Origin of the sequence: Pseudomonas sp. G(2018) (assembly GCF_005502415.1) — a bacterium.
GTDB lineage: Bacteria > Pseudomonadota > Gammaproteobacteria > Pseudomonadales > Pseudomonadaceae > Aquipseudomonas.
This window is the reverse complement of the sequence record NZ_SCOO01000008.1, coordinates 1-114,233: the sequence shown is the minus strand read 5'-3', so window position 1 is coordinate 114,233 and position 114,233 is coordinate 1. Positions and strand designations below refer to the sequence as shown.

The following is a 114,233-nucleotide window of genomic DNA, read 5'->3' as shown; positions in this document are numbered from 1 at the left end:
ATGTCGGCCTGCCCGCCGTCGCCGGACTCTTCCAGGGCCGCAGCCCACTCGTCAGCCAGCGCCTGGTCGTCCTGGTTATTCATATCGTCAGCCATCAAATTGTCCTCGGCGAGCAACTGCTCAGTCAGAAGCAGTCATTTCAAATAGGGTTGGAGCGCCGGTCAGCGGCGCTCAATCGGCTCGATCACCTGCAACGCAAGGTTGCCTTTGTGCGAGCCCATCTTGACCTTGAAGGCCGGTACGCCGTTGGCGCGCATGATCATGTCTTCCGGCATTTCCACCGGGATGATGTCCCCCGGCTGCATGTGCAGGATGTCACGCAGCTTCAACTGGCGACGGGCCACCGTGGCACCGATCGGCACGTCGACATCCAGCACGTCCTGACGCAAGGCATTGACCCAGCGTTCGTCCTGATCGTCGAGGTCCGACTGGAAGCCGGCGTCGAGCATTTCGCGCACCGGCTCGATCATCGAATACGGCATGGTCACGTGCAGGTCACCGCCACCGCCATCGAGTTCGATGTGGAAGGTCGACACCACAATGGCTTCGCTCGGGCCGACGATGTTGGCCATGGCCGGGTTCACTTCCGAGTTGATGTACTCGAAGTTCACTTCCATGATCGCCTGCCAGGCTTCCTTCAAGTCAATGAAGGCCTGCTCCAGCACCATGCGCACCACACGCAGTTCGGTCGGGGTGAATTCACGCCCTTCGATCTTGGCGTGACGGCCGTCGCCGCCGAAGAAGTTGTCCACCAGCTTGAACACCAGCTTGGCGTCGAGGATGAACAGCGCGGTGCCGCGCAGCGGTTTGATCTTGACCAGGTTGAGACTGGTCGGCACGTACAGCGAGTGCACGTATTCGCCGAACTTCATCACCTGCACGCCACCGACCGCCACGTCTGCCGAGCGGCGCAGCATGTTGAACATGCTGATGCGCGTGTAGCGGGCGAAACGTTCGTTGATCATCTCCAGGGTCGGCATGCGTCCACGGACGATGCGATCCTGGCTGGTCAGGTCGTAGCTTTTGACGGTGCCGGGTTCGGCAGCGTTATCGGTCTGTACCAGACCATCGTCCACGCCATGCAACAGCGCGTCGATTTCATCCTGGGACAGCAGGTCCTGCACGGCCATGTCGTGTTCCTACTGCAGTACGAAATTAGTGAAAAGCAAATGCTCGACGACCACTTTGCCGAGTTCTTTCTGCGCCACTTCCTGGACGCTGGCCGTGGCTTTCTGACGCAGCATTTCCTGGCCGACCGGCGACGCGAGCGTGGCGAAGTCCTGCCCGGAGAACAGCATGACCAGGTTATTGCGGATCACCGGCATGTGAACCTTGAGCGCGTCCAGATCCACCTGATTGCGCGCGAGCATGGTGATGCTCACCTGCATGTAGCGCTGACGGCCGTTCTGGTTGTAGTTGGCGACAAACGCTGGTGCCATAGACTCGAAAATCGCCGGCTGCTTGCCCACCGGAGCGATTTCAGCCGCGGCGACAGGCTTGCTCTGGGCGCTGTGCATGAAGTACCAGGTCGCCCACACGGACAAACCGATCGCCAGCAGCAGGGCCAGCACGATCGCGATAATCAGCTTGAGTTTGCCTTTGGTTGCGGGGTCTTTTACTGCTGCGTCGCTCTTCGCCATGCCAATAATCCGTCACTATTCGGGTTTTCACAGTCGCACGGATAGGCAAGAGCAAGTGTTATGCCAGAAGTGTCGGGAGGGAGATGGGTGGACCGGAAGCGATCCGAAGAGCACCACACGACCATTGTGGGAGCGAACCTGCTCGCGAAAGCAATCTGTCAGTTACCGAAAAGGTGTCTGATCTGGTGCCTTCGCGAGCAGGCTCGCTCCCACAGGGTTTGGTGTCTGGCTGATCAGGCGTAGTAGTCGACAGCGCTGGAGCCGATCACGCTGGTCACCGGAGCGGTGACTTCGGCGACGCTTGGGGTCAGCTCGTCATCCATTGAGTCAAGGCGCCCACCGCCGGCACTGGTTCGCCCGCCCTGACTCTGCTGAGCCTGCTCCTGCCCTTGCTGCGAACCCCGGGACTGGTCGGAGACGTTGACGTCGACCTGGCCCATGCCCTGTTGCGCGAACATGTCACGCAGGCGATGAACCTGGCCGTCCAGCGCTTCGCGAACGCTTGGGTGTGCGCTCATGAACGTCACTTGGGTCTGCTGGTCCGGCACCATGTTCACACGAATGTCGAGGCGTCCCAGTTCAGCCGGTTGCAACTGGATGTCAGCCGCCTTGAGGTTGGCGCTGGACAGGTACATGACCCGATTCACCACCTCCTCGGTCCAGCCACTCTGATGCATGGCAATCGGCTGGTTCACCGGCAAGGCATTGGCGGTTTTCGGCGTGGCCGCTTGCGTCAATGCCGCCAGGCGGTTGGCGAAATCGTCGACCCGGGTATCGCTGCTGGCCGATTTGAGATCCTTGAGCCCCTCATCGATCAGACCGCTGAACGCCTTGTCGCCACCCTGGCTGGTACTGTCCTTGCCGGCCTGCACATCGAGCATGCTGGCCATGCCGGCGGCAAAGTTCTGCGCCGAGGTCTGCTCACCATCGGCCTGTGCCTGAGCAGGTGTCGGTGCGGCCTTGGGTTGTGCCTGACTGGATGCGGAAACGTGGCCGCTCTGCTCCATGGCCATACGCACGGCGGGCAGTGCGTCGAGCGGATCGGCTTCGGGATCGAAATCGGTATCGGTATCGGTGATGGCGACGACCGCTGCCGCTGCCACTGGCGCGGGCGCCGTGACAGTCGCGGCAACCGGAGCCTGGACCTGCGGCAGTGCGACATCTACCGCCGGCGGTGTTGCCGGAACCGGCACAGTGACCGCTGGTTGCACGACTTGCAGTAACGCAGGGTCGAGCGTCGGATCGATAGGCGCAGCATCGGCAACCGGCGTCTGCGTGGTGTCCGCCGATTCATCGGCCGTCTTATCGTCAACCTGCGCCGGTTTATCGGCGGGCAAGGTTTTGCCGCTATCGGCAACGACCGGTTCCGGGGCGGCAGATTTGTCGTCGGTGACATCCGTCTTGCCGGTGCTGTCCGCAGCTTTGTCACGGACCGGCTTGGCCGAACCTTCAGCCACTGCAACAGGTTTGCTCTGCGCCTGCTTGGCGTACACCTGAGCGAAGCTGGAAGCCTTGTCCCCGGGCTCAGCGGACAGCGCCGTGGAATTGGCGGAGGCGGCTTGAGTCTTGGCCTGCGCGGTGGCCTGAAGAAGCAAATTGGGGGTAACGGGCATTTAACGGTCTCCGCTGCACTGGGATCGTAGGTACAGTTGGGAGAGTTGGCTGCAAAGGTCGAGCCAGTTTTGTCCGATCGTAATCAATACGGCCGAACGGTCGCGATGGCAGAGAGCGAACGCTGTCGCTCTTCTTCATAAAGTGGCCGGACCAAGGCGAATTCGCGGGCGATTTCAGCGACCAGTGTTTCAATGGCGCAAAAGTTACGCTCTTTGGCCTGCTGCTCCAGGTCATGACACAGCTCAGCCAGGCGAATCGCGCCCATGTTGCTGCTGCTGCCCTTGAAGCTATGCGCGGTCTCGAGAATGCGAGTGGCATCGCCAGCCGCAGTCAATTGCTGCAACCGCTCTTCGCAGTCCGCCAGGAAGGTTTCGACCAACGTCGAAAACTCATCCTCCATGACTTCCCGCAATGCACTGAGTACGCCCGGGTCCAGATGTTTGTCAGTCACTTGCTCACTCCTTGATCAAGAATGCGCGGATTATGCCAGAGCCTCCCAGAAAAACTCCACGCGGGCACTTCGACCATCGTCGGACCAACTGGCGTTATGCCCCAACTGACGGATCAGATTGACGCCACGTCCCGACAAACGGACTGGATCGACCGGACGTTCCATCACTCGCTCGACATCAAATCCCTTGCCGCTGTCCTCGACGCGTATTACCAGACACCCACCCTCGCCTTGCGGCGTGACCTGTAGATGGACCCGCACGTAACCGTCCTGCAGTTCATCCAGGCGCGAATTGCGCAGCTGGTAGTAACGGGCAAACCCGGCGACATCGCTCTTGAGGTTTGAATCCAGACCCAGCACCCCATGCTCCAGGGCATTGGAATACAACTCGGCCAGAACACTGTACAGCGCGCCGCTCTGTGTCCGCAGACCGTGCACCTCAAGCAGCAATTGCAGCAGGTACGGCAGCGGGTTGAAGCGTTTGAGCGTGGCGGCGCGATATTCGAAACTCACCGACCAGTCCAGCGGACAGGACTGACCGCTGTCGGAATAGACCGGCGCAGGCGGACTCAGTTGCACCGGGTCCAGCAGGCTAACTTCGACCATGCTGACATCGTCCCGGGCCTCACCGCGAAAATCCCTCAACGCCTGGTTGATGTCCTCGAACAACGCATCGGGCTGTCGATTGGCCGCAAACACCTGCTGCAAGCGCTGCACACCAAACAACTGCTCATTGGCATCACAGGTATCGATCACCCCGTCGGACAACAGAAACACCCGATCCCCAATGGCCATCGGAAACACTTCGGTGCGGTCGTCGAAGGTTTGCGGGCTCAGCACGCCAAGCGGCAAGTGCCGGGCCGTCAGCAGCGTGCGCTCCCCCGTGGCAATACTGTGCAGGTAGCCGTCCGGCATGCCGCCGTTCCAGACCTCAACCGAACGCCGCTGAAAACTCAGGCATAGCATCGTTGCGCAACAGAACATGTCCACCGGCAGGATGCGCTTGAGCTTGGCATTCATTTCGCACAGGGTTTCCGCCAGGCCATAGCCCTTGGCGGTCATGCCGTAAAAGACTTCGGCCAGGGGCATTGCTCCCACTGCGGCCGGCAAGCCATGGCCGGTAAAATCGCCCAGCAACACGTGCATGTCGCCGGCCGGGGTGAACGCAGCCAATAGCAAATCGCCGTTGAACAGTGCGTAGGGCGATTGCAGATAGCGGATGTTGGGCGCTTTCAAACAGCCGGAATGGGCCACTTTGTCGAACACGGCCTTGGCCACCCGCTGTTCGTTGAGCAGGTAGTCATGGTGCCGGGCGATCTGGTCGCGCTGCTGCAGCACCGTCGTCTGCAACCGTCGTAGACGGTCCATCGCCTTGATTTTGGCGGCGAGAATCACCTGGTTGTACGGCTTCGCCAGAAAATCGTCACCTCCGACCTCCAGGCAGCGGGCCAAGGCTTCGCTCTCGGACAGCGAGGTAAGGAAGATGATCGGCACCAGGGTTTCCCCGGCCAACTCCTTGATCTGTTGGGCCGCCTCGAAACCATCCATCACCGGCATCATCGCATCCATCAACACCAGTTGCGGCCGTTGCTGGCGAAACTCCTCGACTGCTTCAGCGCCATTGGCAGCCGTGAGTACTTGATGCCCCTGGCGACGGACGATACTCGACAACAGCATGCGATCAGCCGCGCTGTCTTCAGCGATCAAAATCGTCAGCGATTCGAGTGCAGGCTGCACGGCGATCAACTGATGTCGAACAGTTTGTCGAAATTGGAGATGGCGAGGATTTTCCTCACGTCGGAACTGCTGTTGACCACGCGTATATCGGAGTCGTCGCCGCCGGCGTGATCACGCAACAGGAGCAGCATGCCCAGTGCGGAGCTGTCGAGGTAGGTTGCCTCTTTGAGGTCGATCACGACCTCGGCGAGCGCCTTGTCCTCGTAGGACTCCCGAAACTCCTGATGCTTGGCGAAATCGAATCGTCCCCTGACCGATATCGTCAGCTTTTGCCCATCCGCAGAGACTTCTGTAACGACTGACATGTCATGGCTTCCTTGTCATTGGTAAACCTGCTTGTACAAGGTTTAGCATTTGGTAGAGGTTGGGGCAAGGCAGCAAATTTGTGGTGTCTGTCGGATCGCAATCGCGGGCAAGCCCGCTCCCACAGATTTCGCGTCGTACATGACTTGTTGAACGACACCAAACCTGTGGGAGCGTGGCTTGCCCGCGAAGAACGATAACGCGGTCCAATTGAATCAATACTGGTCCTGGCGCGGCAACCGCTGGGACAATTCGTCGAGCAGTTTCTGCTCGCGCTTGTCCTCCAGCGCCCGCGCCTCATCCATGTAGCGCTGAACCAGCTTACGCAATCCCTCGACCCGGGCGAAGGCCTGTTGCCAGGTGTCCCGTGCCTTGTTCAGGTTGTTCTGGTGCCAAGCCAGGCTTTGCCGCTGCTGATCGATGGCCGTGCCCAGTTGTGCAAGAAAACCCTGATACCCCAGCAGCCATTGGCCGGACACGCCGCCGCTACCGCGCACGATCCACTGTTCCTGGTAGTCGAGACGAAAGGCTTCGAGGTCGGCGAGTTTGCTTTCCGCCAGGCGCACCTGACCCTGAAAGTGCCCCAGGCGCTGGACGGCGGTTTTCTCGGCCTTTTCGGCCATTTCCACCACAGGGGCCAGGCGCCCCGCCCGAGTCTGGGCCATGACCGGTTAACCGCCCGCCGCGGGCGCGAAGATCGACGCGAGGTACGCTTCGCTTTCACCCAGGCTGATGCTGTCATTGAGGCCCTGACGCAGGTATTTGACCAATTGCGGTTGCAGGGAAATCGCCAGATCGGTTTCGCGATCCCCGCCAGCGACATAAGCGCCAACGCTGATCAGGTCCCGACTCTGTTGATAGCGCGACCACAGTTGCTTGAAATACTGCGCTCGGGTCATGTGTTCCGGCGACACCACCGCCGGCATGACCCGGCTGATGGACGCCTCGATGTCGATGGCCGGGTAATGGCCTTCCTCAGCCAATCGCCGCGACAGCACGATGTGCCCGTCGAGTACGCCTCGCGCCGAGTCGGCAATCGGGTCTTGCTGGTCATCGCCTTCGGACAGTACGGTGTAGAACGCTGTGATCGAACCGCCGCCCTTCTCGGCATTACCGGCCCGCTCCACCAGTTTCGGCAGTTTGGCGAACACCGACGGCGGATAGCCCTTGGTGGCCGGCGGCTCGCCGATGGCCAGGGCGATTTCCCGCTGGGCCTGGGCGAAACGGGTCAGCGAGTCCATCAGCAACAGGACGTTCTTGCCCTTGTCGCGGAAATACTCGGCGATTCGCGTGCAATACATGGCCGCACGCAGACGCATCAGCGGTGCATCGTCCGCCGGGGACGCCACCACCACCGAGCGCTTGAGGCCCTCTTCACCGAGAATGTGTTCAATGAATTCTTTAACTTCACGACCCCGCTCGCCGATCAGCCCGACGACAATAATGTCGGCCTCGGTGAAGCGGGTCATCATGCCCAGCAGCACGGACTTACCGACACCGGTACCGGCAAACAGCCCGAGCCGCTGACCGCGACCGACCGTCAACATACCGTTGATGCAGCGAATGCCCACATCCAGCGGTTCGCTGATCGGTTCACGCTTGAGCGGATTGATGGTCGGGCCGTCCATCGGCACCCAGTCTTCGGCCTTCATCCCGCCCTTGCCGTCCAACGCACGGCCGGCGCCATCGAGTACACGGCCAAGCATGCTCATGCCCATCGGCAAGCGGCCGCTGTCCGACAGCGGTACGACCCGGGCGCCGGGCGCAATACCGGCGACGCTACCGACCGGCATCAGAAAGACCTTGCTGCCGGAGAAGCCCATGACTTCGGCTTCCACCTGCACCGGGTGATAGCTGTCGTCGTTGATGACCATGCAGCGACTGCCCATAGCCGCACGCAAGCCTTCGGCTTCGAGGGTCAGGCCGACCATGCGCAGCAGGCGGCCTTCAAGGATCGGTGCGCCGGCCAGTTGCGTGGCCTCGGCATAACTGCCCAGGCGCTTGGCGAAACTGGTGCGTTCAAGGCGCATCGGGAATGTCCGGCGCAGGCTTGCCTTCGATCGGCAGCTCAAGGGTCACGTCCGGTGCAGCCGGATGCAATGCCTGCTCATGGAGCTGATCGAACAGTTTGTCCATGACCTGCACCACACGGGTTTCGACCGTGGCGTCGATACGACTGTGTTCAGTCTCGACCCGGCAACCGCCCGGCAGCAGCGACTCGTCCTCGACGATGCGCCAGGTTTCTTCGTGGCGCTCGCGCAGGGCTTTGACCTGTTCGAAATCCTGCGGATTGATGTACAGCCGCACATTGCCCACGCCCAGTGGCAGCAGCTTGAGCGCTTCGCGCATGACGTGTTCGATTTGCGTCGAGTCGATGGCCAGTTCGCGCTGAATCACCTGTTTGGTGATGTGCTGCACGAGGTCGACCAGGGATTTTTCGATCAGAGTGTCCTGTTCGGCGATAGGCTCGAACAGGTGCGTCATCAGTTGCTCCAGCCCCGCGATCTTGGGCGCCAGCGCCGCCTCCGCCTCCTGACGAACCTTGAGCGTGGTGCTGTGGAAACCTTCTCGCTCCCCTACCGCGAAGCCTTCGTTGTAGGCTTCCTGGCGAATGCTTTCGAGTTCTTCAAGGGTCAGTGGCTGAACTTCCTCCAGCGGCACTTCTTCCATTTCCGGCGGCTCGGGTTCCGGCTCCGGCTCAGGCTCGGGTTCCGGCGGGTCGAAGCTGGGCAGCGCCCAGGTATCGAAACCACTGACATCCCTGGCCCGGATCAGGTCAGTGGGTGAATCGTCATGCTTAGCCATGGTGTTAGATCATTTCCTCGCCGCCCTTGCCGCCGAGAACGATTTCTCCGGCTTCGGCCATACGGCGGGCGATGGTGAGGATTTCCTTCTGCGCGGTTTCCACGTCGCTGACGCGTACCGGGCCCTTGGCTTCGAGGTCGTCGCGCAACAGTTCGGCGGCACGCTTGGACATGTTCTTGAAGATCTTCTCTTTGACGTTTTCGTCCGAGCCCTTGAGGGCCAGCACCAGCACGTCGGAGGACACCTCGCGGAGCAGCGCCTGGATACCGCGGTCGTCGACATCGGCCAGGTTGTTGAACACGAACATGAGGTCTTCGATCTGACCGGACAGGTCTTCGTCGACTTCGCGGATCGAGTCCATGAGCTGACCTTCGATCGAGCTGTCGAGGAAGTTCATGATGTCGGCCGCGCGCTTGATGCCACCCAGGGTGGTGCGCGAAGCATTCGAGTTGCCGGAGAACTGCTTCTCGAGAATCTGGTTGAGTTCTTTCAGCGCCGCCGGCTGCACGGTGTTCAGCGAAGAGACCCGCAGAATGATGTCCAGCCGAACCTTGTGGTCGAAGTTGCCGAGTACTTCACCGGCCTGGTCCGGATCGAGATACGCCACCACGATCGCCTGGATCTGCGGGTGCTCGTAACGGATCACGTCAGCGACCGCGCGCGGTTCCATCCACTTCAAGCTGTCGAGGCCACTGGTGTTGCCACCCAGCAGGATACGGTCGATCAGGCCGTTGGCCTTGTCTTCGCCCAGGGCCTGGGTGAGCATTTTGCGCACGTAGTCGTCGGAGCCGACGCCCAGGCTGGTCTGGTCGCCGACGATGTCGACGAACTCGCTCATCACCTGCTCGACCTGCTCGCGGTGCACGTTACCCATCTGGGCCATGGCCACGCCCACACGCTGGACCTCCTTGGGTCCCATGTGGCGCAGCACCTGGGCAGCGTCAGTAGAGCCCAGGGACAGCAGCAGGATCGCGGCTTTGTCGACCTTGGTCAGTTTGGCGGCAACGGCTCGGTTATCACTCATCTGCGTTAATCCACTCTTTCACGACCTGAGCCACACGACCCGGGTCTTCTGCCACCAGACTCTTGATGGCGTTCAACTGTGCGTCATAGCCTTCGCTCGGGCTCGGCAGCAGGATGCTGGTCGGGCCGCCGAGGCTGACGCGGTCGTTGGCCAGTTCGCCGTCCAGGCCACCCATGCCACCCAACTCGACGTCGCTGCCAATGCCGGCCAGCTGCTTGTCCTTGCCGCCACCGGTGATGTTGTTGAGTACCGGACGCAGCACGCCGAACACCAGCACCAGAATGAACAAGACACCCAGTACTTGCTTGACGATGTCCCAGAACCACGGCTGGGAGTAGAACGGAATGTCGGCAATCACTTCCCCGCGATCGGCGGAGAACGGCATGTTGATCACGCTGACACTGTCGCCACGGCTGGCGTCGAAACCAACCGCGTCCTGGACCAAACGTGTGAAGCGCGCCAATTCATCGGCAGTCCACGGCGCGCGGGTTGTTTCGCCATTGGCCGGGTTGACCTTGACCTGATCATCCACCACCACCGACACCGACAGGCGATTCAATCGGCCTTGCTGCTGCTTGGTGTGACTGATGGAACGGTCAAGCTCGAAGTTCTTGGTCGATTGTTGGCGCTTGTCCGCCGGGTACGGCGCCAACATCGGCTGACCGGTGGCCGGGTCCATGATTTGCTGGCCGTTGGCATCGATCAGCGGTTGGCCTGGCTGCACCATGCCCGCCGCCGCAGTACTGCCGCCGGTGGTTTGCGGCGCGGAAGCCGGCGACGGTGGCTGGTTGCTCAAGGCACCCGGCACACCTTGCGGACCATTGCTGGCGGTACGTTGTTCGTTGACCGACTGCTCGCTGCGCAACGCCGGTTGGTCCGGGTTGAACTGCTCGGAAGTCGACTCGACGGCACTGAAGTCCACATCGGCGGACACTTCAGCCTTGTAGCGATCGTTGCCCAGCACCGGTTGCAGGATGTTGTGCACACGCTGGGTGAGCATGCTTTCCATGCGACGGCTGTAGTCGAATTGCTTGCCGGCCATGGTCAGTTCGGAGTTTTCCGCCTGATCCGAGAGCAGGTTGCCCTTCTGGTCGACCACGGTGATCTGCGATTTGCTGAGTTCGGGAACACTGGTCGCCACCAGATTGACGATGGCCACGACCTGGCCCGGCTCCAGCGAGCGACCGGAATAGAGTTCAACCAGAACCGACGCACTCGGCTTGCGCTCATCGCGCACGAACACCGAACTCTTCGGAATCGCCAGGTGCACGCGGGCACCCTTGACGTTGTTCAGGCTGGAGATGGTGCGGGCCAGTTCGCCTTCGAGGCCACGACGGTAGCGGGTGGCTTCCATGAACTGGCTGGTACCCAGGCCCTGATCCTTGTCGAGAATTTCGAAACCGATGTTGCCGTCGCTGGGAGTGACACCAGCGCCGGCCAGTTTCAGGCGCGCACGGGACAGGTCTTCGGCCTTGACCAGCAAGGCACCGGAGTTCGGTTCAACGGTATAGGGAATATCGGCGGCGCCCAGAGTATCCATGACCTGCTTGGCGTCCATACCGGCAAGGCTGCCGTACAGCGGACGATAGTCCGGCTGCTGGGACCACAACACCACGGCAAAACCAATCGCCACGCTCGCAGCCAGGCCGACCAACAGGCCCACCTGACGCAACATGGTCATCTCGGAGAGGTTTTCCAGGAAGGACAACCCGAACAGCGGCGGCTTGCCGTCTATGGGTGTGGCCTTGGCCGGAACATTATCGGCGACTGCTTCTGCCATGACTCAATCTCGTCCTTAAACCGGCATCTGCATGATGTCTTGGTAAGCCTGAACCAGCTTGTTACGCACTTGGGTCAACGCCTGAAACGACACGCTGGCCTTCTGCGAAGAAATCATCACGTCCGTCAGGTCGACGCCGCTCTTGCCGATCTCGAAGGCATTGGCCAACTGACTGGACGCCTGCTGGGTGTCATTCACTTTATTGACGGCCTGACCGAGCATGTCGGAAAAGCTGCTGCCATTCAGTTCAGGGGCGGCGGCAGTCGATTTCGGCGCAGACATGGCGTCCATTTGCATGGCGCGCATATCCAGCATCAACCGATTGAATTCAATACCTTGGCTCATGGTTTCTCTCTTTGACGCGTCGTTGGCGACCCGCAATTTTTTGACACTCACTCGGCGGGTAGTGAGGTGTTAGCAACAAGGGTGCCAGCTCGCAGGCACCTTTCAGAAAAGCTAATCAAACGTTTGCGCTATCTCTCAAGTGGCGAACAGATAGGCTTCCACATCCATCCCCGCATCACGCATTTGCGCCAGCTTGTAGCGCAAGGTACGCGGGCTGATGCCAAGCTTTTCCGCCGCTTCCTTGCGCCGGCCACGCTCCGTGCGCAAGGTATCGATGATCATCTGGAACTCGCGGCGGCGCAGGTCGTCGCCCAGTGCCCCGGCAGATTCAGACTCGACCTCCACGGCGCGTACAGGCGTGGTCGCCGGCATCGAAACCGGCAGAGGCGCGCAGGCGACCGGTCCGGTCAGGCAGAAGTCCCGGGGCTGGATCAAACCACCCTGTTGCAGGATCAATGCGCGCTGAATCGCGTTATCCAGTTCGCGCACATTCCCCGGCCACGGGTAATCGATCAGGCACGCCTGCGCTTCTGGCGACAATCGCGCCGCGGCATGCTTCATTTTATTGACGTGCTTGGCCAGCAGGCGCTCGGCCAGCGGCAGGATGTCGGCGGTACGCTCGCGCAGCGGACGCCACGCCAGCGGAAATACGGACAGGCGATAGTAAAGGTCTTCACGGAAGCGCCCCGCCACCACTTCTGCGACCAGGTCACGGTTGGTGGTTGCAACCACGCGAATATCCAAGGTGATCGGCTTGCGCGCGCCAACCCGCTCGACCTCGCGTTCTTGCAACACGCGCAGCAATTTGGCTTGCAGGCCCAGGGGCATTTCGGAAATTTCGTCGAGCAGGATGGTTCCGCCATCGGCTTGCTCGAACTTGCCCGCTTGCGCTGCAATGGCACCGGTGAACGAGCCTTTCTCGTGACCAAACAGCGTGGCTTCCAGCATGTTGTCCGGGATCGCCGCACAGTTGATCGCAATGAACGGCTGGCCGGCACGATGGGAGTGCTGGTGAATATAGCGCGCCAGCACCTCCTTGCCCGTCCCGGATTCGCCGGAGATCAACACCGTGGAATCGCTGCGCGCCACGCGCGCGGCCAGCTCCAGCAGTTGCGCACTGGCCGGCTCGAAGGCGACCGGCCCTTCGCTGTCGGTGGTACCGAGACTGCCCAGGGCATGTCGCGCGACCAGATCGAGCAAGGCCTTGGGCTCGAACGGCTTGACCAGATAATCCGCCGCGCCCTGACGCATCGCATCCACCGCCCGCTCTACGGCACCGTGAGCGGTCATCAGCAACACCGGCAGTTGGGGCTGACGCGTGCGCAGCAAGCCAAGCAGTTGATGACCATCCATGCCCGGCATGTTGACGTCGCTGACCACCAGGTTGAACGCCTCGACGTCGACGGCGGCCAAGGCCTCTTCAGCCGACCCCACGGCCTTGTAAGCATGGCCGGCGAGCAACAGCGTATCGGCCAGCGCTTCGCGTAATGCACGGTCATCCTCGACCAGCAGAACCTTGATACCCATGACCTTCACTCCGCTCCCTGAACGCTGAGTTTTTCAGTAGAAAAAAGCGGCAGAATCACCTGCGCACAGGTGCCGCGCCCCAGGCGCGAGCGCAATTGCAATTCTCCCTGATGGGCACGGGCCACGGCCTTGACCACGGTCAGGCCGAGGCCGGTTCCGGTAGCCTTGGTGGTGAAAAACGGCTCGCCGAGGCGCGCCAGCACGGCGCGGTCGATACCGCTGCCGCTGTCGCTGACGCACAGGCGCAATTGGCTGTCGCGGGTATACAGATGGACCTTCAGGCGCACGTCACCGGCGCTGGCTTGAATGGCGTTTTCGATGAGATTGAGCAGCGCCCCGACCAGGGTGTCGCGATTGCACAGCAACTCGCCGGCATGGCTGTCGCACTGCCAGCGGACCGGCATGCCCTGCACATGGGTCAGTGCTGCTGCCTGCAATGATTGCAAAAGCTGTTTAGGGGTTACACGGTCGGTCAAAGGCAATTCGCCGCGGGCGAATACCAACATGTCGCGCACCTGATGCTCCAGCTCATGCAAGCGCTCCTTGAGGCGACCGGCAAAACGTTGCTGGGTTTCGACCGGCAATTGCTGCTCGGTCAAATGACTGGCATAGAGCAACGCGGCCGACAACGGGGTGCGAATCTGATGGGCCAGCGACGCCACCATGCGACCGAGGGACGACAGACGCTCGTGACGGGCCAATTGATCCTGCAGATGACGGGTTTCAGTCAGGTCGTTGAGCAGCACCAACTGACCGGGCTCGGCATCCAGTGAGCGCGTGGCGATCGACAGGCGTCGACCGTCCTTGAGGGAGACTTCATGACCGTCGTCTTCGCGAGGGGCAAAACAGCGCGCAATGACGTGACGCCACAATTCGCCTTCGAGCGGCAGACCCAGCAGTTCGCAAGCCGCCGGATTGGCTTCGCGCACAATGCCCTGGGCGTCGATGACGATGACGCCACCGGGCAACAGGTCGAGCAGGTTTTGCAGACGATTGGCCAGGCGTTCTTTTTCCGCCAGTTCCTGCATGCGCTGTGCACTTACCACCGCCAGCTCGCCCTTGAGTTCGGTAACCCGGGCTTCAAGCATGCTGTAGGAACTGGTCAATTGACTGGACATCTGACTGAACAGGGCGAAAGCCTGCTCGAGGCCAAGCCGGCTTGCCTGCTCTACGGACGACGGTTGCCCCGAGGTATCTGGAGCAGGAGACATCTGGGCGGCTTGGGGCATCGTGCACTCTCGCTTGGCTGACCGTCAGTGAAACGGAACGTTGCGAGGGGTGTAGCAATACCCGTGCCTAAAAAAAACCGCTTATAAATGAGGTAGTTGAAAAACAGGCGTCAATCATCCGCCTGTTCATCTCCATCACGACGACTCATGCCGTACTTGCGCATCTTCTCCACCAGCGTGGTACGGCGGATGCGCAGCCGTTCGGCAGCGCGCGCGACGATGCCGTTGGCATCATCCAGCGCCTGCTGGATCAACCCCTGCTCCAGGCCACCGAGGTAGTCCTTCAGGTCCAGGCCTTCCGGCGGCAGCATCGCGTTGGCGCTGAAGTCCGGGGTATGACCATTGATGGCCACGCGCTCTTCCAGATCGCTGCGCAGGCTATCGACCATTTGCTCGTCTTCGTCGTCGACGTAGCGGAATTTCTTCGGCAGTTCGACCACGCCGATCACCCCGTACGGATGCATGATCGCCATGCGCTCCACCAGATTCGCCAGCTCGCGGACGTTACCGGGCCAGCCGTGACGACACAGGGACATGATGGCCGCAGAGTTGAAGCGGATCGAGCCACGCTTCTCGTGTTCCATGCGCGAAATCAGCTCGTTCATCAGCAACGGAATGTCCTCGACACGCTCGCGCAGCGGTGCCATCTCGATCGGGAACACGTTCAGGCGGTAGTACAGGTCTTCGCGGAAGGTGCCGATCTCGATCATGCTTTCGAGATTCTTGTGGGTCGCTGCAATGATGCGCACATCGACGCTCTGGGTCTTGTTGCTGCCCACGCGCTCGAAGGTGCGCTCCTGCAACACGCGCAGCAGCTTGACCTGCATTGGCAGCGGCATGTCACCGATTTCATCGAGGAACAGGGTGCCGCCGTTGGCCAGCTCGAAACGCCCCGCGCGACTGGTGATCGCCCCGGTAAAGGCACCCTTCTCGTGACCGAACAATTCGCTTTCCAGCAGCTCGGCCGGGATCGCCCCGCAGTTCACGGGTACGAACGGCGCTTCACGGCGCTTGGAATGGTAATGCAGGTTGCGCGCGACCACTTCCTTGCCGGTCCCCGACTCACCGAGGATCAGCACGCTGGCGTCGGTGTCGGCGACCTGCTGCATCATCTGGCGGACGTGCTGGATCGCTCGGCTGGTGCCGACGAGGCTGCGGAAAAGATTGGGTTCGCGATGACGACCGCGCTCGCGGGCCTGGTCGTACATTTCGCGGTAGACCTGGGCACGGTGCAGCGAATCGAGCAATTTGCTGTAGCTGGGCGGCATTTCGAGCGTGGAAAGCACCCGGCGACGCTGGTCCTCCGGCAGGTCAATGGAAGAATTATCGCCCATTAACAAAACCGGAAGGAACTCATCCCATGTCGAGAGTGTCTTTAGCAAGCCCAGAAGCGCACCAGGAGCATTGACCGTCCCGATCAGGACACAGATTACTTCTCGACTAGACGATAAAGAGCCGACAGCCTGCTGCCAGTCGTGGCTACCGCAGGGTAAATTTTCTTCGCCAAGAAAATTTAAAATCACCGCCAGGTCGCGGCGGCGGACGCTATCGTCATCTATCAGCAGAATTTTGGTTTCACGCCACATGCAATAGCAACTTCCCTAGTCAACTCAATGCCCAAAATGCTGGGGCAAGCTAAACGCTTGCAGGCACGGTCATGCCTGAAGACGACTGAAATCTGGAACAGCCACTAGTTAAGTCAAAAAACCGTGCACAGTCAAATTTATGGCGCACTATGTTTGGATTAACTGGCGTCAATTAACCAAACAGATGGTAAACCTTTGCCGCGTTTTGCGCTTGGTTGATCTGCGACATCTCGTCGACTATCGCCTGACGCTCGCCCATGGTCGCGGTCAACAGCTCTTTATAGACGGCCAGCAGCCCTTCCAGATTAGTCCGCAGCGCTTCTTCATCGATCGGTGCCTCACTGAGCACCTCGTCGACGCATTCGCGACAGGTCGTATCCAGTTCACCGATGGCATCCCAGTTACGTGCCGCCAGGGCATCGACCAGGGCTTCACGGGTTTCTTCAATTCGCCGCAGTGCTTGACTCATGATGTCATCCTCGGCCATCAGGCCTGTGGGCTGGCTATTGCATCCCAACCGCTTTTCAGGGTCTCGAGCAGACCCGATACTTCGTCGATGATTTCGACCTTATTATCGCGATTGGCTTCCATCAGACGCGTCATCATATAGGCGTACAAATTGTCGAGCTGCTGCAGCGAAGCCGGATCGTCGGTCTTTTCCGGGTTCAAACCGTCGCGCAGACCGATGATGATGTCCACGGCCTTGCCCATCATCAACCCCTTGAGAGCGGTGTCGCCCCGCTCCATGGCGCCCTTGGCCTGAGCCATGCGATCCAACCCACCCTCCATCAGCAGTTGCACCAGGCGATGGGGGTTGGCTTCAGAGATCTGGGCATGGGAATTGACCTTCTGATATTGGCGAAGGGCTCTCATGGGGTTCATGTTTCTACCTCGTGACAGACAACAGCTGGAATTAGGAGTGCTCTGATCTTTATGTCGACTGGTCGACACATAACTTTAACGCAGCCCCGCTACCCATGAAAAAACCCAGGCGCTGTCATGACAGACTGCCTGGGTTTTTTTATGCCTGATCCGGATCAGTCAGACTTCGGATTGTTCAGCGCATTGAGCGTGGTCATGATGCTGTCGCTCTGCGCCCGCAGCTTGGCCACCAGGGAGTCCATGGCGGTGTACTTGGCCGTCAGGCTCGCTTGCAGGCTGACCATCCGCGCATCCAGGGAATCCTGCTGTTTCTTCAGGTCGTTCAGGCTATCGGTCAGGCTGGCCGAGCGCGCAGCAAACACGCCGGTCTTGCTCAGGGCAAAGCTGTCAGTGGCCTTTTTCATGCGCGCCAACAAACCGGTATCACCGCTGAAAATGCCGTTGATGTCGGAGGCATTGGTCTGCGCTGCGGCGTCGAACAACTTGTCGTCGATCGACAGCAACCCGGTCTTCTGGTCGGTCTTGACGCCGAACTGTGCGAGAGACTTCATCTGACCGCTACCACCCATCGCGTTCAGCTCGGTGCGCACCGCCGACAGCAGGGAACGCAGCGAGGCATCCCCCGTGAGGGCGCCCGACGTCACCGAACCATCGGCATTGGTGGTCACCTGAGTCTCGGCGTTGGCCGCCTTGATCAGGGCGTTATACGTATCGACAAAGCCCTTTACCGACGATTTCAGTGTCGAACTGTTCGCAGAAACGGTGATGGTTGCTGGCGTTGCCGCGCCACCACCGGACGGCACAGGAGAAACCCCTGTCAGCTTGACGGTAATGCCGCTGACCGCATCAGCAATGGTGTTGGACTTGGATTCCATCACCACACCATCGAGCGTGTACTTGGCATTCTGCGGAGGAGCGAGAACCGAGGTGCCGGTTTCCAGACCGGAGCTACCCGACAGGGTCAGGTCGGTCCCGACGCCGGTGGTAGTCGAGGTCAGCACCATCCGGGAACCATTGGCGTCGGTCAGGATGTTGGCACTCAGCCCCTTGTTGGCATACTGAGAGTTAATCGAGTCCCGGACCTGCTGCAAGGTCGCACCGGCAGGAACGCTGACGTCAAAGGTGTCGGAGCCCTGCTTGATAGTCAGCGTGCTGGGTACGGAACCCGCGTTGACCACCGAAGAAGCGCCGCCGGCAAAGACCTTGGTCGAGATTTTCGATGCGGTTGCCAACTGAGTGACCAGCAACGAAAAACTGCCTGCAGCCGCGCCGGTACCAGTGGTCACGGTGGCGACTTTTTCGTCAGAGGACGAACCGCTCAGGCCACTGAAACTGGAGGCGGTTTTCATGTTATCCAGCGCACCACGGAAGGCATCCAGCGCCGCCTGGATTTTGCCGATAGACGACAGCGAGGTGGTTGCTTTCAGCGTTTGGTTGTTGATCTGTGTCTGTTTCGGCGCCCTTTCGGAATCGACCAAAGACTTCACGATCGACTGGGTATCGATGTTCGAACCAATACCGCTAACCGTTGTACCCGCCATCATCTCTCTCCTTATCCAGTGGCTGCCGACTTCTTGACTAAGTACGTCTTAATCGGTGACAGCAACAAAATTCATGCCAGTTCAGACTTTGTCGTCAAACAACAAACTACTGGCGTTCGACAGGCTTTGCGCCAGTTTCAATGCGGTTTCCGAAGGGATCTGGCGGATCACGTCACCGGTATCGGTGGCAATGACCTTGACCACGACCCGGCCGGTGGAATCATCAATGGAAAAATCCAGATTGCGCTGTGCCGCCTGGACAAATTCCTGAATATCGGTGACAGCCTTTTCCAGGTCGTCGCGCTTGGGCTCGGACTTCGAGACCGAAACGACTTCAGCCCTGGACTGCTCCTGCTTGTCAGTGACATTCGGCGTTGCACCCTGAGGGGCAACGGCGGGATAGGACTGGTTCAACTTGACGCTCATGTCCATGCCTGATCTCCTCATCATGAAAAAAACAAAAGGGCGCGTAAACGCGCCCTTCCGTCAGTCATCAAAGCGCAGGATTAACCCAGCAGCTTCAGTACAGCCGATGGCAGCTGGTTAGCCTGGGACAGGATCGCGGTGGAAGCCTGTTGCAGGGTTTGTTGCTTGGTCAGCTGAGCAGTTTCGGCCGCGAAGTCAACGTCCTGGATCACGCCACGAGCAGCAGTGGAGTTGTCCGAGATGCTGCGCAGGTTCGACACGGTGCTGTCGAAACGGTTTTGTACCGCACCGAGGTCAGCACGCTGGGAGTCGATGTTGGCAATGGCCTGGGTGATCACGTCAACAGCGTTTTGCGCGTTGGTAGCAGTGGTCACGTCAGTGTTGCTGACGACGGTTTTGGCCGAGCTGACGGTAGTACCGGCAGCCACGAACAGACCGGTAGCACCAGCACCGTTCAGCGAGTAGCTGTTGGTGGAGTTCAGGGAAACAGCACCCGTCACTTGCAGAGCAGCGGCGGTAGCGGCAACACCGGCACCGAATGCACCAGCACCATTTTTTGCAGCAACAGTGATACCAGCCTGAGCACTGGCGTCAGCGCCGGCGAAGATGATGTTCTCACCGGTGTCGGATTTGATTTCCAGGTTGTTGGTAGTGGCGTTGAAGTTAACGCTGATGCCCAGTTTGGCAGCGTTGGACTTCAGTTGATCTGCCAGACCAGCAGTGTCGGTTACACCAACCAGGTTGACCGCAGCCCCCGTACCTACCTGAATGGAGAAGTTGGCGGTACCTGGCAGAGCGCCAGTGATGGCTGCGGTGTTGACGCCGAATTTCACTTCAGTGCTGGCAGTAGCCGACAGACCACCAATAGCGCCGTTCATCTGAGCAGCGGTAGCCTTGGCAGACTGACCGGCAGCAACAACGATGTTAGCGGTTTGGCCGCCACCGGTGATAGCGATTGCACCGCCGGCAACACCGGCAGCACTTGGCGCGATGGCCACGGATTTCAGCTGCTGGGAACCGATGTTGTTAGCCGATACGTCGCCCAGAGTCATGTTGATGGTTTGGTTGGCATTGGCGCCCACCTGGAAAGCGGTGGTACCGAAAGAACCGTCCAGCAGGTTACGACCACCGAAAGTAGTGGTGGTAGCGATACGGGTCAGCTCGGAGGTCAGAGCAGCGTATTCAGCGTTGTTCGACTTACGGTCTTCGGCGCTTGGCGAGCCGTTCGCGGAAGCCAGAGCCAGGGTACGCATTTTCTGCAGGATGTTGGTGGATTCTTGCATCGCGCCTTCAGCAGTTTGCGCGATGGAGATACCGTCACCGGCGTTCTTGATGGCAGTGCCCAGGCCGTTGATCTGGCTGGTCAGACGGTTGGAAATTTGCAGGCCGGCCGCATCGTCTTTAGCGCTGTTGATACGCAGGCCGGAAGACAGACGTTGCATCGAAGTTTGCAGGGCGTCGGACGAGCGGGTCAGGTTCTTCTGAACGGTCAGCGATGCAATGTTAGTGTTTACTGTTAAAGCCATGACGAAATCCTCGTTGGATGGATACTTCGGCTTCCGGCCCTGACATCCGTCGGGTTTGGCCTAGAGAACCTACGTAATAGTTATCGTCGTGGCACTGGTTTGCTTGAGGGCTTTTTTTGAATTTTTTAGTGGCAGGGTGCCAGCCCTTTATTTTCAAGGCCTTGGAGCCAGAAAATCGGCGCCAGAAAACGCAAAACGCCCGGAAGCTTAGGTTTCCGGGCGTTTTTTATTGCAAGGATTCGATCAGCCGCGATAAAGAATCGCCGAGCCCCACGACAGGCCTACACCGAAGCCACTGATGGCCACACGCGTCCACTTCGAATCGAACACATGGTTCTGCAACAGCAGCGGGATACTCGACGAGACCGTGTTACCGGTTTCGAGCATGTCCTTGACGAACTTCTCCGGCTCACCTTCTTCGAAGCGGCGCGCCACGGCATCGACAATGGCCGCGCTGCCCTGGTGAATGCAGAAGGCGTCAATATCGCTGGCCTGCAAGTGCGATTCGTCCAGCAGTTCATGCAAATGCGCCGGGACTTTCAGCAAGGCAAAGTTGAACACCTGGCGGCCGTTCATGAAGAACACACCGTCGGTGACTTTCAGGTGTGGCGCACCGGAACCGTCGGTGCCGAATTTCGATTTGCCCAGCTGCCAGATCGGGTCTTCGCCCATCCAGGTCGCGGTGGCGGCATCGCCGAACAGCATGGTGGTGTTGCGATCTTCCGGGTCGACGATCTTCGAATAAGGATCGGCGGTGATCAGCAGGCCGTTTTTCAGCCCCGCCGCTTCCATGAAGCCTTTGATCGCGTAGATGCCGTAGACATAACCGGAACAGCCCAGGGAAATATCGAAAGCGGCGACATGGGTCGGCAGACCCAGCTTGTCCTGAACGATTGCGGCGGTGTGCGGCAAACCTTCTTCATCACCGTTCTGGGTGACGACGATCAAGCAGTCGATGGCTTCACGCTTGAGTTCGGGACTGGCGGCGAACAGCGCATTGGCTGCTTCGACACACAGATCGGAAGTTTCCTGATCGGCATCCATGCGCGGCAAAAACGCCGAACCGATCTTGCCAAGGATGAAGGTTTCGTCCTTGTCGAACTTTGCACCCTGGGCGTAGTTATCAACCCCGGCTGTCGGCACGTAACTCGCTATATTTTTTATGCCAATCATTATGGCTTCCCAATAATAAACAGCTGAACATCGCCGCTCGCTGAATCGAGGGCGTCTACAGTCGGGGCCAGGCCCCCAGAAGAAGCAACGTCGGGACTCAAGGTATCACCTTGAACAACCCTCCCACCTTCACCGCCCGCAGACAGGATACAGTGAAGATGCGCGTTTTGACTGACGGGTCACTCAGAGATCGGTGCTTTATTTGATTTTGTGGCCAGGATCGCGCCCCTCCCTGCTTCACTTCATTCAAAAAAAAGGCAAAAAAAAGCCAGCCCCCTATGACAGGGACTGGCCGCGAGCGGTCAAGACCGACTCAAAGCTTGTTGAACAGGCTCAACTGGGAAACCTTGGCGAACGCCAGTTGCGCGGCCTGCAGCATGGTCTGCTGCAGTGTCAGGCGCGTCAGCACTTCCGCCGGGTCGATATCCCTGATACCACTCGATGTCGATTCGTTGATCAAGCCGGTACTCGTATTCTGGTCGCGCTGCATGTCCATCACATTGCCCCGGGCACCGATCGCACCACGCGCCAGGTCGACCTGGTTCTTGGAGTTGTTCAGGTTGGCAATGGACGAAGCGACCGTGTCTTCCAGAAAACGCTGCGCAGCGGGATTACCTTGGGTCGGTGTGTCGAGCGCCGCACGCAGTTGGCTGATGGTGTCGAGTACGTTCTGGGTCTGGTGGGTATTGACCGCGATGTCGAACTGATCACCTGCCGCCGGAGTCGGGGGCGTGCCACCGAGGGTAAAGCTGACACCCGCCGCTGTCGCCACGCCAGCCACCACGGCCCCGGTGGTTACCGGCGTGCTGCCGCTGGTCAATGGACGGGCGTAGAGCTCGAAAGTACCGGGACCGGTGAACTTCAGTACCGCCCCGCCTTCCGGGAAAAAGCTCTGGTAGTCGGCGGCGTTGGTCACCGCCGTCTGGCTGATGATCGCCGTCGAGGTGTTGCTCGGGGCACGGTTGCTGACGAAGCTGTCGGGCTTGGCCGTCAGCTGGAAGCTGTGACCGGCGATCACCGCGTCGGCACTGGCGGAGTCAGCAGGGTTGTCGCCCGGCTGGAAGGTGATATCCAGCTTGAACGTCACGCCACGGAAGTTGATATCGGAACCGCCCTTGGCATTCGGGTCGAACTTGCCAGACTGCGTCGATTCAGCCGTCACGTCATTGCCCAGCGCATCAGTGATCACATACTGGGTGCTGCTGGTGAACGACAGGGTGTAAGGCTGGCCCTGGCGGAAGTTCGCATCAAAGGCCGGACCGGAGTTGACCAGCCCGGGCGACAAGGCCACACGCCCGTCATCCACGGCCGGCGCAGTCATGGTGGTCGAACTGCGGGCCGCGTTGATTGCCTGCTGGAATACCTCCCAACCGGTATCGTTCAGGCCCAGCGACATCGAGTCACCGATCTTCAACTCCAGTTGGGTCTGGTCCCCCTGATAACTGTAGGTGCCGTCGCTGTTGCGCACAAAAGGCTGGGTGTTGTTGCTGGCACCGGAAAAGATGTACTTGCCGTTGGCGTCCTTGCTGTTCATCAAGGTCAGCAATTGCTCTTCGGACTGCTTGAGCTCTGCCGCAATGGATTTACGGTCATCGTCGTTCAACGAACCGCCACCGGCGCGCACTGCCAGCTCGCTGACTTTCTGCAGCACGTTGTTGATGCTGTCCAGCACGCTTTCTTCCTGCGCCTGAGCCGTGTTCAACGCGTTGATGTTGGAGGTGTACTGGCCCAGCATGGCTTTTTGCTGCTCAAGTTGCAGCAGCCGTGCGGCTCCGACCGGATCATCCGCGGCTGTCGTGAGCTTAAGGTTACTGCTGGCCTGCTCGGCAGTCTTCATCACATTGTTGAGGTTGCGAGAATAGTTGGCAGCCGTGGTCGCGTAATACTGTGCTGTAGAAATGCGCATGTTCTACGGCTCCTTAAAGGGCATTGATCAGAGTGCTGAAAATTTCCTGCGCAGTCTTGATGATCTGCGAAGAGGCCGTGTAGTACTGCTGGTACTTGGTCAGGTTGCCCGCCTCTTCATCGAGGTCGACACCCGACAGCGAGTCACGGGCGTTTCGTGCACCGGTCATGATGGTGTCCGTGGCCGTGGCATCCAGCTGCCCCTGCTTGGTCAAGGAACCCACGGTCGTGACCAGGCCACCGTACGCGTCGGTAAAACTCACGCCCGGGCTGGTGGCACTGGCGCCGACCGTGGCCTTCGATTGCAACCCGAGCAGTGCCTGGGCGTTGCGGTTGTCGGTACTGCTGGCCGACGTCATGCCGATGTTGAAGCTGTCTCCCGCCGCCGGGCTGCCGCTGACAGTCATCGCCACATTGAAGGTCTTGGCGTTGCCGCCGGCATCGGTGTAAGGCACCGCAATATTCAGATCGTTGTTCTGGCCAGGCACGATGCTGCCCGTACCAAGGCTGGTGCCTTTGGCATCGAATACTTCATAGGCAGTGGCGCTGGTCATCAGCATGCGAACCGGCATCGAAGCCTTGACTGCCGTTTGCACTTCAAGACGCTGGACAGGATCGTAGATATCCAGAATGGTGCTGAGGGTCGGCTGACTGACAGCACCGGTGCCGTCATTGCCCGAAGCCTTGGTAGACGTCAGCGGCGCCGCCGTGGCCAGGGTCTTGGTGTCGGTCATGATCGTGGCCATGTCCGCGGCAGAGCTGCGGGTCGGGGTAATCTTGAACGTGTCGCCCGCAGCCACCGTGCCGGAGTTGATGCTCAGACTGAAGCCGTCGATGACTGGATCAGCGGCAGGTGGCGTGGCAAAGGCGAAGTTGCCCATGTCGGTGTTATCCGACAAACGACGCACGTTGTAGCCGGTAGCAGTGATGGTCACCTGATAATCGCTGGCCGCCAGCTTGCTGGTGTCCTTGATGGTCACGTTCAGGTTGCCGGACGCCGGGTTGTTGTTGGCGCTGGCGATACTGCGCTGGCTGATGGCTGCCAGGCTGTTGATGTTATTGAACAGTGCCGCGCCGAAATTGCCGTTCTGGTCCAGGCCCTGGCCCAACTGCTTGTTGACCTGATCGGCCACGACCATGGCGATGCGCCCCAGGCCATTGACCGCCGGCGTCAGCACCTCATTGCGATAACGTATCAAGCCGCCCATCTCGCCGCCGCTCATCACGCTGGTGATGTCGACCGACGAACCGTTACGGTCCATGATGATCGAGGAACGGGTCGGGTCGGTGGCGTCCGGGGCCACGCGCAGTTTATTGACGACATCGCCGACCACCAGCGGCTGGCCACTGCCCAGATAGATATCGAGCCGGCCTTCGGTTTCGGTGACCTGCGTGCCGATCAGCTCGTTGAGCTGGCGCACGGTTTCGTTGCGCTGATCCAGCAGCTCGTTGGGCGTGCCGCCCGAACCGCTGACTTCGGCGATTTTCTTGTTGTACGCAGCAACGGTGGACGCCAGTTTGTTGACCTGGTCGGCCATCGAACCCAACTGATCGTTGATGTAGGTGTTTTGCTGCGTCAATTGCTGCGAGATGGCATTGAAGCGGCTGCTCAAGCCCTGGGCATTGGTCAGCAACGCCTGACGCGCGGCACTGTCATTGGAGTTTCCGGCCAGGGTTTGCAAGGACGTGAAAAACGCCTGCAATGACTTGGTCACGCCGGTGCCGCTGTCGGACAGCAGCTTGTCGACCTGGGTGGCCTGGCCGAGATAGGCCTGCGCGTCACTGTTGAGCGAAGTCGTGGTCTGCAACTGCGCATCGAGGTAGCTGTTGTACACCCGACGCACATCGGCCAGCGTGGTGCCGGTGCCGATGAACACATTGCCGTACTGAATAGAACTTTTGCTGTTCTGTACAGTTTGCTGGCGCGAGTACCCGACGGTATCGACGTTGGAAATGTTATTACCGGTAGTCACCAACGATGCGTGGCTAGCGGCCAAACCCGACATTCCGATGTTGAGTAAACTCATGGTTCAGACCTTATACCTTGTGTCTATAGAGGCGTCGTGGAAGCGCCCGCCGCGGCGTAGTTCTGGTAGCTCGTCATTTGCCGGGCTATCTGCGAAATCTTGCTTGCGTAGTTCGGGTCGGTTGCGTAACCGGCCTTTTGCAGCTCACGTACAAACTGTTCCGGGTTATCGGCCGACTTCACGACATCTTGATAGCGATTGTTGGATTGCAACAACGTCACAAGGTCGTGGAAGCTGTCTTTGTAAGAGGCGTAGGAACGGAACTCGGCCGTCTCCTTGACCATCTCGCCATTCCTGAACTCGCTGGTGATCGCCCGCGCGGAATCGCCCTTCCAGCTGCTGCCGGTCTTGATGCCGAACAGGTTGTGACTGCTGCTGCCATCCTGGGCACGCATGACCGATTTGCCCCAACCGGTTTCCAGGGCCGCCTGGGCCACCAGATAACGCGGATCGACGCCGATGCGGTCGGCGGCCTCTTTGGCCATCGGCAGCATGGTGCTGACGAATGCGTCGGCGGAGCTGAAGGCTTTCTTCGCCGGCGCCAAAGGAATCTGGGCGATGGCGCGCCCATGAATCTGCAGGCCGCCGTTGGCAGAGGTTTGTGCATTCGCCAGCCAGTCGCCATTGAACAGCGGACCTGCACCGGTAGGCGTGGCGCGCTCTGGCAACTGCGTCTTGTTGGCTGTTGCGACGGTCGCTGCGGCAGTCGTCGTGGCGGAAGGCACCAGGCCTGCCAGCAAGCGATCGGCCAGTTTCGGCGGCAAAGCCAGGCGACGCTGATTGATCAGTGCCATGTCATTGCGATGCGCGCCCTCGCCGCTCGGCGCACTGACCGAACGCGAAGCCCACAACGGACGCTCGCCATTGACCCGCGACAGCGGCCCGTTAATCGCCACCGTACCGGCGGCCACCGGCGTTTGCGCGGCGGCCTTGGCGGCCTCTTGCTTGGCAGCGGACAACGTTGCCGCTTCACCCGGCGCCAGCGGTTTGTTCTTCGACATCTGGCGCATCAGCACGTCCGCCAACCCGATACCACCACCCTCACGGGACATGGAAACGGCCAGCTGCTGGTCGTACATTTCCTGGTATTGCTTGGCCTCCGCGGTGTTCATCGGATTGTCCTTGCCCAGCGCTTCGGTGGCCGAGCGCATGGACTTGAGCATCTCGCCGAGGAACAGCGATTCGAATTCCTGCGCGACCTTGCGCATGTTCGCGTCACTGTTCTTGTCGCCGACCTTGAGCTGATTCAGACGATTCAGGTCGGAAAACGCACCCGAATCACTGCTGCTCACACGACCGCTCTTGTACATGTCCATGGTCGCCGTCCTCAGATCACAATCAGGTCGGCTTGCAAGGCGCCGGCCTGTTTCAGTGCTTCGAGGATGGCCATCAAGTCACCCGGCGCCGCGCCGACCTGGTTCACCGCACGCACGATTTCGTCGAGGGTGGTGCCCGGGCCGAACTTGAACATCGGTTTGGCTTCCTGCTCGGCATTGACCCGCGAGCGCGGCACGACTGCCGTCTGACCATTGGACAACGGGCCGGGCTGGCTGACGATCGGGTCTTCGGTGATGGTCACCGTCAGGCTGCCGTGAGTGACGGCGGCCGGGGAAACCTTGACATTCTGCCCGATCACGATGGTGCCGGTACGGGAGTTGATGATGACTTTCGCCACCGCCTGGCCCGGATCGATTTCGAGGTTCTCGAGGATCGACAGGTAGTCGACACGCTGGCTCGGATCCAGTGGCGCGGTGACGCGAATCGAACCGCCGTCGATGGCCTGGGCCACGCCAGGGCCGAGCATGTCGTTGATCTTGTCGACGATGCGCTTGGCCGTGGTGAAGTCGGAACGGTTGAGGTTCAGGGTCAGGCTGTTGCCCTGGTTGAAACCGCTCGGCACCGCCCGCTCGACCGACGCACCGCCAGGGATGCGACCGGCCGACGGAACGTTGACAGTGATCTTCGAACCGTCGCGACCTTCGGCATCAAACCCACCGACCACCAGGTTGCCCTGAGCCACGGCGTAGACGTTGCCGTCGATACCCTTGAGCGGCGTCAACAACAACGTACCGCCGCGCAGGCTCTTGGAGTTACCGATGGACGAAACGGTAATGTCGACCTGCTGCCCCGGCTTGGCGAACGGCGGCAGATCGGCACTGATCGACACCGCTGCGACGTTCTTCAACTGCACGTTGCCCGAACCCGGCGGCACCTTGATGCCGAACTGCGAGAGCATGTTGTTGAAGGTCTGCAGGGTGAATGGCGTCTGGGTCGTCTGGTCGCCGGTGCCGTTAAGCCCGACCACCAGGCCGTAACCGATCAATTGGTTGGAACGCACGCCGGAAATGCTGGCGATGTCCTTCAGGCGCTCGGCTTGAACGTTGAAGGCCACGGACAACAAAACAGCGGCCATCATGAGGCTTTTGAAATTCAACGTAGCCACCTAGAAAGGGAACAGCGGGCTGAGGAAGAAACGGTCGAACCAGCCTGGCTGACTCGCATCGGCAAACGAACCGGTGCCCGAATAGGTGATGCGTGCATCGGCGACGCGGGTCGACGACACAGTGTTGTCGGTGGCGATGTCATCGGCGCGAACCAGGCCGGCAATCCGTACCAGCTCATCACCGGTATTGAGCGTCAGCCACTTTTCGCCGCGCACGGCGATGATGCCGTTGGGCAAGACATCGGCGACGGTCACGGTGATCGAACCGGTCAGGCTGTTGCCCTGCCCGGCCTTGCTGTCACCCTTGGTCGCGCGGTCGCCTTCATAGCTGGCACTCAGGCTCAGGTCGTTGCTACCGAACGGGTTGTTGGTGGTGGCGCTGCTACCGAACAGCGAGGTCAGGCCGATGCCGGTCTTGCTGGTCTTGTCGATTTGCGAGTTGGCGTTTTTGCTGGCCTGGGTCTTCTCGTTCAGGGTGATGGTGATGATGTCACCGACCCGGAACGCCTTGCGGTCGGTGTAGAGATTCTGTTCGAACCCGGCCTGATAGATAGAGCCGTTGTTCGCCGCAGCCGGCAGCGGCGTGCGCGGCAACACCGGGGCGTAGTAAGGGTCATTGGGCTTGGGCGTCACAGGCACGCAGCCTGCGAGCGCGGTGATCCCACTCAGTGCCAGAACAGAGACGAAGCGTTTCATGACCCTACCTCACGGTGTTGCAGGCGACCTCATGGCCGCCTCATAGACTTGATTACAGATTCTGCGTTACGAACGAGAGCATCTGGTCGGCGGTGGAGATCACCTTGGAGTTCATCTCGTAGGCGCGCTGGGTGGTGATCATGTTGACCATCTCCTCAACGGTGCTGACGTTGGAGGTTTCCAGGGTGTTCTGCAGCGTGGTACCGAAACCGGCCAGGCCCGGTGTGCCGACTTGTGGCGCACCACTGGCAGCGGTTTCCAGGAACAGGTTGTTACCCACCGCTTGCAAGCCGGCCGGGTTGATGAAGTCGGCGGTTTGCAGGTTGCCGATCACCTGGGAAGCCGGGTTGCCGGCCACGGTGATGGACACGGTGCCGTCTTTACCCACGGTGAAGGTCTGAGCGTCGTTCGGAATGACAATTGCCGGTTCCAGGGCGAAGCCGCTGGCGTTGACGATCTGGCCGTTGGAGTCCAGGTGGAACGTACCGTCACGGGTGTAGGACGTGGTGCCGTCCGGTTGCAGGATCTGGAAGAAACCGCGACCGTCGATGGCCATGTCCAGCGGCTGCTCGGTGGTTTGCAGGCTGCCGGCGTTGAAGTTTTTCTGGGTGCCGACGATGCGCACACCGGTACCCAGTTGCAGACCCGACGGCAGTTCGCTGTCCTGGGTTGACTGGGCGCCTGGCTGACGCTTGATCTGGTAGAGCAGGTCCTGGAACTCGGCGCGGTCACGTTTGAAACCCGTGGTCGACACGTTGGCCAGGTTGTTGGAAATGGTGGTCAGGTTGGTGTCCTGGGCGGACAGACCGGTTTTGGCAACCCATAGAGCCGGAAGCATTCGATTCTCCTCGTGCGCCTGTTTTACGGCGCGACGTTCTGATAATTAGCTGATCTGCAAGACCCGAGCCATGGCCTGGTCGTCTTCTTTGGCGGTGTTCATCATCTTGATGTGCAGCTCGAACTGCTTGGACAAGGCCAGCACCGAGGTCATCTCGTCCACGGCATTGACGTTGCTCGACTCAAGGAAACCGGACACCAGTTTGACGTTGGCATCGGCTTGCGCCGGCTTGCCGTCCTTGGTGTGGATCGAACCGTCCAGGCCCTTGGTCATGTTCTTGATGTCCGGGTTGACCAGCTTGATGCGGTCGACTTCCGCCATGACGCGGGGACCTTCACCCATCGCACGAATGCTGATGGTGCCGTCCTCGCCCACTTCGATCTGCTGCTCGGGCGGCACGGCAATCGGACCGCCATTGCCAATCACCGGCATGCCATTGCCGGCGCGCAACACACCCAGGGCATCAACCACCAGGCTGCCGGTGCGCACGTAGCTTTCACCGCCGTCAGGGTTCTGCACCGCCAGCCAGCCGTTGCCTTGCACGGCGACATCGAGGTCGCGGCCGGTTTCCACCAAAGCGCCCGGAGAGAAGTCGGTGGCCGGGCGTTCGGACATCGCAAAGGCACGCGCCGGAAAGCTGTCACCGAACACCGGCATCGAGCGCGCCTGCTCCAGGTCTTTCTGGAAGCCGTTGGTAGAGATGTTCGCCAGGTTGTTGGCATGAGCCTTTTGCGCCAGTGCATTCTGGCTGGCGCCGGTCATTGCCACATAAAGGTACTTGTCCACAATCTATCCTCTGCCTGCCGGACGTTTGCCGCCCACTGCTGTACTGATGAGCCATAAGCAATTTGCAGACCAACTTGTTTTTTGCAGCGCGAGGCCCGGCAAACAAAGGACTTGAGGGAGTTTTAGGGGATTAGGAGGAATGTGTCAGAGACGAAAAACCGGCGGTGGCATGCCGGAAGGTGGCAAGGCTTGTCCTGGGTGCTGGCAGTGCCGACCTCATCGCGGGCTTGCCCGCGATGAGGTCGGCACAAACTCAGCAAGTGCCAGCTAAGACTCAGACTTCCCGACCTCATACTCGCGCAACTTGTTGGCGATGGTGGTATGGGAAACCCCCAGCCGCTTACCCAATTGCCGACTGCTCGGATGCTCGGAATACAACCGCTCCAGCACCGCTTTCTCAAAGCGCCCGACAATCTCGTCCAGCCCGCCTTCCAGGGAAAAATCACCCAGCGGCTGACGCACGCCATAGTCCGGCAACCGAATGTGTTCAGCCTTGACCGTCCCGCCGTCGCACAGGGAAACCGCCTGGAACAGCACATTTTCCAACTGCCGGACATTGCCCGGCCAATGGTAATGAGTAAGCCGATCCATGGCCGCCGGGGCCAGTTTGGGCAAGGGGCAACCGATCTGTCGGCTGGCCTGGTCGAGGAAGTGTTCCACCAGCGGCGGCAAACCGTCGAGGCACTCACGCAGCGGCGGGATGTGCAGCGACAACACATTCAACCGGTGATACAGGTCCTGACGAAACTCACCGCGGGCGCACAACTCCGATAGATCGACCTGGGTCGCGCAGATCACCCGCACATCAAGATAAACCTCTTCATCGCTGCCGACACGCCGGAAGCAGCCATCCTGCAGGAAGCGCAGCAATTTCACCTGCAAGCGAGGACTCATTTCTCCGACACCGTCGAGAAACAGCGTACCGCCTGCCGTCAGCTCCAGCAGCCCGAGCTTGCCTTCGGCCCGCGCCCCTTCGAAGGCACCGGGGCCGTAGCCGAACAGTTCGGTCTCGGCCATGGATTCCGGCAGGCCGGCGCAGTTGAGCGCCATCAACGGTGATTGCCCGCGCGGGCTGGCCAAATGGCAGGCGCGTGCCAACAACTCTTTGCCGGTCCCGGTTTCCCCTTCTATTAATAGTGGCGCGTCGAGCGGGGCCATGCGCCGGGCTTCTCGCACCACCGCCGCCATCACTTTCGAGCTCTGAAAGATGCTGTCGAAACCGCGCAACTCCTGCTTGCGCACGTTGTAGATGCGTTCCCCAACCCGGTCGGCGCGATGCAGCGTCAGCACGGCACCGGCCATGGCTTCGCTGTCGTCATGTTCCGATTGCAGCGGCGCGATGTCGGCCAGAAACACGTCACCCTTGACCTTGACCCGCAGTCCGTTGATCCGTGATTTATTGGCGCGCACCAGTTCCGGCAAATCAAAGTCTTCGGCATACCGCGACAACGGAATCCCCGGCACTTCATCGACGCGCACACCCAGCAGCTGCGCCGCCGCCCGGTTGGCGGCAACGATGGAACCGCCCATGTCGATCGACAGCACCGGAAACTCAAGGGCGCCCAGCAACGCATTGAGTTCCATGTGCCGACGCTCGCTGGGCATCAGGCCTACACGCTTGACGCCGAAGACTCCGGCAATCGCCTCGAATTTCGGACGCAATGCCTGGAACTGAATGTTGATCAGGTTCGGACAGTGAAGGTAGATCGCATTGCCGTGCTCACCGCCCACTTCACCGCGGGCGACGTTGATGCCGTATTCCACCAACAGATTGAGAATGTCGCGCAGGATGCCGATGCGGTTCTGGCAGTGGACTTTGATACGCATATAAAAGACCTGATAAACGATGATTGACCTGTGGGAGCCAGCCTGCTGGCGATGGCGTCGCATCAGGCTCTGTGTATGTCGAATGTCACACCGCTATCGCCAGCAGGCTGGCTCCCACAGTGTTAGCGCCCGAACTTTTCTGATTAGGTGCTCAGTTAATCGTCAAGATTATGTGACAGGTGAAGGGCTTTTCCCACCCGCCAATCTCAACATCTGCGCGATGACGCCCCGCACGTAACGAAAACTTTACGTTTTTGCCGCATTTTTCCCGCGTAGATCGCGCTTCACTGGCTGCAACGATGCAATTGATGGAGTATTTCTAGGTCCATAGCAGTACATAACAAGAACGAATCCCCTCGCAGGAGAGCAGCATGAAGCAGACGCAATACGTGGCTCGCGAGCCCGATGCGCAAGGTTTTATCGACTACACCGCCGAAGAGCATGCGGTGTGGAACACGCTGATCACTCGCCAACTGAAAGTGGTCGAAGGGCGTGCGTGCCAGGAATACCTGGACGGTATCGAAAAACTCGGTCTGCCCCACGACCGCATTCCGCAACTGGGCGAGATCAATAAGGTTCTCGGTGAAACCACCGGTTGGCAGGTCGCCCGCGTTCCCGCGCTGATCCCTTTCCAGACCTTTTTTGAATTACTCGCCAGCAAACAGTTTCCAGTGGCCACGTTCATTCGCACCCGCGAAGAACTGGATTACCTGCAAGAGCCGGACATTTTCCATGAGATCTTTGGCCACTGCCCGCTGCTGACCAACCCTTGGTTCGCCGAATTTACCCACACTTACGGCAAACTTGGCCTACAGGCTTCCAAGGAAGAACGTGTGTACCTGGCGCGTCTGTACTGGATGACCATCGAGTTCGGCCTGCTCGACACCCCGCAAGGCCAGCGCATCTACGGCGGCGGCATCCTGTCTTCGCCGAAAGAGACCGTGTATTGCCTGTCGGACGAACCTGAGCATCAAGCGTTCGATCCGCTGGAATGCATGCGCACGCCGTACCGCATCGACATCCTGCAACCCCTGTATTTCGTCTTGCCGAACCTCAAGCGCCTGTTCGACCTGGCCCACGAAGACATCATGGGCATGGTCAAGCAAGCCATGCAGATGGGTCTGCACGCGCCGAAATTTCCGCCAAAACCAAAAGCCGCCTGAACCGCTGCTTTTACGATCAAGTGAGTCTGTCAGAACGCCACGCTTTGCTTTAGCGTGGTCACACTGACAGCTGATTTCCATCTATTCGATTTCAGGAATCCATCATGTCCACATTGAACCAAGCCCACTGCGAAGCCTGCCGCGCCGATGCCCCACAAGTCAGCGACGAAGAACTGCCGATCCTGATCAAGCAGATCCCGGACTGGAACATCGAAGTACGCGACAGCATCATGCAGCTGGAAAAAGTCTTCCTGTTCAAAAACTTCAAACACGCCTTGGCATTCACCAACGCTGTTGGCGAAATCTCCGAGGCCGAAGGTCATCACCCGGGTCTGTTGACCGAGTGGGGCAAAGTCACCGTGACCTGGTGGAGCCACTCGATCAAGGGTCTGCACCGCAACGACTTCATCATGGCCGCGCGCACTGACGAAGTGGCCAAGGACGCCGAGGGCCGCAAGTAATGCATTTCGACGCCATCGGCCGGGTGCCCGGCGACCCGATCCTCGGCCTGATGGAGGCCTATGCGCAAGACCCGAACCCGCGCAAGTTCGACCTTGGCGTGGGTGTCTATAAAGACGCACAGGGCCTGACGCCGATCCTTGAGTCGGTGAAGCTGGCCGAGGCGCGCCTGGTGGAGGGTCAAAGCACCAAGACCTACATTGGCGGCCACGGCGAACCGGCGTTCGGCAAAGCCATCAATGAGTTGGTACTCGGCGCCGACTCAAAGCTGATCAGCGAAAAACGCGCCGGCGCCACCCAGACACCGGGTGGCACCGGTGCGTTGCGATTGAGTGCGGACTTTATCGCCCAATGTCTGCCGGGCCGTGGTGTGTGGCTGAGCAATCCGACCTGGCCGATCCACGAAACCATTTTCGCCACGGCCGGGGTCAAGGTCAGTCACTACCCGTACGTGGGCAGCGACAACCGTCTCGACATCGAGGCGATGCTCACAGTACTCAATGAAGCGCCCAAGGGCGATGTGGTGTTGCTGCACGCCTGCTGCCACAACCCGACCGGTTTCGATCTGTCCCATGACGACTGGCGCCGGGTGCTGGAGGTGGTGCGTCGGCGTGAACTGCTGCCGCTGATCGACTTCGCCTACCAGGGCTTTGGCGATGGCCTGGAACAGGACGCCTGGTCGACCCGGCTGTTCGCCGCCGAGTTGCCGGAAGTGCTGATTACCAGTTCCTGCTCGAAGAACTTCGGCCTCTACCGCGACCGCACCGGTGCGCTGATTGTCTGCGCGAAAACCGCGGACAAACTGGTGGACATTCGCAGCCAACTGGCCAACATCGCCCGCAACCTGTGGTCGACACCGCCGGATCATGGTGCCGCCGTGGTGGCGACTATCCTCGGCGATCCGCAATTGAAACAACTCTGGGCCGACGAAGTGGAAGCCATGCGCTTGCGGATCGCCCAACTGCGCAGCGGTCTGGTGGAAGCACTGGAGCCTCACGGATTGCGCGAGCGCTTTGCACACATCGGTGTGCAGCGCGGGATGTTTTCCTACACCGGGTTGACGCCGGAGCAGGTCAAGCAACTGCGTGAGCATCACAGCGTTTACATGGTCGGCACCGGCCGGGCGAACGTGGCGGGGATTGATGCGACGCGCCTGGATCTGCTGGCCGAAGCCATCGCCAAGGTCTGCAAGTAACCTCCAGTACCCTGTAGACCCCCTGTGGGAGCGAGCCTGCTTGCGAAAGCGGTGTGTCAGTCAATATAAACTTGACTGTCATGGCCCCTTCGCGAGCAGGCTCGCTCCCACAGTTGTTTTTGAGGCACCACCACTAACCTGTCTGTACAACCCCATTCGTCGAAACAAATGGATATAAAAGTCTGTTTGTCATTTCTCGTGCTGTATCCTGCGCAGGCTTTTTTAAAAGCGCGGATCTACCAGATCTATCAACAGACTTAGCGAGGAGCGCGACTATGCACGAGATTCCTAATCTCCCCTTCCCAAGCCTGCACGAACCTGAGCAGACGACCACGCAACAAGCCGGTGCCCAACAGCCCGAGCCCAAAGAAGCCACTGGCAGCCGCCAGGCTGACAGCGAAGACTGAAACACCCGCCGTACAGACCGTGTGGAAAGCGCTAACATGCGCTTTCCACACTGCCTGAACCGAGCCCTCCCCCCATGACAGATAATTTCAGCGAAGAGCAGGCCAGCGTTCTGATCGGCACCGCCGAGAAAATGATCGAGATCTGGAATCGCCTCTCCCCCGAGAAACAAGCCGCTTTGCTCGCCCGTTTCGGCAGTGAAGAAAATGCGTTGGCCGCTTTGGTTACCACGCAACTGGTAGCCCCTGCCAAGCCCTGACGGCCCCCATCCGGCAAATAGTTTTACTTTTTCACAACCCACGAACGCTAGCACCGTTATCATAAGCAGCCTATCTAATCCTGCTGCTCCGTGGACCTTTACCCATGTCTGAAAACCAGCGCCCCCTGGCGGTCACGCTGCAAGTTGTTTCCATCGTCCTGTTCACCTTTATCGGCTACTTGAATATCGGCATTCCCCTGGCGGTATTGCCCGGGTACGTCCACAGCGATCTGGGCTTCGGCGCGGTGATCGCGGGGCTCGTGATCAGCGTGCAATACCTCGCCACCCTGCTCAGCCGTCCCTATGCCGGGAAAATCATCGACAACAAGGGCAGCAAACTGGCGGTGATGTATGGCTTGGCCGGTTGCGGCTTGAGCGGCGTGTTCATGCTGATTTCGGCCTGGACCCAAAGCCTGCCGATGCTGAGCCTGATCAGCCTGCTCATCGGTCGCCTGGTGCTAGGCAGCGCGGAAAGCCTGGTGGGCTCCGGTTCCATTGGCTGGGGCATCGGCCGGGTCGGCGCGGCGAACACCGCCAAGGTCATCTCCTGGAACGGCATCGCCAGCTACGGCGCGCTGGCGGTCGGTGCGCCGCTGGGTGTGTGGCTGGTCAGTCAGTTGGGGTTGTGGAGCATGGGCGTGAGTATTGTGTTGCTCGCGGCTTTTGGCCTGGTACTGGCCTGGCCGAAAACCGCCGCATCGATCGTGGCCGGTGAACGCCTGCCGTTCATGCACGTACTCGGGCGAGTGCTGCCCCACGGCTGCGGCCTGGCGTTGGGCTCCATCGGTTTCGGCACCATCGCTACATTTATCACCCTGTATTACGCCACCCAACACTGGGATAACGCGGTGCTGTGCCTGAGCCTGTTCGGCGCCAGCTTCATCGGTGCGCGGCTATTATTCGGCAACCTGATCAATCGCCTGGGTGGCTTTCGCGTGGCGATTGCCTGCCTCTCGGTGGAAACCCTGGGCCTGTTGCTGCTGTGGCTGGCACCGGATGCTCATTGGGCGCTGGCGGGTGCCGCGCTGAGCGGTTTCGGCTTCTCGCTGGTGTTTCCGGCGCTGGGAGTTGAAGCGGTGAACCTGGTGCCTGCCTCCAGTCGAGGCGCGGCGGTCGGCGCTTATTCGCTGTTCATTGATTTGTCATTGGGGATCACCGGGCCATTAGCCGGCGCGGTGGCGGCGGGGTTCGGTTTTGCGTCGATCTTCCTGTTCGCCGCACTGGCCGCCATCAGCAGTTTGATGCTCTGCATTTACCTGTACCGGCAGGCACCGAAACATCGCCAGACGCGGGAAACCCGCTAGAAATCCACCTTGCCGCGCCCGGCCTTGATGTTGCCGCGCTTGCTTTTGGATTCAAGCCTGCGGGTCTTCGAACCGAGGGTTGGTTTGGTCGGGCGGCGTTTCTTCTCGACCTTGGTGGCGCTCAGGATCAGTTCGGTCAAACGCTCCAGCGCATCGACACGGTTCTGTTCCTGGGTGCGGTATTGCTGGGCCTTGATGATCAACACGCCTTCGTTGGTGATGCGACTGTCGCGCAGCGCCAACAGCCGTTCCTTGTAGAACTCGGGCAAGGACGAGGCCGGTATGTCGAAACGCAAGTGCACGGCGCTGGAGACCTTGTTGACGTTCTGCCCACCGGCGCCCTGGGCGCGAATGGCGGTCAACTCGATCTCGGCATCCGGTATCTGCACGTTGTTGGAAATCACCAGCATGGAAAATCACTTCCTCAGGTCTATGTGACATCTAAACAAAAATGCCCGTATCTGACGATACGGGCATTTTTTGTTCAGCCAAAGCGCTTATTCAGCAGCCGGGGCCTCTGGCTTACGGCGCTTGAGCGGGGCCATGCCGTCCTTGCTGACCAGGGAATCGCTCTTCGGTCGATTGACGCTCTTGCGCTTGGTCGGGGTCTTGGCGGCGACTTTTTTCTTGTCGCCCTTGGCGTCGGTCTTTTTCTTCTTCACGCCGACAGCCTTGCCCGAGGCCTTGACCTTTTTCGGTCCGCCGTAGGTGCCTTTGACTTCCTTGATGGTACGGCGCTCGAAGCTCTGCTTGAGGTAGCGCTCGATGCTCGACATCAGGTTCCAGTCGCCGTGGCAGATCAGCGAGATGGCCAGGCCATCATTGCCGGCACGACCGGTACGACCGATACGGTGTACGTATTCGTCGCCGCTGCGCGGCATGTCGAAGTTGATCACCAGGTCCAGGCCGTCGACGTCCAGGCCGCGAGCGGCAACGTCGGTCGCCACGAGGATCTTCACCCCGCCCTGCTTCAAACGGTCGATCGCCAGCTTGCGATCCTTCTGGTCCTTGTCACCGTGCAGGACGAACGCCTTGTATTCCTGTGCCACCAGGCGGCCGTAGATACGGTCGGCCATGGCCCGGGTGTTGGTGAAGACGATGGCCTTCTGATAAGTCTCGTTGGCCAGCAGCCAATTGACGATCTGTTCTTTGTGCTGGTTATGGTCAGCGGTGATGATTTGCTGACGGGTGGTCTCGTTCAGCTGGCTGACCGCGTTGAGCTGCAAGTGTTCAGGGTTGTTCAGGACCTTGGCGACCATCTCGCGCAGGCCCGAACCACCGGTGGTGGCGGAGAACAGCATGGTCTGCTGGCGGTTGGTGCACTCATCCACCAGACGCTGTACGTCTTCGGCGAACCCCATGTCGAGCATGCGGTCGGCTTCGTCGAGTACCAGCACTTCGACTTCCTTGAGGTCGAGGTTGCCGGCGTTCAGTTGCTCGATCATCCGGCCCGGCGTACCGATCAGGATGTCCGGCACCTTGCGCAGCATGGCAGCCTGGACCTTGAAGTCTTCGCCGCCGGTGATCAGGCCGGACTTGATGAAGGTGAACTGCGAGAAGCGTTCAACTTCTTTCAGGGTCTGCTGGGCCAGTTCACGGGTCGGCAGCAGGATCAGGGTCTTGATGCTGACGCGGATCTTGGCCGGGCCGATCAGGCGGTTGAGGATCGGCAACACGAAGGCAGCGGTTTTGCCGCTACCGGTTTGCGCTGTCACCCGCAGGTCACGCCCTTGGAGCGCCAGCGGAATAGCCGCTGCTTGCACAGGCGTTGGCTCGACAAATTTCAGTTCGGCCACGGCTTTGAGCAGGCGTTCGTGCAGGGCGAATTCGGAAAACACGGGTGCTACCTCGAAGAAATGCAAAAAATCAGCTGCATAGGGTAACGGTTTCGAGCGCGAAGGCCGAGTTTCTTTATGCAATCGACCGCAAACAGTGGCTTTTTTGTTGCCTGATTTGTCCCCAATCGTAATACAAAGCGTCTTAAATGCTCTAATTGCCCGTCGCGTCTTACAGAAGAATCGTTTCCCCCATGGATATCAAACAGCTCTGGCTCAACGCCCAAGACCTTTGGGGCGCCCTCGATCAGCACCCGCTCCTGCATGCCAGCCTGGCCTTGGTACTGCTGCTGGTGATCGCCCTGGTACTCGGACGAGTGGCACGCTACCTGATCCTGCATGCCAGCCGAATGCTCGGCCGCCAACCTGCCCTGCACTGGATCAACGACTTTCGCCACAACAAGGTCTTCCAGCGCCTGGCACAAATGACGCCGTCACTGGTGATCCAGTTCGGCCTGCACCTGGTACCGGAGCTGAGTAAAACCGCGATGGTTTTTCTCGGCAACGTGGCACTGGCCTTCACCATTCTGTTTCTGGTGCTGTCCATCAGTGCCCTGCTCAACGCCTTGCTCGACATCTATGCCCGCACCGAACACGCCCGCACCCGCTCGATCAAGGGCTACGTGCAACTGGCAAAAATGGTCTTGTACGTGTTTGGCGCGATCATCATCGTCGCCACGCTGATCGACCGTTCGCCGCTGTTGCTGCTGTCGGGTCTTGGCGCCATGTCGGCAGTGATTCTGTTGGTCTACAAGGACACCTTGCTGTCGTTTGTCGCCAGCGTGCAACTGACCAGCAACGACATGCTGCGGGTCGGCGACTGGATCGAGATGCCGCAGGTCGGCGCCGATGGCGATGTGGTGGACATCACCCTGCACACGGTCAAGGTGCAGAACTTCGACAAGACCATCGTTTCGATTCCGACCTGGCGCCTGATGTCCGAGTCGTTCAAGAACTGGCGCGGCATGCAGCAGTCAGGCGGCCGCCGGATCAAGCGCAGCCTGTTCATCGACGCCAGCGGCGTGCGCTTCATTCGCGATGACGAAGAGCAGAAACTGTCCCAGGTGCATCTGCTGACTGACTACATCAGCCGCAAGCAGGCCGAACTCAAGGCCTGGAATGAAGCCCAGGGCAATGTCGCGGCCATGTCGGCCAACCGTCGACGGATGACCAATATCGGCACATTCCGCGCCTACGCGCTGGCGTATCTGAAAAGCCATCCCGAGGTTCAGCCGAACATGACCTGCATGGTTCGGCAGATGCAGACCACGGCCCAGGGCATTCCGCTGGAAATCTACTGTTTCACCCGCACCACGGCGTGGGCCGATTACGAGCGGATCCAGGGGGATATTTTCGATTACTTGCTGGCGGTGCTGCCGGAGTTCGGCTTGAGTCTCTATCAGCAGCCCAGCGGTACGGATCTACGGGCCGGGCTATTGCCGGCGGTGTTGGGTGCGAGCCACATCCCCGAGCCGGAAAAACACATCATGTAAGCAACACATCTCACCTGTGGGAGCGGGCTTGCCCGCGATAGCGGAGTGTAAAACAACAGATACTTGCCTGGCACTCCCTCATCGCGGGCAAGCCCGCTCCCACAGGGTCAGGTGACAACCAAAGATTTGCGAACACCCAACCGGCTGATCCACACCGCCATTAAAATCACCGACCCGCCCAGCAACAACCGCCCCAACTCTTCATGCTGGTTCCAGATCAGCAGATTGACCAGCAATCCCACCGGCACGTGCAGGTTGTTCATCACCGCCAACGTCCCGCCATTGACCAGGCACGCGCCTTTGTTCCACCAATAAAGCCCCAACGCCGTCGAGACCAGGCCGAGGAACAGCAGCACGCCCCATTGCAAAGGTGCTTCAGGCAGGAAGTTCTGTTTGCCGAACAGCAGGAACGCCGGCAACGCCACCGCCAGCGCACCTAGGTAGAAATAGCCGAAGCGCCGGTAATGCGGCAGGTCGCTCGGATGCCGTGCGACCAGATGTTTATAGAGTACCTGTCCGGCGGCATAGGTGAAGTTGGCCAGTTGCAGCAGCAGGAACCCCATGAAAAAGTCCGGGTTGATGCGATCGAAGCGAATCACCGCCGCGCCCGCCACCGCCACCAGCGCCGCGATCAACGCCCACGGATTGAACCGGCGGTTCAACGCGTCTTCGATCAGGGTTACGTGCAACGGTGTGAGGATGGTGAAAAGCAAGACTTCCGGGACCGTCAGCACGCGGAAGCTCAAGTACAGGCAGACGTAAGTCACGCCAAACTGCAACGCGCCGATCAGCAACATGCCACGCATGAAAGCCGGTTCCACCGAACGCCAGCGCGTCAGTGGAATAAACACCAGCCCCGCCAGCAATACACGCACCAGCACCGCGAAGTAACTGTCGACATGACCGGCCAGGTACTCGCCGATCAAACTGAAGGAAAACGCCTGGATCAGCGTGACAAAAAGTAGATAGCCCATGCTCGCCTCGTTTCGAATGGCGGCGAAGATAACGGGTTTTGCCGCTTATCGCGAACCTTCAGTCACCGCAAAACCCTGTGGGAGCGGCGGTGCGACGATTCGACTTGACCGCGATAGCAGTGTCTCAATCGACTTCAATGCTGCCAGGCATATCGCCATCACGGGCAAGCCCGCTCCCACAGGGTTTGTGCCCACACTTGAAATCCCGGGCAAAAAAAAGCCCGATCTCGCAAATGCGTTCAATCGGGCTACGGCACTCAGGAGCAATAAGTGCAAAGGGAGGTTCGATGCGCGTACAGGCTTGAAGGGTTGCGCCAGGTCACTAGACCATCCAGCGATTATCTGGCGATTAACCGGTCAGGCGACTTGCGAAAGCCGGGCGTTCGCCTGGTTCAGGCCTTTCTCCTGGAAGCCGCCGCCCAGGTTCATGCCTTCGGCGTGAATGAACGTGACGTCGTGGATGCCGATGAAACCCATGACCTGACGCAGGTACGGTTCCTGGTGATCCGACGGGGCGCCGGCGTGGATGCCGCCGCGAGCGGTCAGGACGTAGGCACGCTTGCCGCTGAGCAAACCCTGGGGACCGGTTTCGGTGTACTTGAAGGTCACGCCGGCACGCAGCACATGGTCAAGCCAGGCTTTGAGGGTGCTCGGAATGGCGAAGTTGTACATGGGCGCGGCCATCACCAGCACGTCGGCGGCCAGCAATTCGTCGGTCAATTGGTTGGAGCGTTCCAGGGACAGCTGTTCGAGGTCGCTACGCTGATCGGCGGGTTTCATCCAGCCGCCCAGCAGGTTGATGTCCAGGTGTGGCACCGGGTTGACGGCCAGGTCACGAACGGTGATCTGATCGTTCGGGTGCGCGGCTTTCCATTGGTTGATGAAGGTCTGGGTCAGTTGACGGGAAACCGAGTCTTGCTGGCGGGCACTGCTTTCGATGATCAGAATGCGGGACATGGGATGTAGGCTCCATCTGAGAATGCTGTAAGTCGATGGAGTGAAGGTTAAACAGGACTAAATCGATAAAAAAGCGCAAATAACTGCTATAACCGATCAATAAATTCGTTTATAAGCGGAGCATGGCCGATGGGCCTGCTCCGCTGGGGGTCATTTCGGCTTGCAGGTCATGCTGATGTACAGCTTGATGATTTTGCGATTGAACTTGGCTGAAAGGTCAGTGCTTTTGCCGGCATCCAGATTGACCCTGCGGGTCTTGGGCGACTCCGGGCCATTGCGAAAGACCACTGCGCACTCGGCAGCGGTATCACCGTAGTTGTTCAGGGTGATCGAGCCCAGATCGTAATCGGAGGCGTAGGTGGTGTAGTCGATCTTCAGCCCGTTGAGTTCTTTTTGTACATCGATCGGATAAGCAAACGCAGTCAGCGGCAACATCGCCAGCAGGACACAAACGATTTTTTTCATTCAGCAGTCTCCAATAAGAACTGCGCAGCTTAGGACAATAGGAGCCCATCATGAAAGCGCCCCGCGTGACCCTTGATCAATGGCGAACGCTTCAGGCCGTGGTCGACCACGGAGGTTTCGCCCAGGCCGCCGAAGCGCTGCACCGCTCGCAATCGTCAGTCAGCTACACCGTGGCGCGCATGCAGGATCAGCTCGGCGTGCCGCTGCTGCGCATCGACGGCCGCAAAGCGGTACTCACCGAAGCCGGTGGCGTGCTGTTGCGCCGGTCCCGGCAACTGGTGAAACAGGCCAGCCAGCTGGAAGACCTGGCCCACCACATGGAACAAGGCTGGGAAGCCGAAGTGCGCCTGGTGGTCGACGCCGCATACCCCAGCGCCCGCATCGTCCGTGCGCTGACCGCGTTCATGCCGCAAAGCCGTGGCTGCCGGGTGCGTCTGCGCGAAGAGGTGCTGTCGGGTGTGGAAGAAGTGCTGCTCGAAGGCGTGGCCGACCTGGCCATCAGCGGCTTCAGCATTCCTGGTTACCTGGGGGCGGAGTTGAGCGATGTCGAATTCGTCGCGGTCGCCCATCCGGAACACTCCCTGCACCGCCTCAACCGTGAACTGAATTTCCAGGACCTGGAGAGCCAGCTGCAAGTGGTTATCCGCGACTCCGGTCGCCAGCAACCACGGGACGTCGGCTGGCTCGGCGCCGAGCAACGCTGGACCGTCGGCAGCCTGGCCACCGCAGCCACCTTCGTCAGCAGCGGCCTGGGGTTTGCCTGGTTGCCGAGGCACATGATCGAACGGGAACTGCGAGAAGGCACGCTCAAGCTGCTACCGTTGGATCAGGGCGGTAGCCGCAACCCGAGTTTTTACCTGTATTCGAACAAGGACAAACCACTGGGGCCGGCCACACAGATCCTCATCGAACTGCTGCGCACTTTCGACACCGCGCCGCTGGACGCACCTTTCGCGGCCCCTGAACAAGCCTGACACGGAGTGTACCCATGGCCTATTTCGAACACGAAGGTTGTAACCTGCACTATGAGGAATATGGCCACGGCACGCCGTTGCTACTGGTCCACGGCCTGGGTTCCAGCACGCTGGACTGGGAAAAACAGATCCCCGCGCTGGCCGCGCGCTACCGGGTGATCGTCCCCGATGTACGCGGTCACGGGCGCTCCGACAAACCCCGCGAGCGCTACAGCATCGCCGGTTTCAGCGCCGACCTGATTGCACTGATCGAGCATTTGAACCTAGGCCCGACCCACTTTGTGGGCCTGTCCATGGGCGGCATGATCGGCTTTCAACTGGCCGTGGATCAGCCGCAATTGCTCAAGAGCCTGTGCATCGTCAACAGCGCACCCGAGGTCAAACTGCGCAGCCGTGACGACTACTGGCAGTGGTTCAAACGCTGGAGCCTGATGCGCGTCCTCAGCCTGCGCACCATTGGCAAGGCCCTGGGAGGCAAATTGTTCCCCAAGCCCGAGCAGGCGGATTTGCGACAAAAAATGGCCGAACGCTGGGCAAAAAACGACAAACATGCTTATCTCGCCAGCTTCGATGCAATCGTTGGCTGGGGGGTTCAGGAACGACTTTCGAAAGTGTCCTGTCCAACCCTCATCGTCAGCGCCGACCGTGATTACACACCGGTCGCGCTGAAGGAAAACTACGTAAAACTGCTGCCCGATGCGCGGCTGGTGGTGATTGCCGACTCCCGCCACGCCACCCCGCTGGACCAACCCGAACGCTTCAACCAGACACTGCTCGAGTTTCTCACTGCAGTCGATACCACCACACTCAGGATCACTGACCCATGCTGAAAAAAATTGCCCTCGCCGCCGGCTCCGTTCTGTTTGCCGCCAACCTGATGGCCGCAACGCCTGCCAAGGCGCCGCGCGTTCTGCTGGAAACCACCAACGGCCAGATCGAAATCGAACTGGATCCGGTCAAGGCCCCGATCAGTACCAAGAACTTCCTTGAGTATGTGGACAGCGGCTTTTACAACAACACGATTTTCCACCGCGTGATTCCGGGCTTCATGGTCCAGGGCGGCGGCTTCACTCAGCAGATGCAGCAAAAAGAAACCAAGGCACCGATCAAGAACGAACACAAGAATGGCCTGGTCAACGTTCGTGGCACCTTGTCCATGGCGCGCACTTCTGTGCCGGATTCCGCCACCAGCCAGTTCTTCATCAACGTCAAGGACAACGATTTCCTCGACCAGGGTGACGGCTACGCGGTGTTCGGCAAAGTGGTCAAGGGCATGGATGTGGTCGATATCATCGTCAACTCGCCAACCACCGTGCGCGGCGGCATGAAGGATGTACCGGCCGACCCGGTGTTCATCAAGTCGGCCAAGCGCATCGACTGAGACTAAGCTGGACAGGGATGTCCGAGCGTTTGCCGGTTTGACCGGCAACGCTCAAACCGTTGAAGGAGTACCCGTTCGCGGGTGAAAAACCGATGCTTTATCGCCGTTTTGAAAAACTGATCGACATCTTTCGCGACGCCCCGACTGCCGCACCGCCGGACCGGGTCCTGCCTTTCTATACCTATTACCTCAAACAGGTCTGGCCGAGCTTCGTTGCCCTGCTGATCGTCGGCCTGTTCGGCGCGCTGATTGAAGTGGCGCTGTTCAGCTACCTGAGCCGCATCATCGACCTGGCACAGGGCACTCCAAACGCCGACTTCTTCAAGGAACATGGCGTTGAACTGGCCTGGATGGTGGTGGTGGCGCTGATCCTGCGCCCGGTGTTCGTTGGCCTGCATGACTTGCTGGTACACCAGACCCTGAGCCCCAGCATGACCAGCCTGATCCGCTGGCAAAACCACAGTTACGTACTCAAGCAGAGCCTGAATTTTTTCCAAAACGACTTCGCCGGGCGCATCGCCCAACGCATCATGCAAACCGGCAACTCCCTGCGCGATTCAGCAGTGCAAGCGGTGGATGCGCTGTGGCACGTGCTGATCTACGCCATCAGTTCGCTGGTGCTGTTCGCCGAAGCCGACTGGCGCCTGATGATCCCGTTGCTGACCTGGATCGTCGCCTTTATCAGCGCCCTCTACTACTTCGTACCACGGGTCAAGGATCGCTCGGTGGTTGCCTCCGACGCGCGCTCCAAACTCATGGGGCGGATCGTCGATGGCTACACCAACATCACCACCCTGAAGCTGTTCGCCCACACCAACTTCGAACAACAGTACGCCCGCGAAGCGATCAAGGAACAAACCGAAAAAGCCCAACTCGCCGGCCGTGTCGTCACCAGCATGGACGTGGTCATCACCAGCATGAATGGCCTGTTGATCGTCTGCACCACCGGGCTGGCGCTATGGCTGTGGACGCAATCGCTGATCACCGTGGGCGCGATCGCCCTGGCCACCGGGCTGGTGATCCGGATCGTCAACATGTCCGGCTGGATCATGTGGGTGGTCACCGGCATCTTCGAAAACATCGGCATGGTTCAGGACGGTTTGCAGAGCATCTCGCAACCGGTCAGCGTCACTGACCGCGACCAGGCCCAACCCCTGGCCGTGGCCCGTGGCGAAGTGCGTTTCGAGGACGTGGACTTCCACTACGGCAAGCAGAGCGGGATCATCGGCGGGCTCAACCTGACGATCAAACCCGGTGAAAAGATCGGCCTGATCGGTCCGTCCGGCGCCGGCAAGTCGACGCTGGTCAACCTGCTGCTGCGCCTGTACGACGTGGAAGGCGGGAAGATTCTCATCGATGGCCAGAACATCGCCGACGTCAGCCAGGAAAGCCTGCGCGAACGTATCGGCATGATCACCCAGGATACGTCCCTGCTGCATCGCTCGATCCGCGACAATCTGCTTTATGGCAAACCCGACGCCACCGACACCGAACTCTGGGAAGCGGTGCACAAGGCGCGGGCCGATGGTTTCATTCCCACCCTGTCAGACGCCGAAGGCCGCATCGGCTTCGATGCCCACGTCGGTGAACGCGGGGTGAAACTCTCCGGCGGCCAGCGTCAGCGGATCGCCATTGCCCGCGTGTTGCTCAAGGACGCGCCGATCCTGATCATGGACGAAGCCACGTCGGCACTGGATTCGGAAGTGGAAGCGGCGATCCAGGAAAGCCTGGAAACCCTGATGCAGGGCAAAACCGTGATCGCCATCGCCCACCGGCTCTCGACCATCGCCCGCATGGACCGGCTGGTGGTGCTGGAAAACGGCAAGATCGCCGAAACCGGCAGCCACGCCGAACTGCTGGCCCATGGGGGTTTGTATGCGCGGTTATGGCAGCACCAGACGGGCGGGTTTGTCGGAATCGATTGACCAAAACTACAAACCCTGTGGGAGCGAGCCTGCTCGCGAAAGCGGTGCATCAGTTGACAACATTGTTGCTTGACACTCCGCCTTCGCGAGCAGGCTCGCTCCCACAGGAGTTAGTGTGATCCCCCAATCACTCCTGCCGATATGGCAACGCCGTCCGCGCATCCTCGGCATACGCCAGCACCCCCACCCGTTCCTGATGCAGGAAGTCCTTGACCGCGGCCTTTAGCCCGGGATGGCGCAGGTAGTGCCAGGAATGGGTGATCACCGGTTCAAACCCGCGGATCAATTTATGCTCACCCTGGGCGCCGGCATCGAAGCGCTGGAAGCCATTGGCAATCGCATAGTCCATGCCCTGGTAGAAACAGGTTTCGAAGTGCAGGCGGTCGAACTCCGCCAGACAACCCCAGTAACGACCGTAAAAACTGTCGCCCCCCACCAGACTGAACGCCATCGCCACCGGCCGTGAACCTTGTTTGGCCAATACCACGCGAATCGACTGCGGCATGCGCTCGGCCAGCAGGCTGAAAAACGCTCGCGTCAGGTAAGGTCTTTGCCGACGCACCGCGTAGGTATTGGCGTAGCAGGCATAGACAAAATCCCACTGTGCCTGGGTCAGTTGCCGACCTTCAAGCCATTCGAATTCGAAGCCCTGCCCCGCCACTTGCTCGCGCTCCTTGCGCATCTGTTTGCGTTTGCGCGAACTCAGGGCGTCGAGGAAATCCTGGAAGTCCCGATAGTCGCGATTCTGCCAATGGTACTGACAGCCGATGCGTTGCAACCAACCCGGTTGTTCGGCCAATGCCGCATCGGTGAACGGGTCGGTGAAGTTGATGTGGGCACTGGAGAGTTGTTCGATCTCCAGATAGCCCGGCAGGCTTTTCAACAGTTCGAAGCCGTCCTCGACGCTGGCTGCCAGCAAACGCGGGCCGCAGACCGGGCTGAATGGCACGGCGGTCAAGAGTTTGGGGTAGTAATCGATACCGGCACGCTCACAGGCATCAGCCCAGGCGTGATCGAACACGTACTCGCCGTAGGAATGCCATTTGCGGTAGCTGGGCAGTGCGGCGATCAACCGATCGCCTTCGACATGCAGCAAATGTTCAGGCTGCCAACCGGAATGAGGACCGACGCTACCACTGTCCTCCAGCGCGCTGAGGAATGCGTGACACAGAAACGGCTGATTCTCGGGCACCAGGGCGTCCCACGTGTGCGGGGCGATTTCGGACAGACTTTGCAGGCGTTGCAACGGCATCACCATCCTCACTCATTCATGGCGTGAAAGCCTCGCGAGTATCGCGCATCGCCATCCATTGCACACGATCAAATCGACGACAGCGCTCTAGCTCAATAGTTCGCGAAGACTTCGTATCGTCATCGACATGCCATCACATTGCCACCGCCCTGTCATAAACCGTCGCGATACTGGCGCCTGTTTTTAGAGCGCCGGGTTATAGCCCGGCCACTGTTTTCCGTCCATCAATGGTCGGTTGTGCCCGGGATGGCTCAGTCATCCACTCTCATCTTCGGAGATTGATATGCGTCTTGCTTCCACGAAAACTGCGGCAGCCCTGTGTGGTGGTCTGTTGCTGGCCATGAGTGTTCCTGCCAGCGCCGCAGTCGACGCCAAACTGCTCGACATGCTCAAGGCTAACGGTTCGATTACCAACGCGCAGTACAGCGAACTGCAAGCCGAGCTGGCCAGGGATCAGAAAGAACAGCAAATCGCCCGCCAGGCTCAGCAAGAGACCAACGAGCAGATCGCGGCCACCGCGAAGAAAACCAACGAACTGAGTACCTTCGACCAGAAACTGGCCTGGGCTGCCAAGACCCAATTCAAGGGCGACGTGCGTTTCCGTCAGGAAACCATCAAGAACGACGGCGTCTCCAACAACAAAGACTCGGATCGCCAACGCATTCGTGCCCGTCTGGGTGCCTACACGGAGATCAACTCCCAGGTCGACACCGGTATCCGTATCGCTACCGGCAGCAGCGACGACGCCCGCTCCACCAACCAGGACCTGAACAACTACTTCGACAAGAAGCAGATCTGGCTGGACCAGGGCTACGTGGACTACCACCCCGACGCCATCAAAAACCTGCACCTGATCGGCGGCAAGATGCCGCAACCATGGGTAAGCATGGGCGACATCATCTGGGATAGCGACATCAACCCGGAAGGTCTGGCAGTCACTTACAAGTACCCATTGGGCGGTTCCACCGAGCTGTTCGGTAGCGCCGGTCACTACACACTCAAGGACAACGTCGACGGCGAAGGCGTGCAGTTCAAGCACGACCTGCGTCTTTACGCCGGCCAGTTGGGCGCACGCTTCGCCATCACCGACAACCTGAAAATGACGTTGGGCGGCAGCATCTACGCCTACGACAACGACCAGGACAGCGCCTGCCCTACCTCCGGCACCGTCACCGCGCCATGCGCACTGGCCGTCAACGGCAACAGCCCGGGCGAGCAGTTCAAACTGTACGAAGGCTTTGGTCAGATCGACATCGGCGGCCTGCCAATGCCGCTGTCGTTGTACGGTCAAGTCGTCAACAACGACGATGCCAGCAACGACCAGGACATGGGCTGGCTGGCCGGTGTCAAAACCAAGGTCTATGGCTTCGGTCTGGATTACAACTACCGCGATGTACAGCGTAACGCCGTGGTGGGTGCCTTCACCGACTCCGACTTCGCCAACGGCTTCACCGGTTCGCGCGGCAGCAAGCTGAAAGTGAGCTACGAGCTGGACAAGAACTTCACCCTGGGTGCGACGTACTTCATGGCGAACTCCGACTACACCAACGCCACCCTCAAGGATTCGGACATCAACACCCTGCAACTGGATGCCGAAGCGAAGTTCTAAAGAGGCAGCGACAAGCTGCAAGCTGCAAGCCACAAGTTCAAGCGCATTGCTTGCAGCTTGCAGCTTGCAGCTTGCAGCTTGCAGCTTACAGCTGCTTTCCTGCCTGACTCTTGCTCCAGTCGGTCAACAAACTGTACGCCACCGCCAGCAACGTCGGACCGATGAACAATCCGATGAAACCGAACGCGATCAAACCGCCAAATACCCCCAGCAGCACGATCACCAACGGCAAGTTCCCGCCGCGACTAATCAGGTACGGCTTGAGGACGTTGTCCACGCCGCTGATGATGAATGTGCCCCAGATCCCGAGGAACACCGCCATTCCGTACTCACCTTGCCAGACCAGCCAGGCCGTGGCCGGGATCCACACCAGCGGTGGCCCCATGGGAATCAGGCTGAGCAGGAACGTCACGATACCAAGCACCAGCGCCCCCGGCACCCCGGCAATCAGGAACCCGGTCAACGCCAGCACCGCCTGGGCCGCCGCCGTGCCGATCACCCCGTTCACGACCCGCTGCACCGTGCCCGCCACCAGTTCGATGTAATACCCGGCACGCTTGCCGATCAGGCGCTCCAGCAGGCTATGAACAAACGCCGCCAACCGTGGCCCGTCACGATAGAAAAAGAACACGAAGACAATGCTCAAGGTCAGTTCGAGAATGCCGCCGCCGATCTGCGCACTGCGCGCCAGCAGCCAGTTACCGACCTGCCCGAAGTAGGGTTTGAGCGACACCATCATCGCCGCGCCCTGCTGGTCGATGCTGTTCCAGATCCCCATCAGACGCCCGCCCACCAACGGAATACCGCCCAGCCAGACCGGCGCTTCCGGCAGGCCATCCATCTGCACATCCTTGATGAACGCCACGGCATCACGTACATGATCCGCCAGGTTGAATCCCAGCCACACCAGTGGCGCCGCCACCAGCACCATCCAGCCCACGGTCAACACCGCTGCCGCCAGGGATTCGCGACCATTGAGCCAGCGGGTCAGCAGACGCATGAGCGGCCAACTGGCGAACGCCAGCACCGCCCCCCAGAACAGCGCTGACCAGAACGGCGCCATCACCCAGAAGCTGGCGCCAAACAGCACCAGGAGCAGGATCTGCACCAACAGCCGATCGTTATTGATCATTTGAAATCTCGAATAAATCAGTCAGCAAAAGAGTAGGCGAACGCTTCGATACGCGTTCGCCCGATAAAGCTTATCGCAACAGTTGGATGTGCAGGCCAGAGCCTTCGATGCTACCGGTTTCCAGTCGCGCGGCACGCACGCCCTGGTCGATCAGCGCCTGACGCCAGGCTTCGGCAGTCGGACCGGAAACACTGACTCGCAGCGTCGTGTCCAGGTTCAGGCCACGGGAGATCAAGCGCACCCAGGTGTCATCGGGTGCATCGGTCAGCTTGGGGAAATCGAGTTCGCCAGTGCTTTTGAGTTCGCGCAGCAAAGTCGAGGACGTCGGCCGCAAATCGCCAAGAGGTGCCGCAGCCTCGAACTGTTCGACGTGCAAATAAGCTTTGCGATTGCCACGCGTGATGCTGTAGAGCGCCACCAGCGTGTTGTCCTTCGGTGCCGCCAGGCGCAACAGCAGGTACGCCTGCTCATTGTCCGAGCCGTAGAGTTTGGCGTTGCCGAACACCTCGTTGGCCCACAGGCTGCTTTCGCCGCAATCACGGGCCTGGCACCAGAACAGCAACTGGGCGTCCTGCTTCTGCAAGGCTTCGCGGGCAGCGGTGAAAGCTTGCGTCGCCGAATGCTCCGGTGGCAGTTCATAAGTCACCGACGTGGCGTTGCCACGGGCGCTGACCTGGCCATCGAAGCGCAACTGGCCGCTGATCTTACGGATCGAACCCAGGGGATAAATCCGCTCAAGTTCGACCGCCTGGCGATAGTCGACGATCTGCGCATCGACCATGCGTGGCACGATCGGCAGGTCCTGACTGCCCGGTATATCAGCGGCAAACAACAAGGGACTGAAACTGCACAGCGCCAGCAGACTGAGAGAACGCATCGATAGACTCATCGGATCAGCATGGCCTGGGCACCCTTGACGACGCTGGCGTCATCGGTGCGTTCAGGAATCAGCAACCCGCGCTGCACCGCCGGCCGCGCCTCCATGGTTGCCATCCAGCGCTGCAACGCCGTCAGGCCATCCACCGGAACACCGGACCACTCGTAGCCACGAACCCAGGGGAACGTCGCAATATCGGCAATGCTGTATTCGCCGGCAAGATACTCAACGTCTTGCAGACGCGTATCGAGCACTTCGTAGAGGCGCCGGGTTTCATGTTGATAGCGGTCGATGGCGCCCTGGAGTTTTTCCGGGAAGTAACGGAAAAACACGTTGGCCTGCCCCTGCATCGGGCCGATCCCGCCCATCTGGAACATCAGCCACTGCAACGCCACCGAGCGCCCCTTGGGGTCGGCGGGCAACAGTTTGCCGGTCATTTCAGCGAGGTAAATCAGGATGGCGCCGGATTCGAACACGGCGAAATCGCCGTTGGCGCGGTCGACAATCGCCGGAATCCGGCCATTGGGGTTGATCTTGAGGAAGTCCGGGGACTTCTGTTCCTTTTTGTCGAAACTCAAGGCGTGCACCGTATAAGGCAGGCCGAGTTCCTCGAGCACGATAGAGACCTTGTGGCCATTTGGGGTCGCAGCGGTGTACAGATCTATCATGGTTGTCTCCCATTTCAACCCGCCCAGCCTCGACAGTTGACCGGCGCAAGTCAAGGAACGGCGAAAAACCGATTGAAACAGTCTGCGACAAGGTCGGCACCGGACTCGTCATTCAGGTGCAAATGATGGCCACCTGGCAGCTGTTCACGGCTAAAGGGTAGACGCTCCAGCAATTCGGGGTGTTTGGCGAGCATGCCGTCGGCAGCCACCACCAGTTTTGCAGGACAACTGACGCGCTGGACGAAGGCCATGGCTTGTTCAGTGGTCAGGCGTAGCGGCGATGGCAGCGTGAGGCGGTTGTCGGTGCGCCAGGTGTAACCCCCCGGCACCGGCATCAAGCCACGCTGGGCCAGTAACTCCGCGGCTTCGCGACTGACCGCCACCAAGCCCTTCATGCGCGCCTCGATCGCCCGTTCGAGCGTGTTGTAGACCGGTTTGCGTTTTTCCCGCAGATCCAGCTGCGCCTGCAGGGCCATGCCCATGCGTTCGGCAGCATTTTCGCCTTTGTCTGTAGGAGGAATGACGCCGTCGATCAACGCCAGATGTGTGACCCGATCCGGCAACGAACCGGCGATGATCAAGGAAGCGATCGCCCCCATGGAATGCCCCATCAGTGCAAATCGGCGCAAGCCAAGCTGTTCGGCGACTTGCAGCACATCGTGTGCGTAGTCCCACATGGCGTAGCCGGCGCCGCTCGGGCGATGCCCAGAATGACCGTGACCGGCCATGTCCAGGGCAATGATGCGCAGGCCTTTGAGCTTCGGTGCCAGCCGGGCGAAACTGTTGGCGTTGTCGAGCCAGCCGTGCAAGGCAATCACCGGCAAACCGTCTTCGGGACCGAACAGGTGTGCCGCCAGCTCGATGTGCGGCAGGCTCAGGCGAACCTCTTCGACGACGCTGCTCATGCGCAATCCTGTTGGCGACCGTCCCAGCGACTGAACAGGTTCTTCAGCATCGCGGCAGTATCCTGAGGCCGTTCGAGGGGAAACATGTGACCTCCGGGCATGGTCAGGGCTTCGCCGAGCGGCATGCGCCCGACCGAACTGGCGTGATGACGCATCACCACCCTGCTCTTGTGCCCGCGAACCACCGCCAGCGGCACTTTCAACTGCCGGGCACGGCCCGGGCTGGTGTGGGGCACGCCCCGATAGATGCTGATTTCCGTGGCCGGATCGAAACGCAGGCGCAGCTTGTCGCCAACCTGCTGCAAACCGTATTGCAGGTAAGCATCGAAACAGTCCGGGTCGAAACCGCGAAACAGGGTTTTACCGGCGAAATAGCGGCGGGCGCTTTCGAGGTCGGCGAATTCTTCGCGTCGTCCCAGCGTACGGCCAGCGGGCGTCAGCTTGTCGATGAAGCCGAAGCGCTTGGCGGTACGGATCACCCATTGATCGGCACGGGTCAATACCGGCGAATCGAGCATCACCACCCCGCGATACAGCTCGGGGCAACGCAACGCGGCATGCAGGTGCAGCACACCACCGAAGGAATGGCCGACACCCCACACCGGTTCTGCTTGTTGCCGCAGGTGATGGATCAGCTCATCCACCAGGTTGTACCAATTGTCGTCCGCCGGAAAACGCGGGTCATGGGCGTGCTGCTCCAGATGCGTCACCTGATACTCGGGCGCCAGCGCCGCGAACAACTTGCCGTAGGTGCCCGAAGGGAATCCATTGGCATGGGCGAAAAATATCTGTTGCGACATAACCGGCAAATCCATGAGCGAGAACAGGTGTTGATTGTCCGTAAGACCGCGTCCCGCGGCAATGACCGTAACTGACAGGAATGATGACAGTCCGGTCATGCTGATCATGCAGGAGCGAGTTCGCTCGCGATGGACCTAACGCCACGGAGTGGCAGGGTCTCAGCGTTATCGTTGACGACCATCGCGAGCAAGCTTTGCTCCTGCTGGTCAACGTACCGGCGGATTCTCACCCAACGGCACCACCGCCATGGTCAACCGCGACACGCAACTGGCCTTGCCCTCGTCGCTGGTCAAGCGAATGTCCCAGACATGGGTCGTGCGGCCGATGTGGATCGGCTTGGCCACCGCCGTCACCCTTCCACTGCGCAAGCCACGAAGATGGTTGGCGTTGATTTCCAGACCCACGCAGTAGAACTTGCTGGAGTCGATGCACAGGAAACTGGCCATGGAACCGACGGTCTCGGCCAGCACCACCGAGGCACCGCCATGCAGCAAGCCGTAAGGCTGATGGGTGCGGTGATCGATGACCATGCTCGCGGTCAAAGAATCGTCATCGACGGCTTCGAAACGGATATCCAGCACTTCGCCGATGGTGTTTTTCTGAAAAGCATTCAACTGTTCGATGTTGGGAATGGTGCGCCACAGACTCATCGCCGATTTTTCCTTGTTGGTTTTATTCGTGTCTCAATCCTGCCACAGCACCACTTCGCTGCGCTCGCTCCATTCTTCGAAGCGGGCGCCATAGGCTGCTTCGATCACGTTGCGCTTGATCTTCAGGGTCGGCGTGAGGAAGCCGTTTTCCACGGCCCAGCTGTCCTTGACCACCACCAGACGCCGCAAGCGCTCGTGCTTATCAAGGGCCGCGTTGACCTCTTCCAGCAGTTTCTCCAGGCTCGAATGCAAGCCGGCGCGCGCCGTTCCGCCTGCGTCCTGCTGCCCCACCGCCGACAGCACGCACAGGCCAAGCGGCGCACTCAAGCCATCGCCCACCACGCACACCTGCTCGATACGCGAATGCACCGCCAGGCGATTTTCGATGGGTGCCGGCGCCACGTATTTGCCTTTGCTGGTCTTGAAGATTTCCTTCAGGCGCCCCGTCAGGCGCAGGTTGCCTTCGGCGTCCTCTTCACCTTTGTCGCCGGTGCGCAGGAAACCGTCCCCGGTGATGGTATCTGCGGTTTTCTGCGGATCCTTGAAGTACCCGAGCATGGTCGCGCCGCTACGCACCTGTACCTCGCCCGACTCATCGATCCGTACTTCGACTTCCGGGCAGGGCTTGCCGATCCAGCCTTCCTTGTACTGGCCCGGCAGGCAAATGTGCGAATAGCCGCAACTTTCGGTCATGCCGTAGACCTCCAGCACATCAAGCCCAAGCTTTTGATACCAGCGCAACAACGTCAGCGGCACTGGCGCGGCGCCGGACAACGCCACGCGCAAGGCATCCAGCCCCAGCCCGGCGAGGACTTTGTGCCCGACGCGATTGCCGATGATCGGCAGGCCAAGCAGGAAGTCGAGGCGTTTTGCCGGAATCTTGCTGTACACCCCCATCTGGAATTTGGTCCAGATGCGCGGCACGCCAAACATCGCCGTCGGCCGGGCGCGGCGCAGATCGTCGAGGAAGGTGTCGAGGCTTTCGGCAAAAAACACAGTTTGCCCGGTGTAGATCGACGCCAGTTCGACGAACATCCGCTCGGCAACGTGACAAAGTGGCAGATAAGACAGCAGTCGGTCCGACTCATTCAGGCCGAACAACTGCGTGCCGCGGGTGGTGGCGAATCCCAGCGTGCCGAAGCTGTGCATCACCCCTTTGGGCATGCCGGTGGTGCCGGAGGTGTAGATGATGGTCGCCAGTTGATCGGCGCCGGGTTTCGGGTCGTCCTGGATCGGCGTGCTGTGTTGCAGATCGGCCCAGCTGAAATCGAAGTCGCCCGGTGGATGCAGCGGCAGGCTGATGGTCACCAGGTCCGGGTTGACCCCACGGGACATGCCGGGCCAGTCATCGAGTTTGCCGATAAAGGCCAGCGCCGCCTCCGAGTGTTCCAGCACCTGGGCCACGGACTCGGCGGTAAGGTTCGGGTACAGCGGCACCGAGACATGCCCGGCCATCCAGATCGCCAGGTCGGCAATGATCCAGTGCGCACAGTTTTTCGAGATCAGGGCGATGTGACTGCCCTGGGGCAGTTCCCGCGACCGCAACCAGTGTGCCGCGCAGCGGGCCTGATGACCGACGTCGGCCCAGGTCAGTGTCTCGACCTGTCCGCCGCCGATGGGCTGGACCAGAAAGCGTTGACGGGGGTGACGGGCCTCACGCTCATAAAACACGTCCAGCGGCAAACGGAAAGCAGCAGACATGCGACTCGCTCCTTTGTTTTTGTTGTGGAGCAAGCGTAGCTAACCAAGCAAGTGCTTGGTTGGATTTTTTACAGAAAAAAACAAAATCAAAAGATCGCAGCCTGCGGCAGCTCCTACAGGGGATTCACATTCCAATGTAGGAGCTGCCGTAGGCTGCGATCTTTTGCTTTACGGATGCTTGATGCTGTTTAGCTTCATCGCCCCGATCAGCAATTCATTGCTTTCCAGCTCAGCCAGGCCGGCGGTGCTGAGCCTCTCCGGCGGATGACCCGCGCCGTGTTGCAGGTAACTGAGCAGATGCCCTACCAGCGGATTATGAGAAACCAGCAGCACATTGGTCACCGACTTCAGCTGGTCGGTAACCCTGTCGGGATCGAAATCCGGGGTCAGCCACTCAACGGTGCGAATCTCCGGTTCGAAACCCAAGGTGTCTTTTACCAGTTGCGCAGTCTGCTGCGCTCGCGTGTAAGGACTGGCATAAATCGCTGTCAGCGGCTGGCCAATCAGGTTGGCGGCAGCAAGCAGTACTTCTGCACGACCGTTAGCAGTCAGTTCCCGTTCCGAATCGTGGGGCTTGGAACCGTGTGGCTCGGCTTCACCATGACGCAATACCCAGAGTTTCATAGCTTGGGTTCCTCATCTCGGGCCGGATGCGGGGCGGGTGCCACGACGTGCGGCGCTTCACCTTCCGGCGTACGCGGCGCTGGCCAATCGGCGAACGGCCAAGGCTTCTGGTCGCTATGAAAACTGCCGAAACGACCGATCTGCGCCAAAAACTGGCTCAGACTATCGCCGAAGTTCATCAGGCTGGCGCTCGGGGCGCCATAGATCAAACGATAGATCAACTGCACCAGCACCAAGGCGCCAAGGATGAATTGCGCCACTTGCCAGACCAGCACAAAGACGATCATCCACAACACCCGCAGCAGGATGGACTCGTATTTGGCTTCTACTTTTTGATCGCTCATGTTTCGCTCCGTTCCTGTTGCGTTGAGGGCTCAGTTGAAGCCGCTGGTGGAAATAAAGTCGACGTCGGTTTTCGGTTCGCCGCGCATCAGCAGCCCGATCACCTGTTCAAGCGTGCGCCCTTCGAACAGGATCGCGTGCAGCCCGGCGACCAGCGGCATGTACACGCCCACTTCCTGGGCTTTGGCCTTGAGTACCTTGAGGGTGTTCACGCCTTCGGCCACTTCGCCCAGACGGTTGACCGCCTCTTCCAGGCTCAACCCCTGGCCGAGGGCAAACCCGACCTGATAGTTACGGCTTTTGGGCGATGAGCAGGTCACGATCAAGTCACCCACGCCCGCCAGACCGAGGAAAGTCATCGGGTTGGCGCCCTGATTCACCGCGAAGCGGGTCATTTCCGCCAGAGCCCGGGTGATCAGCATGCTCTTGGTGTTTTCGCCCATGCCCATTGCCACCGCCATGCCGGCGATGATTGCGTAGACATTTTTCAACGCCCCGCCCAGCTCCACGCCGAAACGGTCGCCGCTGGCGTACACACGAAAGGTACGGCCATGCAGCACGGCTTGAACCCGTTCGCAGAGTTCTTCGTCTTCACTGGCGACCACCGTGGCGGTCAGCGCGTGTTCGGCGATTTCACGGGCCAGGTTCGGCCCGGACAACACGCCGATACGTGCTTGCGGGGCGATCTCTTCGAGGATCTGGCTCATCAGTTTGAAGGTGTGGGCTTCGATGCCCTTGGTCAGGCTTACCAGTAGCTTGCCGCTTAGCCGTTCGGCATGTGGCGCCAGCACCGAGCGCAATGCGCTGGACGGCAATGCGACGAAACTCAGGTCGCAGGCCTCCAGGGTGGCTTGCAGATCGGTGACCGCGGTCACACCCGGCAAAATCTTGATGCCTTTGAGATAACGCGGGTTCTCGCGGTTGACCCGGATGGCCTCGGCCTGTTCGGGGTCACGCATCCACTGCAAGACCTGATGTCCGTTTTCAGCCAGCAGGTTAGCCACGGCGGTACCAAAACTTCCGCCTCCCAGGACCGCAATCGGGCGCTGTTCAGTCATATGCAATCCGTTAATCCATACCAGTGGCGATGTCGGCATTATACGGAGCGGCCCAGTGGCGGCCAGCCCCCGCGTCAATTACCCGCGCACGAGCAAAGAAGTTCGATAAAACCGAGGAAAGTGCTGACATCGTGACTGGAAAAGTGATCCAGCTCGGTTAACATGCGCGCCAACAATTAATAACAAGGATGTGTTGTGTCATTGGGTTCGCCTTCACCCCGCTCGCCGCTGGTACTGGCGCTGGTCTTCAGCTCTCCATTGCTGGCCGACGATCTGTTCCTCGACAGCGATCCGCTGCCGCAAGTGCTCACGGCCACGCGCCTGAAGCAGTCGCCGGCCGCCGTGCCGGGGAGCATGACGGTGATCGACAATGCCCTGATCAACGCCAGCGGTGCCCGCGACATCAGCGAAGTGCTGCGGCTGGTGCCGGGCATGATGGTCGGCAACATCAGCGGCAATCAGGCGGTGGTGAACTATCACGGGACCAATGCCACCGAAGCGCGGCGCATGCAGGTCTTGATCGATGGTCGCTCGGTCTACCGTGCCGGCCTGTCCACGGTGGACTGGAGCGACATTCCGGTGGCCATGGAAGACATCGAGCGCATCGAGGTTTTCCGCGGCCCGAACACCGTCAGCTATGGCGCCAATGCGCTGATGGCGGTGGTCAACATCATCACGCGCAATCCGGCCGACAGCCACGGTACGCGGATGAAAGTCACCCGCGGCCAGCGCGGCATCAACGACTTTTATGCCAGCCAGGGCGTGGGATGGGATGACGGCGACTTGCGCCTGTCGCTGTCCGGCCAGCAGGATGATGGCTTCGACACTGATCGCAACGGCGCCGATTACCGCGACAGCCGCCGCCTGAACCGCTTCAACCTGGCCGTCAGCCAGGCACTCAATGAGCGGCAAAGCATCGATTGGCAATTGAATGCCAAAGAAGGCAGCAACCAGCGGCCTTATACCTACCGGCCGGTGTTTTCCGGGATTACCAGTTCCGGAAACAATTCCGACGTCACCGCCAAGGACTACGCCGGCTCGCTGCGCTGGAACCTCGACATCAATCCCGATCACAGCCTGTACATCCAGGGCTCGGCGCAGCATTGGGATCGACAGCAAACCTGGCGCGCCTGTGATGCCGAGGTGTCGTTCAGCCCGCAGCTGACCGAACTCTGGCAGCTCAACCCGAATTACACCGAACGCCTGGCACGCAACATCGAGCGTTTCATCGGTCCCGGTGCGCCCGCCGGCGGTCCTGGCCAACAGGCATTGGCCAATCAGGTACTCGACCAATGGCGCAACGGCGCCCGGCAGACGGTTTGCGGCGACATCGACCAAAGCACCCGGGAGACACGCTACGACCTCGAACTGCAGGACACCCTGAGCCTGTCCGCTAGCCTGCGCCTGGTCAGCGGCTTGAACTATCGTTACGACCGGGCAGATTCCGAGACCTACTTCAATGGCACCCTTGATGACACCACGTGGCGTGCATTCGGCCAGCTCGAATGGCGTGCCAGTGAACATTGGTTGCTGCAGGGCGGCGCCATGTTCGAAGACACGCAGTTGATCGGCAGCTCGCTGACCCCGAGGGTGGCGGTCAATTACCTGATCAACCCGCGCCATGGTTTGCGCGCGGTGTATTCCGAAGCCATCCGTTCACCGGACATGTTCGAGAACAGCGTCAACTGGAGTTACCAGGTCACCAACCTGCAGCCCGCTGCCTATGGCCGGTCCAGCGCCCGTTATTTCGTCAAGACCCGCGGCCCTGGTGACCTTGATCAAGAACATATGCGATCGCGGGAACTGGGCTACAACGGCTATTTTGCCGAGTGGGGGCTGGCGATCGATGTGAAGCTGTTCCATGACGAGATCACCGGCATGATCAGCGAACCGCTGCGCAACAATCAGTTCATCGCCAGTAACAGCAACACGGCGCGCTTTTCGGGGGCTGAAACCCAACTCGACTGGAGAATCGGCAATGCCGACCGATTGCGCCTGACCTATGCCTACGTCGATGCCGACGCGAGCGATCCCCAAGACGCACGACAGACCGCTAACAACAGCGGTTCCGCCGGCTGGATGCGGGACTGGGGCCATGGCTGGAACAGTGCACTTTTCTACTATGGCGACGATGCACTCAATGGCTATCGGTTCGAGCGGGTCGACACCCGCATTGCCAAACGTATCGGCCTGGGCAAGGCCAGCCTGGAACTGGCCGGCGTACTCCAGCAACGTCTCGATAATCAGCCCACCACCTTCGTCGACAACAACTACGATGAGCGTCGGGTGATGTACTTCAGCGCGGAACTGGCGTTTTAAATGGCACATTGTCCGCCACGCAAGACGCCAGGCATCGGTCGCCTGCTGGCGATGCTGTGCCTGGTGTTCAGCGGCTGGCTGGGCAGTCTTTCGGCCAATGCCGTGGAGATTTTATTGACGGGGGCCGAAGACAGTCCTGGCGTGCAAACCTTCGTCCAGGCCCTGCGCGAATTGCGCCCCGGCGATCGCGTACGCTTCCAGCCGTTGGCCGACCTGCCGTCACCGGGAAAACTGGCGGACGACATCCGCTTGATTCTGCTCGACTTGCCGAGCCTCGATTGGCGCCTGCAAGACGATCAAGGCCCGGCGACACTGGTGTTGCGCATCAGCCGCCTGCAAGCTCGACAACACTTGGGCGACAATCTGCCCCAGTACCTCAGCCTGCTCTGGAGCGACCCGCCGCTGGAGCGTCAATTGCGCCTGACCCGACTGCTACTGCCCCAAGTCAAACGGGTCGGCGTGCTGTACGACGAACACAGCGAGTTTCTATTGAAAGAATTGCGCCGGGCTGCTCTTCCTCTCGGGCTTGAAGTGGTTACCGAGCGATGGGACAACATCCACGACAGCCGTCCATTGCAAACCTTGCTGAACAACAGCGATGTGCTGCTGGGCCTGGATGACCCCGATCTGTACAACCCGAAAACCGCCAAAAACCTGCTGCTCAGCAGTTACTCACGACAACGGGCACTGATCGGCCCCAACGCTGGCTTCGTCAGGGCCGGGAGCCTGGCCAGCACCTACAGCGATCAGAACGACTGGCTAACCATTCTCGATGAATTGCTCGACTTGCCACCCGCTACCTGGCCGCGCACGTACTACCCGCTTCGCTTCAAAGTCTCAAGCAACCCGCAGGTGGCTCGTTCATTAGGTATTGAACAGATAAACGAAGCGTCTGTCGCAACACTGTTGGCTGAAAGAGAACGCCGCCCATGACCTTCCGCCGCCGTTGGGACATCAACACCCGGACCCAGCTCATCAGCCTCGGCCCTGCCCTGCTGCTGACATTGCTGTTGATCAGCTTCTTTACCTTTGTGCGAATCCAGGATCTGCGCCAGGAGCTGAACCACACCGGGCAACTCATCGCCAACCAACTGGCCCCGGCCACCGAATACGGGGTGATTTCCGGCAACAACGAAGTGCTGGAAAGTTTGCTCAAGGCCACACTGGCCACGCCCAACGTACGGTTCCTGGAAATCCAGGACAGCGCCAACCGGATTCTGGTGTATGTCGAACAACCGTCAGCCAACCACGCCCGCCCGCACCAGGTCGAAGTGTTCCAGGCGCCGGTGCGATTGCAACGGATCCCGCTGCACAACGACTTCTTCCAGAACAACAAGGTCGCCACCAACGCCCCCGCCGAGGACTATCTGGGCCGGGTGATCGTCGGCCTGTCCAATGATGCGTTCAGTCAGCGCCAGCAGGAGATCCTGTTCAAGGCCGCGATCCTGGCCCTGTTCGCCCTGCTGTTTACTTTCATCCTCGCCCGGCGCCTGGCGGGCAGCCTGTCGCAACCGATCCGCGACATCGGCAACGCGGTCAAGGCCATCCAGGACGGCGACTACAAAACGCCGCTGCCCATTGTCGATGACACCGAGCTGGGCGCACTGTCGCAGCACATCAATAACCTCGCCAGCGGCCTCGAACAGGCCAGCCGCGAACAGCACCAGGCCATGGCACAGTTGATCCAGACCCGCGAAGAAGCGGAAAAGGCCAACAATGCCAAGTCCGACTTCCTCGCGATGATGAGCCACGAACTGCGCACGCCGATGAATGGCGTGCTGGGCATGCTTCAGTTGCTTGAGACCACGGATATGACGCCGGAGCAGGTCGAATACGCGGCGCTGGCTTCGGAGTCCACCGAGCATTTGCTCAAAGTCATCAACGACATTCTGGATTTCTCACGCATCGAGCGCTCGGAACTGGAGCTGGAACACATTCCGTTCAACCTCGCCGACCTGATCGGCGCCTGTGCGCAGTCGTTCCAGCACAGCGCCGCTCAACGTGGCCTCGATCTGCAATTGCACATTCCGGAGGATATGCGGGAGTTGCAGGTGCAAGGCGATCCGACGCGGATCCGGCAGATTCTGGTCAACCTGATAGGCAACGCGCTGAAATTCACCGAGCAGGGCCGCGTCTCCATCGAACCGCAGTGGCAATCACTGGATCACGAACTGTTGTGGTTCACCTGCACCGTGCGCGACAGCGGGATCGGCATTGCGGCCGAGAGCCTGGAATTGATGTTCAACGCGTTTCAACAGGCCGACAGTTCTATTTCAAGACGTTACGGCGGCACCGGCCTGGGCCTGCCGATTGCCCGCACACTGGCCGAACGCATGGGCGGTACCCTGCGGGCCCAGAGTGAAGAAGGCCGTGGCTCGGTGTTCACGCTGGAAATCCCGCTGGCGCTTTATCAGCAGCCGCTGCCTGTGCTGACGCCGCGGGCGCCCACCGGTAATGATGATGGCGAAGGTCGCAATGTGTTGCTGGTCGAGGACAACCCGGTCAATCAGACGGTCATCGAAGCCATGTTGCGCAGCCTGGGCTTTACTGTCAGCGTCGCCGCCGATGGCGCGCAAGCGGTGCGCAGTGCCGAGAGCCTGATTTTCGAAGCGATCCTGATGGACTGCCGATTACCGGTCATCGATGGTTATGAGGCCACCCGGCAGATTCGCCAGCTGCCCGGTTGCACCGACTTGCCGATCATCGCCCTGACCGCCAATGCCCTGCAGGGGGATCGCGAAGCCTGTTTGTCGGCGGGGATGAACGATTATCTGGCCAAGCCCTTCAAACGTACTGATCTTCAGCAAATTCTGCAGCGCTGGGTGCAGTAGTACAGGCCTTTCGAGCATCTGCGACTGGCGTGAAAGGCGAAAGTGCGGCAGTCTTAGGCACCCGAACAGGCCCGAAAAGGGGCTTGAATAAAAATTTCAGTGCACAAGTGTACATTCATGTCCTTGGTGCTGTGACTTTCACCACAACGCAATAGTCTATGAGTAGGCTGCCGGTTCGAGGCATGAACGCTTCGATCGGCCGGGAAGATTTGCCCCACCTGCCGCATGGGACTATTGAGGAGCTCGCATGACCAAACAAAACGCCTTTACCCGGGAAGACCTGCTGCGCTGCAGTCGCGGTGAGCTGTTCGGCCCAGGTAACGCGCAACTGCCCGCCCCGAACATGCTGATGGTTGATCGCATCACCCTGATCAGCGAAGAGGGTGGCAAGTACGGCAAAGGTGAATTGGTCGCCGAGCTGGATATCACTCCGGACCTGTGGTTCTTCGCCTGCCACTTCGAAGGCGATCCGGTGATGCCGGGCTGCTTGGGCCTCGACGCCATGTGGCAACTGGTCGGCTTCTTCCTCGGTTGGCAAGGCCTGCCAGGCCGCGGTCGCGCCCTGGGTTCGGGCGAAGTGAAATTCTTCGGCCAGGTCCTGCCGACCGCCAAGAAAGTCACCTATAACATTCATATCAAGCGCGTCCTCAAGGGCAAGCTGAACCTGGCCATCGCCGACGGTTCGGTCACTGTCGACGGTCGCGAAATCTACACCGCCGAAGGCCTCCGGGTCGGCGTGTTCACCTCCACTGACAACTTCTAAGGGTTATTCGCATGCGCCGCGTCGTTATCACTGGTCTGGGCATCGTTTCGTGCCTGGGCAATGACAAAGAGACCGTCTCCGCTAACCTGCGTGCAAGCCGCCCTGGCATCCGGTTCAACCCGGAATATGCCGAAATGGGTCTGCGTAGCCAGGTTTCCGGCTCCATTGACCTCAACCTTGAAGAACTGATCGATCGCAAGATCTATCGCTTCGTCGGCCACGCGGCGGCTTATGCCTACCTGGCCATGAAAGACGCCATCACTGACTCCGGCCTGACCGAAGAGCAAGTGTCCAACCCGCGTACCGGCCTGATCGCCGGTTCCGGTGGCGCCTCCACGCTGAACCAGATGGAAGCGCTGGACATCCTGCGCGAGAAAGGCGTCAAGCGCGTCGGCCCATACCGTGTAACGCGGACCATGAGCAGCACTGTTTCCGCTTGCCTGGCCACCCCGTTCAAAATCAAGGGCCTGAACTACTCCATCGCTTCTGCCTGCGCCACCAGTGCTCACTGCATCGGTACCGCCATGGAACAGATCCAGATGGGCAAGCAGGACATCGTTTTTGCCGGCGGCGGTGAAGAAGAACACTGGAGCCAGTCGTTCCTGTTCGACGCCATGGGCGCCCTGTCCAGCAAGCGCAACGACACCCCGGAACAAGCCTCCCGTGCCTACGATGCCGACCGTGACGGTTTCGTCATCGCCGGCGGCGGCGGCATGGTCGTGGTCGAGGAGCTGGAACACGCTCTGGCCCGTGGCGCAAAGATCTACGCGGAAATCGTCGGCTACGGCGCGACCTCCGACGGCTACGACATGGTTGCCCCTAGTGGCGAAGGCGCGATCCGCTGCATGCAGCAGGCGCTGTCCACCGTCGACACCCCGATCGACTACCTGAACACCCACGGCACTTCGACCCCGGTCGGCGACGTCGCGGAAATGAAAGGTGTGCGTGAAGTGTTCGGCGACAAGGCTCCTGCCATCAGCTCCACCAAGAGCCTGTCGGGTCACTCCCTGGGCGCCGCCGGCGTTCACGAAGCGATCTACTGCATGCTGATGATGGAAGGCAACTTCATTGCCGGCTCCGCCAACATCGATGAGCTGGACCCTGAAGTGGCCGACCTGCCGGTACTGACCAAGACCCAGGAAAACGCCAAGATCGACACCGTGATGAGCAACAGCTTCGGTTTCGGTGGCACCAACGCCACCCTGGTACTGAAGCGCTGGCAGGGTAAGTAATCCCCCGCCGCTGAGCCGCACATGAAAACGCCCCGACTGTTCGGGGCGTTTTTTTTCGTCCTGAAAATCACCGCAAAACCTGTGGGAGCTGGCTTGCCTGCGATGGCGTCGGCACTGTAAATATTTATGCTGCCTGATACTCCGCTATCGCTGGCAAGCCAGCTCCCACAGGTCTTTTGGTGTTCAATGCACTAAAGCCAGCCCGCCGTTTTCATCGCTGCGAACATGAAGCTTTTGTCATGAAACCTAACGCCCTGCGACTGAATGCCGCGGTTTTCGCGGGCTGCAGGACTGTTTCCATTTTTGCAAAAAACCCTTTCCAAACTCAGTCGTTTACTTAGCAGGCTAACAAAATCTATAACAGAGTCCTGCACACGCCTTGCTGCAGATAACAGAGATTGGAGCTAGCAGATGACTGTAAAAGTAACTGAACGCGACGATTCACATATGTCCCATGAAGGCGTAGCCGCCGGTGTCCGGATCTGGGATGTGTACCAACAGGACCTGCTGGTCGGGATGTTCCATTCCGAGAAAGACGCCCACAACTACAAGGCCGAACTGGAAATTCTGGAGCAGCAACGAGCGCTACGCTCCGCTTGAGCAATGACTGCATTGAAAACGACAAACCCCGCCATGAGCAGGGTTTGTCGTTGTTGCAGTCTTCAGTCAATCACCACATCAGATCATCAGGGATCTGGTACGCCGCGTACGGATCGTCCTCGGTGCTGACCTCTTCGGTCTTGACGTTCATCTGCACGATGCGCTGCGGATCGCGCTCCTGGATCTTCAGGGCTGCTTCCCGCGGGATCACTTCATAACCGCCGGCGTGATGCACGATGGCCAACGATCCATTGCTGAGCTTGTTGCGCATCAGCGTGTTGACCGAGAGGCGCTTGACCTTCTTGTCGTCGACGAAGTTGTAGTAGTCCTCGGTCGTCAACTTCGGCAGGCGCGTGGCTTCGATCAATTGCTTGACCTGCGCGGCACGGGCCTTGGCCTCGGCTTTTTCCTGCTGCTGGCGGTTGAGCTCCTGATCGCGCTTGACCTTCTCGGCCATGGCTTCCTGGGCGGCACGCTGCTGGGAATCATCCAGTTCGATCTGACCCTTGTGGGCCAGGCGCTGCTGTTTCTGCTTGTCTTTGCTGACCTGCTTGGCCTGCTTCTGGTTGACCAGCCCTGCTTTGAGCAACTGGTCGCGAAGGGAAATGCTCATGGTGCTTATTACTCACTTAGGCAACTGCTCAACCGCAGCTGGGCACATTCTTTTCCTGACGTTTGGCTTCGCCCCATAGGGCGTCCAACTCTTCGAGGGTGCAATCTTCCATGGGACGGTGGGTGTCGCGCAATGCCTGTTCGATAAAACGGAAGCGTCGTTCGAACTTGCTGTTGGCGCCACGCAGCGCGGTTTCCGGGTCGACCTTGAGGTGTCGCGCCAGATTGACCACGGAAAACAGCAGATCGCCGACTTCATCGGCAATTGCCGCTGAATCGTTGTCGGCCATTGCTTCGAGTATTTCATCGAGTTCTTCACGGACCTTGTCCAGCACCGGCAGCGCATCGGGCCAGTCGAAACCGACCTGCCCTGCACGCTTTTGCAACTTGGCCGACCGGGACAACGCCGGCAGCGCGGCGGGAACGTCATCGAGCAAGGACAGTTGTTGCGGGGCATCGGACTTCTCCGCGCGCTCTTCGGCCTTGATCTCTTCCCAACGCTGCTTGACCTGTTCTTCACTCAGACGCGGCACATCCAACGGCGCGTACAGATCGCCGGTGGGGAACACGTGGGGATGACGACGGATCAGCTTGCGGGTGATGCTGTCGACCACTCCATCGAATTCGAAGCGCCCTTCCTCCCGCGCCAGCTGACTGTAATAAACCACCTGGAACAGCAGATCGCCCAGCTCACCCTGCAGGTGACCGAAGTCACCTCGCTCGATGGCGTCGGCGACTTCGTAGGCTTCTTCAAGGGTGTGCGGGACGATGGTGGCGTAGGTTTGCTTGATGTCCCACGGGCAGCCGAACTGCGGGTCGCGCAGGCGGTTCATCAGGTGCAGCAGGTCTTCAAGGCTGTACATCTATCACTCTCACTGCAAATCTCCTGTGGGAGCGGGCTTGCTCGCGAAGGCGTCGTGTCAGACGGCATGGATATCGACTGACACTCTCTTTTCGCGAGCAGGCCCGCTCCCACATTGGATCGGCGCCAACCTTTACGGAGTACGGTTACGCCGCGTTTCGATGATGTTCGGCAATTGGGAAATCCGCCCCAGCAACCGCCCCAGCGCATCCAGCCCCGGAATCTCGATGGTCAGGGACATCAACGCGGTGTTGTCTTCCTTGTTCGAGCGGGTGTTGACCGCCAGCACGTTGATCCGCTCGTTGAGCAGCACCTGGGAAACGTCACGCAGCAGTCCCGAACGATCGTAGGCGCGGATGATGATGTCCACCGGATAGGTGAGTACCGGCACCGGTCCCCAACTGACCTGGATGATCCGCTCCGGCTCGCGCCCGGTCAGTTGCAGCACCGAGGCGCAATCCTGGCGGTGAATGCTCACGCCACGGCCCTGGGTGATGTAACCGACGATCGCATCCCCCGGCAGCGGCTGGCAGCAGCCCGCCATCTGGGTCATCAGATTGCCGACGCCCTGGATCTGGATGTCGCCACGCTTGCCCGGCTTGTAACCGGTGGCCTTGCGCGGAATCAGTTCCAGCTGTTCATTGCCGCGTTCCGGTTCGACCAGTTGCTGCGCCAGGTTGACCAGTTGCGCCAGGCGCAAGTCACCGGCACCGAGCGCGGCAAACATGTCCTCGGCGGTTTTCATGTTGGCTTTGTCGGCCAGCTTGTCGAAATCCACCGCCGGCAGGCCGAGGCGATTGAGCTCACGCTCAAGCAGGGTTTTACCGGCAGCAACGTTCTGGTCGCGCGCCTGCAACTTGAACCAGTGAACGATCTTCGCCCGTGCCCGCGAGGTGGTGACGTAACCCAGGTTCGGGTTCAGCCAGTCGCGGCTCGGAGTGCCGTGCTTACTGGTGATGATCTCGACCTGTTCACCGGTTTGCAGGCTGTAGTTGAGCGGCACGATGCGCCCGTTGATCTTGGCGCCGCGGCAGTTGTGACCGATTTCGGTGTGCACGCGGTAGGCGAAGTCCAGCGGCGTCGCCCCCTTCGGCAGGTCGATGGCGTGACCGTCCGGGGTGAAGATGTAGACGCGATCGGGTTCGATATCGACCCGCAGCTGTTCCGCCAGACCACCAATGTCGCCCAGCTCTTCATGCCACTCGAGTACCTGACGCAGCCAGGAAATCTTCTCTTCGTAGTGATTGGAGCCGGACTTGACGTCGGTACCCTTGTAGCGCCAATGCGCGCAAACGCCCAGCTCCGCTTCCTCGTGCATCGCGTGGGTACGGATCTGCACTTCCAGCACCTTGCCCTCGGGTCCGATCACCGCCGTGTGCAACGAGCGGTAGCCGTTCTCTTTCGGGTTGGCGATGTAGTCGTCGAACTCTTTGGGGATGTGCCGCCATAAGGTGTGGACGATGCCGAGCGCGGTGTAGCAGTCGCGCATTTCCGGCACCAGCACGCGAACGGCACGCACGTCGTAGATCTGGCTGAACTCCAGACCTTTGCGCTGCATTTTGCGCCAGATCGAATAGATGTGTTTGGCCCGGCCGCTGATGTCGGCCTCGACACCGGTGGCCTGCAGTTCGTTTTTCAGTTGGCTCATCACGTCGCTGATGAAGCGCTCGCGATCCAGTCGCCGCTCGTGGAGCAACTTGGCGATCTGCTTGTACTGGTCGGGCTCCAGGTAACGGAAGGACAAGTCCTCCAGCTCCCATTTGATGTGACCGATACCCAGGCGATGGGCCAGTGGCGCGTAAATGTCGAACACTTCGCGGGCCACACGGTTGCGCTTTTCGTCATCGGCGGTTTTCACCGCACGGATCGCGCAGGTGCGTTCGGCCAGTTTGATCAGGGCGACGCGCACGTCGTCGACCATGGCCACCAGCATCTTGCGCAGGTTTTCCACCTGGCCCTGGGTGCCCAGCACCAAGGACTTACGGGGGCTCAGGCTGTCGCTGATCGCCGCCATGCGCTGCACGCCGTCGATGAGCTTGGCCACCACCGGACCGAAGCGCTGGCTGACCGCCGGCAACTGGATCTGGCCTTCACGCACACCCCGGTACAGGACCGCGGCGACCAGCGAATCCTGATCGAGCTTGAGGTCGGCGAGAATCTCGGCGATTTCAAGGCCGGTGCGGAAACTCGAGTTGCCTTCGGACCACAGATTCTTTGCCGCATTGGCTTGTTGTTCCGCCTCGCGAGCGTACTCGCAGGCTTCCTTCAAGGCTTCGCGATCCAGTGCCAGATCGACAGTGACCGCATGATCGAGCCAAGCCTCGAGATTGATACTGCCGTCGGTGTTGATCGGCTGGTGTGCTCTCACCTGTACCATCTTGCTTACCTTCCCTACGACGCAGATTCAATGCGTCAGAATCGCTGACCTTCATTGCCCGTGAGCCCACGTCGGGCTGGTACGCGGCTGCACGGACAGGTCAGTCGGACCAGACGAGCCTTCCTAGCTCGCTTCAAATAACGCCATGGCTTCGACATGCGCCGTTTGAGGAAACATATCGAGAATCCCGGCACGTTTTAACCGGTAGCCCTGCTTGATCAATTCGACCGTGTCGCGCGCCAGAGTTGCCGGGTTGCACGACACATACACCAACCGTTCGGCGCCCAGGGACTTGAGCTTGCGCACCACCTCGAAAGCACCGTCACGCGGTGGGTCCAAGAGTACCGCAGAAAAGCCTTCACGCGCCCATTCGGCATCGGTCAGAGGCTGGGATAAATCGGCCTGAAAAAACTTCGCATTATTCAGATTGTTGCTGATGGCATTCGCGGCTGCCCGCTCGACCATCACCTCCACGCCTTCCACCGCCACCACTTCACGAACGGCCTGGGCCAGCGGCAAGGCAAAGTTGCCCAGGCCACAGAACAGATCGAGTACTCGCTCATCCGCCGTCGGTTTCAACCAGTCCAGAGCCTGGGCCACCATGGCTTCGTTGACCCCCGCATTGACCTGGACGAAATCTCCGGGTCGATACGCCAACTCCAGGTTCCACTGTTCCAGACGATAGCCCAAGGATTGATCGGCTTCGACCGGTTGCGGCTCGCCATCGCCGTGCAGCCACAACTGGGCTTCATGGAACGCGCAAAAATCCTTGAGGATGGTCATGTCACTTTCGGACAGCGGCGCCATGTGTCGCAGCAAGACCGCCAGCGATGAACCGCTGAACAACTCCACGTGCCCAAGCGCCTGGGGTTTGCTCAAGCGCCGCAGCATCTCCGGCAAGCGGGTCATGATGGGTTGCAAGGGCTGTACCAGCACCGGGCATTCATCGATGGCAACGATGTCCTGGCTGCCAGCGGCACGGAAACCGACTTCGAGTTTTTTCGCCTTCATGTCCCAGCGCACCGCTACCCGGGCGCGACGACGGTAAGCGAATTCCGGACCGCTCAAAGGCGCCGCCCATTCTTCGGGCTCGACACCGGCGACCCGGGTCAATTGCTCGGCGAGCATGCGCTGTTTCAGGGCGAGCTGTTCACTGTGAGGCAAATGTTGCACGCTGCAACCGCCGCAGCGACCGGCATGGGCACACGGCGCCGGGCGACGCAGTTCGCTGGCCTTGAACACCCGCTCGGTGCGCGCCTCGACCACTTTGCCATGGGCACCGAGTACGCGCGCCTCGATTTCCTCACCGGCCAACGCGCCGATGACGAACCAGGTACGCCCTTCGAAAAACGCGATACCACGACCGTCATTGGCCAGGCGCTCGATGGTCAGGCGCTGCTTTTTGCCGGTCGGGACTTGCGGGGCCTTGCTGCCGCCGGTGGGCTGGAAGCGCAGGCCTCTCTCATGTTTGGCCATCAGTTGGGCGCGTCGAAAATGCCGGTCGACAGGTAACGGTCGCCACGGTCGCAGATGATCGCGACGATCACCGCGTTTTCAACTTCCTTGGACAGACGCAACATGGCGGCCACCGCACCACCCGACGAGACACCGCAGAAGATGCCTTCTTCGCGGGCCAGTCGACGGGTCACGTCTTCGGCTTCGCTCTGGGCCATGTCAACGATGCGATCCACGCGGTCGGCCTGATAGATTTTCGGCAGGTATTCCTGGGGCCAGCGACGGATACCCGGAATCGCCGAACCTTCCATGGGTTGCAGACCGATGATCTGTACGTTTTCGTTCTGCTCTTTCAAGTAGCGCGAAACGCCCATGATGGTACCGGTGGTGCCCATGGAGCTGACGAAATGGGTGATGGTGCCTTCGGTCTGACGCCAGATTTCCGGGCCGGTGGTGGTGTAGTGTGCTTCGGGGTTGTCACCGTTGGCGAACTGGTCCAGCACCTTGCCGCGACCTTCGGCTTCCATCTTCTGCGCGAGGTCTCGGGCGCCTTCCATGCCTTGTTCCTGGCTGACCAGTATCAGCTCGGCACCGTAAGCGGTCATGGCGGCCTTGCGTTCGGCACTGGAGTTGTCCGGCATGATCAGGATCATCTTGTAACCCTTGATCGCGGCGGCCATGGCCAGGGCGATCCCGGTATTACCCGAGGTCGCTTCGATCAGCGTATCGCCGACGTGGATCTGCCCGCGCAACTCGGCACGGGTGATCATCGACAGCGCCGGACGGTCCTTGACCGAACCCGCCGGGTTGTTCCCTTCGAGCTTGAGCAAAAGGGTGTTGCTGGTTTCGCCGGGCAGGCGCTGCAAACGGACCAGCGGAGTGTTGCCGACGCAATCGGCGATGGTTGGGTACTGCAAGGTCATGGCGTATTCGCAATCCAGACTGCGGGGGCGCCTATCATACCGGCAAACCTCGCAAGCCCATATCACGCAAAGTGTGGTGCTTATGGTTTATGGGAATAAGCGGCTGATTCAGCCCTTTCCTGTCTGTCCCCGATGCAGAACCGTTTCGGCGTGGGCGGTGGGCAGGTCGAGAAACTCGACCATGTAGGCGTCACGGAATATCTCAAGTGCTGAGGGGTGAGTTTGTTTCAGAACTGCGGAGACTTTTGCCGGCTCGGTCACGCTGCGTTCAAACCGCGCGGCCTTGAACTGGCGTTCCAGCTCGCGCTTCGACCATTTCTCCTGAACGGCCATTCGCAGATAGATCTCGCGCTCTTCTGGCCGTTTGCATTGTCCGAAGATGATCAAATTGTGTGACCAGGATAATTGTCGCGCCAGTGGTGCGACTTTTAATTCGGTGCGGTAGGTCTCATAAAACTGACGCATGCGGAACAAATTCGACCGGGTAAAACCACGCAGCCCCGGTTGAGTCTGAGCCAGATGCTCGGCCAGTTGACCGATCACGGCATCGCCCCATTCGGATTTATCCAGCTTGCGGCTGATATAAGCACCAACCTGCCAGTACAACTCGATCAGTTACGTATTCACCGCCTGCATGGCCTGTCGTCTGGCGCTTTGAATCAGTGCAAGCACTTCATTGAAACGGTCGTCGGTTGTACTGCCGGGCGCCTGGGGTACAGTCATGCTTGACTCCTTGAACATGAGTAAAAGCGTGAGCTTAAACCGCCAAGGATGTTTGAAATGACCGGTGATACCCTTTGGGAAAAGTCGTACAGAATCTCGGGAACGCTCTGGCAAAATCAGAGCGGTCGTTGTTGGGTGGGCCGCGAGCAGGCTCGCTTCCACCGGGATCGGGGTCGGTCACGTAATCTGCGGGCAACCAATGTCCATGGTGGGAGCGAGCCTGCTCGCGAAGGCGTCATCCGCCACCAACCGCATATTCATCCGCAACCCGCTCCCGGTGTTTTCAGCCCAAAGCCTGCCGCGCTGACGCTGCACCGCATTCCTCGCAATACTCAAGCCCAAGCCAAAACCACCATCCCCTGGCCGTGAGCCATCGAGACGGGTGAAGGGCAGGAAAATCCGCTCCAGATCATCTTCCGCCACACCGCCGCCCTGATCTTCCAGCCACAAATGCCAGTATTTGCCATCACGTCGACCACCCAGCGTGACCACGCCGCCCTCGGGTGAATGTCGAATCGCGTTGCGCAGCATGTTTTCCAGAGCCTGGGCTAGGGTATTGAGATGGCCGCGGACCCAGCACGAAGAATCCACCGAACACTGCAATTGCCCTTGCGGCCAGCAACTTTCATAACACGCGTTTTCGGTGAGCATCTCCCACAGGGCCTGGACCTGAATCGCTTCGTCGGGCAAACGGGTACGCTCGGTGTCGAGCCAGGCCAATTGCAGCGTGTCCTCCACCAGCCGTTGCATACCATCGACTTCGCGGCCGATGCGCTCGCGCAAGGCGGCCAGCCCCTGCTCGCTTTCACTGGCCACCCGCAGGCGACTCAGCGGCGTGCGCAACTCATGGGACAGGTCGCGCAGCAGTTGCTGTTGCAAGGCGACGGTACTTTGCAGGCGCTCGGACATGTGATCGAACGCCCTGCCCAGCTCACCCAATTCATCGGAACGGTTGGTCGTGCGACTCGACAACCGCACATTCAACTGATCGACGCGCCAGGCATTGGCCTGGGCGCGCAGGTGGTTAAGCGGTACCACCAGTAAACGATAGAGGCCGACGCAGAGTAACAAGGTGAATAGCCCTGGAATCACACCGTTAGTGATCACGCGCCAGAACACCCGATAGTGCCCGGGTACAAAACGTTCGGGCAGCTCGATCACCAGGCTGCCAGCAGACGAGTCACCAGGAAACGGTACACGCATCCATGGCCGGCCTTTTTTGTGGATAGGCCAATCCAGGCCCCGTAGAAAGGTCAGGCGCTCGATTTCCTTGTCCGTCAGCGTATAGCTGCTCAACGACTGTAAATCACCACCAATGACACCCACCCAACCCGTTTCGCGGTGGCGCATGCTCTGCAGCCAGTTATCGACGCCCTCCTGCTGGCGCTGCCGCCACGCTTGTTCGGCCTCGGCGGCATAGCGCGTCAAGGTGCCGCGCGCTGCATCGGATAGAAATTGGTTGCGCTTTTCCATGTAGCGTCCCCAGGACCAACTCAGCCAGATCATCAGCAGACAGAACGCCACCAGCAGACAGGCCAGCTTCCAGAACAGCGAATGTCGCCCCGGCAACTTACATTTCATCGCCGGCACTCAGGATGTAACCCTTGCCCCACACCGTGCGCACTTCGCGTTCGGTATAGTCGATGGCCTTGAGCTTGCGACGGATCTGGCTGATGTGCATGTCCAGACTGCGGTCATGGGCCGCGTAGCCACGTTGCAACACATGCTGATAAAGGAAGGCTTTGCTCAACACTTCATCACCGTTGCGGTTCAGGGTTTCCAGCAGCCGATACTCACTGCGGGTCAGGCCGGCCGCCTGCTCGCCATAGAAAACCTCGAACAGCTCATCGTCGAAATGCAGACTGTCCGCCACCGGAGCAATGGCTACCGGCGTCGGCCGACGATCCAGCGCGACCCGGCGCAGAATCGCTTCGATGCGCACCCGCAACTCGACCATGCTGAAAGGCTTGGGCAGGTAATCATCGGCCCCCAGGCGAAAGCCACTGATGCGATCCGCCTCGGCACCGAGCGCCGACATCAGCAGCACCGGGGTGGAATGGCTCTGGCGCAGTTGCGTCAACACAGAAAGCCCGTCCAGGCCAGGTAGCAGGATGTCCATCAGCACCACATCGAAGGCTTGCTGGCGGGCAGCGTCCAGGCCTTCCTGTCCGTTCTGGCACCAGGTCACCTGAAAGCCGCTACGCCCCAGATGCTCATGAACATAGGCACCAAGTACGAGGTCGTCTTCGATGGAAAGGATGCGGGGATGGCGGGCAGCGATGGGAGTCATGAGTATCTGCAAATAATTCTCAGTTGACAATTATTCAAGATTGCGCGGCACAGGGCAACACAAGGGTTTGTCCCGCGCGCAAAAGTGTCGAACCGACCGACGAATGACGACTTCAATTTTACGAGGATTGCCCGCCTGCAAATCGCTACACTGCGCAAGTGGCGCGTGCGGGACGCATGTGCAGGTCTATCGATCGCTGGATGCAGGAGAGATGCGTGCTCAAGAAACTGGGAATTAAAGGTCGCGTGCTGTTGCTGACCCTGTTGCCGACCAGCCTGATGGCATTGGTCCTGGGTGGCTATTTTACCTGGATGCAGCAATCCGACCTGCAAGCCCAACTCATGCAACGCGGCGAAATGATCGCCGAGCAACTGGCGCCGCTGGTGGCGCCGGCCATGGGGCACAAAAATAACGAGCTGCTGGAGCGGATTGCCACCGAGTCCCTGGAACAACCGGATGTGCGTGCCGTGACCTTCCTCGCGCCTGACCGCTCGCTGCTGGCCCACGCCGGCCCCATCATGCTCAACCGGGCGCCACTGGGTGATGGCTCACAGATGCTGCGCCGCAGTGGCAATGATGCAACGCGTTATTTGCTGCCCGTGTTCGGTAAACACCGCAATCTGGCGGGCGACGTGATTCCCGATGAAGCCGACCGCCTGCTGGGCTGGGTCGAACTCGAACTGTCCCACAACGGCATGCTGCTACGCGGTTACCGTAGCCTGTTCGCCAGCCTGCTGATGATCTTCGCAGGTTTGGGGGGCGCGGCGCTGCTGGCGTTGCGCATGGGTCGCACGATCAATCGCCCCTTGAGCCAGATCAAACAAGCCGTGGCGCAGCTCAAGGACGGCCATCTGGAAACCCGCCTGCCGCCCCTCGGCAGCCAGGAACTGGATGAACTGGCGTCCGGCATCAACCGCATGGCTGGCACCTTGCAGAACGCCCAGGAAGAATTGCAGCACAGCATCGACCAGGCCACCGAAGATGTGCGCCAGAACCTGGAAACCATCGAGATCCAGAACATCGAGCTTGACCTGGCGCGCAAGGAAGCCCTGGAGGCGAGCCGGATCAAGTCCGAATTCCTCGCCAACATGAGTCATGAAATCCGCACACCACTCAACGGCATTCTCGGCTTCACCCACCTGCTGCAAAAAAGCGAGCTGACCCCGCGCCAACTCGACTATCTGGGCACCATCGAAAAGTCCGCTGACAGCCTGCTGGGAATCATCAACGAGATTCTCGACTTCTCGAAAATCGAGGCCGGCAAACTGGTACTCGATCATATTCCGTTCAACCTGCGCGACCTGCTGCAAGACACGCTGACCATCCTCGCCCCGGCCGCTCACGCCAAACAGCTGGAGCTGGTGAGCCTGGTTTACCGCGACACGCCGCTGTCGCTGGTGGGTGATCCGCTGCGGCTCAAACAGATCCTCACCAACCTGGTCAGCAACGCAATCAAGTTCACCCGCGAAGGCACCATCGTTGCCCGCGCCATGCTCGAAGAAGAACACGAAGACAGCGTGCAACTGCGCATCAGCATCCAGGACACCGGCATCGGCCTGTCGAACCAGGACGTGCGCGCGCTGTTCCAGGCGTTCAGCCAGGCCGACAACTCGCTGTCCCGGCAACCCGGCGGCACAGGTCTGGGGCTGGTGATTTCCAAACGGCTGATCGAACAAATGGGCGGTGAGATTGGTGTCGACAGCACGCCGGGCGAAGGTTCGGAGTTCTGGATCAGCCTGAGCCTGCCCAAAACCCGCGACGATACTGAAGACCTGCCCGGTCCGCCGTTGTCCGGGCGCCGCGTGGCGTTACTGGAAAACCACGAACTGGCCCGCCAGGCGCTGCAGCACCAATTGGAAGACTGCGGCCTGGCTGTCACCCCGTTCACAAACCTGGAAAGCCTGACCAACGGCGTGACCGTCGCCCATCAGACCGATCAGGCGATCGACCTGGCGGTGCTGGGTGTCACCAGTAACGACATGCCGCCGGAGCGCCTCAACCAGTACATCTGGGACCTCGAACACCTGGGCTGCAAAGTGCTGGTGCTGTGCCCGACCACGGAACAGACGCTGTTTCACCTCTCGGTGCCCAACCCTCACAGCCAGCTCCAGGCCAAACCGGCCTGCACGCGCAAGTTGCGGCGTGCGCTGTCCGATCTGGTCAACCCGCGCCAGCCCCGCAACGAACCCGGTGAACCGGTCTCGAGCCGCGCACCGAAAGTGCTGTGCGTCGACGACAACCCGGCCAACCTGCTGTTGGTGCAAACCCTGCTCGAAGACATGGGGGCCAAAGTACTTGCAGTGGAAAGCGGTTACGCCGCCGTCAAGGCGGTACAGAGCGAAACCTTCGATCTGGTATTGATGGATGTGCAGATGCCCGGCATGGACGGACGCCAGAGTACCGAAACGATCCGCCAGTGGGAAAGCGAACGGCATTGCACGCCGCTGCCGATCGTCGCCCTGACCGCCCACGCCATGGCCAACGAAAAACGTGCACTGCTGCAAAGTGGCATGGACGACTACCTGACCAAGCCGATCAGCGAGCGGCAACTGGCCCAAGTGGTATTGAAATGGAGCGGCCTGGCGTTGCGCAACCAGAGCCCGGAGCGCTCAGGTTACAGCCACGGCGGCGCTTATGAGCTGCAGGTGCTGGATCATGAGGAAGGTTTGCGCCTGGCCGCCGGCAAGGCCGATCTGGCCGCGGACATGTTGGCGATGTTGCTGGCATCGCTGGAGGCCGATCGCGAAGCGATCCGCCAGGCGCAGGAAAGCCACGACCACAATGCCTTGATCGAACGGGTTCATCGCCTGCATGGCGCCACCCGCTATTGCGGCGTGCCGCAATTGCGCGCCGCCTGCCAACGCAGCGAAACCCTGCTCAAGCAGCAAGACCCGAAAGCCTTCGGTGCCCTCGAAGAACTCGACCGGGCGATCAATCGCCTCGCCGCGCAGGCGCGTATCAATGCTTGATATGGCGCAATGGCACTGTGAGTACCAGGCGCTAAGCTCACCACAATCCCTGTGGGAGCTGGCTCGCCGGCGAAGGGCCACTCAAATTCTGCGTTGTTCTTGAGGTTACCTTCTCTGGCAAGCCAGCTCCCACAGGGTTGGCGGTAGCCTTCAAGACTCACTCTCCAGGAGGACAACATGCGCACGATTCTTTTCAGCAGTCAGACCTACGACCGCGACAGTTTCCTCGCCGCCGACCTGCCGGCCGGCATCGAACTGCACTTTCAAGCCGCGCGACTGAGCCTGGATACGGTAGCGTTGGCGGAACATCACGAGGTGGTCTGCGCCTTCATCAATGACGACCTCGGCGCCCCGGTACTCGAACGCCTGGCTGCCGGCGGCACACGCCTGATCGCCCTGCGCTCGGCCGGTTACAATCATGTCGACCTGGCGGCGGCGAAACGCCTGGGGCTGGCGGTTGTGCGCGTCCCGGCCTACTCGCCCCATGCCGTGGCCGAGCATGCGGTAGCGCTGATCCTGGCGCTGAACCGCCGTTTGCATCGAGCCTACAACCGTACCCGCGAAGGTGATTTCAGTTTGCATGGGCTGACCGGTTTCGACTTGGTGGGCAAGACGGTCGGCGTGGTCGGCACCGGGCAGATCGGCGCGACCTTCGCCAAAATCATGAACGGATTCGGTTGCCGGTTGCTGGCCTACGATCCTTACCCGAACCCGCAGGTCGAAGCCCTGGGTGCGCGCTATTTGAGCTTGCCGCAATTGCTGGCCGAATCGCAGATCATCAGCCTGCACTGCCCGCTCAACGAACAGAGCAAACATTTGATCAACCGCGAATCGCTAGCGCACATGCAACCGGGCGCGATGTTGATCAACACCGGCCGCGGCGGCCTGGTGGACACGCCCGCGCTGATCGACGCCTTGAAGGAGGGCCAGCTCGGCTATCTGGGGCTGGACGTGTATGAAGAAGAGGCACAGTTGTTCTTCGAGGACCGTTCCGACCTGCCCTTGCAGGACGATGTACTCGCGCGACTGCTGACCTTCCCCAATGTCATTGTCACCGCGCACCAGGCCTTCCTGACCAGCGAAGCCCTGGGTGCGATTGCTGCGACCACCTTGCACAACATCGCGGCCTGGAGGGCGGGCAAGCCCGAGAATCGTGTAGAGGGCGACTGAACCTGATCGAAGGTCATCTACCCGCGCCATGCTGCGCGTATGCCCGTGCTAGCATATCGCGCATATTTGGAGGACCCATGGTCGAACACGATTTCCGCTACAGCCTGATGAACCCGCAACACACCCTCACCGAATGCCGCGCCCTGGTGCCGGGGCGCTATCAAGTCACCGGCAACGGCGGCTCGATTCGCAACAATGACGTGCTGGTCGTGACCCTCAAGGGCGCCAAGGACTTGTCCATGCGCTTGACCGTCGAAACGGTTCGTCACTTGATCAATCCGCCCGGCCAATGGGTCGCGGTGGCCAGTGGTCCGGTGTTCGGCGAACTGGCGATCCATACGTGGAAAGTGAACTGCGACAGCTGCGCCAAGGAGCTGAGCTTCGAGTTCGCGGTCGATGCCAAACTGGGCAACAAGGCCGAAAAGCCTGCCGCCACCGCGCGGATTGCCGAGTTGGGCTGGAGTACCGTCGGCGAGAATCACCTGTGCCCGAAATGCCAGGAGCCCGCGTGATGAAACGCCTCGCTCTGGCCGGCATGGTCGGTGCCAGCCTGCTGGGTTGCGCCGCCGAGCCTGTGCAATTGCAACAAAACCGCAGCTACATCCTGGAGTGGATCGGCGAACGGCCATTGATGGATTACAGCCACCTGACCATCACGCTCGATGAGGACGGTCGCGCCTACGGTAGCGGCGGGTGCAACCATTGGTTTGCGCCGTATACCCTGGAAGGCAGCAAGCTGAGCTTCGGCAAGGTCGGCAGCACCCGCAAACTCTGCGCCCCGGCGCTGATGGAGCAGGAAAAACGCTTCCTTCAGGCCCTGGAAAACGTGCAGCGCTGGGACGTTTCATCGATCAACCAGATGCGCTTCTGGCCGGCTGAAGGCAAGCCGCTGCGCTGGTGGCTTGAAGAGGGTTAACCCCCCGATTCATGTAGGAGTACAGCTTGCTGGCGATGGCGTCCTTGAGATCGCCATCGCCAGCAAGCTGTGTTCCTACAGAGACTGCGATCGTTTGACTCAATTCTTAGCCTGCAGCGCCTCCAGCTTCGCCATCACCCCCGCCGCCGTCTGCTCGCCCATCAACTGTTCCCGCACCTTGCCCTTGTTATCGATGATGTAGGTCACCGGCAATGCCTCACTGCGCGGCAGTTCGAACAGCTCGGCAGGGTCCTGCGCCAGCACGGTGAACTTGATCCCGAGTTTCTCGCTGGCGCTTTTCAGCTCTTCGCCCTGCACATTGTCGAAGTTGACCCCGAACACACCGATTTTCCTGTCCTTGAGCTGCTCGGCCAACGCGTTCAATTCCGGGATCTCGGTCCGGCACGGGCCGCACCATTCGGCCCAGTAATTGAGTACCAGCCATTGTTTGTCCAGACGCTCTGCAGCGACTTTCTGTCCGCTCTGATCGATCCCGTAGTCGTTACCGCAGCCCCCCAGCATCAACGTTCCGATGATCGTCAATGCCGCTGCCAGTCGCCTAGTCATGTCGTGTTCCTTGTCAAAAATTGAATGCGCCTGCGACCCATCGCCTCCCGAGGTTCTGGATTACGCGCTGCACAGTTAGAATAGCCGCCACCTTACGCAAGATGCGACCCGCTCATGACCGATCTGACGCTTTATCACAACCCGCGCTGCTCGAAATCCCGCGGTGCGCTCGAACTGCTCGAAGTCCGTGGCCTGACACCGACCGTGGTCCGCTACCTGGAAAACCCGCTGGACGCCACGCAAATCCAGAGCCTGCTGACCAAGCTGGGCATCAGCGCCCGACAATTGCTGCGCACTGGCGAGGACGAGTACAAAACCCTCAACCTGGCCGACAGCAGCCTGAGCGAGGCGCAATTGATCGCCGCCATCGCCGCTCACCCGAAACTCATGGAGCGACCGATTCTCGAAGTCGGCGACAAAGCCGTCATCGGCCGTCCACCGGAGCAAATCCTGGAGCTGTTGCCGTGAGCGCGCCGTACATTCTGGTGCTGTATTACAGCCGCAGCGGCGCAACCAATGAAATGGCCCGGCAGATTGCCCGTGGCGTGGAACAGGCGGGGCTTGAAGCGCGTTTGCGCACCGTGCCGGCGATTTCCACCGAATGCGAAGCCGTGGCGCCGGATATTCCGGACGAAGGCGCGCTCTACGCCAGTCTCGACGACCTGAAAAACTGCGCTGGCCTGGCCCTGGGCAGTCCGACCCGCTTCGGCAACATGGCGGCGCCACTCAAGTATTTCCTCGACGGCACCAGCAACCTGTGGCTGACCGGCGCCCTGGTGGGCAAACCGGCCGGCGTGTTCACTTCCACCGCGAGCCTGCACGGCGGCCAGGAGACCACGTTGCTGTCGATGATGTTGCCGCTGCTGCACCACGGCATGTTGATCACCGGCCTGCCCTACAGCGAGTCGGCGCTCCTGGAAACCCAGGGTGGCGGCACGCCTTATGGCGCCAGCCACCACGCCGGTGCCGATGGCAAAAGCGGTCTGGATGCTCATGAAGTGGCGCTGTGCCGCGCACTGGGCATGCGCCTGGCCAAAACGGCGCAGAAACTGGAGGGTTGAGAGTGGCCAAGAAGCCGAAGATCCTGCCCGCCATCGAATGGCTTGAACCCCGTGTCCGGGCCATGCGCATCATCAGTCTGCTGTGTTTTTTCGGCCTGGTGGGGTTGCTGTGTATCTACTACCTGCTGGTAGCCGACCTGCACGGCGCCCGGCCATGGGTGATTTTGCTGATCGAGCTGGTGCCGTTGTTGTTGCTGGCACCTGGCATGATCATCGGCAGCCCGCGCGGGCATTCGTGGATGTGTTTTGTGGTGAACCTGTATTTCATCAAGGGCGCACTGGCCGCGTATGACCCGAACCGGCAGATGTTCGGTTTGCTGGAAATGGGGGCAAGCCTGGCGGTGTTCTGCTCGGCGCTGTTGTACGTGCGGTGGCGGTATCAGTTGAATCGCAAGTTGGCTGGCGAGGGTGAAATCTCCGTCGCCTGACAGATTGCAATCGCCAGCAGGCTGGCTCCCACATTGGATCTGTGCCGTACACAAGTCCCCTGTGGGAGCCAGCCTGCTGGCGATTGGACCTACTCGGTCTCAATGATTCACTGTATACGCGAGCATCATAGAGATCTGGCTCATCGGCCGTCCGCCACTTTCTGCATGCCACTGGTTGAACACGTCCTGCACCAACGCCAGGTCGCGCAGACTGCTCGGCACCTTGTCGATGATGTCCTGTCCATTCAACGCCGCCACCACGTCATAACTCGGCACGAAGGTGTCCTTGCCGACCATCCGCAGAAAACGCGGAGCCGACAGACCGCCCAATTGATGGCCACGCTTCTTCAGCACGGTCCACAACCCGACGATATCGGTCACCGGCCAATCGGCGATCATCGCGCCGAAGCTGCCCTGTTCATGGGCCACGTCCAGCACGAACTGCGCGTTACGCGGCACGCTCTTGAGCTTGCCCAGATGGCGGATGATCCGCGCGTCCTGCATCAGGCGCTCCAGGTGTTCGGCGCTCATCAGCACGACTTTCTCCGGGTCGAACTTGAAGAACACTTCTTCGAAAGCCGGCCACTTGGCGTCCACCAGGCTGTGCTTGAGACCCGCGCGAAACACACGCAGCGCCATGGTCGACAGGTAGCGATCGTCGGTAATGTCGCGCAATTGCGCCGCAGTCTTGGGAACGGGCAGATGGGCTTCCAGTTCAGTCGCCGAACCGAAGCGGTTCAAGCAGTATTCGTTCAGCCACTTGTAGTCGCGCATGCCCTCTCCTGAGGATTGAAAAATGAACGGCCAACCTTTAACAAAACCTGTGGGAGCCAGCCTGCTGGCGATGAAGGGGTGTCAGTCAACAATGATGTGTCTGACACTCCGCCATCGCCAGCAGGCTGGCTCCCACAATGATTGTGTTTAAAGGTTCACTACGTTGACGAAGCGCGAAGCCGCCGTTTCGTCGATCCTCAGGTTGGTGAAGTCGAACAAATTGCGGTCAGCCAATTGCGACGGAATCACATTCTGCAGGCTGCGGAAAATGCTCTCGGTACGGCCAGGGGTCTTGCGCTCCCAGTCTTGCAGCATTTCCTTGACCACCTGACGTTGCAGGTTTTCCTGGGAACCGCAGAGGTTGCACGGGATGATCGGGAATTGCTTGAGGTCCGAATAGGCCTGGATGTCTTTCTCGTTGCAGTAGGCCAGCGGCCGTATCACCACGTTGCGACCATCGTCGGCGCGCAATTTCGGCGGCATGGCCTTGAGCGAACCGTTGAAGAACATGTTCAGGAAGAAGGTCTCGACGATGTCGTCGCGATGGTGACCGAGCGCCATCTTGGTCGCACCGATTTCATCGGCGAAGGTGTAGAGCGTACCGCGACGCAGGCGCGAGCAGAGCGAACAGGTGGTCTTGCCTTCGGGAATCAGCTCCTTGACCACCGAGTAGGTGTCTTTCTCGACGATGTGGTACTCGATGCCCAGTTCCTTGAGGTAGGCCGGCAGCACGTGCTCCGGAAAGCCTGGCTGTTTCTGGTCCATGTTCACGGCCACGATCTCGAACTTGATCGGTGCGACCTTCTGCAAGTGCATCAGCACATCAAGCATGGTGTAGCTGTCCTTGCCACCGGACAGGCAGACCATGACCTTATCGCCGTCTTCAATCATGTTGAAGTCGGCGACAGCCTCACCGGCCTGACGGCGAAGGCGCTTTTGCAGTTTGTTCTGGTTGACCGTAAGAGTGCCCATGACGCGAAATCCGTGAGGTGTGACGAAAGGCGGGCATTTTACGCAAAAACCCTCCGGGGGCGAAGCGTCCTGACAGATTGCAGCCTTACAGACACAAGTGCGATTAAGCCAGCGCTTTACAGCGCAATTTGCTCTAAGCCCTACCACCTGTAGGGTTAACTCCTTCCTATACTGCGTCATAAGGTCGCAGACATAACCAGACCTATTACTGACTTGGCCAATTTGGCCCGTAGGCGCTCCACTGGGGGGCGACGGTAAAAACAAGAGGAGTGACTGGCATGATCCATCACGTAGTGGGGCTCTTCACCCACCCTGACCAGGAATGGAAAGAAATCCGTGGCGACCAGGAGGAAAGCATCAGCCACATGTACCTGACTCACACGCTGATTCTGGCGGCGATCCCTGCAGTATCGGCGTTTATCGGCACGACCCAGGTCGGTTGGGTCATCGGCAATCGAGCACCCGTGATGCTGACGATGGAAAGCGCACTCTGGATGTCGATTATGTCGTACCTGGCAATGCTTGGCGGCGTTGCGGTCATGGGCGCGTTCATTCACTGGATGGCCCGTACCTATGACGCCAACCCAAGCCTGGCCCGCTGCGTGGCGTTTGCGACTTATACCGCGACTCCGCTGTTCATTGGCGGCATAGCGGCGCTGTATCCGCACTTGTGGCTGGGGATGATCGTCGGCACCGCGGCGATCTGCTACACCGTCTACCTGTTGTACGTCGGGCTACCGACATTCATGAACATTCCATCGGACGAGGGATTCCTGTTTTCAAGCTCGGTACTCGCGGTAGGCCTGGTGGTGCTGGTGGCCATCATGGCGTTTACCGTGATTGTCTGGGGACTCGGCGTGGGGCCGGTCTATACCAATTAGCAACTCTTCACCCAAAAACTAGATCTGCCAACACAGGCCGCCGCAAGGCGGCCTTTCAATGCTTGAGCAACTGGAACGGCAACGACCATTCGGCACTTGAGCGATTCGCAAGGCCCGGAGGTTGCGGCATACTCGACGTCTCTGGAGATCCATCAAGCATGCCCGAGCAACTCAATACCCGCGTCGAAGACTGTTTCCAACAAGCTGAATCCTTTTTCAAACGACCTTTTAAACGCCCGGTGGTGAGCCTCAAGCTGCGCGGGCAAAAAGCCGGTGTCGCGCATTTGCACGAGAACCTGCTGCGCTTCAATCCGCAGTTGTACCGGGAAAATACCGAAGACTTCCTCAAGCAAACCGTGGCTCACGAAGTCGCGCACCTGATCGCCCATCAACTGTTCGGCGACCGTATCCAGCCCCATGGCGAAGAGTGGCAATTGATCATGCGTGGCGTGTACGAACTGCCGCCCAATCGCTGCCACACCTACGACGTCAAACGCCGCAGCGTGACCCGCTATATCTACAGATGCCCTTGCCCGGACAGCGATTTCCCGTTTTCAGCGCAGCGTCACGGGCTGGTGAGGCAGGGGCGGCGATATTTGTGTCGGCGGTGTCGCAGTACCTTGGTGTTCAGTGGGGAGATGAGGGTCGAGTAGTTGGACTTGTGGTGTTTGGGCTGGCCCCTTCGCGAGCAGGCTCGCTCCCACAGGGGCTGTCCAGTGCGACATGGATCCTTTGTGGGAGCGAGCCTGCTCGCGAAGACGGCCTGACAGGCGCTAGAGAATCACCTTGGCGCGCCGTAAACCCTCTATCCGCTCAGCACTGAACCCCAACTCCCCCAACACCTGATCCGTATGCTCCCCCAGCGCCGAACCAATATGCTTCGGCTCGGGCAAGCCATCGGAAAACTTCAATGGGCAAGCCATCTGCGCCTGCGTCGAGCCATCAGCGCGCGGCACGTCTGTCACCCGTTTGCGCGCCTGAAACTGCGGATGCCGCACCGCCTCCCCCAGACTCAATACTGGCTCGACACAGGCATCCAGCTCGGCAAACAAGGCGCACAGCTCAGTGAAATCATGCTTCTCGAACTCAACCCTCAGCGCGTCCTTGAGCTTTTTCTGCTGTGCCGGTTGAGGTGACAGCCCCAGGCTCGCCAGCTCTTCCACACCCAACGCCACACACAGCTGTTTCATGAAGCCCGGCTCCAGGCTGCCCACCGACAACCAGCGCCCATCCCGCGAACGGTAATAATCGTAGAAGCTGCCGCCATTGAGCATCTGGTCTTCCCGCCCCGGCTCGACGCCACAAGCCAGATACCCGGCACCGGCCATGGCGTTCAGGCTGAATGCGCAGTCGGTCATGCTCACATCCAGATGCTGCCCCTGCCCGGTCTGCTGCCGGGCAATCACTGCCGCCAACAGGCCGATGACCCCGTGCAGCGAACCACCGGCGACATCCGCCACCTGCGCGCCCAAGGGCAACGGTCCGCTGTCGGCGCGGCCGGTGTAGCTCGCTAGCCCGGCCAGCGCCAGGTAGTTGATGTCATGGCCCGCGCGGTCTTTGTAAGGACCGGTCTGGCCGTAGCCGGTGATCGACACATAAATGAGCCTGGGATTGATCGCCTTCAAGGCGTCATAACCCAGGCCCAAGCGCTCCATGACGCCGGGGCGAAACTGCTCCAGCACGATGTCGTAGTCCATGAGCAACTGCTTGATCACCTCCAGCGCCGCAGGCTGCTTGAGGTCCAGGGCCAGGCTGCGTTTGTTGCGATTGAGGTAGGCGTGGCTGGCCGATACGCCCTGATCGTGGGGCGGCAGCACGCGAACGAGGTCCATGCGGGATGGCGATTCGATGCGCAGCACCTCGGCGCCCATGTCCGCCAGCAACAACGAGGCGAACGGCCCCGGCAGCAGTGTCGAGAAATCCAGAACCTTGAGTGATGCCAGTGGACCGAGCATGAAAATTCTCCCCCTAAGATGCCCCCAGACTAGGCAGGCGAACGCGCTGGAGCAATCACCTTATGCGCCAGTGACGCTGACCGTTACGCTCAAGTCGCAGGCAATAAAAAACCCGCCGAAGCGGGTTTTTCATTTCACGAGTTCTTACTTGACGTTCGAGGCCTGGCCTTCGGCCACACCCAGGTCGTCTTCTTCACGCTCGTTAGAGATGCCACGACCGCCCGAGGCAAGCTCGGCTTGCAGCACGTCGGTGTCCAGTTCCTTGACCCACTTGGCAACAACCACGGTGGCAACAGCGTTACCGATCAGGTTGGTCAGGGCACGTGCTTCGGACATGAAGCGGTCGATACCGAGGATCAGCGCCAGGCCGGCAACTGGCAGATGGCCAACTGCGGACAGGGTGGCAGCCAGTACGATGAAGCCTGAACCGGTCACACCTGCGGCACCTTTGGACGACAGCAGCAGCACGACCAACAGAGTGAGCTGGTGCGTGATGTCCATTTGGGTGTCAGTTGCCTGGGCAATGAACACGGCCGCCATGGTCAGGTAGATCGCGGTGCCGTCGAGGTTGAACGAGTAACCGGTCGGGATTACCAGACCCACGACGGATTTCTTCGCGCCCAGACGCTCCATCTTGATCAGCATGCGTGGCAGTACCGATTCCGAAGAAGAAGTACCCAGCACGATCAGCAATTCTTCACGGATGTAGCGGATCAGCTTCAGCACGCTGAAGCCGTGAGCGCGAGCGATACCGCCCAGCACGATCAGGATGAACAGCAGGCAAGTGATGTAGAAGCAGGCCATCAACTGACCCAGTTGCACCAGCGAGCCGACACCGTAGGCACCGATGGTGAAGGCCATGGCACCGAAGGCACCGATCGGCGCGAGCTTCATGATCATGTTGATGATGTTGAACATCACGTGGGCGAAGCGATCGATGAAGTCCAGCAGCGGCTTGCCGTAGGCACCCAAGCGATGCAGGGCGAAACCGAAGATCACCGAGAACATCAGCACTTGCAGGATGTCACCCGTGGCGAACGCGCCGACGATGGTGGACGGGATCACGTTGAGGAGGAAGCCGACGACGCTTTGATCAGCACCGGCCGAGACATAGGCAGCCACTTTGGAGGCATCCAGCGTGGTCACGTCGATGTGCATGCCGGCGCCCGGCTGCACAATGTTGACCACTACCAGACCGACGATCAAAGCGATGGTCGAAACGATTTCGAAGTACAGCAGCGCGTAACCGCCGGTCTTGCCGACCGACTTCATGTTCTGCATGCCGGCGATACCGCTGACGACGGTGCAGAAGATGATCGGGGCGATGATCATTTTGATCAGTTTGATGAACCCGTCACCCAGTGGCTTGACCGCCACACCGAGCTGCGGATAGTAGTGACCGAGCAAAATACCGATGACAATTGCAACGATCACCTGGAAATACAGGGATTTGTACAGTGGCTGACGAGTCGTCATTGCAAAGTTCCTCAAGAGTGCGCGCCGACAACATCCATCTGTTGCCCTCGACACCTCATTTGCGAACCCTCCTGCACTGGAGGGATTTGTTTTTTCGAGCTGCGCGACGGCAGACATCTGCTCGTTGTATCGCAAAGCCCGTGCCACCTTGCGCAAAACCCCTGCAAGCCTTTTGATATCAAGGGTTGCAGGTTTATCAACGCCCGCGAACGGTTACGACGCAGTGGCGGATTTCCGCCCCTCGACCAAAACCCATCCCGTAATTTGGCGGATATCCGCCTTGTTCATCGCTTCAAACCGCAGCTACCATCCGCCGTTCAATGGACGGATTTGCCTGTTATGCGCGAACGCACCATCGCCAGTCATTTCGCCCGCGCTGCCTTGCGTGGCGCGCAACGTCGTGGCTACGACTATTCACAGCTGCTGCAGCAAGTGGGGATCAGCCCCGAGTTGCTCGATGAGCCGCGGGCGCGCATCGCGCCGGAGCAGTTCACTCGACTGATCCAGGCACTGTGGCTGGCACTGGGCGACGAATACCTGGGGTTCGGCCAGGCGCCGAGCAAACCGGGCAGCTTTGCGATGATGTGCCATGCCGTGATCCACTGCCGCAGTCTGGATAAGGCGCTCAACCGCGGCCTATTGTTTTACAGCCTATTCCCTGATGCACCTTGCCTGACCCTGACGCACGAAGGCGACATGATCCGCCTGAGCCTGGACGATTCGCAGCTCTGGGATCCGGATCATTTCCTCACCGAAAGCCTGTTGGTGATCTGGCACCGGTTCGGCAGTTGGCTGATCGGCCAGCGCATACGGCTGGAGCAGGCCACATTCAGCTATCCACGACCGGAACACGGGGCTGAATACGATTTATTGTTTTCCTGTCCGCTGGTTTTTTCGACAACAAAGAGCGCGACAGAACGGAGCAGCCTGCTGTTCCACAGCCGATACCTGAACATGCCGTTGCTGCAGGACGAACGTACCCTCAAGCATTTCCTGGAACACTCACCCGCCAACCTGCTGTCGCGCCCGGACGACGGCCACAGCCTGAGCAGTCAGTTGCGGCGCTTGCTCAGCCGCGACAGCTCACGCTGGCCGGACCTGGAGGCCGTGGCCGCGCACCTGCACATCAGCCCACAGACGCTGCGTCGCCATCTGCGCGAGGAAGGCACCAGTTTTCAGACGTTGAAGGACCATCTGCGCCGCGACATTGCGATCTATCACCTGAGCCGCAACGATCTGCCCTTGCAGCAAATCGCCGAGCAACTGGGGTTCTCCGAGCCTTCGGCGTTTCATCGGGCGTTCAAAAAGTGGACTGGGTTGACGCCGGGGGCTTATCGCGCGCAGGAGAACTGAGCTTTGCGATGGGGACCGAAAGCACACCGCATCCCCCAGTCAAACCACCGGAAACAGAATCCTGAATGCAGCCCCGCCCATTGGCGAATCCCCCAGGGTCAGTTTGGCGCTATAGCTTTCGATGATGTCCTTGACCACCGCCAGGCCAATGCCTTGCCCGGGATGCTGCCGATCCAGCCGCTCGCCTCTTTGCAGGATGCGCGCACGCTGGTCGGGCGGTACGCCGGGGCCGTCGTCTTCGACGCACAACTCAGTGCCGCTCAGGGTCTGGCGCACGCTGATGCGCACTTCGCCCAGGCACAGGCGATAGGCGTTCTCCAGCAGATTGCCCATCATCTCCAGCAAGGCGCCCTGCTCGATCGGCACATAACACTCCTGAGGCAGGTCCAGAACCACCCCCACGCGCTTGTCGCGGTAGACCTTGTCCAGGGTGTCGCACAAGCTTTGCAGCACCGGACGAAGTTGCACCTGATGACGCACCAGGCCGCTTTTACGCAGGCTGGCGCGCTGCAGTTGATAGCTGATCTGCTGGCTCATGCGCTCGATCTGGGTTTGCAGCACCCAAGCCTGGTCGCGGTCTTCGGGGCGTTGCGCCATGTCTTCGCTGACGCCTTGCAGCACGGCCAACGGGGTTTTCAGGCTGTGTGCCAGATCGTCGAGGGAGTCGCGGTAACGACTGCGCTGCTCGCGCTCGCTGTGCAGCAAGCGGTTCAGGGAGCCGGTCAGGCGCAGCAGTTCGCGGGGATGTTGTTCGGTGAGACTTTCACGGGCGCCACTTTCGATTTCGTCCAGTTCCTGGCTGAGTCGGCGCAGCGCCTGCAACCCCCAGGTCAGGCCGATCCACAGCAACGCCAGCAGCACCAGCAAGGCCGCGCCGAAGCCCAGATAAAGGTTTTCCCGCAGGCCTTCGACGGTCTGTTCGTACTCGCGAACCGGCTGCAGCGCGACAATGCTGAACGCCGCACTCTTGCCGCCCAGCAACTTGACCTCGACGTCATAGACGAAGAACTCCTGGTCATTGGCTTCGCTGATCCTTGCAAATTCGTTACCGCGCCCGTCATAACGCGGCTTGTAATTGATCTTTTCTTCCTGGGTGGCCTTGGATCGCCAGACCAGGTGACCTTCGCGGTCATAGATGTAGCCGAGCAAACGGCTGTCGGTGAGATTGAAACGCTCGTCAGGCAACTGCGCCGGCATCTGCAAGCGGTTGTTCTCCACCCGGGCGGCGGAGATCAGCGTCGTTACATCCGACGCCAGACGCTGCTCGATGGAATCCTGCAGTGCCAGGCTGAACGCGCCTTGCATCGCCGGCAACAGCGCCAGCATGAACAGCACCGCCAGCAGTGTGGCGGCGAGCATCAAGCGGACACGAAGCGAACGAATCAAGTGCAGCGCTCATTGAACAGGTAGCCGAGACCGCGAACGGTATCGATCGGCTTGAACCCGGCCGGCCCCTCCAGTTTGCGGCGCAGACGGCCGACCAACACTTCGATCACGTTCGGATCGCGCTCGTCATCATCCGGGTACAACTGCTCCATCAGGCGGTCTTTCGCCACCACTTGCTGGTGATGACGCATCAGGTATTCGAGGATGCGGTATTCGTAGGCCGTCAGCGCCAGCGGCTGGTCGTCCAGGGACGCCTGTTTGCGATTGAGGTCGAGCAGCAACGGCCCGGCGACGATGGTCGATTGGGTAAAACCGCTGGAGCGGCGCAGCAAGGCATTGAGCCGGGCGTCCAGTTCCTCGAACTGGAAGGGCTTGACCACATAGTCGTCCGCCCCGGCGGCCAGGCCTTCAACCTTGTCCTGCCAGTTGCCGCGCGCGGTGAGGATCAGGATCGGGAAGGTCTTGCCCCGTGAACGCAGCTGACGGATCAGATCGAGACCACTCATGCCCGGCAGGCCGAGATCGATCACCGCCAGGTCGTGATTGAACTGTTCGGTCTGATACAGCCCTTCCTCGGCATTGGCCACGGACTCGACCACATGGCCGCTTTCCGTCAGACGGGTTTGCAGGTGATGGCGCAACAGCGCTTCATCTTCAACGACCAGCAGTTTCATAACGCTCTCCAGCAAATCAACAGCTCCAGAGGCACGAGTTGCTCAAAAGCATGCACGCCTCGATGACTAACATGCCAACGCCGGATCAGTTGATCCGGCGTTGGCCTTCACGGACCGCCGTTTAGAAAGCGTAGTTGGCGGACAGGTACGTCTGGGCACTGCTGGTCAGGTCCAGCGAACCCTGTTTGCTGCCACCGCTCTGGCTCATCTCGGTACTGGCATTGCTGCGCAGGTAACGGTAACCCAGTTCAACCGAGGTGTTTTGCGACACCTGTTGCAGCACACCCATCTGCCCGCCGACGGCGTAACCGATGTCGCTGTCGCGGCTGTAGCCTGGCGAGTCCTGCGTCAACTTGGTTAAGCCGGCGGTGGCGCCACCGAACAGCTTGGTACTGCCGCCCACCGGGTAGAACAGATCGTAGCTGCCCAGGAGGTTTTCCTGACGCAGTTTAATCCCATTGTGCGAGCCCGACACATTGTCGTAGGTGGCGTAGTAGCGGCCCTGGCTGTTCTGCTGCCCCAGACGCACACCCCAGGTGTTGTCCTTGTCAATCACGCCGCCGGCGTTCGGATTATTGAGGTTAGTGTCCAGTGCATTGGACTTTTTCACCTTGTCGCTGGTCTGTCCAAAAGTAAGGCTGGCGAAATTGTCGTCGCCGGCATGGGCGGCGACACTGGCGCCCATGACGGTGAAAGCCAGAAGCAGTTTTTTGAATGTAGTCATTGGGGAGTTACCTCATGCGTTATTTGCTTTTCGGGTATGGCGCAAGGTTACTGACCCGGCCCTGAACTCCCCCTGAACGCACTCTGAACCTGAGCTGAATCAACTCGACTCACCGATTCCAATGAGTTTCCACAGGAGATTCGACCATGCGCATGTTCTTAGCTGTCCTCTTGCTGGCCTTGAGCGGGCTCGGCCACGCCGCCATCAAGACCCAGGAAATTCCCTACCAGAGTGCCGATGGCACCCAACTGATCGGCTATTACGCCTACGACGACGCGATCAAGGGCCCGCGCCCCGGTGTCGTGGTGGTGCATGAATGGTGGGGGCTCAACGATTACACCAAGCGTCGCGCCCGTGACCTCGCCGGCCTGGGCTACAGTGCCTTGGCCATCGACATGTACGGCGATGGCAAGAACACCGAACATCCCAAGGACGCCATGGCCTTCATGCAGGCCGCATTGAAGGACAGCGCCGCATCCAGCGCGCGCTTTCAGGCCGGGCTCGACTTGTTGAAGAAACAACCCCAAACCGATCCGGCTAAAGTGGCCGCCATTGGTTACTGCTTCGGCGGTGGCGTGGTACTCAACGCTGCGCGCCGGGGAGTGCCACTGGCCGGCGTGGTGAGTTTCCACGGCGCGCTGGCGACCAGTACGCCGGCGACACCCGGCAGCGTGAAAGCGAAAATCCTGGTCGAGCATGGCGCGCTGGACAGCATGATCACCCAGGACAACGTCGCCGCCTTCAAGGCCGAAATGGACAAGGCCGGGGCCGACTACCAATTCGTCAACCTGGACGGCGCCAAGCACGGCTTCAGCAATCCTGACGCCGACCGTTTGAGCCATGGCGACCACGGCGGGCCGGACATTGGTTACAACAAGGCGGCGGATGAAAAGTCGTGGGCGGATATGCAGGCGTTTTTCAAGAAGATCTTCAGTTGATCAGTTAAACCACGGCGCTGCCTTCGCGAGCAGGCGCGCTCCCACATTGGATTTGTGCCACACCGCAGATCCCGTGGGAGCGAGCCTGCTCGCGAAGGCAGCACAACCGATCTGAACCTTTGCACTACCCAGCCGCCAGGCAACCCGGCAAAATGCCCGACATGAATCCCGTCCCCGCCCTGCCCGCCTGCTGCACGCCCCTCGATGCCCACTGGCCGCTGCCGTTCGTGCTGCCCGATGCGGTGCTGTTGAGTACCCGTTTCGATACTTCGCAACTGCTCAGCGATGATTTCCAGCGCAGCGCCATCGAAGCGCCGGCGAGCATTCAGCGCTCCGTCGCCAAACGCCAGGCGGAGTTTCTCGCCGGACGGGTTTGCGCGCGGGCCGCATTGCAGCAACTGGAAGGTCTGAGTTTCAGCCCGGCCATCGGCGAGGACCGCGCGCCGGTCTGGCCGGCGCACATCACCGGCTCCATTACCCACAGCACCGGCCGGGCCGCAGCAATCGTCGCGAACAAAAGCCATTGGCGCGGATTGGGCATGGACCTGGAAAACCTGCTCAATGCCGAACGTGCCGAACGTCTGGCCGGAGAAATTCTCACCCCGCCCGAGCTACAGCGCATGGCCGCTGGCCGTCGAGATCTGCGGGCATTGCTGGTGACCCTGACCTTTTCGGTGAAGGAAAGCCTGTTCAAGGCGCTCTATCCGATCGTTCAGCAGCGTTTCTACTTCGAACATGCCGAAGTGCTGGACTGGTCCGAAGCGGGTGAGGTGCGGTTGCGGTTATTGACCGACCTCACCAGTGAATGGCGCAACGGCACCGAGCTGGATGCGCAGTTCGGGGTTGAGGATGGGCAGTTGTTGAGTCTGGTCAGTATCAAGGCCTGAAAATATTCAGTGTTCGGAATGGCCTCAAAGACAACACTCCATCTCAACGCTTCTCCTGATTGCGCGGCCAACTCAAACTGAAACAGGCCCCGCCCAGACTTTTGCTCTTGCCGATCAGCGCCCGCCCGTCATGCCAGTGGATGATGCGCCGAACAATGGACAGGCCCAATCCGTGACCACCAGAAGCACGGGTACGGCTGTCATCGAGGCGCAGGAACGGGGTGAAGATTTTCTCCCAGGCCATTTCCGGCACGCCTGGCCCATCATCCTCGACATCCACCCGACAGCGTTGTTGTCCCACCTGATAGCTGATGGTCACCCGCGATTGCGCATGGCGCATGGCGTTGCTGACAAGGTTCTGCAGCGCCCGATGCAAGTAACGCGGCTCGGCCTCGACCCAGGCATCGTCACAATCGGCGGCCGACAGGCACAAGCCTCGCTGCACCGTGACATCGGCGCGAAGCGGCGCCAGTTCCTCAATGACCTGATTGACCAGCGCATCCAGGTCGATGCGTTGGAAATTCAGGGCCGGCGAGCCTTGCTCCAGCCGCGCATAGGTCAGCATTTCGTCCACCAGACGATCCAGGTCCTCGATGTCGTGATCCATGCTCGCGCAATATTTTTCCAGGGCTTGTGGGGTGTTGGCCGAGCCGATCATTTCCAGGCCAAAACGCAAGCGCGCCACCGGCGTGCGCAATTCGTGGGACACGGCGCGCACCAGTTCGCGCTGGATCGCCAGCAGTTGTTGCAGGTGCTCGGCCATGCCGTTGAACGCTGACGCCAGCCGCCCAACCGAGTCCGCACCCCGCGCCGGCACGCGGGTTTCCAGGCTGCCCTTGGCAATGCGCGTGGCCGCCGCTTCCAGACCGCGCAAACGGCGCTCCAGTTGCCGTACCAGCAGATAGACGATCAATCCGATCAGGGTCAGGCCCAGCGCAGCGATCAGCACCAGCCACTCCGGCGGATAAGGATTCATCTGATACAACGGACCGATTTCCAGCACCCACGGTGTGCCGACCATGCCAGCAAACACCCGAATCGAATCGCCGCCCTTGCCCAGCGCCATCACCGTGTCGCCTTCGGACACCCGACGACTCTGGTCTTCGTCCATGTCGGCGTCTTCCACCGTCACCAGCCGCAAGTCGAAACCAAAGCCTTTGTCCTGTTTCAATTGCGCCAGGCGCACCGGCTGCTCACCCACCGGGTAGCGCACCAGTTCATCGGTCAACAGGTAAATCGTCGCCCGGGCCAATTGCTCGCTGATCTGCTGCACTTCCCCCGTCAGTACCAACTGTTCCTGGTCGCTGACCAGGCGGTAAACCTTCGCCGCATGCGGGCCGGTCTGCTCCACCAGCGCCTGGCCGCGCAGCACGCGGGTGCGCTGGGTGAGGTCGAGGTCGGTCTGATCGAAGGTTTTCAGGGCCAGCGGAATCCCCAGCAGCCGCTCCCACACCAGCAACGCTCGGTGGCGCTCGGTCTGGTTCATCGGTTGCAGATTATCGGCCATCAGCGAGAATGTGCCATGGGCCAGACGCTCGCGATATTGCTCGCTACGCACCTGGTTGAGCATGTGCAATGCCAGTACACCGAGTACCGCCACCAGAATCAGCGCGGCGCACATGCCGCCATAGATGCGCAGGAAGATCGAATTCACAGGGACGTATCTACGCAGGCCTCGGGAACGAACAGGTAGCCTTTGCTGCGGATGGTCTTTATCAGCCGCGGATGCTCCGGATCATCGCCGATTTTCGGGCGAATGCGTGAAATGCGCACGTCGATGGAACGGTCCTGGCCGTCATAGCCGATGCCGCGCAGCGCAGTGAAAATTTCTTCCCGGGACAGAATGCGCCCGGCGTTGGCCACCAACAGCCAGAGCAGATCGAACTCGGCGCTGGTCAGCTCGATGCCGTTGTCGTTCAGCCAGGCTTCGCGCAGCGCGTTGTCCACCACCAGGGGGCCGAACTGCAGGCGCCGCTGTTTTTCCGGGGCGGCCTCCGGTGCTTCACTGCGTCGCAACAACGCCTGGATGCGCGCCAACAGCAAACGCGGGCGCACCGGTTTGCACACATAGTCGTCGGCCCCCAGGTCCAGGCCAAGGATCTGGTCGGTGTCGTCGGTGCGGGCGGTGAGCATCAGGATCGGGCCGTCATAGCGGTCGCGGACCTTGCGGCAAATGCTCAGGCCGTCCTCGCCGGGGAGCATCAGGTCGAGGATCACCAGGTCCGGCTGCTCCTTGATGATGCGCGCCGCCGCCAGGGCGCCATTGCCTTCGATTGTAACCCGCAGGCCATTGGCTTCCAGGTAGTCGCGGGTCAGTTCGGCCAGACGCTGGTCGTCCTCGACAATCAATACCTGCCAGGCTTCTTGCTCCACGGGTGACCTCTGCTTGCCAATATCTCTAATAAGGAAGAACCCACCCGTCTTTTTGTAATGATTGGGGTGGATAAATTGCCTGCATGCTGGCCGATTGTATAAACGTCGCCTGCCCAGAACACAAGCTGGTAAATGCGTTCGGACAAGGCGTTTTTTTGTGATAGGGTTCGCGCCCTTAAAAATCCGTCCAGGCCTTTTCGATCGTTGAAAAATGATGAAAAAAGGCCCGGTCCAGCAGCATCGCTGGCCTACACGCCGATTCGCTCTTTCACACACAATTTACGCACAGGTTTATCCACAGGTAGTACGTTGCAATCCCCCCCCAAAACGCATTATCTTGTAGCCCAGCGCAAAAAAAACCCTAGATGTAGGGTTTCGCGCAAAAAACCAAACACAAACCGGACACCAATTTCAAGCGCTTTTCTTGCCACTATCCGGTTGAACCAAACGTATTTTCGAAAGACCAAACCGCGCATGCGGATGGCTACTGTATTTCGGCCCAATAGGGTGAAAACGGTACGGGTGTTGCAGTCCCAACTGTCACCTTAAAGGACCCCGGTCTCAGGCCCATGGCACGAGACCAAAGACTTCGGCATGGAAGCGGCGCCCAATAGCCCCCTTCCTACTGTCCCGAAGTTGTTATGCCCGGCATTCGCCGGTTGTAGTGCTTCAGGACGGAACGGTGGGCACCTTGATGGTGCCCAAACAAACATAGAGAACGTGGAGACACCCATGCAAACCGACACAACTCGCGAGAACCCGCAGGGCACCTTGCCGCAGGCTGCCGATTCGAATTCGGATCTGTCCGCCACCGCGCCTGGCCAGCTGCGCGTGATCAAGCGTAACGGCACTGTCGTTCCTTACACCGATGACAAGATCACCGTCGCCATCACCAAAGCGTTTCTCGCAGTTGAGGGCGGCACCGCTGCCGCTTCGTCGCGAATCCACGACACCGTTGCCCGCCTGACCGAACAGGTCACTGCAACCTTCAAGCGTCGCATGCCATCGGGCGGCACCATCCACATCGAAGAAATCCAGGACCAGGTCGAACTGGCCCTGATGCGCGCCGGCGAGCAGAAAGTCGCTCGCGACTACGTGATCTACCGTGACGCTCGCTCCAAAGAACGCGCCGCCCACGCACCGGTCGAAGAAGCGGTCAACGCTCACCCGTCGATCCGCATCACCCGCGCCGACGGCAGCCTGGCGCCGCTGGACATGGGTCGCCTGAACACCATCGTCACCGAAGCGTGCGAAGGCCTGGAAGAAGTCGACGGCGACCTGATCCAGCGCGAAACCCTGAAAAACCTGTACGACGGCGTGGCCCTGACCGACGTCAACACCGCCCTGGTGATGACCGCCCGTACCCTGGTCGAGCGTGAGCCGAACTACTCGTTCGTGACCGCCCGCCTGCTGATGGACACCCTGCGTGCCGAAGGCCTGGGCTTCCTCGGCGTCGCCGAAAGCGCCACCCACCACGAAATGGTCGACCTTTACGCCAAGGCCCTGCCTGCTTACATCGCCAAGGGTATCGAATTCGAATTGCTGAACCCGGTTCTGGCCGACTTCGACCTGGAAAAACTCGGCAAGGCGATCAACCACGAGCGCGACCAGCAGTTCACCTACCTGGGTCTGCAAACCCTGTACGACCGTTATTTCATCCACAAGGATGGCGTGCGCTTCGAACTGCCACAGATCTTCTTCATGCGCGTGGCCATGGGCCTGGCGATCGAAGAGAAGCACAAAGAAGACCGTGCGATCGAGTTCTACAACCTGCTGTCGTCCTTCGACTACATGTCGTCGACCCCGACCCTGTTCAACGCCGGCACCCTGCGTCCACAGCTGTCGAGCTGCTACCTGACCACCGTGCCGGATGACCTGTCGGGCATCTACCACGCGATCCACGACAACGCCATGCTGTCGAAATTCGCCGGTGGCCTGGGCAACGACTGGACTCCGGTTCGTGCGCTGGGTTCGTACATCAAGGGCACCAACGGCAAGTCCCAGGGCGTCGTGCCGTTCCTGAAAGTGGTGAACGACACCGCCGTCGCCGTTAACCAGGGTGGCAAGCGCAAGGGCGCTGTATGTGCCTACCTGGAAACCTGGCACATGGACATCGAAGAGTTCATCGAGCTGCGCAAGAACACCGGTGACGATCGTCGTCGTACCCACGACATGAACACCGCCAACTGGATCCCTGACCTGTTCATGAAGCGTGTCTTCGATGACGGCAAGTGGACCCTGTTCTCGCCATCCGAAGTCCCGGACCTGCACGACCTGACCGGTAAAGCCTTCGAAGAGCGCTACGAGTACTACGAAGCCCTGACCGAGTACCCGGGCAAGGTCAAGCTGTTCAAGACCATCCAGGCCAAAGACCTGTGGCGCAAGATGCTGTCCATGCTGTTTGAAACCGGCCACCCATGGCTGACCTTCAAGGACCCGTGCAACCTGCGTAGCCCGCAGCAACACGTCGGCGTGGTCCACAGCTCGAACCTGTGCACCGAGATCACCTTGAACACCAACAAGGACGAGATCGCCGTTTGCAACCTGGGCTCGATCAACCTGCCGAACCACATCGTGGGCGGCAAGCTCGACACCGCCAAGCTGCAACGCACCGTGAACACCGCCGTGCGCATGCTCGACAACGTGATCGACATCAACTACTACTCGGTGCCGCAAGCGAAGAACTCCAACTTCAAGCACCGTCCGGTCGGCCTGGGCATCATGGGCTTCCAGGACGCGCTGTACCTGCAGCACATCCCTTACGGTTCCGACGCTGCCGTCGAGTTCGCCGACAAGTCGATGGAAGCGGTCAGCTACTACGCGATCCAGGCTTCCTGCGACCTAGCTGATGAGCGTGGTGCCTACGAGACGTTCCAGGGTTCGCTGTGGTCCAAGGGCATCCTGCCACTGGATTCGCAACAGATCCTGATCGAAGCCCGTGGCCAGAAGTACATCGATGTCGACCTGAACGAAACCCTGGACTGGGCACCTGTGCGCGCCCGTGTGCAGAAAGGCATTCGTAACTCCAACATCATGGCCATCGCACCGACCGCAACCATCGCCAACATCACTGGCGTGTCGCAGTCGATCGAACCGACCTACCAGAACCTCTATGTGAAATCGAACCTGTCGGGCGAATTCACCGTGATCAACCCGTACCTGGTTCGCGACCTGAAGGCTCGCGGTCTGTGGGACTCGGTCATGATCAACGACCTGAAGTACTACGACGGTTCCGTGCAGCAGATCGAACGCATCCCGCAAGAACTCAAAGAGCTCTACGCGACCGCCTTCGAAGTGGACACCAAGTGGATCGTCGACGCGGCAAGCCGTCGTCAGAAGTGGATCGACCAGGCTCAGTCGCTGAACCTGTACATCGCCGGCGCTTCGGGCAAGAAGCTGGACGTGACCTACCGCATGGCCTGGTACCGTGGTCTGAAAACCACTTACTACCTCCGTGCCCTGGCCGCGACCAGCACCGAGAAATCGACCATCAACACCGGTAAGCTGAACGCTGTTTCCAGCGGCGGCAACCACGGTGACGACTCGGTCCTGGCTGCTCCAGCCGGTCCTGCTCCAGTGCCGAAGGCCTGCGCCATCGACGAGCCGGATTGCGAAGCTTGCCAATAAGCCGAGCCGGCAGGCGCTGAAAAGCGCCTACCTGAAACCCCCGATGAGCCTCTGGTTGGTCGGGGGTTTTCTTTTGCCCCGATGAATGTGTTGGCCGGACTGGCGCCTGCTCGCTAAGGGGCCAGCACAGGCAACCGAAACCTCAGCCCCTGACAAAAATCACGGCCATAAAAAAACCCCTCTTGCGAGGGGTTCCTTATGCAGCACTATCAAGCATCAAGTCATCTGAATGATGGTCTGCATGATGGTGCTCTGGGTGGAGATGGTCTTGGCGTTCGCCTGGTAGTTGCTCTGCGCCTTGATCAGCTCGACCAGTTCATTGGTCACGTTGACGTTCGACTCCTCCAGGGAGTTGGAGCGGATCGAACCCAAGGTACCGGTTTCCGGCGAATCGTAGCCCGGAATGCCCGACGCGTAGGTTTCTTTCCAGGCGGTGCCGCCCACTTGCTGCAGACCTTGTTCGTTGGTGAAGCTGGCCAACGCAATCTGACCGATCGGCTTGGTTTGGTAGTTGCTGAAGTTGGCCAGCATCACACCGTTGCCGTCGATGGTCAGGTTGGAGATCTGACCAGTAGCGTAGCCGTTCTGCGCCGGAATCGAGCGCGCGCTATCGGCGTTGAACTGGGTAGTGTTGGTCATGGCGATGGTCACACCCGCCGGGTCGGCGGCGGCGCCGTTGGGTGCCCACACACCATTGGTCACTTTACCTGGAGTCCAGTTGGTGATGGCCAGATTCGGGCTGACGATAGGCGCACCCGGTGGATTCGGCGTGCTGACCGATACAAGTTTGCCGCTGGCATCAAACGTCATGGTCGAAGGAACAGGTCGGGTAGCCGCGTTCATCGGGTCGCTGCCGTTCGGGTTGCGACCATCGATCAGGGTGTAGGTATCCCAAGTGTTGGGACCCGTCTTGACCATGTATTGATCCATGGTGTGTTCGTTACCCTGAGAGTCGAAAATCGGGGTGCTGAACTGCTTGGTGTAGGACGCTGTCTTGCTCGGGTCGAACGGGTTCGCGACGACGTCGATCGCGGGCTCCGTAGACTTGAGGTTGATCGTCGACGACACAGTGGTAGTGGCCTTCGGTGCCAGATTGGAGGTGTCGATACGCAGGTCGGTCAACACGCCATTGATGATCTTGCCATTGGCATCCACACCGTAACCCTGAACACGCGCCGTGTAGTCGGAATTGGTGACGTAACCTTCCTTATCGACCTTGAACGTACCGGCACGGGTGTAGGACAGCGAACCGTTGTTGTTCAGCACGAAGAAGCCAGAGCCATTGATACCCATGTCCAGCACGTTACCGGTGCCGCTGCTGATATCACCCTGGGTAAACTGCTGGGCAACGTTGGCCAGACGCACACCATTGCCGACGGTCCTGCTCCCTGCCCCCAGCTTGGTAGCCGAGTACACATCTTCGAATTCCGCACGGGACGACTTGAAGCCGACGGTCGCAACGTTGGCGATGTTGTTGCCGGTCACGTCCAGCTGTTTGTTGGCGGCATAGAGACCGCTAAGGCCGATGTTGAAAGACATATTCCACTCCTTTGTGCCGTGTTAGTCGGCTCTATATACCAATGGTTTGCACTTTGGACAGGGCGATGCTGCCCAGCCCGGCCAGGTTGAGCATCAACTCACCGCCGGTCTGGCTGATGGTCACGCTGTTGACGGTTGCAGGCAGATTGGTAATCAGCGCCACGCCCTGACCGTCGATGGTGGTGTTCGCCGCGAAGGTGTAGGTACCCGTTGGGGCCACGTTGCCGGCGTCGTCCTTGCCATCCCAGGTGAAGCTGGCATTACCGGCTTTCTGATCGGTCAGTTCGAGGGTGCGAATGACTTTGCCGTCCTTGTCTGTGATTTTCACCGTGGTCGAGGCAACCGACTGCGGTATCGCAATCGAACCGGTCATGCCCTTCGTGGTGTCGACTACGGCCTTGTCGCCCGGTGCGATGACCGAACGCCCCACCAAGGACGAAGCCTGCAATGCCTGGGACGAGTTGTAGTTGCTGGCGATGCCGGCCACGGTGTCGTTGAGCGTGGTGATGCCTTCCAGGCTGCTGAACTGCGCCAGTTGCGCCACGAACTCGCCGTTGTCCTGCGGTTCCAGCGGGTTCTGGTTCTTCAGTTGCGTCACCAGCAACTGCAGGAACGCATCCTTGCCCAAGGCTTTTTTGCCGGTGGCACTGCCCGCTGCCGAAGCCAGGCTATCGTCGGTCTTGGTCTTGACCGCGGAGTTGGCCAGGATGTCGTTGAGGCTCAAGCCACTGGTGGTATCGGAAACACTCATCTGAGTCGCCCCTTATCACTGACCGAGGGTCAGGACTTTCTGCATCATGGTTTTGGCGGTGTTCATCATTTCGGCGTTGGTCTGGAACGAACGGCTCGCGGAAATCATGTCGGCCATTTCCTCCACCACGTTGACGTTCGGGTAGTAGACGTAACCCTTGGCATCGGCTGCCGGATGGTTCGGCTCGTAGCGCGCCTCGAGGTTGCTCTGGTCTTCGACCACGCCCAACACCTGCACGCCTTGACCGGCGGCATCCTGGTTCTGGAACAGCGAATCGCTGCCGCCGCTCTGGCCGCCCTGGAACATGGTGGCGAACACCGGGTGACGCGCACGGTAGGTCTGGTCGATGCTCGACGAGACCGTCTCGGCGTTGGCGATGTTCGAAGCGACGGTGTTCAAACGCGTGGTCTGGGCACTCATGCCGCTACCGGCAATGTTGAAAACACTGGATAGAGACATGACTTACTCTCCGCGCAGGGCTGACACCAGCCCTTTGAATTTACTGTTGAGCAGGGTGAAGCTGGCCTGGAAGTTGACCGAGTTTTCCGCGTAGTTCGACTGTTCCAGCTGCGCGTCCACGGTGTTCTGGTCGATCGAGGGCTGCATCGGCGTGCGGTACATCAGCGACTCGTCGCCATTGCCCAGGCCTTCGGCTTCGATATGACGGCTGTTGGTCATGTTCAAGGCGAACGTGCCGTTCTTGGCTTTATCGTTCTGCGCCTCGAGTACCTTCGAGAATTCCAGGTCCCGAGCCTTGTAATTCGGGGTATCGGCGTTGGCAATGTTATTGGCCAGGACTTCGGCACGCTGGGCGCGGAAGCCCAAAGCCTTTTCGTGAATGCCGAGCGCTTTATCGAAGCTGATGCTCATGTCGGGAAACCTTCGGGTGACCTGATTTTTCGTACGATGGACATAGCAAGCGCCATGCCAATTCAAAAAAGCCCGCAAACCGGGGCTTTGCGGGCAGTGGCAATGCGGCAATGCCAGAAAAGCGGCAACCGGTTTCCGCTGGATGCCGCTTTTCTGCCGCTTTACTCGACCGAGAGAACACTGTCCAACCCTGTGGGAGCGGTGGAGCCGATACTTCATCAGGCAAAAAAAAACGGGAGCCCCTGAGGACTCCCGTTTTTTTGATACCGCCAACCGATCACTTCGCCTGGTAAATAATCCCCGGACTGCACTGGACCATCTGGTAATGATCCGGCAAGCCGTTCAGTGCTTCGGAAGCACCGAGGAACAGATAGCCACCCGGCTTCAACGTACTGTGAATGCGCAACAGGATGTCCTTCTTCACTTCGGCAGAGAAGTAGATGAGCACGTTGCGGCAGAACACGATGTCGAACTTGCCGAGGCTCGCGTAGCTATCCAGCAGGTTGAAGGAGCGGAATTCCACCCGGCTCTTGATCGGCGCCTTGATGGCCCAGCGTCCCGGCCCTTTCGGATCGAAATAACGCTGCAGCCGCTCGGGCGACAGACCGCGACCGATGGCCAGGCTGTCGTATTCGCCGGTCTTGCAGTTGGTAAGCATGGTGCCGGACAGATCGGTGGCCACGATCTGCACCCCCATCTTCAATTGCCCGACGCTGGTCCGCTCGAACTCGTCGATGGACATCGACAACGAGTACGGTTCCTGACCCGACGAGCACGCCGCCGACCAGATCCGCAGGCGCTGGCCGGGACTGGCCTTGATCGCTTCAGGCAGTACCTTGTTCTTCAAGACTTCAAACGGATAGGTGTCACGAAACCACAGGGTTTCGTTGGTCGTCATCGCGTCCACCACCATCTCGCGCAACCCGCTGCGCGGCTGGGTCTGGATGCGTTGGACCAACTCACCCAGGGACTTGATGCCTTGCTGCTCCATCAGTTTGTTGAGACGGCTCGAGACCAGATACTGCTTGTTTTCACCGAGCAAAATGCCACAGGCTTTTTCCAGGAATACCCGGAACTGTTCGAAATCCAAATTACCCGTAGACAATGCTGCCGCCTCTTAAATCGTGTTGACTGCCAGGGGCCGGACGCCCCTAGCTGATGTCTGCTGCTTTGATCCGGTCGACTACCCGGGATGCCAGGTCATCAGGACGGAATTTGGCCAGGAAGTCATCGGCACCGACTTTCTTGACCATCGCCTGATTGAACACGCCCGACAACGAAGTATGCAGGATGATATGAAGCTTTTGCATGCGAGGGTCGTTGCGGATCTCGGCCGTCAGCGTGTATCCGTCCATCTCCGGCATCTCGATGTCGGAGATCATCATCAGGAACTCTTCTTCCGGCTTCTTGCCCTCGTCGACCAGTTTGCGCAGGTAATCCAGCGCTTGCCTGCCGTCGTTCAACGCCACCACTTCGACACCGACCGTTTGCAGGCAGCGCGTGACCTGCTTGCGCGCCACCGACGAGTCATCGACCGTCAGCACACGCAACGAGAGCGCCTTGTGCTGGGTTTCGACATCGACCACGCCGACGGAAATCGCTTCCGGCGTCGGCGCTACTTCCGCCAGCACCTTTTCCACGTCGATGATTTCGACCAACTGATTGTCGACCCGCGTCACCGCCGTCAGGTAGTGATCGCGACCAGTGCCCTTGGGTGGCGGATGGATCTCCTCCCAGTTCATGTTGACGATGCGTTCCACCGAGCGCACCAGGAATCCCTGGGTCTTGGTGTTGTACTCCGTGATGATCACGAAGGGATTGTTCTTGTCCTTCAAAGCGCCGGAGCCGGTCGCCATTGCCAGATCAAGGATCGGAATGGTCGCCCCCCGGATATTCGCCACGCCGCACACGACAGGACTGGACTTGGGCATCAGCGTCAGCTGGGGGCATTGCAACACCTCCCGAACCTTGAACACGTTGATCCCATACAGCTGCTGGCCGTCGAGACGGAACAACAACAGCTCAAGGCGATTCTGCCCTACCAGTTGCGTGCGCTGGTTCACCGAATCCATTACACCAGCCATGCCCAGACTCCTACACCAACGCTAAGTGTTGTTGCGACGCACATTCATCTCTAAACGGCACGGCGCTTGCTTTTTATCTTTGTATGAACACAGAACCGACATTTTTCCGACGCCCGACCACACCCCACCGCAAATTCCTCGGTGCGTTGGCGGCTGTGTGCCTGTTCAACGCTGGCAGCGCTGCCCTTGCTGACGCGCTTACCTTGCCTGACATGCTTATCGGCGTCACCCAGGGCTTTCTTGAATTCACCGTAGAAGACTATCTGACCACCAGTCAAACGGAAGGTCGCTACGAAATCCAGGTCAACCAGCTCGATCCGCGTATGCGCATGCCGATGTGCGACAAGGAATTGACAGCCTCACTGGAGAGTCCGGCCAAGCCGTTGGGCCGGGTCACGGTCAAGGTTCGCTGCGAAGGAACATCCCCCTGGACGGTCTTCGTACCCGCTCAAGTTCGCCTGTTTCGCGACGTCGTGACCACCTCGCGACCACTGCGGCGCGCCGGTATTGTCGAGCCTGAAGATGTGATCCTGCGCGAGCGGGATATCAGTGTGATCAACCAGGGCTACCTGACCTCCGTGGACCAGGCGATCGGACAACGACTTACCCGACCAATGGTCACCGATCAGGTCATTACCCTTGTCCACCTCGAACAGGCGGAAGTCATCCGCAAAGGTGATCAGGTGGTGATCACCGCCCGCAGCGGTACGCTCAGCGTGCGAATGCCCGGCGAAGCGCTGTCCAATGGCGGCATGAGCGAACAGATCCGGGTGAAAAACCTCAACTCCCAGCGAGTCATCAAGGCGCAAGTCATCGCGCCGGGCCAGGTGGAGGTTTCCATGTAGGCGGCCATGCAGAACTCTGTGTTTCGTGAAGATGTGGCGCTGGCCATGGCTGTTCCCTAAACTGTGCCCCATGCAGGGCAAGCGCTGACGCGCGCAAGCTCATTGATAAATGGGCCTAAAGTTTTTCAGGGAATGGCCGAAAACATGGCAAGCGTCCAAATTCCCAGAGGTTTTTTATCATGGTCATCGATTTCAGCCGTTTGAACAGTTCCTCGTCATTGACGGGCAGTACACGTACCAGCGCCGCCAAGGACACCGCCGAAACCGGTAAATCCGCACCGCTGACTACCCAGGCCGAACAGGCTGGTACCGCTACAGTCGGGGAATCGGTACATCTCAGCAATGAGGCTCAACAGTTGCAGAAGATCACTGATACGCTGCGCGATCAGCCTGTCGTCGACAAAGCCCGCGTGGCCGAGTTGAAAGCAGCGATTGCCGATGGCAGCTATAAAGTCGACAGCAACCGTGTAGCCAGCAAACTGCTCAACTTCGAAGCCCAGCGCTAGGCCCCGGCCGGCGCCAGGCTTTTGGACGCTTAAAACCCAAGGCCAGCCATGCACGACACGAATCTACTGCAACTGATCACCGACGATTTTGCTCCAGCGCAACAATTGCTGGAGTTACTGCGTACCGAGTCCCTCGCCTTGCATGGTCGCGACATGTACCTGCTCGAAGATATTCTGGCGCAGAAGCAAGCCTTGATCATTTTGCTTGAACAGCATGGCCGCAAGCGCAGTGAAGTCCTTGCCAGTCTCAACCTGCCAACCAACCGCAGCGGTCTGGAGCAACTGGCCAGCCAGTCGAGCGTCGGCGAAGCGCTGCTGGCACAAAGCGATGTGCTGACCGACCTTTTGACTCAATGCCAGGCCGCCAATGCCAACAACGGCCAGTCGATTCTGGTACAGCAGGCCGCCACGGCCACTCAGCTGAAAATCCTCACCGGCGGCGAACCTCCAGCGCTCTATGACGCCAGCGGAACATTTTCCAAGCTTGTGAAACCGCGCCCGCTCAGTCAGGCTTGAGCCCGTCGATGAGTACGCTCTATCAAGACGCGCAGCATGCTGGCAAAATGCTGGCTAGCCGTAGTCAAAATTTGTCTGGAGATTGATTAACCGTGTCCAATGCCTTAAATGCGGACGATGCTCCGCAGCCACCCAAGGTGCTCAGCACGCCTCTGGAAATCTCCGGCAACCTTCGCCAACTGCAAGAAAGCCATGACCCGCTGATCATCACGTTCCACGAGCGCAGCCAGCGCTTCCAGAGCTATCTGGTGGACATTGATCGCGACAGCAACATGATTGCCCTGGACGAAATGATTCCCCGTGACGGCGAACGCTTCCTGCTGGCCGGCGAGCCGTTCAAGGTTGAAGGTTTCCATGACGGCGTGCGCATTGCGTGGGAAAGCAATGGCCCAATGACCATCGATGAATCCGCTGGCAGTCGTTGCTACCGTGGAACGCTGCCCGACGAAGTGGTCTACCACCAGCGCCGCAATGCGTTCCGCGCGGCGTTGAAACTGGCGCAACTGGTCGACGTCGACCTCGATGGCGAAAAACTCAAGGCGCCGATCAGCGGCAAGTTGCTGGACATCTCAGCCACCGGTTGCAAATTGCGCTTCGCCGGCGACATCACTGGCAGCCTGCAGCTGGGCCAGGTCTATGATCGCTTCATGGCCGCCCTGCCCTTCGGCAAGATGACCGCGCCGGTTGAACTGCGGTATCTGCACTTCGAAGAAAAGATCTCCACCACTTTCGCCGGTGTACGCTTCCACAACATGAGCGGGCTGGTGCAGCGGCAGGTCGAGCGGTTCGTCTATCAGTTGCAACGCGAAGCCCGGCGCTTCGACAAAGACGACCTCTGATATAACACGCCAACAAAAACGGGCAGCCCCTTGTGGTGACTGCCCGTTTTTTATGCCCGAGTGTTACGGCCTGGCTTCAGTGAAACTTTGTTCCCGCCCCGAATCCGGTTCTTCAGGAGGCGTATCGGTCTGCGGCTCCGGTTCGGAAGGCGGATTCTGCATCTGATCCTGAACCACTTGCTCATCGACCCGCGGATCAAGGCAAGCCACCAGTGGCGAACTCGACATACTGTCCGGCATGGCCACGTGGTGCAGCGGCGCGTCGTCGACCTGATGCAGATTGGTGACGGCTTTCGGGCGAATTCGCCACACCAGCACCAAGGCGAAGAAACTGAAGAAGGCATACAGCATTTGACTGCCGAACAACTTCATCAGCACCCCGGCCGCCAGCGGCCCAATGCTCGCCCCAACGCCATAAGTGACCAGCAGCATGGCCGTCAGAGACACCCGACGGTCGGCTTCGACATGGTCATTGGAAAATGCGACTGCCAGCGGATACAAGCAGAACTTCACCAGCGAACAGAGGAAGCCGGCAATAAAAAGCACCTCCAGTGGCACCTGCTTCATGACCGCTAAAGGCAATGCGGCAAGCGCCAGAACAAAAGCAAAAGAGCGGATCAGCAGCGCCCGATCATAACGATCGGACAGCCAGCCCAACGGCCACTGCACAACCAGGCCGGCAAAAATGCAGCTGCCCATGAACAGACCGACCTGTTCCGTGGACAACCCCTGCTGCGAGGCATACAAGGGCGCCAGACCGTAAAACGAACCGATGATCAGCCCCGCCCCCAGGACCGTACTCAACGACTGAGGCACCCGCGTGATAAAAAATCGCGGCTCCATGGGCGCCGGGTGCAGCGGTGCCGGGTGAATCCGCCGCGTCAGCGCCACTGGCACCAGGCACAGGGCAAAGCACAACGCGACCAGCATCAACAGCTCAAGACCCAGGCCCGGGTGCATGACCAGAATCAGTTGCCCCAACACCAGCCCCAGGTACGAGGCGATCATGTAACCACTGAATACCGTGCCGCGCTGCGAGGCTTCGGCCTGCTCGTTAAGCCAGCTCTCGATGACCATGTACTGGCACATCATGCCCAGGCCGACGATGACCCGTAGAAATATCCAGGCCGGCAACCAATCCACCAAACCGTGCCCGAGCACCGCTGCGCCAACGATACCGGCACACGCCGAGTAAGCGCGAATGTGCCCGACACGGGCAATCAAACGGTGGCCAATCTTGCCGCCCAGTACCAGGCCGAAGTAGTTGGCAGCCATCAACGCCCCCACCCACAGGCTGTCGACGTTATCGGCCGCCAGGCGAAGGCCCAGGTAAGTACTCAGCAAGCCGGAGCCGATCAACATCATCAGCGAGGCGAAATAAAGCGCTCGAAAGGGTTTCCAGATTTGGCGCATCGGCGTTCCGAGCGGCTCCTTGCGGTGAGAAATCGGACTACCGAAAAGATAGTCCGAGATGGATGGTGCGTCAGGCCTGGGCTGCTAGAACACGCCGTTCCCAGGGAGTGATTTCATCATAGAAGCTGGTCAACTCCATGGTCTTCGAAGCGATGTAGCCTTCGATGAACTCCTTGCCGAACAGTTCCTTCGCCAATTGGCTACGTTTCAGACGCTCAAGGGCAGCATGCAAGGTACAGGGTAATGAAAGATTGTCCGGTACCTCAAACTCACCCTGGATAGGTTCGCTCGGTTCCAGTTTGTGCTCAATGCCGTACAAACCCGCGGCCAGGCTGGCAGCAATCGCCAGATATGGATTGGCATCGGCGCCCGGCAAGCGGTTCTCGACCCGACGAGCGACCGGCGAACTGGCTGGAATACGCAAACCAGCAGCGCGGTTGTCATGGGACCAGCAGGCATTATTCGGCGATGCGAAGGGATGACACAAGCGCTGATACGAATTCACGTTCGGTGCAAACAGTGCGGTGAAATCCGCCATGCAGGTCTGCTGACCGGCGATGAAATGACGGAAGGTCGCGGTCGGCTGGCCAGCCTCATCACTGAACACGTTACGCCCTGTATCGACCTCGACGATGCTCTGATGAATATGCATCGAACTGCCCGGCGTATGTGCCAATGGCTTGGCCATGCAGACGACGGTGAGGCCGTGCTTGAGTGCGACTTCCTTGAGCAAATGCTTGAACAGGAACGTCTGGTCGGCCAGCAGCAATGGATCGCCGTGCAGCAGGTTGATCTCGAACTGGCTGATACCCATTTCGTGCATGAAGGTATCGCGAGGCAAGCCTAGGGCCGCCATGCACTCATAGACTTCGGTGAAAAATGGCCGCAAGCCGTTATTGGAACTGACGCTGAATGCCGAATGACCGTCTTCGCGCCGACCGTCCAGACCAACAGGTGGCTGGAAGGGATGGGTTGGATCGGTATTGGGCGCGAAGACAAAAAACTCCAGCTCCGTGGCCACCACCGGATCTAGACCAAGGGCCTTGTATCGAGTGATGACAGCCTTGAGTTGTCCGCGGGTCGACAGACTGGAGCTTGCGCCGGTCAGCTCGTGCGCATCGCAAATGGCGAGTGCTCGCGGTTGCTTGCTCCAGGGCAAGCGATGGATTTGCGCAGGGTCTGGAACTAGCGCAAGGTCGCCGTCATCGCTGCCGTAAAAACGTGCTGGCGGATATCCGCCCATGATGCATTGCAGCAGCACACCTCGCGCCATCTGCAAACGCCGGCCCTCCAGGAAACCCTCGGCGGTCATCACTTTGCCCCGCGGCACACCATTCAAATCGGGCGTGACACACTCAATCTCATCGATGCCCGTCAATCGCTGCGCGAGTGAATTCAGGCTAACGGTTGTCATGACGCAATCCTTGTTATTGTGCGAGCCGCGAACGGCGACCCGTACAAAATAGGCTCCGCGTGTTCGGAATATCAAGCAGCGTCAAACAAAAAGGTTTATGCCTGAGAAAATGATCAGGGCAGATAGAGGCTGAAGACGCCTCCGCCTAGCGGACCGCCGTTGCTGATTTCGGTGCGTCCGCCGACACCATTGCGTTGATGCAACGCTGCAATCCGCCCGGCAAAGTACAGGCCCAGACCAGTGCTGCCACTGCTGTGATTGATGCCTTGCACGTAGTCCGCCTGACGCTCGATCATTTCGGCGGGGTAACCTTCGCCATCGTCGTTGATGGTCAGCACCAGTTGCCCGGCCTCATCGCTGACGCTGATCAGCACCGCATGACGGGCATATCGAATGGCATTGTTGATGCTGTTCGCCAGAACCGAAGCGATCAACTCTCGATCGAAGAAACCCAGCGGGCTTAAAGGATCGACTTCAAAGGTCGCGGCAATACCGCGGCTGGCAAATACATCCTGATGACAGGCCAGTTGCGCTTCGATGAAATCATCGAGTTCATGGTAAGCCGGTTGCAGGGGCATCTGATTGACACCGAGCTTATACAGGCCCAGCAGTTGTACGAGCATGTCGTTGAGGTGAGCGAATTCGAAATCTATCACGCCTTGCTCCGGAGTATGCCGTGCCGGATCGGGGAGGTTCGCCAACCATTGACTGTGGGCCTGCATCAACATGGCCAACGAGTTCTTCATATCGTGTACGGTTGAAGCGATCACCGTAGAAAAATCCAGGGTCTGCTGGTTGTCGTCCATTAGCCAAACGCCTTGCTTTTCAGTTTCTGATAGCGCGGATAACGCGCATCGGTATCCGGCATCAAACCGACCATTTTCAGGCAGGTTCGACACTCTTCGAGTTCGACCGACGGCACGCTGGTATCGGTGCCATGCAACAGTGCCTGTGCCATGTTCAGCGCGATACTGATGTTCTTCGGTTGCAGCGCCAAGGCCTTGCGGAACACGTCCCGTGCCTCAACCAGGTTGCCAGTCTTGTACACGCGCACGCCCTGCCGATTGAGATCAGCAGCCGCATTGCCGGAGTTGAGGATGCTCGGATCATCCGTTAGCTTGGCGATGTCCTTCATGACTGCCGGATCGTCGCCATAGATTTCCGCACAGTTTTTCAGCATCGACGTGCCGGCCTCTGCCTGACCGAGCATCTGCAACTGCTTGGCCACCAATAGCGCCGCTTCGGCGCTCATGAATTGCTCCATGCCATCGAGGCGCATCAACGCTTGCTCAGTGAGCTTTTCAGCGGTCTCGGCATCGTTGAGCAACAGACTGGTGGCTTTCATCAATCGCGCACGGATTTGCAGGCCGGGGTCGGTCGGGTTCTCCTTGGCCACCGCGCTCAACGTTGTATTGATTTCCAGCCGAGTACGGGTATCCAGGCCTCTTTCACTCCCTTTGCTGATCAAGGCATGGGCCAGTCCAAGGTTACTTTCAGCATCCTTGAAACGTGATTGGGCGCCTTGGCTAACAGCCTGGCGGTAGGCTTTGGAAGCCGTGTCGAAATCCTCATTGGTCATCGCCAATTTACCCAGCTGCGCCTGGCGACGCACTGCCAATGGCGACAAGCGAATCGCCTCTTCCAACACTTTCTGAGCCGACTTCGTATCCCCTTCGGCGACCAGGACATCTGCCATGCCGTCATAGAGCGCCGGCATCATAGGGAATACTTTCAGCGCTTTTTCGTAGATGCCTTTGGCTTGTGCAACCTGACCACGCTTGAACAGCAACTTGCCCAGCCCGGCAAAGGCCCACGGCAATGGTCGGTCGGCAATGATGCTGTCATAAAGGCGCTCCAGCGCCTCATTCTGATTCAGGTCGCGCAGAGCGTCGGCGCGGTAGCGCAGACACAGCGGCGAGTAACGGATATCTTGCTTGCACAGGGCAATGCAGGCGTTGAGTACTTCCACCGGTTTACCCCGGTCGAGGGCTTGCAGGATTGGCTTGAGCAACGTCTTGCGCTGCTCCAGGCGCTCTAGCCGCTGGGCCAGTCCGGAACGGTTGAAGGGCTTGGTCAGATAAGCGTCAGGCTCGTGTTCCAGCGCGCTGAGTACCATGGCCTGGCTGGTTTCGGCGGTGACCATGACAAATACACTTTCATGGCTGATCAGCTTCTCAATCATCAGATCTTCGAGTACCTGCTGACCGTTCTTCTTTCCATCGCCCAAATGGAAATCCTGCAGGATGAAGTCGTAGGACTTCTGCGAACACATTTTCAGCGCCTGCTCGCCCGTGTCGGCGGTATCCACATCCTTGACGCCCAGCTCCCGCAGCATCGACCGGACCGAACTGCGGAAGTCCGAAAAATCATCGACGATCAGAAAACTCTTTTGGTGATACGACAGCATCGAGGATTTCCAGGCAATTTAAGAAGTAGTACCGAAGGGCAAACACATGAACAAGATCAGCTTCACCTGACCTTGCGGCGCGCAGATGATAGCTAGTAGCCATAGGCTATCAAGCGATTTCTCTTGGACTGCGATAACGATTTAAGGCTGCCAGAAGTGAAGATCGCTGTGACCCTGAGGTTATCGGCCAGTGGTGCTGTTCTCTTGAAGCGACAAGGGTGCAATAGCGCATTAGCCTGGCGATAAGTCGGGGATGGGGCGGCGGAATCAGTATTTTTATCAGGTCCACTTTCCTGCAGGCAAAACAAAACCCCTACCTGCATACGCAGATAGGGGTTTCGGAATTTAATCTTGACGATGACCTACTCTCACATGGGGAAACCCCACACTACCATCGGCGATGCATCGTTTC

The 114,233-nt window shown here is 59.8% G+C and carries 107 protein-coding genes and 2 pseudogenes (1 of these 109 running past the window's edge); 35 read left to right on the top strand and 74 right to left on the bottom strand.

The annotated features are described in order from the left end of the window. The 30 genes from fliN to FFS64_RS10720 all read right to left on the bottom strand — a co-directional run. Window positions 1-95 carry the beginning of a flagellar motor switch protein FliN gene (gene fliN, locus FFS64_RS10865; protein WP_137805386.1) on the bottom strand. It extends 364 nt beyond the left edge of the window, so only the first 95 of its 459 coding nucleotides appear in the window; its start codon is at window positions 93-95; its stop codon lies off the left edge, out of view. 66 nt (window positions 96-161) lie between these two features. Continuing rightward, on the bottom strand, window positions 162-1,130 hold the full coding sequence (gene fliM / locus FFS64_RS10860) for a flagellar motor switch protein FliM (protein ID WP_056853014.1): 969 nt from the start codon (window positions 1,128-1,130) through the stop codon (window positions 162-164). Between the two features lie 9 nt (window positions 1,131-1,139). Next, window positions 1,140-1,640 (bottom strand): flagellar basal body-associated protein FliL, encoded by a 501-nt coding sequence (gene fliL, locus FFS64_RS10855; RefSeq protein WP_137805385.1) that lies wholly within the window; start codon window positions 1,638-1,640, stop codon window positions 1,140-1,142. A 233-nt stretch (window positions 1,641-1,873) separates the two neighbouring features. Then, complete coding sequence (locus tag FFS64_RS10850) at window positions 1,874-3,253, bottom strand: flagellar hook-length control protein FliK (protein WP_137805384.1); 1,380 nt, start codon at window positions 3,251-3,253, stop codon at window positions 1,874-1,876. 83 nt (window positions 3,254-3,336) lie between these two features. Continuing rightward, the gene (locus FFS64_RS10845; protein ID WP_137805383.1) at window positions 3,337-3,705 is read right to left on the bottom strand and encodes an Hpt domain-containing protein; all 369 of its coding nucleotides are present in this window, start codon (window positions 3,703-3,705) and stop codon (window positions 3,337-3,339) included. A 30-nt stretch (window positions 3,706-3,735) separates the two neighbouring features. Continuing rightward, entirely contained in the window at window positions 3,736-5,442 is a 1,707-nt protein-coding gene (locus tag FFS64_RS10840; RefSeq protein WP_137805382.1) for a fused response regulator/phosphatase, read from the bottom strand. A 5-nt stretch (window positions 5,443-5,447) separates the two neighbouring features. Continuing rightward, window positions 5,448-5,747 carry an STAS domain-containing protein gene (locus tag FFS64_RS10835; RefSeq protein WP_137805381.1) on the bottom strand — a complete coding sequence of 100 codons (300 nt, stop codon included), beginning with the start codon at window positions 5,745-5,747 and terminating at the stop codon, window positions 5,448-5,450. Between the two features lie 213 nt (window positions 5,748-5,960). Then, window positions 5,961-6,410: a flagellar export protein FliJ gene (fliJ, locus tag FFS64_RS10830; protein ID WP_095195720.1), complete on the bottom strand. Its 450-nt coding sequence runs from the start codon at window positions 6,408-6,410 to the stop codon at window positions 5,961-5,963. 6 nt (window positions 6,411-6,416) lie between these two features. Next, complete coding sequence (fliI, locus tag FFS64_RS10825) at window positions 6,417-7,775, bottom strand: flagellar protein export ATPase FliI (RefSeq protein ID WP_095195721.1); 1,359 nt, start codon at window positions 7,773-7,775, stop codon at window positions 6,417-6,419. Further along, complete coding sequence (gene fliH / locus FFS64_RS10820) at window positions 7,765-8,550, bottom strand: flagellar assembly protein FliH (RefSeq protein WP_137805380.1); 786 nt, start codon at window positions 8,548-8,550, stop codon at window positions 7,765-7,767. Before fliH ends, fliI begins: the two co-directional genes overlap by 11 nt. Window positions 8,551-8,554: 4 nt before the next feature. Further along, window positions 8,555-9,574 (bottom strand): flagellar motor switch protein FliG, encoded by a 1,020-nt coding sequence (gene fliG, locus FFS64_RS10815; protein ID WP_095195723.1) that lies wholly within the window; start codon window positions 9,572-9,574, stop codon window positions 8,555-8,557. Beyond that, complete coding sequence (gene fliF / locus FFS64_RS10810) at window positions 9,567-11,354, bottom strand: flagellar basal-body MS-ring/collar protein FliF (RefSeq protein ID WP_137805379.1); 1,788 nt, start codon at window positions 11,352-11,354, stop codon at window positions 9,567-9,569. The genes fliG and fliF overlap by 8 nt, the downstream gene beginning before the upstream one ends. A 15-nt stretch (window positions 11,355-11,369) precedes the next feature. Further along, window positions 11,370-11,699, bottom strand: a complete 330-nt coding sequence (gene fliE / locus FFS64_RS10805) for a flagellar hook-basal body complex protein FliE (protein ID WP_137805378.1) — start codon at window positions 11,697-11,699, stop codon at window positions 11,370-11,372. A gap of 135 nt (window positions 11,700-11,834) precedes the next feature. Continuing rightward, complete coding sequence (fleR, locus tag FFS64_RS10800) at window positions 11,835-13,226, bottom strand: sigma-54-dependent response regulator transcription factor FleR (RefSeq protein WP_137805377.1); 1,392 nt, start codon at window positions 13,224-13,226, stop codon at window positions 11,835-11,837. A 5-nt stretch (window positions 13,227-13,231) separates the two neighbouring features. Further along, window positions 13,232-14,437: a PAS domain-containing sensor histidine kinase gene (locus tag FFS64_RS10795; RefSeq protein ID WP_171017078.1), complete on the bottom strand. Its 1,206-nt coding sequence runs from the start codon at window positions 14,435-14,437 to the stop codon at window positions 13,232-13,234. A 128-nt stretch (window positions 14,438-14,565) separates the two neighbouring features. Next, window positions 14,566-16,041: a sigma-54 dependent transcriptional regulator gene (locus FFS64_RS10790; protein ID WP_137805375.1), complete on the bottom strand. Its 1,476-nt coding sequence runs from the start codon at window positions 16,039-16,041 to the stop codon at window positions 14,566-14,568. A gap of 172 nt (window positions 16,042-16,213) precedes the next feature. Further along, the gene (gene fliT / locus FFS64_RS10785) at window positions 16,214-16,510 is read right to left on the bottom strand and encodes a flagellar protein FliT (RefSeq protein WP_095195815.1); all 297 of its coding nucleotides are present in this window, start codon (window positions 16,508-16,510) and stop codon (window positions 16,214-16,216) included. Between the two features lie 17 nt (window positions 16,511-16,527). Beyond that, window positions 16,528-16,923 carry a flagellar export chaperone FliS gene (gene fliS / locus FFS64_RS10780; RefSeq protein ID WP_137805374.1) on the bottom strand — a complete coding sequence of 132 codons (396 nt, stop codon included), beginning with the start codon at window positions 16,921-16,923 and terminating at the stop codon, window positions 16,528-16,530. Between the two features lie 155 nt (window positions 16,924-17,078). Further along, window positions 17,079-18,464 (bottom strand): flagellar filament capping protein FliD, encoded by a 1,386-nt coding sequence (fliD, locus tag FFS64_RS10775; protein WP_137805373.1) that lies wholly within the window; start codon window positions 18,462-18,464, stop codon window positions 17,079-17,081. A gap of 81 nt (window positions 18,465-18,545) precedes the next feature. Then, a complete protein-coding gene (locus FFS64_RS10770) occupies window positions 18,546-18,896 on the bottom strand; it encodes a flagellar protein FlaG (RefSeq protein WP_137805372.1) in 351 nt (116 codons plus the stop codon). 74 nt (window positions 18,897-18,970) lie between these two features. Beyond that, window positions 18,971-20,416, bottom strand: a complete 1,446-nt coding sequence (locus FFS64_RS10765) for a flagellin (RefSeq protein ID WP_137805371.1) — start codon at window positions 20,414-20,416, stop codon at window positions 18,971-18,973. A 243-nt stretch (window positions 20,417-20,659) separates the two neighbouring features. Further along, on the bottom strand, window positions 20,660-21,589 hold the full coding sequence (locus FFS64_RS10760; RefSeq protein ID WP_095195731.1) for a ketoacyl-ACP synthase III: 930 nt from the start codon (window positions 21,587-21,589) through the stop codon (window positions 20,660-20,662). A gap of 313 nt (window positions 21,590-21,902) precedes the next feature. Beyond that, entirely contained in the window at window positions 21,903-23,495 is a 1,593-nt protein-coding gene (locus FFS64_RS10755) for a flagellar hook-associated protein 3 (protein ID WP_137805370.1), read from the bottom strand. Between the two features lie 13 nt (window positions 23,496-23,508). Beyond that, complete coding sequence (gene flgK, locus FFS64_RS10750; RefSeq protein ID WP_137805369.1) at window positions 23,509-25,521, bottom strand: flagellar hook-associated protein FlgK; 2,013 nt, start codon at window positions 25,519-25,521, stop codon at window positions 23,509-23,511. A gap of 23 nt (window positions 25,522-25,544) precedes the next feature. Continuing rightward, on the bottom strand, window positions 25,545-26,837 hold the full coding sequence (gene flgJ / locus FFS64_RS10745; RefSeq protein ID WP_137805368.1) for a flagellar assembly peptidoglycan hydrolase FlgJ: 1,293 nt from the start codon (window positions 26,835-26,837) through the stop codon (window positions 25,545-25,547). Window positions 26,838-26,848: 11 nt separating this feature from the next. Then, window positions 26,849-27,937, bottom strand: coding sequence for a flagellar basal body P-ring protein FlgI (locus tag FFS64_RS10740; RefSeq protein ID WP_137805482.1), 1,089 nt, complete (start codon window positions 27,935-27,937; stop codon window positions 26,849-26,851). Window positions 27,938-27,964: 27 nt separating this feature from the next. Next, on the bottom strand, window positions 27,965-28,660 hold the full coding sequence (gene flgH / locus FFS64_RS10735; protein ID WP_095195736.1) for a flagellar basal body L-ring protein FlgH: 696 nt from the start codon (window positions 28,658-28,660) through the stop codon (window positions 27,965-27,967). Between the two features lie 52 nt (window positions 28,661-28,712). Continuing rightward, on the bottom strand, window positions 28,713-29,498 hold the full coding sequence (gene flgG, locus FFS64_RS10730) for a flagellar basal-body rod protein FlgG (RefSeq protein ID WP_008055493.1): 786 nt from the start codon (window positions 29,496-29,498) through the stop codon (window positions 28,713-28,715). Window positions 29,499-29,543: 45 nt separating this feature from the next. Next, window positions 29,544-30,284: a flagellar basal body rod protein FlgF gene (locus tag FFS64_RS10725; protein ID WP_096509530.1), complete on the bottom strand. Its 741-nt coding sequence runs from the start codon at window positions 30,282-30,284 to the stop codon at window positions 29,544-29,546. A gap of 267 nt (window positions 30,285-30,551) precedes the next feature. Next, the gene (locus FFS64_RS10720; RefSeq protein WP_137805367.1) at window positions 30,552-32,111 is read right to left on the bottom strand and encodes a sigma-54-dependent transcriptional regulator; all 1,560 of its coding nucleotides are present in this window, start codon (window positions 32,109-32,111) and stop codon (window positions 30,552-30,554) included. A 371-nt stretch (window positions 32,112-32,482) separates the two neighbouring features. Here FFS64_RS10720 and phhA point away from each other — a divergent pair, with 371 nt between their 5' ends. The 6 genes from phhA to FFS64_RS10695 all read left to right on the top strand — a co-directional run bounded on the left by phhA (window position 32,483) and on the right by FFS64_RS10695 (window position 36,896). After that, window positions 32,483-33,274 carry a phenylalanine 4-monooxygenase gene (gene phhA / locus FFS64_RS10715; RefSeq protein WP_095195739.1) on the top strand — a complete coding sequence of 264 codons (792 nt, stop codon included), beginning with the start codon at window positions 32,483-32,485 and terminating at the stop codon, window positions 33,272-33,274. A 104-nt stretch (window positions 33,275-33,378) separates the two neighbouring features. Then, a complete protein-coding gene (locus FFS64_RS10710) occupies window positions 33,379-33,735 on the top strand; it encodes a 4a-hydroxytetrahydrobiopterin dehydratase (protein ID WP_007975310.1) in 357 nt (118 codons plus the stop codon). Next, the gene (locus FFS64_RS10705; protein ID WP_137805366.1) at window positions 33,735-34,928 is read left to right on the top strand and encodes an amino acid aminotransferase; all 1,194 of its coding nucleotides are present in this window, start codon (window positions 33,735-33,737) and stop codon (window positions 34,926-34,928) included. The genes FFS64_RS10710 and FFS64_RS10705 overlap by 1 nt, the downstream gene beginning before the upstream one ends. A gap of 275 nt (window positions 34,929-35,203) precedes the next feature. Continuing rightward, window positions 35,204-35,335, top strand: coding sequence for a hypothetical protein (locus FFS64_RS31670; protein ID WP_256590294.1), 132 nt, complete (start codon window positions 35,204-35,206; stop codon window positions 35,333-35,335). 74 nt (window positions 35,336-35,409) lie between these two features. Continuing rightward, window positions 35,410-35,592, top strand: coding sequence for a hypothetical protein (locus FFS64_RS10700; protein WP_137805365.1), 183 nt, complete (start codon window positions 35,410-35,412; stop codon window positions 35,590-35,592). A 104-nt stretch (window positions 35,593-35,696) separates the two neighbouring features. Further along, window positions 35,697-36,896, top strand: a complete 1,200-nt coding sequence (locus FFS64_RS10695) for an MFS transporter (protein WP_137805364.1) — start codon at window positions 35,697-35,699, stop codon at window positions 36,894-36,896. On the opposite strand, the gene arfB is transcribed toward FFS64_RS10695, so the two are convergent. Both arfB and FFS64_RS10685 read right to left on the bottom strand, forming a co-directional pair. After that, window positions 36,893-37,306: an alternative ribosome rescue aminoacyl-tRNA hydrolase ArfB gene (gene arfB / locus FFS64_RS10690; RefSeq protein ID WP_137805363.1), complete on the bottom strand. Its 414-nt coding sequence runs from the start codon at window positions 37,304-37,306 to the stop codon at window positions 36,893-36,895. The genes FFS64_RS10695 and arfB overlap by 4 nt on opposite strands. Window positions 37,307-37,393: 87 nt before the next feature. Then, window positions 37,394-38,734 carry a DEAD/DEAH box helicase gene (locus FFS64_RS10685; RefSeq protein ID WP_095195744.1) on the bottom strand — a complete coding sequence of 447 codons (1,341 nt, stop codon included), beginning with the start codon at window positions 38,732-38,734 and terminating at the stop codon, window positions 37,394-37,396. 191 nt (window positions 38,735-38,925) lie between these two features. Between FFS64_RS10685 and FFS64_RS10680 the strand changes: the two genes are divergently transcribed. Further along, window positions 38,926-40,224: a mechanosensitive ion channel family protein gene (locus FFS64_RS10680; RefSeq protein WP_137805362.1), complete on the top strand. Its 1,299-nt coding sequence runs from the start codon at window positions 38,926-38,928 to the stop codon at window positions 40,222-40,224. 107 nt (window positions 40,225-40,331) lie between these two features. Here FFS64_RS10680 and FFS64_RS10675 read toward each other — a convergent pair whose 3' ends face one another. From FFS64_RS10675 to FFS64_RS10665, 3 genes are all read right to left on the bottom strand, one after another. After that, on the bottom strand, window positions 40,332-41,198 hold the full coding sequence (locus FFS64_RS10675; protein WP_137805361.1) for a carboxylate/amino acid/amine transporter: 867 nt from the start codon (window positions 41,196-41,198) through the stop codon (window positions 40,332-40,334). Between the two features lie 357 nt (window positions 41,199-41,555). Then, window positions 41,556-42,155: an FMN-dependent NADH-azoreductase gene (locus FFS64_RS10670; protein WP_137805360.1), complete on the bottom strand. Its 600-nt coding sequence runs from the start codon at window positions 42,153-42,155 to the stop codon at window positions 41,556-41,558. Window positions 42,156-42,305: 150 nt separating this feature from the next. Continuing rightward, a complete protein-coding gene (locus FFS64_RS10665; RefSeq protein ID WP_137805359.1) occupies window positions 42,306-42,620 on the bottom strand; it encodes a 3-phosphoglycerate kinase in 315 nt (104 codons plus the stop codon). Between the two features lie 50 nt (window positions 42,621-42,670). Here FFS64_RS10665 and FFS64_RS10660 point away from each other — a divergent pair, with 50 nt between their 5' ends. The 4 genes and pseudogenes from FFS64_RS10660 to FFS64_RS10645 all read left to right on the top strand — a co-directional run bounded on the left by FFS64_RS10660 (window position 42,671) and on the right by FFS64_RS10645 (window position 46,900). Continuing rightward, entirely contained in the window at window positions 42,671-43,594 is a 924-nt protein-coding gene (locus FFS64_RS10660) for a LysR family transcriptional regulator (RefSeq protein WP_137805358.1), read from the top strand. Between the two features lie 14 nt (window positions 43,595-43,608). After that, a pseudogene (locus FFS64_RS10655) lies at window positions 43,609-44,414 on the top strand (alpha/beta fold hydrolase). Window positions 44,415-44,417: 3 nt separating this feature from the next. Further along, a complete protein-coding gene (locus FFS64_RS10650; RefSeq protein ID WP_137805356.1) occupies window positions 44,418-44,975 on the top strand; it encodes a peptidylprolyl isomerase in 558 nt (185 codons plus the stop codon). Window positions 44,976-45,067: 92 nt separating this feature from the next. Continuing rightward, window positions 45,068-46,900, top strand: a complete 1,833-nt coding sequence (locus tag FFS64_RS10645) for an ABC transporter ATP-binding protein (protein ID WP_137805355.1) — start codon at window positions 45,068-45,070, stop codon at window positions 46,898-46,900. A 127-nt stretch (window positions 46,901-47,027) separates the two neighbouring features. Here the strand turns inward: FFS64_RS10645 and FFS64_RS10640 are convergent, their stop codons facing one another. Then, window positions 47,028-48,152 carry a GNAT family N-acetyltransferase gene (locus FFS64_RS10640; protein WP_137805354.1) on the bottom strand — a complete coding sequence of 375 codons (1,125 nt, stop codon included), beginning with the start codon at window positions 48,150-48,152 and terminating at the stop codon, window positions 47,028-47,030. A 283-nt stretch (window positions 48,153-48,435) separates the two neighbouring features. Between FFS64_RS10640 and FFS64_RS10635 the strand changes: the two genes are divergently transcribed. Then, entirely contained in the window at window positions 48,436-49,761 is a 1,326-nt protein-coding gene (locus FFS64_RS10635) for a putative porin (RefSeq protein WP_095195753.1), read from the top strand. Between the two features lie 85 nt (window positions 49,762-49,846). Here the strand turns inward: FFS64_RS10635 and FFS64_RS10630 are convergent, their stop codons facing one another. The 10 genes from FFS64_RS10630 to FFS64_RS10585 form a co-directional block, all read right to left on the bottom strand. Further along, window positions 49,847-50,893, bottom strand: a complete 1,047-nt coding sequence (locus tag FFS64_RS10630; RefSeq protein ID WP_137805353.1) for an AI-2E family transporter — start codon at window positions 50,891-50,893, stop codon at window positions 49,847-49,849. A 70-nt stretch (window positions 50,894-50,963) separates the two neighbouring features. Next, the gene (locus FFS64_RS10625) at window positions 50,964-51,770 is read right to left on the bottom strand and encodes a DUF4892 domain-containing protein (protein ID WP_137805352.1); all 807 of its coding nucleotides are present in this window, start codon (window positions 51,768-51,770) and stop codon (window positions 50,964-50,966) included. 8 nt (window positions 51,771-51,778) lie between these two features. Then, window positions 51,779-52,438: a glutathione S-transferase family protein gene (locus tag FFS64_RS10620; protein ID WP_137805351.1), complete on the bottom strand. Its 660-nt coding sequence runs from the start codon at window positions 52,436-52,438 to the stop codon at window positions 51,779-51,781. Window positions 52,439-52,488: 50 nt separating this feature from the next. Beyond that, entirely contained in the window at window positions 52,489-53,343 is an 855-nt protein-coding gene (locus FFS64_RS10615; protein ID WP_137805350.1) for an alpha/beta hydrolase, read from the bottom strand. After that, window positions 53,340-54,143, bottom strand: a complete 804-nt coding sequence (locus tag FFS64_RS10610; protein ID WP_137805349.1) for an alpha/beta fold hydrolase — start codon at window positions 54,141-54,143, stop codon at window positions 53,340-53,342. Before FFS64_RS10610 ends, FFS64_RS10615 begins: the two co-directional genes overlap by 4 nt. 207 nt (window positions 54,144-54,350) lie before the next feature. After that, complete coding sequence (locus tag FFS64_RS10605) at window positions 54,351-54,794, bottom strand: hotdog fold thioesterase (protein WP_137805348.1); 444 nt, start codon at window positions 54,792-54,794, stop codon at window positions 54,351-54,353. 33 nt (window positions 54,795-54,827) lie between these two features. After that, complete coding sequence (locus tag FFS64_RS10600) at window positions 54,828-56,495, bottom strand: AMP-binding protein (protein ID WP_137805347.1); 1,668 nt, start codon at window positions 56,493-56,495, stop codon at window positions 54,828-54,830. Window positions 56,496-56,663: 168 nt separating this feature from the next. Then, window positions 56,664-57,119, bottom strand: coding sequence for a phosphohistidine phosphatase SixA (gene sixA / locus FFS64_RS10595; protein WP_137805346.1), 456 nt, complete (start codon window positions 57,117-57,119; stop codon window positions 56,664-56,666). Beyond that, on the bottom strand, window positions 57,116-57,463 hold the full coding sequence (locus tag FFS64_RS10590) for a DUF4389 domain-containing protein (RefSeq protein ID WP_095195762.1): 348 nt from the start codon (window positions 57,461-57,463) through the stop codon (window positions 57,116-57,118). The genes sixA and FFS64_RS10590 overlap by 4 nt, the downstream gene beginning before the upstream one ends. A gap of 30 nt (window positions 57,464-57,493) precedes the next feature. After that, window positions 57,494-58,519 (bottom strand): NAD(P)H-dependent glycerol-3-phosphate dehydrogenase, encoded by a 1,026-nt coding sequence (locus FFS64_RS10585; protein WP_137805345.1) that lies wholly within the window; start codon window positions 58,517-58,519, stop codon window positions 57,494-57,496. Window positions 58,520-58,714: 195 nt separating this feature from the next. On the opposite strand from FFS64_RS10585, the gene FFS64_RS10580 reads away from it, so the two are divergent. The 6 genes from FFS64_RS10580 (at window position 58,715) to FFS64_RS10555 (ending at window position 66,264) form a co-directional block, all read left to right on the top strand. Continuing rightward, window positions 58,715-60,838 carry a TonB-dependent siderophore receptor gene (locus FFS64_RS10580; RefSeq protein ID WP_137805344.1) on the top strand — a complete coding sequence of 708 codons (2,124 nt, stop codon included), beginning with the start codon at window positions 58,715-58,717 and terminating at the stop codon, window positions 60,836-60,838. After that, window positions 60,839-61,771: an ABC transporter substrate-binding protein gene (locus FFS64_RS10575; RefSeq protein WP_137805343.1), complete on the top strand. Its 933-nt coding sequence runs from the start codon at window positions 60,839-60,841 to the stop codon at window positions 61,769-61,771. Continuing rightward, a complete protein-coding gene (locus FFS64_RS10570; RefSeq protein ID WP_137805342.1) occupies window positions 61,768-63,669 on the top strand; it encodes an ATP-binding protein in 1,902 nt (633 codons plus the stop codon). Before FFS64_RS10575 ends, FFS64_RS10570 begins: the two co-directional genes overlap by 4 nt. 247 nt (window positions 63,670-63,916) lie before the next feature. Further along, a complete protein-coding gene (gene fabA, locus FFS64_RS10565; protein WP_003179264.1) occupies window positions 63,917-64,432 on the top strand; it encodes a 3-hydroxyacyl-[acyl-carrier-protein] dehydratase FabA in 516 nt (171 codons plus the stop codon). Between the two features lie 11 nt (window positions 64,433-64,443). Beyond that, complete coding sequence (gene fabB, locus FFS64_RS10560) at window positions 64,444-65,664, top strand: beta-ketoacyl-ACP synthase I (RefSeq protein ID WP_137805341.1); 1,221 nt, start codon at window positions 64,444-64,446, stop codon at window positions 65,662-65,664. 411 nt (window positions 65,665-66,075) lie between these two features. After that, complete coding sequence (locus FFS64_RS10555; RefSeq protein ID WP_137805340.1) at window positions 66,076-66,264, top strand: hypothetical protein; 189 nt, start codon at window positions 66,076-66,078, stop codon at window positions 66,262-66,264. Between the two features lie 70 nt (window positions 66,265-66,334). Here FFS64_RS10555 and FFS64_RS10550 read toward each other — a convergent pair whose 3' ends face one another. The 8 genes and pseudogenes from FFS64_RS10550 to FFS64_RS10515 form a co-directional block, all read right to left on the bottom strand. After that, window positions 66,335-66,877 carry a DUF2058 domain-containing protein gene (locus FFS64_RS10550; protein ID WP_137805339.1) on the bottom strand — a complete coding sequence of 181 codons (543 nt, stop codon included), beginning with the start codon at window positions 66,875-66,877 and terminating at the stop codon, window positions 66,335-66,337. A gap of 28 nt (window positions 66,878-66,905) precedes the next feature. Further along, complete coding sequence (gene mazG, locus FFS64_RS10545; protein WP_137805338.1) at window positions 66,906-67,739, bottom strand: nucleoside triphosphate pyrophosphohydrolase; 834 nt, start codon at window positions 67,737-67,739, stop codon at window positions 66,906-66,908. Between the two features lie 132 nt (window positions 67,740-67,871). Then, a complete protein-coding gene (gene relA / locus FFS64_RS10540) occupies window positions 67,872-70,115 on the bottom strand; it encodes a GTP diphosphokinase (RefSeq protein WP_137805337.1) in 2,244 nt (747 codons plus the stop codon). A 123-nt stretch (window positions 70,116-70,238) separates the two neighbouring features. After that, the gene (gene rlmD / locus FFS64_RS10535) at window positions 70,239-71,591 is read right to left on the bottom strand and encodes a 23S rRNA (uracil(1939)-C(5))-methyltransferase RlmD (protein WP_137805336.1); all 1,353 of its coding nucleotides are present in this window, start codon (window positions 71,589-71,591) and stop codon (window positions 70,239-70,241) included. Continuing rightward, a complete protein-coding gene (gene cysM, locus FFS64_RS10530; protein WP_137805335.1) occupies window positions 71,591-72,493 on the bottom strand; it encodes a cysteine synthase CysM in 903 nt (300 codons plus the stop codon). Before cysM ends, rlmD begins: the two co-directional genes overlap by 1 nt. 126 nt (window positions 72,494-72,619) lie before the next feature. After that, a pseudogene (locus tag FFS64_RS10525) lies at window positions 72,620-73,216 on the bottom strand (DUF1016 N-terminal domain-containing protein); the annotation flags it as partial. 177 nt (window positions 73,217-73,393) lie between these two features. Continuing rightward, window positions 73,394-74,797, bottom strand: coding sequence for a sensor histidine kinase (locus FFS64_RS10520; protein ID WP_137805334.1), 1,404 nt, complete (start codon window positions 74,795-74,797; stop codon window positions 73,394-73,396). Further along, window positions 74,787-75,506: a response regulator transcription factor gene (locus FFS64_RS10515; protein WP_137805333.1), complete on the bottom strand. Its 720-nt coding sequence runs from the start codon at window positions 75,504-75,506 to the stop codon at window positions 74,787-74,789. The genes FFS64_RS10520 and FFS64_RS10515 overlap by 11 nt, the downstream gene beginning before the upstream one ends. A 215-nt stretch (window positions 75,507-75,721) precedes the next feature. Between FFS64_RS10515 and FFS64_RS10510 the strand changes: the two genes are divergently transcribed. The 4 genes from FFS64_RS10510 to FFS64_RS10495 all read left to right on the top strand — a co-directional run bounded on the left by FFS64_RS10510 (window position 75,722) and on the right by FFS64_RS10495 (window position 80,561). Next, window positions 75,722-78,475 carry a response regulator gene (locus tag FFS64_RS10510; RefSeq protein ID WP_137805332.1) on the top strand — a complete coding sequence of 918 codons (2,754 nt, stop codon included), beginning with the start codon at window positions 75,722-75,724 and terminating at the stop codon, window positions 78,473-78,475. Between the two features lie 177 nt (window positions 78,476-78,652). Next, window positions 78,653-79,645 carry a 2-hydroxyacid dehydrogenase gene (locus FFS64_RS10505; protein WP_137805331.1) on the top strand — a complete coding sequence of 331 codons (993 nt, stop codon included), beginning with the start codon at window positions 78,653-78,655 and terminating at the stop codon, window positions 79,643-79,645. Window positions 79,646-79,722: 77 nt separating this feature from the next. After that, window positions 79,723-80,157: a hypothetical protein gene (locus FFS64_RS10500; protein ID WP_137805330.1), complete on the top strand. Its 435-nt coding sequence runs from the start codon at window positions 79,723-79,725 to the stop codon at window positions 80,155-80,157. Next, on the top strand, window positions 80,157-80,561 hold the full coding sequence (locus FFS64_RS10495) for an META domain-containing protein (RefSeq protein ID WP_137805329.1): 405 nt from the start codon (window positions 80,157-80,159) through the stop codon (window positions 80,559-80,561). Before FFS64_RS10500 ends, FFS64_RS10495 begins: the two co-directional genes overlap by 1 nt. Window positions 80,562-80,660: 99 nt before the next feature. Here FFS64_RS10495 and FFS64_RS10490 read toward each other — a convergent pair whose 3' ends face one another. Further along, window positions 80,661-81,128, bottom strand: a complete 468-nt coding sequence (locus FFS64_RS10490) for a TlpA disulfide reductase family protein (protein WP_137805328.1) — start codon at window positions 81,126-81,128, stop codon at window positions 80,661-80,663. 114 nt (window positions 81,129-81,242) lie between these two features. On the opposite strand from FFS64_RS10490, the gene arsC reads away from it, so the two are divergent. The 3 genes from arsC to FFS64_RS10475 are packed head-to-tail and all read left to right on the top strand — an operon-like array spanning window position 81,243 to window position 82,617. Next, window positions 81,243-81,596 carry an arsenate reductase (glutaredoxin) gene (arsC, locus tag FFS64_RS10485; RefSeq protein ID WP_137805327.1) on the top strand — a complete coding sequence of 118 codons (354 nt, stop codon included), beginning with the start codon at window positions 81,243-81,245 and terminating at the stop codon, window positions 81,594-81,596. Continuing rightward, on the top strand, window positions 81,593-82,189 hold the full coding sequence (gene wrbA / locus FFS64_RS10480; protein WP_137805326.1) for an NAD(P)H:quinone oxidoreductase: 597 nt from the start codon (window positions 81,593-81,595) through the stop codon (window positions 82,187-82,189). Before arsC ends, wrbA begins: the two co-directional genes overlap by 4 nt. A gap of 2 nt (window positions 82,190-82,191) precedes the next feature. Continuing rightward, window positions 82,192-82,617 (top strand): DUF2069 domain-containing protein, encoded by a 426-nt coding sequence (locus FFS64_RS10475; RefSeq protein ID WP_137805325.1) that lies wholly within the window; start codon window positions 82,192-82,194, stop codon window positions 82,615-82,617. 99 nt (window positions 82,618-82,716) lie between these two features. On the opposite strand, the gene FFS64_RS10470 is transcribed toward FFS64_RS10475, so the two are convergent. Together FFS64_RS10470 and ttcA are read right to left on the bottom strand one after the other, a co-directional pair. Next, entirely contained in the window at window positions 82,717-83,391 is a 675-nt protein-coding gene (locus FFS64_RS10470) for a DNA-3-methyladenine glycosylase I (RefSeq protein ID WP_137805324.1), read from the bottom strand. A gap of 147 nt (window positions 83,392-83,538) precedes the next feature. Beyond that, window positions 83,539-84,363 (bottom strand): tRNA 2-thiocytidine(32) synthetase TtcA, encoded by an 825-nt coding sequence (gene ttcA, locus FFS64_RS10465; RefSeq protein WP_137805323.1) that lies wholly within the window; start codon window positions 84,361-84,363, stop codon window positions 83,539-83,541. Window positions 84,364-84,641: 278 nt separating this feature from the next. Between ttcA and FFS64_RS10460 the strand changes: the two genes are divergently transcribed. Both FFS64_RS10460 and FFS64_RS10455 read left to right on the top strand, forming a co-directional pair. Further along, window positions 84,642-85,244, top strand: a complete 603-nt coding sequence (locus tag FFS64_RS10460) for a Yip1 family protein (protein WP_095195786.1) — start codon at window positions 84,642-84,644, stop codon at window positions 85,242-85,244. 158 nt (window positions 85,245-85,402) lie between these two features. Continuing rightward, on the top strand, window positions 85,403-85,897 hold the full coding sequence (locus FFS64_RS10455; protein ID WP_030131101.1) for a SprT family zinc-dependent metalloprotease: 495 nt from the start codon (window positions 85,403-85,405) through the stop codon (window positions 85,895-85,897). Window positions 85,898-86,017: 120 nt separating this feature from the next. On the opposite strand, the gene FFS64_RS10450 is transcribed toward FFS64_RS10455, so the two are convergent. Continuing rightward, complete coding sequence (locus tag FFS64_RS10450) at window positions 86,018-87,199, bottom strand: CaiB/BaiF CoA-transferase family protein (protein ID WP_137805322.1); 1,182 nt, start codon at window positions 87,197-87,199, stop codon at window positions 86,018-86,020. Between the two features lie 144 nt (window positions 87,200-87,343). After that, window positions 87,344-88,675: a dicarboxylate/amino acid:cation symporter gene (locus FFS64_RS10445; RefSeq protein WP_137805321.1), complete on the bottom strand. Its 1,332-nt coding sequence runs from the start codon at window positions 88,673-88,675 to the stop codon at window positions 87,344-87,346. A 339-nt stretch (window positions 88,676-89,014) separates the two neighbouring features. Between FFS64_RS10445 and FFS64_RS10440 the strand changes: the two genes are divergently transcribed. Further along, on the top strand, window positions 89,015-90,028 hold the full coding sequence (locus FFS64_RS10440) for an AraC family transcriptional regulator (protein WP_137805320.1): 1,014 nt from the start codon (window positions 89,015-89,017) through the stop codon (window positions 90,026-90,028). Window positions 90,029-90,067: 39 nt separating this feature from the next. Here FFS64_RS10440 and FFS64_RS10435 read toward each other — a convergent pair whose 3' ends face one another. The 3 genes from FFS64_RS10435 to FFS64_RS10425 form a co-directional block, all read right to left on the bottom strand. Next, window positions 90,068-91,414 (bottom strand): ATP-binding protein, encoded by a 1,347-nt coding sequence (locus FFS64_RS10435; RefSeq protein WP_137805319.1) that lies wholly within the window; start codon window positions 91,412-91,414, stop codon window positions 90,068-90,070. After that, the gene (locus FFS64_RS10430; RefSeq protein ID WP_137805318.1) at window positions 91,411-92,088 is read right to left on the bottom strand and encodes a response regulator transcription factor; all 678 of its coding nucleotides are present in this window, start codon (window positions 92,086-92,088) and stop codon (window positions 91,411-91,413) included. The genes FFS64_RS10435 and FFS64_RS10430 overlap by 4 nt, the downstream gene beginning before the upstream one ends. 121 nt (window positions 92,089-92,209) lie before the next feature. Continuing rightward, window positions 92,210-92,812 (bottom strand): hypothetical protein, encoded by a 603-nt coding sequence (locus FFS64_RS10425; RefSeq protein ID WP_137805317.1) that lies wholly within the window; start codon window positions 92,810-92,812, stop codon window positions 92,210-92,212. Window positions 92,813-92,958: 146 nt separating this feature from the next. Between FFS64_RS10425 and FFS64_RS10420 the strand changes: the two genes are divergently transcribed. Both FFS64_RS10420 and FFS64_RS10415 read left to right on the top strand, forming a co-directional pair. Next, window positions 92,959-93,750, top strand: coding sequence for a dienelactone hydrolase family protein (locus FFS64_RS10420; protein ID WP_137805316.1), 792 nt, complete (start codon window positions 92,959-92,961; stop codon window positions 93,748-93,750). A gap of 161 nt (window positions 93,751-93,911) precedes the next feature. Further along, complete coding sequence (locus tag FFS64_RS10415; protein ID WP_218571081.1) at window positions 93,912-94,637, top strand: 4'-phosphopantetheinyl transferase; 726 nt, start codon at window positions 93,912-93,914, stop codon at window positions 94,635-94,637. A 43-nt stretch (window positions 94,638-94,680) separates the two neighbouring features. On the opposite strand, the gene FFS64_RS10410 is transcribed toward FFS64_RS10415, so the two are convergent. Both FFS64_RS10410 and FFS64_RS10405 read right to left on the bottom strand, forming a co-directional pair. Further along, window positions 94,681-96,291 carry an ATP-binding protein gene (locus tag FFS64_RS10410; RefSeq protein ID WP_137805314.1) on the bottom strand — a complete coding sequence of 537 codons (1,611 nt, stop codon included), beginning with the start codon at window positions 96,289-96,291 and terminating at the stop codon, window positions 94,681-94,683. Next, window positions 96,288-97,010 carry a response regulator gene (locus FFS64_RS10405; RefSeq protein ID WP_137805313.1) on the bottom strand — a complete coding sequence of 241 codons (723 nt, stop codon included), beginning with the start codon at window positions 97,008-97,010 and terminating at the stop codon, window positions 96,288-96,290. Before FFS64_RS10405 ends, FFS64_RS10410 begins: the two co-directional genes overlap by 4 nt. Before the next feature lie 732 nt (window positions 97,011-97,742). Here FFS64_RS10405 and FFS64_RS10400 point away from each other — a divergent pair. After that, on the top strand, window positions 97,743-100,637 hold the full coding sequence (locus FFS64_RS10400; RefSeq protein ID WP_095195798.1) for a ribonucleoside-diphosphate reductase subunit alpha: 2,895 nt from the start codon (window positions 97,743-97,745) through the stop codon (window positions 100,635-100,637). A 216-nt stretch (window positions 100,638-100,853) separates the two neighbouring features. Here FFS64_RS10400 and flgE read toward each other — a convergent pair whose 3' ends face one another. The 6 genes from flgE to FFS64_RS10370 all read right to left on the bottom strand — a co-directional run bounded on the left by flgE (window position 100,854) and on the right by FFS64_RS10370 (window position 105,881). Beyond that, window positions 100,854-102,176, bottom strand: a complete 1,323-nt coding sequence (gene flgE / locus FFS64_RS10395) for a flagellar hook protein FlgE (protein ID WP_137805312.1) — start codon at window positions 102,174-102,176, stop codon at window positions 100,854-100,856. A 31-nt stretch (window positions 102,177-102,207) separates the two neighbouring features. Then, complete coding sequence (gene flgD, locus FFS64_RS10390; RefSeq protein ID WP_137805311.1) at window positions 102,208-102,927, bottom strand: flagellar hook assembly protein FlgD; 720 nt, start codon at window positions 102,925-102,927, stop codon at window positions 102,208-102,210. A gap of 15 nt (window positions 102,928-102,942) precedes the next feature. Continuing rightward, a complete protein-coding gene (flgC, locus tag FFS64_RS10385) occupies window positions 102,943-103,386 on the bottom strand; it encodes a flagellar basal body rod protein FlgC (RefSeq protein ID WP_007937507.1) in 444 nt (147 codons plus the stop codon). A gap of 3 nt (window positions 103,387-103,389) precedes the next feature. Further along, the gene (gene flgB, locus FFS64_RS10380) at window positions 103,390-103,797 is read right to left on the bottom strand and encodes a flagellar basal body rod protein FlgB (RefSeq protein ID WP_056853151.1); all 408 of its coding nucleotides are present in this window, start codon (window positions 103,795-103,797) and stop codon (window positions 103,390-103,392) included. 277 nt (window positions 103,798-104,074) lie between these two features. Beyond that, the gene (gene cheR / locus FFS64_RS10375) at window positions 104,075-104,902 is read right to left on the bottom strand and encodes a protein-glutamate O-methyltransferase CheR (RefSeq protein WP_137805310.1); all 828 of its coding nucleotides are present in this window, start codon (window positions 104,900-104,902) and stop codon (window positions 104,075-104,077) included. Window positions 104,903-104,948: 46 nt separating this feature from the next. Next, window positions 104,949-105,881 (bottom strand): chemotaxis protein CheV, encoded by a 933-nt coding sequence (locus tag FFS64_RS10370; RefSeq protein ID WP_015096472.1) that lies wholly within the window; start codon window positions 105,879-105,881, stop codon window positions 104,949-104,951. A gap of 83 nt (window positions 105,882-105,964) precedes the next feature. Between FFS64_RS10370 and flgA the strand changes: the two genes are divergently transcribed. The 4 genes from flgA (at window position 105,965) to FFS64_RS10350 (ending at window position 108,587) form a co-directional block, all read left to right on the top strand. Further along, window positions 105,965-106,726, top strand: coding sequence for a flagellar basal body P-ring formation chaperone FlgA (flgA, locus tag FFS64_RS10365; protein WP_137805309.1), 762 nt, complete (start codon window positions 105,965-105,967; stop codon window positions 106,724-106,726). 179 nt (window positions 106,727-106,905) lie between these two features. Then, window positions 106,906-107,232 (top strand): flagellar biosynthesis anti-sigma factor FlgM, encoded by a 327-nt coding sequence (gene flgM / locus FFS64_RS10360; RefSeq protein ID WP_137805308.1) that lies wholly within the window; start codon window positions 106,906-106,908, stop codon window positions 107,230-107,232. A 48-nt stretch (window positions 107,233-107,280) separates the two neighbouring features. Further along, a complete protein-coding gene (locus FFS64_RS10355; RefSeq protein ID WP_137805307.1) occupies window positions 107,281-107,748 on the top strand; it encodes a flagella synthesis protein FlgN in 468 nt (155 codons plus the stop codon). Between the two features lie 92 nt (window positions 107,749-107,840). After that, window positions 107,841-108,587 (top strand): flagellar brake protein, encoded by a 747-nt coding sequence (locus tag FFS64_RS10350; RefSeq protein WP_137805306.1) that lies wholly within the window; start codon window positions 107,841-107,843, stop codon window positions 108,585-108,587. A gap of 63 nt (window positions 108,588-108,650) precedes the next feature. Here the strand turns inward: FFS64_RS10350 and FFS64_RS10345 are convergent, their stop codons facing one another. The 4 genes from FFS64_RS10345 to FFS64_RS10330 all read right to left on the bottom strand — a co-directional run bounded on the left by FFS64_RS10345 (window position 108,651) and on the right by FFS64_RS10330 (window position 113,821). After that, the gene (locus tag FFS64_RS10345; RefSeq protein ID WP_137805305.1) at window positions 108,651-110,000 is read right to left on the bottom strand and encodes an MFS transporter; all 1,350 of its coding nucleotides are present in this window, start codon (window positions 109,998-110,000) and stop codon (window positions 108,651-108,653) included. A gap of 70 nt (window positions 110,001-110,070) precedes the next feature. Further along, window positions 110,071-111,312 carry a glutamine synthetase family protein gene (locus FFS64_RS10340; protein ID WP_171017077.1) on the bottom strand — a complete coding sequence of 414 codons (1,242 nt, stop codon included), beginning with the start codon at window positions 111,310-111,312 and terminating at the stop codon, window positions 110,071-110,073. 215 nt (window positions 111,313-111,527) lie between these two features. After that, window positions 111,528-112,220 carry a sensor histidine kinase KdpD gene (locus FFS64_RS10335; protein ID WP_137805303.1) on the bottom strand — a complete coding sequence of 231 codons (693 nt, stop codon included), beginning with the start codon at window positions 112,218-112,220 and terminating at the stop codon, window positions 111,528-111,530. Beyond that, a complete protein-coding gene (locus FFS64_RS10330) occupies window positions 112,220-113,821 on the bottom strand; it encodes a response regulator (protein WP_137805302.1) in 1,602 nt (533 codons plus the stop codon). Before FFS64_RS10330 ends, FFS64_RS10335 begins: the two co-directional genes overlap by 1 nt. Window positions 113,822-114,233: the final 412 nt, after the last annotated feature.

Excerpts from the sequence above, each read along its gene's own strand:
- fliM (WP_056853014.1), bottom strand. The coding sequence starts at position 1,130 with ATGGCCGTGCAGGACCTGCTGTCCCAGGATGAAATCGACGCGCTGTTG.
- fliL (WP_137805385.1), bottom strand. The coding sequence starts at position 1,640 with ATGGCGAAGAGCGACGCAGCAGTAAAAGACCCCGCAACCAAAGGCAAA.
- FFS64_RS10850 (WP_137805384.1), bottom strand. The coding sequence starts at position 3,253 with ATGCCCGTTACCCCCAATTTGCTTCTTCAGGCCACCGCGCAGGCCAAG.
- FFS64_RS10835 (WP_137805381.1), bottom strand. The coding sequence starts at position 5,747 with ATGTCAGTCGTTACAGAAGTCTCTGCGGATGGGCAAAAGCTGACGATA.
- fliJ (WP_095195720.1), bottom strand. The coding sequence starts at position 6,410 with ATGGCCCAGACTCGGGCGGGGCGCCTGGCCCCTGTGGTGGAAATGGCC.
- fliI (WP_095195721.1), bottom strand. The coding sequence starts at position 7,775 with ATGCGCCTTGAACGCACCAGTTTCGCCAAGCGCCTGGGCAGTTATGCC.
- fliH (WP_137805380.1), bottom strand. The coding sequence starts at position 8,550 with ATGGCTAAGCATGACGATTCACCCACTGACCTGATCCGGGCCAGGGAT.
- fliG (WP_095195723.1), bottom strand. The coding sequence starts at position 9,574 with ATGAGTGATAACCGAGCCGTTGCCGCCAAACTGACCAAGGTCGACAAA.
- fliF (WP_137805379.1), bottom strand. The coding sequence starts at position 11,354 with ATGGCAGAAGCAGTCGCCGATAATGTTCCGGCCAAGGCCACACCCATA.
- fliE (WP_137805378.1), bottom strand. The coding sequence starts at position 11,699 with ATGAGCCAAGGTATTGAATTCAATCGGTTGATGCTGGATATGCGCGCC.
- fleR (WP_137805377.1), bottom strand. The coding sequence starts at position 13,226 with ATGGGTATCAAGGTTCTGCTGGTCGAGGATGACCGTGCATTACGCGAA.
- FFS64_RS10795 (WP_171017078.1), bottom strand. The coding sequence starts at position 14,437 with ATGTCTCCTGCTCCAGATACCTCGGGGCAACCGTCGTCCGTAGAGCAG.
- FFS64_RS10790 (WP_137805375.1), bottom strand. The coding sequence starts at position 16,041 with ATGTGGCGTGAAACCAAAATTCTGCTGATAGATGACGATAGCGTCCGC.
- fliT (WP_095195815.1), bottom strand. The coding sequence starts at position 16,510 with ATGAGTCAAGCACTGCGGCGAATTGAAGAAACCCGTGAAGCCCTGGTC.
- fliS (WP_137805374.1), bottom strand. The coding sequence starts at position 16,923 with ATGAACCCCATGAGAGCCCTTCGCCAATATCAGAAGGTCAATTCCCAT.
- fliD (WP_137805373.1), bottom strand. The coding sequence starts at position 18,464 with ATGGCGGGTACAACGGTTAGCGGTATTGGTTCGAACATCGATACCCAG.
- FFS64_RS10770 (WP_137805372.1), bottom strand. The coding sequence starts at position 18,896 with ATGGACATGAGCGTCAAGTTGAACCAGTCCTATCCCGCCGTTGCCCCT.
- FFS64_RS10765 (WP_137805371.1), bottom strand. The coding sequence starts at position 20,416 with ATGGCTTTAACAGTAAACACTAACATTGCATCGCTGACCGTTCAGAAG.
- FFS64_RS10760 (WP_095195731.1), bottom strand. The coding sequence starts at position 21,589 with ATGATTGGCATAAAAAATATAGCGAGTTACGTGCCGACAGCCGGGGTT.
- FFS64_RS10755 (WP_137805370.1), bottom strand. The coding sequence starts at position 23,495 with ATGCGCATTTCTACAGCACAGTATTACGCGACCACGGCTGCCAACTAT.
- flgK (WP_137805369.1), bottom strand. The coding sequence starts at position 25,521 with ATGAGTTTACTCAACATCGGAATGTCGGGTTTGGCCGCTAGCCACGCA.
- flgJ (WP_137805368.1), bottom strand. The coding sequence starts at position 26,837 with ATGGACATGTACAAGAGCGGTCGTGTGAGCAGCAGTGATTCGGGTGCG.
- FFS64_RS10740 (WP_137805482.1), bottom strand. The coding sequence starts at position 27,937 with ATGATGGCCGCTGTTTTGTTGTCCGTGGCCTTCAACGTTCAAGCCGAG.
- flgH (WP_095195736.1), bottom strand. The coding sequence starts at position 28,660 with ATGAAACGCTTCGTCTCTGTTCTGGCACTGAGTGGGATCACCGCGCTC.
- flgG (WP_008055493.1), bottom strand. The coding sequence starts at position 29,498 with ATGCTTCCGGCTCTATGGGTTGCCAAAACCGGTCTGTCCGCCCAGGAC.
- FFS64_RS10720 (WP_137805367.1), bottom strand. The coding sequence starts at position 32,111 with ATGCGTATCAAAGTCCACTGCCAGAACCGCATCGGCATCCTGCGCGAC.
- phhA (WP_095195739.1), top strand. The coding sequence starts at position 32,483 with ATGAAGCAGACGCAATACGTGGCTCGCGAGCCCGATGCGCAAGGTTTT.
- FFS64_RS10710 (WP_007975310.1), top strand. The coding sequence starts at position 33,379 with ATGTCCACATTGAACCAAGCCCACTGCGAAGCCTGCCGCGCCGATGCC.
- FFS64_RS10705 (WP_137805366.1), top strand. The coding sequence starts at position 33,735 with ATGCATTTCGACGCCATCGGCCGGGTGCCCGGCGACCCGATCCTCGGC.
- FFS64_RS31670 (WP_256590294.1), top strand. The coding sequence starts at position 35,204 with ATGCACGAGATTCCTAATCTCCCCTTCCCAAGCCTGCACGAACCTGAG.
- FFS64_RS10700 (WP_137805365.1), top strand. The coding sequence starts at position 35,410 with ATGACAGATAATTTCAGCGAAGAGCAGGCCAGCGTTCTGATCGGCACC.
- FFS64_RS10695 (WP_137805364.1), top strand. The coding sequence starts at position 35,697 with ATGTCTGAAAACCAGCGCCCCCTGGCGGTCACGCTGCAAGTTGTTTCC.
- arfB (WP_137805363.1), bottom strand. The coding sequence starts at position 37,306 with ATGCTGGTGATTTCCAACAACGTGCAGATACCGGATGCCGAGATCGAG.
- FFS64_RS10680 (WP_137805362.1), top strand. The coding sequence starts at position 38,926 with ATGGATATCAAACAGCTCTGGCTCAACGCCCAAGACCTTTGGGGCGCC.
- FFS64_RS10675 (WP_137805361.1), bottom strand. The coding sequence starts at position 41,198 with ATGGGCTATCTACTTTTTGTCACGCTGATCCAGGCGTTTTCCTTCAGT.
- FFS64_RS10670 (WP_137805360.1), bottom strand. The coding sequence starts at position 42,155 with ATGTCCCGCATTCTGATCATCGAAAGCAGTGCCCGCCAGCAAGACTCG.
- FFS64_RS10665 (WP_137805359.1), bottom strand. The coding sequence starts at position 42,620 with ATGAAAAAAATCGTTTGTGTCCTGCTGGCGATGTTGCCGCTGACTGCG.
- FFS64_RS10660 (WP_137805358.1), top strand. The coding sequence starts at position 42,671 with ATGAAAGCGCCCCGCGTGACCCTTGATCAATGGCGAACGCTTCAGGCC.
- FFS64_RS10650 (WP_137805356.1), top strand. The coding sequence starts at position 44,418 with ATGCTGAAAAAAATTGCCCTCGCCGCCGGCTCCGTTCTGTTTGCCGCC.
- FFS64_RS10645 (WP_137805355.1), top strand. The coding sequence starts at position 45,068 with ATGCTTTATCGCCGTTTTGAAAAACTGATCGACATCTTTCGCGACGCC.
- FFS64_RS10640 (WP_137805354.1), bottom strand. The coding sequence starts at position 48,152 with ATGCCGTTGCAACGCCTGCAAAGTCTGTCCGAAATCGCCCCGCACACG.
- FFS64_RS10635 (WP_095195753.1), top strand. The coding sequence starts at position 48,436 with ATGCGTCTTGCTTCCACGAAAACTGCGGCAGCCCTGTGTGGTGGTCTG.
- FFS64_RS10630 (WP_137805353.1), bottom strand. The coding sequence starts at position 50,893 with ATGATCAATAACGATCGGCTGTTGGTGCAGATCCTGCTCCTGGTGCTG.
- FFS64_RS10625 (WP_137805352.1), bottom strand. The coding sequence starts at position 51,770 with ATGCGTTCTCTCAGTCTGCTGGCGCTGTGCAGTTTCAGTCCCTTGTTG.
- FFS64_RS10620 (WP_137805351.1), bottom strand. The coding sequence starts at position 52,438 with ATGATAGATCTGTACACCGCTGCGACCCCAAATGGCCACAAGGTCTCT.
- FFS64_RS10615 (WP_137805350.1), bottom strand. The coding sequence starts at position 53,343 with ATGAGCAGCGTCGTCGAAGAGGTTCGCCTGAGCCTGCCGCACATCGAG.
- FFS64_RS10610 (WP_137805349.1), bottom strand. The coding sequence starts at position 54,143 with ATGTCGCAACAGATATTTTTCGCCCATGCCAATGGATTCCCTTCGGGC.
- FFS64_RS10605 (WP_137805348.1), bottom strand. The coding sequence starts at position 54,794 with ATGAGTCTGTGGCGCACCATTCCCAACATCGAACAGTTGAATGCTTTT.
- FFS64_RS10600 (WP_137805347.1), bottom strand. The coding sequence starts at position 56,495 with ATGTCTGCTGCTTTCCGTTTGCCGCTGGACGTGTTTTATGAGCGTGAG.
- sixA (WP_137805346.1), bottom strand. The coding sequence starts at position 57,119 with ATGAAACTCTGGGTATTGCGTCATGGTGAAGCCGAGCCACACGGTTCC.
- FFS64_RS10590 (WP_095195762.1), bottom strand. The coding sequence starts at position 57,463 with ATGAGCGATCAAAAAGTAGAAGCCAAATACGAGTCCATCCTGCTGCGG.
- FFS64_RS10585 (WP_137805345.1), bottom strand. The coding sequence starts at position 58,519 with ATGACTGAACAGCGCCCGATTGCGGTCCTGGGAGGCGGAAGTTTTGGT.
- FFS64_RS10575 (WP_137805343.1), top strand. The coding sequence starts at position 60,839 with ATGGCACATTGTCCGCCACGCAAGACGCCAGGCATCGGTCGCCTGCTG.
- FFS64_RS10570 (WP_137805342.1), top strand. The coding sequence starts at position 61,768 with ATGACCTTCCGCCGCCGTTGGGACATCAACACCCGGACCCAGCTCATC.
- fabA (WP_003179264.1), top strand. The coding sequence starts at position 63,917 with ATGACCAAACAAAACGCCTTTACCCGGGAAGACCTGCTGCGCTGCAGT.
- fabB (WP_137805341.1), top strand. The coding sequence starts at position 64,444 with ATGCGCCGCGTCGTTATCACTGGTCTGGGCATCGTTTCGTGCCTGGGC.
- FFS64_RS10555 (WP_137805340.1), top strand. The coding sequence starts at position 66,076 with ATGACTGTAAAAGTAACTGAACGCGACGATTCACATATGTCCCATGAA.
- FFS64_RS10550 (WP_137805339.1), bottom strand. The coding sequence starts at position 66,877 with ATGAGCATTTCCCTTCGCGACCAGTTGCTCAAAGCAGGGCTGGTCAAC.
- mazG (WP_137805338.1), bottom strand. The coding sequence starts at position 67,739 with ATGTACAGCCTTGAAGACCTGCTGCACCTGATGAACCGCCTGCGCGAC.
- relA (WP_137805337.1), bottom strand. The coding sequence starts at position 70,115 with ATGGTACAGGTGAGAGCACACCAGCCGATCAACACCGACGGCAGTATC.
- rlmD (WP_137805336.1), bottom strand. The coding sequence starts at position 71,591 with ATGGCCAAACATGAGAGAGGCCTGCGCTTCCAGCCCACCGGCGGCAGC.
- cysM (WP_137805335.1), bottom strand. The coding sequence starts at position 72,493 with ATGACCTTGCAGTACCCAACCATCGCCGATTGCGTCGGCAACACTCCG.
- FFS64_RS10520 (WP_137805334.1), bottom strand. The coding sequence starts at position 74,797 with ATGAAATGTAAGTTGCCGGGGCGACATTCGCTGTTCTGGAAGCTGGCC.
- FFS64_RS10515 (WP_137805333.1), bottom strand. The coding sequence starts at position 75,506 with ATGACTCCCATCGCTGCCCGCCATCCCCGCATCCTTTCCATCGAAGAC.
- FFS64_RS10505 (WP_137805331.1), top strand. The coding sequence starts at position 78,653 with ATGCGCACGATTCTTTTCAGCAGTCAGACCTACGACCGCGACAGTTTC.
- FFS64_RS10500 (WP_137805330.1), top strand. The coding sequence starts at position 79,723 with ATGGTCGAACACGATTTCCGCTACAGCCTGATGAACCCGCAACACACC.
- FFS64_RS10495 (WP_137805329.1), top strand. The coding sequence starts at position 80,157 with ATGAAACGCCTCGCTCTGGCCGGCATGGTCGGTGCCAGCCTGCTGGGT.
- FFS64_RS10490 (WP_137805328.1), bottom strand. The coding sequence starts at position 81,128 with ATGACTAGGCGACTGGCAGCGGCATTGACGATCATCGGAACGTTGATG.
- arsC (WP_137805327.1), top strand. The coding sequence starts at position 81,243 with ATGACCGATCTGACGCTTTATCACAACCCGCGCTGCTCGAAATCCCGC.
- FFS64_RS10470 (WP_137805324.1), bottom strand. The coding sequence starts at position 83,391 with ATGCGCGACTACAAGTGGCTGAACGAATACTGCTTGAACCGCTTCGGT.
- ttcA (WP_137805323.1), bottom strand. The coding sequence starts at position 84,363 with ATGGGCACTCTTACGGTCAACCAGAACAAACTGCAAAAGCGCCTTCGC.
- FFS64_RS10460 (WP_095195786.1), top strand. The coding sequence starts at position 84,642 with ATGATCCATCACGTAGTGGGGCTCTTCACCCACCCTGACCAGGAATGG.
- FFS64_RS10455 (WP_030131101.1), top strand. The coding sequence starts at position 85,403 with ATGCCCGAGCAACTCAATACCCGCGTCGAAGACTGTTTCCAACAAGCT.
- FFS64_RS10450 (WP_137805322.1), bottom strand. The coding sequence starts at position 87,199 with ATGCTCGGTCCACTGGCATCACTCAAGGTTCTGGATTTCTCGACACTG.
- FFS64_RS10445 (WP_137805321.1), bottom strand. The coding sequence starts at position 88,675 with ATGACGACTCGTCAGCCACTGTACAAATCCCTGTATTTCCAGGTGATC.
- FFS64_RS10440 (WP_137805320.1), top strand. The coding sequence starts at position 89,015 with ATGCGCGAACGCACCATCGCCAGTCATTTCGCCCGCGCTGCCTTGCGT.
- FFS64_RS10430 (WP_137805318.1), bottom strand. The coding sequence starts at position 92,088 with ATGAAACTGCTGGTCGTTGAAGATGAAGCGCTGTTGCGCCATCACCTG.
- FFS64_RS10425 (WP_137805317.1), bottom strand. The coding sequence starts at position 92,812 with ATGACTACATTCAAAAAACTGCTTCTGGCTTTCACCGTCATGGGCGCC.
- FFS64_RS10420 (WP_137805316.1), top strand. The coding sequence starts at position 92,959 with ATGCGCATGTTCTTAGCTGTCCTCTTGCTGGCCTTGAGCGGGCTCGGC.
- FFS64_RS10415 (WP_218571081.1), top strand. The coding sequence starts at position 93,912 with ATGAATCCCGTCCCCGCCCTGCCCGCCTGCTGCACGCCCCTCGATGCC.
- FFS64_RS10400 (WP_095195798.1), top strand. The coding sequence starts at position 97,743 with ATGCAAACCGACACAACTCGCGAGAACCCGCAGGGCACCTTGCCGCAG.
- flgE (WP_137805312.1), bottom strand. The coding sequence starts at position 102,176 with ATGTCTTTCAACATCGGCCTTAGCGGTCTCTATGCCGCCAACAAACAG.
- flgD (WP_137805311.1), bottom strand. The coding sequence starts at position 102,927 with ATGAGTGTTTCCGATACCACCAGTGGCTTGAGCCTCAACGACATCCTG.
- flgC (WP_007937507.1), bottom strand. The coding sequence starts at position 103,386 with ATGTCTCTATCCAGTGTTTTCAACATTGCCGGTAGCGGCATGAGTGCC.
- flgB (WP_056853151.1), bottom strand. The coding sequence starts at position 103,797 with ATGAGCATCAGCTTCGATAAAGCGCTCGGCATTCACGAAAAGGCTTTG.
- FFS64_RS10370 (WP_015096472.1), bottom strand. The coding sequence starts at position 105,881 with ATGGCTGGTGTAATGGATTCGGTGAACCAGCGCACGCAACTGGTAGGG.
- flgA (WP_137805309.1), top strand. The coding sequence starts at position 105,965 with ATGAACACAGAACCGACATTTTTCCGACGCCCGACCACACCCCACCGC.
- flgM (WP_137805308.1), top strand. The coding sequence starts at position 106,906 with ATGGTCATCGATTTCAGCCGTTTGAACAGTTCCTCGTCATTGACGGGC.
- FFS64_RS10355 (WP_137805307.1), top strand. The coding sequence starts at position 107,281 with ATGCACGACACGAATCTACTGCAACTGATCACCGACGATTTTGCTCCA.
- FFS64_RS10345 (WP_137805305.1), bottom strand. The coding sequence starts at position 110,000 with ATGCGCCAAATCTGGAAACCCTTTCGAGCGCTTTATTTCGCCTCGCTG.
- FFS64_RS10340 (WP_171017077.1), bottom strand. The coding sequence starts at position 111,312 with ATGACCGCCGAGGGTTTCCTGGAGGGCCGGCGTTTGCAGATGGCGCGA.
- FFS64_RS10335 (WP_137805303.1), bottom strand. The coding sequence starts at position 112,220 with ATGGACGACAACCAGCAGACCCTGGATTTTTCTACGGTGATCGCTTCA.
- FFS64_RS10330 (WP_137805302.1), bottom strand. The coding sequence starts at position 113,821 with ATGCTGTCGTATCACCAAAAGAGTTTTCTGATCGTCGATGATTTTTCG.